Origin of the sequence: Thermosphaera sp., assembly GCA_038827615.1 — an archaeon.
In the GTDB taxonomy this organism is placed as follows: domain Archaea; phylum Thermoproteota; class Thermoprotei_A; order Sulfolobales; family Desulfurococcaceae; genus Thermosphaera.
The window spans coordinates 1-115,343 of the sequence record JAWBNK010000002.1; the positions used below are offsets into that span (position 1 = coordinate 1).

Consider the following 115,343-nt stretch of genomic DNA (forward strand, 5'->3'; position numbering starts at 1 on the left):
CAACCCCATGGACCCGGGCCCACAGAGGAGGCAGGGGAAAGACTTAAATAGAGGAAAACAAAATAAACAAATCAAAAACCAAAAACAGAAACAATAGAGAAAAATTGAAAGTTATCTTTGAAATATTGGCAGTCTTTGACGTATGTGACCGGAAACAATAGAGAAAAATTGAAAGTCGCCGAAACCCTCGAGAATAAATTAAAAAATAAAGGAATAGAAACAATAGAGAAAAATTGAAAGCTCACTTTTTCTCACCTCCTCAATGAATTCCAGTGGGCTTATGAAACAATAGAGAAAAATTGAAAGGGAGTGCTAAGCAAGAAGAGAACTACAGCAAGGTAGTTGGTGGAAACAATAGAGAAAAATTGAAAGATATCTGTATCATGCTCCATAACAGTGTGCCAACCCCGTATGAAACAATAGAGAAAAATTGAAAGGTTTTTTCGTGGCGTGAGTCAAGCCCCCATATCTTCAAGAAACAATAGAGAAAAATTGAAAGGTTCAACCCCCGCCGTCAGCATCAACAGCCCCAAGTCTGTGAAACAATAGAGAAAAATTGAAAGTGCTTCCTCAATCGCCCGAGGGCCTCAAGGGTTCGCCGTGAAACAATAGAGAAAAATTGAAAGTCTAGTAGCTCTTTTGCAAGCTCTAAGTCGAGCAATATTTCCTTGAAACAATAGAGAAAAATTGAAAGCTTTTCGAAAAGTACCCCCTATATGGGGTTAGAAACTGGGAAACAATAGAGAAAAATTGAAAGGCAATATCATATATATTAACATATATGATATCTTCATACATTCTGAAACAATAGAGAAAAATTGAAAGATGGGTTGATGTTGCCAGAAGTTTGTCAAATAAAACTGAAACAATAGAGAAAAATTGAAAGCTATTATACAAAAAAGGGTGTGCAACTGTTTTGATGCGTGAAACAATAGAGAAAAATTGAAAGGTCCTTAACCTTCGCAGTAGCTGTGTCTCCCTTGCAGATGAAGAAACAATAGAGAAAAATTGAAAGTCTCAACCAGTACGAGATAACACAGCTCAAGAAGTATTTTGAAACAATAGAGAAAAATTGAAAGCACAGGACTATGTATTTTCTACTAGAACGGTGCCTCAGGAAACAATAGAGAAAAATTGAAAGCACGGCTTACGCGGATGTATGCGAGGGCCTTCCTCAAGGCCTGGGAAACAATAGAGAAAAATTGAAAGCGCTATCATAGTATTCGCTTAACGGTTTTCCACGTATAATGAGAAACAATAGAGAAAAATTGAAAGGGAAAGACCAGGCTCGTAATCAGCGTCTATACAGTCGGAAACAATAGAGAAAAATTGAAAGATAACCCCCCATCGAGAATTGGAATACTCTTATTTTGAAGGAAACAATAGAGAAAAATTGAAAGAGGACGAAGTTGTCTTTATCGAACACCGTGGTCTTGTTTGGAAACAATAGAGAAAAATTGAAAGTCATTGCCTTCCTGATATTTTCTTCAGCTTTTTCGACACCACGCTGTATCTCAGAAACAATAGAGAAAAATTGAAAGTCGTTCAAGACTGAAGTTTACGAGAAGGATAATGTGAGTGAAACAATAGAGAAAAATTGAAAGTAGCCCTCGATCAGCATTATTGTTGATAAAGTGTCGATCATGGAAACAATAGAGAAAAATTGAAAGAATGATGAACATGATGCTAATGGTGATGGTCATGACCATGAAACAATAGAGAAAAATTGAAAGTTTTTTCAAGAAAAACACAAAAAAACAAAAAAAAACACAAAGAAACAATAGAGAAAAATTGAAAGTTTATTACATAATAAGGCGAGTCTTCACATTGTTCAAGGCTGAAACAATAGAGAAAAATTGAAAGTTCTCAGAGCCTCTGCCCTTAGAGGGTTTAGTGGCTAGTGGTGAAACAATAGAGAAAAATTGAAAGTTTATCCCCCTCTTGATAGTAACACTCAAGAGCGTGATCCTCAGAAACAATAGAGAAAAATTGAAAGCGCTAACGCTGTAGTATCTGTTGCCCTCGACTATGATCGAGATGAAACAATAGAGAAAAATTGAAAGGGGGCAGTTTCTCATCACGCCTCTCGCTCACTAGCCCTCACGAAACAATAGAGAAAAATTGAAAGGTTAATATAACCGCGTGGTTCACTGATGGAAGCAGTCAAACCGGAAACAATAGAGAAAAATTGAAAGAGGTGTATTCGTTTAAGAACTCAGTATAGTCGGCTATCCCCGAAACAATAGAGAAAAATTGAAAGAAGTATATTACCTGGACACGCCTGTTTACCCTAGGGTTTATTGGAAACAATAGAGAAAAATTGAAAGCGGGGACAAAGATCTGGCCGTTGTTTGCAACCCTAGATATTAAGAAACAATAGAGAAAAATTGAAAGCACTATCTTGTCCCTGAACGGGTGGCGATCGTTTATCCATATCCGAAACAATAGAGAAAAATTGAAAGACAGGCTGTCGCTTGAGGGGGTCGTTTACCATAGGCGACTTCTCGAAACAATAGAGAAAAATTGAAAGCCAGTATCTAGTTCTAAACAACAAGATATGTAGAAGCGTGAGGAAACAATAGAGAAAAATTGAAAGACACTAACAGCAACAACACCCTCATCCAAGCCATCAAGCCAGAAACAATAGAGAAAAATTGAAAGCCTGGTGATCCGCTGGAGGTCCCGCCTGTAGTTAACCTGACCGTGAAACAATAGAGAAAAATTGAAAGACGTATATCTGGTAATTTTGATCTACTCTGCGCTCAATCACTGAAACAATAGAGAAAAATTGAAAGTTAGAGACTGCGAATCGGTGGCTAGTGAGAGCTCTATGGAAACAATAGAGAAAAATTGAAAGTATTTCTTTTGTTTTGGTATATAGCTTTTGACGCGGCGAAACAATAGAGAAAAATTGAAAGTCTTCGACTGAAGCGGGAAATGCTTTAGCACTAACAAGTACGAAACAATAGAGAAAAATTGAAAGTTGACACGGGTGGGTATGACTCTTATTAGTCTCAAAAAAATGAAACAATAGAGAAAAATTGAAAGATGTTCTCTACCGGTTGGGGCTTCACTAGTTGCTTGAGGAAGCTCGTTTATATGGTCTTCGCGTATTTCTTGGAGGCTCTTGCTCGTGTTTAGTTTATTGGGGATGCTTGGCTTGCTTGTTATTTCTCCAGGGTTTTCTTCAGGTTTTCGTGGAATGGGGGGTGGATTACTCCTTTCTCGGTTATTATCGCTGTGACTAGGTCTGGGTCGGTTATGTCGAAGGCGTAGTTCAGGGCGGGAGCGTCTTCCAGGGTTATGAGCTTGCCCATTACGTATTTCACCTCGCCGGGGTTTCTCTCCTCTATGACTACGTCGTCTATGTTGCTCTCCAAGTCTATGGTGCTCGACGGGGCGGCCACGTAGAATGGTATGTTGTTCCTCTTGGCTGCGAGAGCTATCATGTACGTTCCAATCTTGTTGACGACGTAGCCTTCTCTCGTGATCCTGTCGGCGCCGACGATGACTAGGTCGACCATCCCCCTCCTCAGAAGGAACCCGGCAGCGTTGTCCGTCACCAGGGTGACGGGGATCCCCTCCTTCGACAGCTCCCACACCGTGAGCCTAGCCCCCTGGAGGACGGGGCGGGTCTCAGTAGCGATGACCCTGACCCTCTTCCCCTTATACCACGCGACCCTTATCACCGCGTGAGCCGTGCCGAGGGCCGAGGTGGCGAGGGCTCCAGCGTTGCAGTGAGTGAGTATCGTAGCACCGTCGGGGACCAGCTGTGAGCCGTGCTCGCCGATCAAGAGGTTCGAGTAAACATCTTCGCTCAACACCCTGAGGGCCTCGTCGGCAACGGCGCCAGCGGCTTCAACAGGCCCCAGCCCCCTGCTCATCGACTCGGATAAAACCCTTCTAACCCTGGCCAAGGCGTGGAAGAGGTTGTGAGCCGTGGGACGAGTACGCCAGAGGAGCGAAACAGCCTCGAGAACCCTGGAGTAGAAAACATCCCGGGGCTCGCTCACCAGGCTCCAAGCATAAGCCGCCACGGCGAGCGCCGCAGCCACACCTATCGCCGGCGCACCCCTTATCTCCAAGTCAATTATCGCCTTAGCAACCCTCACCGGGTCGCTGCTGCACTCAACCTCCTCGGAGTGAGGGAGCTTGAGAGTGTTAATCCAGCAAACCCTCCTCGAGGACTCATCCCACCAGACGGCTCTAACCCTCACCGGGTAAGGAATACCCATGAACACACCGAGCAAAATATGATCCCCTAGTAGCAATATAAACGTGAAACCCCATTCAAAAACCACGGGGGTCGAGATGCAACAGGGGACCGCGGCAACCTTCGACGAGGACACGTGCACCAGCATCGTCAAGGAGGAGGGAGCCGGCGAGCTCGAGGCCAAGTGGTTCGGGAGGAGAGGGGAGCAGGGCCTCGTCCTCAGCCTGGTGGAGACAGCCTACCTCCTCCTCAGCGAGAAGATCCAAGTATCGAGCACGAGGGGAGCAGCCTCCGACCTAAACCAGCTCGTAAGCCTGCACCAAGAATGCTTCGCCGAGTTCTTCTGGCCAATGCTCACAGTATACAAGGACCTTAGAGACAGGGGGAGAAGAGTCAAACCAGTTGGAAGAAACAGCTTCCTCGTAAGGGACAAGCAGGGGGGCATGAAGCTGGTCTACGTGCTGGAGGAGAAACACCTCGAGAAAACCAGCGAGCTGATGAGCTACGTTGAAGCAGCCAGGAGCAACTCGCTCGAAACAGTCTTCGCCGTAGTCAGCCTGCAGGGAGACCTAACATACTACGAAGTATCAAGGATAAACCCGGTGGTGGAGTAGATGAGCAACGACTACTTAAACCCTCCACGGGGAACAAGGGATTTAACCGGGGAGGAAGCACTGCTCCACGAACACCTAGCCGATACGTTCAGGGAGACGGCCCGCCTATCAGGCTTCACACCCATCATAACCCCTACCATAGAGTACTTCAAGCTCTTCGAGGCCAAGAGCGGCGAGGAGATCAAGAACTCAATGTACGTGTTCCAGGACAAGGCGGGCAGGCTCCTAGCCCTGAGGCCCGAGGTAACAGCGAGCGTCGTGAGAGCCTACTTGAAGCACCTCAGGAGCGAGCCGAAGCCCCTGAGGCTCTACTACGTGGCCCAGTGCTTCAGGTACGAGGAACCCCAGCAAGCCAGGTACAGGGAGTTCTGGCAGGCGGGGCTGGAGGTCATAGGAGACCCGGACGTCAACGCAGACCTCTCCGCCGCCTCCGCGGCCAGCGCGTTCCTCGAGAAGGCCGGACTCAGCCACTACTACGTGGTCGGGAACGTCGCGCTCCACAGAGCAGTGATGTCGAGCATGGGCTTGGATCAAGAAGCCCAGGACCACATACTACACTTAATCGACAAGGAGAGGGTTGGAGAAGCCCTCAGGGAGCTCTCGTCGAGAGCGGGCGGGGAGAACGCCGCGCTGTTCGCAGCGATCCTGGATTCACGGCTGAGCCAGGTTGAAGACGTAGTGAGGGATTTGAAAAAAGCCCTCGGCGAAGCATACGAGCGCGTGCTGAGCGAGCACTCGAGGACCGTGGAGTTCATAGAGTCGCTGGAGAGCCTCGGCTACAGGGCGGAGTACAACCCCAGGCTGGTAAGGGGTCTCGCATACTACACGGGGCTGATCTTCGAGTACAAGGCGGGAGGCATCGACGCGAGCGTGGGGGGAGGGGGACGCTACGACGGGTTGACAACCGTCTACGGGGGCGGGTTCGAATACTCCACAGGGCTCGCCCTAGGGCTCGACAGGATAGCCCTGGTCCTCTCCAAGAGCTTCAAGCCCGTGAGGAAGAGGTCCGTGATGATCGTGCTCGTCAAGAACATCCCGCTCGAACACGGCCACAGGGTTGCGAAAACCCTCGTGAACAGCAACGTCGCAGCATACGTCCTCAGGACGGATTCCCTCTCCAAAGCCTTGAAGCTGGCGAGCAAGAAAGGGTTCGACAAGGTAGTGATAATAGGGGAGAGGGAGCTGGCCGAGAAATCCGCTACAGTCAAGGACATGGCCACGGGGGTTCAGGAGTCGGTTAAGCTGGAGGAGCTGGCCGACAAGCTCGCGCGGCCCGGCTAGGCGTTCACAGTTTTATAATCCAGTATATTCTTAAATCAAGGTAAGAAGCCTCGAGAGGTTGTTTCTATGCCTAGGACACTGCTCGAGAAGATTAACAACTACGAGTGGAGGATACCCCGCTCGTACAAGCCCTGCATGAAGACCGACGCGATCGTTTTCGCGGACGAACACCTGCTCGAGAAGATGGAGGGAGACCTCACCCTCGAGCAGGCTGCGAACGTTGCATGCCTCCCCGGGATAAGGCTGTACTCGTACGTGATGCCCGACGGGCACCAGGGCTACGGCTTCCCAATAGGGGGAGTAGCAGGCTTCGACGTCGACGAGGGAGTCATAAGCCCCGGGGGCGTGGGCTACGATATAAACTGCGGGGTCAGGGTTTTAAGGACTAATTTGAGCGAGGAGGACGTTAGGAATAGGATAAGGGATCTCGTTGATGCTTTGTTCAGGAACGTGCCGAGCGGCGTGGGCTCCACGGGACACCTGCGCCTCAGCATCAGCGACCTAGACGAGGTGTTGAACCACGGCGTGAAGTGGGCCGTGGAGCACGGCTTCGGGTGGGAGAGGGATCTCGAGCACATCGAGGAGAAGGGGAGCATGAAGGGAGCCGACGCGGGCAAGGTGAGCAGGGTGGCTAAGCAGAGGGGGCACGAGCAGCTCGGGACCCTCGGAGCTGGAAACCACTTCCTCGAGATACAGGTTGTCGATGAGATCTACGACCCCGGCATCGCCAAGGCGATGGGGATAACCCACGTGGGGCAGGTAACCCTCATGATCCACACCGGGAGCAGGGGCCTCGGGCACCAGGTCGCCAGCGACTACCTGGTCGCGATGGAGAGGGCTATGCGCAGGTACGGGATAAGCGTGCCCGACAGGGAGCTCGCGGCAGTACCCTTCGCGTCGCCCGAGGGCCAGGACTACTTTAAAGCGATGGCCGCCGCGGCCAACTTCGCCTGGACCAACAGGCAGATAATAACCCACTGGGTCAGGGAGAGCTTCAGGCAGGTTTTCAAGCAGGCCCCGGAGAGCCTTGGGCTCGAGATCATATACGACGTCGCCCACAACATCGCCAAGGTCGAGGAGCACGTGGTCGACGGCGTAAAGTACAGGGTCGTGGTCCACAGGAAGGGCGCGACCAGGGCATTCCCGCCCGGACACCCCGACATCCCCTCAGACTACCAGTCGATAGGGCAACCAGTCCTCATCCCCGGGAGCATGGGCACTGCGAGCTACATATTAGTGGGCACTTCCGATGGTGCAAGGACATGGCACAGCGCCCCCCACGGCGCTGGAAGATGGCTGAGCAGGAACGAGGCGATCAGGTCTTACAGCCCCGATAGAGTAACTGACGAACTATCCAGGAAGGGCGTTGTCATAAGGGCGGCTACGAGGAGAGTGATCAGCGAGGAGGCCCCCGGAGCATACAAGGACGTCGACAAGGTCGTGTTGACGGCCCACAAGGTTGGAATAGCCAGGATGGTCGTTAAAATGCGCCCGATAGGAGTTGTCAAAGGATAGTCGGGGAAAAGTACACTAGTAGCCCAAGCCCCAGTAAAACAGCCACGTTTCTACCAGAGTAGAATAACCCCCCGCTCTCAACCACGGATGCAACAGTGATCGACGCCGAGACGCTGGCGTAGAGTATTGAAGCCACCGTCTCCCTGGGAAGCCTGAAGGACAGGGCCGAGCTCTCGATCAACAGTGCCGTTAGAAACATCACGGCGACTGTGAAGACGGCGTAGAAGAAGTAGACTCTGGACCTCTCGAGACACCACTTCCTAGCTTCCGCGACATGCCTGAGGAGCCTGCCGACGCTGGAGGCCAGCGGCGCTGCTAGGCCAGTATACTCGACGGGGGCGAGAAGCAGGCTCAGAGCCTTCCTTGAGAGCCTCGGCAGGCTCGTAGAAGCCAGCATTCTCGAAGCGTTAAACCCGTTTAGAAGAGCTAGCCCCAGAGCCCTGTACGCGAGAATGCTCGAGCTCCTCAGCCTCTGAACGCTTGAAGCATCAACAGGAGTGCCGAGGGCTAGGCTCGCCGCCACCTCCCCGGCCGTGAAGACTGCTTCAGCCTCCTCCAACACTACCCTCCTAACTCTCTCCCTCAGGAGCAGGTAGAGGATAAGAGCGGTGGAGAAGTGGATGAATACTCCTGGGATACCGGTGAACACTACCGGTGAGAGAGCTATCACCGCGAGATCTCCTGCAACCCCCGGGGCAGTCCTAGGGGCGAGGAGGGCGTCGGATATTCTCGAGGCGATCCAGTAGCCCACGAGCCCGGCCCCCGCGATCGAGACTGCCGATGCAAGAGGGTTCACGAACCCTCCCGGTATAACGGCGAGGACTGTGACGCTGAGAATCATTATTAAAAACCCCTCGTAGAAGGCATCTAGCTGTGAAACAAGGCTCGATATCCTGGCGCGGTGCTTCTCAAGCTCCTCCTCCAGGTATCTCTCAACCAGGGCTTGAGTATTGCCGGAGGAGACGAGTACTTCACCATACTCTCTGAGAAACTTAGACACCTGGGTCGAGGAAACCGTGGAGGATAAGTTCTTGAGGGATGTGTAGGGGTCTCCCGAAGCCTTCTCCAGGAAGACGTAGAGCCTGGACAAGCGGGTGAAGGCCTCCGGCAAGACGACTCTTCCCTGTGCAGCCTGCTCGAACAAGTCCATCATCTTCAAGCCCGAGTATTCGAAGGATGAGAGGATGGTGAGGAAGTCCAGGAACTCTTCTCCGAGGCTTTTCCCTCCACCGTGAAGGATTGTCAAGCACTACCACCCGTTAAACCCCATGAGTACTTGCCGAAGTAGAAGTCCAACAGCTTCTCGGAGAGGATGGAGTGGTTGAAAACCCCCCTCCTAGTGTTTTCCTCGAGGAAGTCAGCCCTCTTCTCGAGCTCAGCGATCAGCTCCGACCCATCCACAACCCCGCGGAGCTTCCTCGAAGCTGAGGCGATGACCCGCGGGCTCAGCTTAAAGCAATCCTCCCAGGATGCGCAGAGCTCTGAGACCTGGGAGTTCCAGTCCACCTCGCTGACCGATGATACCCTCCTAACTCCTTGCTGGTTGACAACGTGAACAATCGCTGAAATGTTCTTTAAAAGAGCCCTGGGAATCGAGATCGGGGGAGCCGCCAGCCTCTCCAACACGGACCGGGGGTTATCCGCGTGAATAGTTGTCAAAACCCCGTGGCCGAGCCTCGAGGCCTGGACAAGCAACCTTGCCTCAACCCCTCTAACCTCGCCAACCACTATGTAGTCCGGCCTCCTCCTCAGCGCGAACCTCAGCAGGTCGTAGGAGGTTATGCTCCCTCCGTTCCTGTCGGCAGGTGTTCTCTCCACGAGGGGGTCCCAGAGCCCCGTGGAACCGTTCAGCTCAGGGGTGTCCTCGATCGACACGACCCTCCTTGACGGAGGTATGAGGGTTAAGAGGGCTTGGAGAAGCGTTGTCTTCCCCGCGCCAACTCCCCCCGCCACTATGATCCAGCCCTTGTTCTCAAGAATCAGCCACAGGTATGAGGCCACCGTGCTCGACAAGACTCTCTCGCTGAGCAGTCTGGTAATAGTCAGCGGGGAGCCGGGTCTCCTCCGAACCACGATGCTGCTTCCAGCCCTCGAGACCTCTCCCCCAAAGGTCAGGCTAACCCTCAACCCCTCCCGGGTCAGGCCCTCGGCAATAGGTGTTTGGAGGGAGATGTGTTTCCCAGACCTCCTTGCCAGGGAGAGCACCAGCTTGTCGATGAGATCATCCCTCACCGAGACGTTGGTGGGCAGCCAGCCATACCAGCTGTAGGCCCTGTGGATCACGTGGACCCTGCGAGTCCTCTTGTCCAGGCTGATCTCCTCAACCCTCTCGTCCAGCGTGAAAGGATACAGGGGGCCGTACCCGCTGGCTATTTTCGAGTAACTGTAGAGTACGCCTGCACTGAGGCCCTCTCCATACTCCGCTACTCTACGGGACTCGAGCTCTAGGATCAGCCTGCACACTTCTTCGAGACCGTCAGCCGGGATAGGAGGCTCCTCTACAGCGTATTGGAGCACGTTGCTGTTTCTAACTATTCTAGTCTTAACGCTGAACGGGAGCTCGTACTCCTCGATAATTAATCCTTCAACAGGGTTTTCGACAACATATCCCGACTGGTATTCTTCGACGATGTTCTTCACGACCATCAGGGAGTCCTTCCCGAAGCCTTGACTGCGCTGTCGAAGAAGAGGGGTGATCGGGAGGGTTTTGAGGAGTGTGAAAAAAGATCTAGTTTTAAACATCCCTAGACCTCTCTCAAACTACTTTAATACTTCGTAGAGCTTTGAGGGTTCCCCATCATAGTAGACTCTCACGTAGAGAGGCTTAGCGGGGTCTATGCTGGTTAAGGTTATATTGCCCACTGCTATCGACGTCTTCCCTCCCGGCGGTATCACGGCAGAGTCCACCTGCACGCTGTATATCACGCTCCCGTTCTGGACGAGGACTACTCTATCAATCTTCACGGGCTTCAGCCCCGTGTTCAATACTTCAGCGTATAGTTCGCGGGTCGAGCCGTAATCGTATAGTGCAGCGTAGACTATTTCAACCCCACCGCTCCTCGCGCCGCCTGACAAGTAGCTGTAGACGTAGTTGTACAGCATTATACCTCCCGCAATGGTTAAGGCCAGCAACAGGGCTGTCGCAACGAGGCTTGAGACGGCCTTCACGGTCCAGCACCAGTTAATACTGGCTGGTTGAAAGAATTCGCCGTGTAAAAGGATTTAAGCCCGGGGAGGAGTGGGAGGGGTGAAAGTGTTTCCCGCCGCGGCCGCGGATTCAAGCCTCAAAAATGCCCTGGTTTAAAAGACTATTACCTGGATAATAGATCAGGATTTAAGGGTTTTGGGAGGTTTGTCTAAAATGTCGAACAGCGTCGAGAACGTTGAAAAATACAGAGCGATAAGCCCCGCCGAGTTCTTCTACAAGTACAGGGAGATCGCAGGCTTCTCGAACCCCGTGAGAGCGCTGTATCAAACGGTTAGAGAGCTGTACGAGAACGCGTTGGACGCTACCGATGCTCACGGAATACTCCCCGATGTTAAAATAGTGATCAAAAGGGTCGACGAGATGCAGGAGTACTACAGGGTCACTGTCGAGGACAACGGGATAGGGTTGCCCCCGGACGTGGTCCCGAACGCTTTCGGGAAAGTACTGTTCAGCAGCAAGTACGTGTTGAAGCAGACCCGTGGAATGTACGGGCTGGGCGTTAAAATGGCGGTACTATACGGTCAAATGACCACTGGGAGGCCCGTGGAGGTGATAACGAGCAAGCAGGGGTTCAAGAGGATCTACTACTTCAAGCTCAGGATCGACGTGAACAAGAACGAGCCCGTAATACTCGAGAAGGGGAGCTGGAGGAAGTCGAGGGACTGGCATGGAACAATAGTCTCGATAACGCTTGAGGGCGACTGGGCCAGGTCTAAGCCCAAGATCATGGAGTACTTGACGCGCTCAGTCGTCCTCACCCCCTACGCTAACATATTGTTCATAACCCCGGAGGGCGAGATAGTCTACTACCCCAGGACCATAAGCATCCTGCCGAGGCCGCCCATGGAGGTCAAGCCCCACCCCTTCGGCGTCGACCTCGAGCTGATGAAGCAGCTGAGGGATTCCGACCCTTCCTCAGCGATCAAGGACTTGCTGATCAAGAGCTTTCAGAGCGTGGGGGAGACGACCGCCGGCGAAGTGTTGGCGAAAGCGGGGGTCGACCCCGCGAAGCCTGTGGGGGAGCTGAGCGAGGACGACCTGCTGAGGATCGTCAACACTATTAAGACCTACGAGGGGCTGAGGCCCCCGTCGGCCAAGTCCATCTCGCCCCTGGGGAGGGAGATAATCATAGCGGGCTTGTCGAGAATGTTCAAGCCCGAGTTCGTTGAAGCCGTGACTAGGAGGCCCCAGGTGTACCATGGACACCCCTTCGTGGTGGAGGCGGGAGTAGCATACGGCGGCGGGACTCCTCTAAGCGAGGTGGATAAGCCGGTCATCCTCAGGTACGCTAACAAGATACCGCTGCTCTACGATGAGGGGAGCGATGTAACCACGTTCGTGATAAAAGAGGACATCAACTGGAGCAACTACACCATATCCTTCCCCTCGCCAATCGTGGTCCTCGTCCACGTCTGCAGCACCAAGATACCGTTTAAAGGAGTAGGCAAGGAGAGCATCGCGGACGTCCCGGAGATAAGGAGGGAGATAAGGCTCGCGTTGATGGAGGTTTTGAGGAAGCTCAAGATCTACCTGGTCAGGAAGGCCAAGGAGGAGGAGGTTAAGAAGAGAGTAGTGGTTCTCGCGAAATACATCCCGGAGATAGCCAGGAGCCTCCACACGATAGTGCAGGGGGAGAACGGGATAAACCAGGAGCTGCTGAAGGATAAGCTCGTTGAAATAGTTGCTAAGAGGGCGGGCATCCCCCTCGAGGAGGTCTCGAAGAGTGTTCAAACAGTCGAGATAGGCGTTTAAGGTGGTGGTGTGAATGGTTACGAAGGCCGACGTAGAGGCGAGGAGGCGCGCTAGCGAGCTGATGAAGAAGAGGTTCGTCGAGATCTCGCAGCTAATACTCAAGGGGGAGCGCCCCGTCCTAGTGATGCCTAAGAGAACCCTGTCCAACACCATATACGACTACAGGCACAAGCTCCTCCTCCTCGGCCCGGAGACCCAGAAGAGGAGCTTCACCGATGTCAACGAGGCGAGGAAGTTCATGCAGACGATGCTGATGGCTTCGATCATATACGAGTCCCTGGTGAACAACGAGTACCCCACGATACGTGATCTATACTACAGGGGCAAGCACACCATCAGCTACCGGGATATAGACGGGAAGATCGTCCACGAGAACAGCTGGGAGGAGCAGAAGGAGTCGGACAGCGTGATAAGGGATCTCGAGGTTTTCCTAAACGTTCTTCGGGAGGAGCTCTTGATCCTGAGCAAGGAGAAGGGGAAAGTCGTCGGCAACCTCGTGATAAGGAGCGGCGACGACACGATAGACTTGAGCAGGATGGGCCACGGAGCATACTCTATCGAGCCCACCCCCGACCTGATAGAGTTCAAGGACGTAGACGCTGAATACGTGCTCGTGGTGGAGAAGGACGCTGTCTTCCAGCAGCTCCACAGGTACGGGTTCTGGAAGAAGAACAAAGCCATCCTCGTCACGAGCGCCGGGCAACCCGACAGGGCTACCAGGAGGTTCGTCAGGAGGCTTAACGAGGAGCTGAAGCTCCCAGTGTACATTCTCGCCGACTCAGACCCCTACGGGTTCTACATATACAGCGTGTTCAAGATAGGCAGCATAACTCTATCCTACGAGAGCGAGAGGCTCGCGACACCCGGCGCCAAGTTCATAGGCGTCATGATGTCCGACGTGTTCGGGGACGCGCCCTTCTCCGAGATACTGGGTAGGATGGACAAGGGCTTCCCGGGCGTACCCAGGTCAGCGCTGAGCAGGCTCGAAGCCAAGAAACCCTACCTCGACGAGAAGGAGAGGAAGAACTACATCATCAAGGCCAAGCAGAAGGACATCGAGAGAGCTGTTGAACTAGTGGGCTTCGACGTAGCCGACGTCTGCATGGATGAAGGCGAGTTGAAGAGCAAGGTGAAGAAGAGGAAGGAGGGGTTGACGGGTTATCCCTGGTTCCGCACGCCCGAGTGGGTGAGGGAGCTCTGCATATTCTTCAAGACCCTGAGCAAGCTCGAGATCGAGGCGATGGCGAGCAAGGGGTTGAAGTTCCTCGCGGACAACTACATCCCGGAGAAGATAGACTCCAAGGACTGGATCGACTAGGGGTCCTTAATAACCCGTTTAAACCCTATATCATAGTGATGATGATTAAAACGGGCTCGACGCAGCGGATGAGAAAACCTGTCTCAGCTGAGGATCACCCTGCTCGAAGCTACCTCGTCGCCGAGACATCCTTCAAATTCCTCCTGGGGCGGGGCCTGGGCTCCTCAGCGGGATACCCGAAGGCTATGATGGCCTGCAGCTCGCAGCCAGGCGGTGGCTGGAGGAGGTCGTCGAACTCTTTCCTCATTAAAAGGGGGACTCCGAGCCACACGGAGCCAATCCCCATGGACCATGCCGCGAGGATCATGTTCTCGAGCGCCGCTGAAAGGGATTGAACAGCCATTAGCCTCTCGTAGTCCGAGTACTCCTCGCTGTAGAGCCTCCTCCGCATGTCTATGTAAGCCGCCACGTACACCGGGGCCAGGTACATTCCCTGCTGGATCCTCCCAATCCATTTCGAGACAGACTGCTCCGACAGCGGCGTCTTGAGGACTCTTCTCGCGTAGAGCTCGTGCACCTTCCCCAGTAGCTCGTGCAGCCTGATCCTCTTCTCATCGTCTTCAACTAGAATGAAGAACCACTGCTCCCCGCCGGAGGCTGTGGGAGCTCTAACACCGGCTTCGAGAACCTTCTCCAGCGCCTCGCGTGGTATTGGGTCTTGTTTAAACCATCTGACACTACTCCTCGTTCCAACGACTTCGAGGAAGCACGCGCATTCGAAGGGGCTCGGCAATCAACCACCCCTTTCATTCTTTGACGGGAGGGGGTTTTAGCCTTGACGCGGGATGGAAAGGCGCCCGCGGAGGATCCGCGATCGCTGCTGGGAGGTAAAGGGTTGAGTAGAGAGTAGAAAAAAGTTTGAGCTATATGAGGAAGAAGGATAGGACTAGGACGGCTGCAATAGCTACCAATCCCTCTACAAGCGTCGCGAGAGTCTGAGTCTTGAATCCCTGAGTCGGCGTCATCCCGGAGAACAGTGTGACAACCCAGAAGTAGCTATCGTTAGCGTGGCTCACGACCATTGAGCCGGCGCCTATCGCGAGCGTCGTTAAGACTCTTCCCATCTGAGACGACAACCCGAACACGGGGAGCAGCGAAGCCATGATCGCTGAAGTCGTGATTAAAGAGACTGTCGATGATCCCTGAGCCGTCTTCAGCAAGGCAGCTATGCCGAATGCTAGGAGCAATCCGATGATTGCTCCCCCGCCGGTTTGACTAACGACTGACCCTATGTAGTCTCCAATTCCAGTAGCCCTTATCACTGCGCCAAATGATCCTCCAGCACCCGTTATCAGGATGATTATCGACGCATCCTTCAAAGCTTCGCCGATCCAGCCCTCCGGCCCGTAAACGGTTTCATCCAGCTTCTTGATCAAAGTGAACGATACCAGCATTCCGATGAACAAGGCTATTATAGGGTCTCCCAGGAACCTCACGACGTCCACGTGGAGTCCCTGACCGAAGGGCTTGCTGGGGAACTCAGCTATCGACTTCAACACTATCAAGACTATTGGAACTAGTAGCGATAAGAAAGCCCTGGAGGCTGGCGGCAGGGATCCATACTTCTTCTTCAGCTCCTCGTAGTCTGCTTCGACCTTGGGGGGTTCAACGTATATCTTGCTGCCAATGTACTTGGCGTACAAGAGGCCGGCGAAAGCGGCTGGGACGGCCGCTATTATTCCGAACAATATTACCAGCCCTAGGTCAGCGCCCAGGTTGCCCGCAGCCGCTATGGGGCCGGGCGTCGGGGGGACCAGGGTGTGCGTCGCGTACAATCCAGTCGACAATGCTATAGCCGTGGTAGCCATCGACAACCCAACAGCCTTGGTCAAAGCCTTGTTCAGCGGGTTTATGATGATGAAGCCTGAGTCGCAGAACACTGGAATCGATATCACGAAGCCGATGGAAGTCATGGCCTCCGGAACCCTCTTCCTGCCGACAAGCTTCAGCAGGGCTTCAGCCATCGACAGGGCTCCCCCGGTTCTCTCTAGAATGTAGCCGATGATTGTTCCAAGCGCTATCACTATGCCTATCGACCTCAGGGTGGCGCCGAACCCATCCGCGATCGTCTGAGCCGTCTTGACCGGGCCCAGCCCTGAGACCAGCCCGGTGAACATAGCGATTCCCAGGAGGACGAGGAACGCGTTGACCTTTACTTTTCCAGTGAGGTATATCATTATTAATATTGCAATGACTAGTGTCAATAGGACCATTAATCCATCCATATTGACTCAGCCACCTATTAACATGTCTAGTTAAAGCGGTTCAAGCATATAAGCATTGTCAATCTTTATAGAGGTTTAGCATGATTATGTCAACAGGAGCCCGGCCGAGCTTGGAGGTTGTTGAATGATAAAGAATAAAGACGTGCTCGCAAGGGATCATAGGCATGAACGCTTGATCCAGCTCGTCGAGTACGCCCTCCAGGTAGCAGACCCTTACAACGCAGTAGCATCCAGCATGGAGTTGAAGGGGAGAACGCTCATAGTCAAGGACAGCAGGATTGAGCTGGGGAGGCGGGTCCACGTAGTAGGCTTCGGCAAGGCATCCGTGAGGATGGCTGAGGCCGTTTACAGCGTGCTGGGGGAGTTGTTATCCGGGGGCGTGGTGATACATCCCGGCGAGCCGGGGCGGGTTGGCCCTGTTGAAGTGTTGAAGGGAGACCACCCGTCTCCCGGGCAAAACACCCTGAAATCATCGGTGAAGCTACTGGATTACTTGAAGACGGTCAGCGAAGAAGACACCCTGATCGTCCTGATATCTGGGGGAGGGTCAGCCCTCTTCGAGGTCCCGGAGGAGGGCGTCTCGCTCGAGGACTTATCAGCCGTGTCGAGGGAGCTGATGAAGAAGGGTGCTACTATTCACGAGCTCAACACTGTTAGGAAGAGGCTCTCAATGGTGAAGGGAGGTAAGCTGTTGAAGCATGTTAAAGCCTCTAGGATCGTGTCCCTGATCGTGAGCGATGTAGTGGGGGATGACCTCAGCATCATAGCTTCAGGCCCCACGGCGCCGGACCCCACGAGCTTCGAGGACGCCTACAGGGTTCTAGCTAGGAAGGCCTTGCTGGAAGCAGTCCCAGCGAGCGTCAGAGAGCTGTTCGAGAAGGGGTTGAAAGGGCTGGTCGAGGACACTTTGAAGCCCGACCACCCCGCTTTCAAGAGGGTTGAAAACCACCTCGTCCTGAGCAACCAGATAGTGTTGCAGAAGCTTCAGGAAGCCCTCGAGAACATGGGGTATAGGACCCTGCTCCTGACCTCGATGCTGGAGGGAGAGGCAAGGGAGGTTGGGAGAGTTTTAGCATCTATTATCAAGAACATAAGGGTTTACGATAAGCCTGTTGAGAAGCCCGCCGCCCTCCTCGCGGGAGGCGAGACGGTGGTAACCGTTAGGGGCAAGGGGATCGGCGGGAGGAACCAGGAGCTGTGCCTATCCCTCGCGATATCGTTGAGGGGCGTGCCGGGCGCGGCCGCCGCATGCTTCGCCACGGACGGGGTGGACGGGGTGAGCCCAGCCACGGGCGCAGTGGTTGACGGGGGGACTGTTGATGAAGCGCTGAGGGAGGGGCTGGATCCATGGGAGAGCCTTGACAATAACGACAGCTACGGATTCTTCGCCAGGATCAACAGGGCCATAGTGACCGGGTACACTGGAACCAACGTTAACGACGTATTCCTAGCGCTGATCGAGTAGCGGTCCAGGAGTCCCCCGCGCTGCGGGCTGAACAAGGCGTCAAGCCGGCTTCTGAGGGTTCACGAGCTTCATGAGGATCTCAGCCAGCTCCGCATCCCTCGCCGAGAGCTTCGACTTAACCAGGTCGTATACAAGCTGCCTGACGGCCGGGGTGATCGATGCCATCTGGTCCACGTAGTCGAGCGGTATTGGGAAGCCCGTGCTGCCCGTTGAGCCCATTAAGGCTTCAACCACCTCGGAAATCCTCCAGCCCCGGGGCTCGTAGACCTCCGCCTTCACCGCCAGGGATCTCGGGGATCGGGGCTTGTAGAAGACTATTTTAACCCTCTCAGCCACTCTCACCTTATACCTGTTGACTATGCTTTCAAGCCACTGGATCCTGCTTCTAAGCAGCGACGCCTCCTCACCCTCCTCGTCCTCAAGCTTTTCGAAAACGCTCTTCAAACCCCTCAGGATCGACACGTAGTCTCCTGCGACATGGTACTCGCCTTCCTCAAGGATCATCGTCATGAGGACCCTGTCGCTCAAGCCTACCCCCCGCAGCCCGTGAAGAGCCGCGAGATCCCTCGAGTAGCTGCGCTTCAACACGCCTACCAGCGGGGTGTTGGTATCCCAGGCCGTCTCAAAAGCCCTAACCGTCAGCGAGGCTACTTCGTCTACAACCCTGGACTCCTCGGGGCTGAGGTACGAGTACTCCTCGAGGCCGCCCCTGTAGAGGAGGCCGCCGTCTATCAAGGCTACGTCGAAGCCCGCCGCGCCCCTCCTCCTGGCTTCGAGAGCGTGGAGGAGGGCCATCCTCTCATACAGCCTTGCCTTGACGCTTGTTAAATCCCTGTTCGGATGATACTCCACGTAAGCCCTCAGCCTGTGAGACCCGGTGCAAGAACCCCCTGAGACCAGCTCCGCCACCTGTATGACTCCGAGGTAGCCCCCGGCGATCTCTATCGGCGGAGCCGTGAAGCTCGAGTCCACTGCGTAGAAGCAGCAGGGCCTCCCGAGCCCAGCCCTCCCCACCAGCCCGCTCGCCCTCAGGCCCTCGGAGAGCCCGCGTACAGCCTTCAGCTTAACCACGTGAGCATATATCTCCTCCACGACCCGGTCTATGTCCCTGCTCAACAGCTCTGGCGCGACTCCCGGCTCGCGCTCCCCGCTACCCTCCAACCTGCTTCACCTGGAGTAGCACGGGGTACTTCAGCGGGTTGCCGAGCCCGGCGAAGAAGAACTCCTTCTGACCCAGGATGGCGAGGTTCTCGTAGCCTATGCCGCCCAGGTCTAGGACGCCCTGCAGGTTCTGGAGGTCGCCGGGGGTTTGGAGCCTGCTGAAGAAGAACGTGTTGATGTTGTTCCTGGTATCGGGCGAGAAGTCGATTATCCTCTGGCTTACGAGGACCAGCCCGATGCCCCACTTCCTCCCCTCCCTAGCAGACCTTTCTATCAAATCGCTGCTGGGGCTGCACGCGTTGTAGCATGCGTAGTTGTGTGCTTCATCGATGACTACGAGGGTGTTCACGGGCTCTCTCCTCTCGTCCACCATGTCCCACAGCTTCTTCAGCACTGATGAGACGGTGAACCGCTTCTCCTCCTGCTCAATCCTGCTCAGGTCGACGACGATCAGCCTCTGCTCCCAAGCCTGCTTCATCAGTTCCTTGAAGCCGAGCCTCCTCTCGTTCAAGGCCTCGACATACTTCCTGCAGTAGAGCTTGAGCTTAGCCTCGTACTTCATCCTAGCTCTCTCAACATCCCTCTCCCGGAGCCTGGTTATGATGTCTGAAACAGCCCTGGCCACTCCCTCCACACTCCACTTCACGTTCTTCAAGACGTCCTCCAGGTCTCCAACCCGGTCAACCTCCCTCAACAACTCCTTCACTACGTCGAAGTGGTCGCCCAGCCCCCTGGGCTGTTGCTGCGGGGCTGCGTAGCGGCTGTTCAGCAGAACGTGCGCCAAGACGCCGAGGTATATGAACTCGTCGTCCTCTCCGAGCCCTGAGAGCCTGCCGATGTAGGAGCTTATTACCTCCGCGTCGAGCAGCAGGCTCGACCCATCCACAACCCTCTCCCTGGAGAATGGGGCGTAGTCGAGCCCCGAGTGGTCGAAGACTATGATCCTCCAGTCCGTCTTAGCCAGCACCTCGTTGATCAAGGCTAGGACGAGCCTGGACTTCCCCGTGCCGGTAGCCCCTACGACCCCGATGTGGTAGTTGAGAGCCCTCGGGTCCATTGGGATTTCAAGCCCGCTGTACTTGTGCCTCCCCACGACCAATCCATCGCCAAGCCTCAGGGACACGTCCCCCGGGTCTTCAACAAGCTCGACAATGCTCCTCGGGGTGGGCGGTCTCGAAGCAGGCTGGACAGCCCCGTTAACCACTTCCCCCAGGATCCTGACGTAGGAGTTCTCGAAGACCACTTCAACCCCCATCCTAGCGAGCTCCGGGTTGTCGATGATGCTCGACCTCTGAGAGTGTATGAGCAACGGGTCGTTCATCCTCAGGTTCCTCAAAACCCCCAAGTACTCGGCGCCCCTAGAGGAATCCTTGATGACTACCAGGGACTCCTCCCTAGCATCAGCCTCACTGGCCTTGAAGACTTGAATAGGAGCATACAGCACGGTGGAACCGCTTGAGACAACACCAATAGGCTTCAAGGGAATAACCCATTAACATACTCTGCAACACTCGGATTTAACTTTACAGGTTTAACGCGGATTCAGCGTGGTCACACCTGATCATTACGCCAGTCCACGAGGATTCGAGCGTGACCCTTCACAATTCAACACGCGACGCTCGGCCTCAACGTGAAAAAGTTATATTATCCATTTTTATACAAGCGCCTCGATACCCCTCCACGGTGGGGTAAACGGGTAAATCCTTCTCGCCTACCCAGGTACCAACGTTTCGAAGATTCCAAAACCCCTATTACGTGTACTATCCTGAGGGAGACTTCTGGGAGAAGATGAAGCCTGCTCCCGAATCCACAGCATTATTGATAATCGATATCCAGAAACACTACGTTAACATAGCGGTCGAGTTGAGGGACAAATTCAACAATCCATACTTGTACGAGAGGCTGACTAAGACCGTCATCCCCAATGCTAAGAGACTGTTGGACTTCTTCAGGGAGAAGTCGTTGGCAGTAACGTTTGCAACCATAGGGAACCAGAGAGCCGACGGCAGGGACAGGTCTCCGACCCAGGCTAGGCCGGGCTGAAACTACACTCTGCTGAAGATCGGCACAACCCCGCAGGAGCTTGTGGACGAGTTGAAGCCGAAGGAGGATGAAGTAGTAGTTTATAAGACAACTGATAGCGCGTTGAACGGTACATCCCTCGGGCACATCCTCCGGTGGATGAAGATCGAGCACGTCGTGGTCGCGGGAATATTCACCGACCAGTGCGTGGCGAGCAGCGTGAGAGACCTATCCGACTGGGGCTTCACAGTCTACATCGTCGAAGACGCTACGGGCGCGATATCCCAAGAGATTCATGAGATGGAGCTGAGGATATTGAACCAGATCTACGGCAAAGTCGTATCCACTGACGAGGTAATAAGGGACTTGTCCGAGAGGTAACGGCCATGGTTGAGTCCAAGGAGAGGCTTAGGAGAGAACTGGGAATCTTCGAGATGATATCTCTCACCGCTGGAGCCGTGATAGGGGGATGGCTTGCCGAAGCTCCATACTGGTTCAGCCTGACGGGTGCGGGTAATGGTCTGCTGTTCATCCCGATAGCGATTCTACTACTGCCGGTGGGCTTGGCGATAGCTGAGCTGACGGCGTTATACCCCTACGCCGCCGGCCCCTTGGCGTTCACTTACAAAGCATTAGGAGGGTCTGCAGCCTTCTGGACCCACTGGATGTTCTTCCTGGTTCAAGTAATAGAGCCTCCGCTGATGGTTTTCATATGGGCATCGATCATAAAATACTTCTACGGGATAGAGGATTTTAACACTGTGAAAATGCTCACGATCATACTGCTCGTCATCTGGTTGATACTTAGCATGTATAGGATAGGGTTTGTTGGAAAGCTGGCGAACATAGTCTTCGTGACGATGATCGCCACGGCCATCATAGTAGGGCTGGCATTCTACTTCAGCGGACACTGGTCAATGGACAACATAACAAGGGCGGGAGGCTGGTTCCCGAACGGCGTCTCCGGGGCAATGCTGGCCATGGCGGTCTTGGTTTTAAAGTTCATAGGGTTCGAGTTCGCGCCAGTGTTCGCGGAGGAGGTGAAGTTCCCGAGGAGGGAGTTCTGGAAGCCTGTTGCACTCTCGCTAATAATACCCGCGCTACTCTACACTTTCGCATCGATAGCAATGGCTGGAATGGCTCCTTGGGACAGCATCGCTGGGATGGACCTGCCTGAGCCAAGGATCGTTGAAATGTACAGCCTACCCGCGATTCTAATATACATTGCAATAGTGGCGGGGTTCCTGCACGCATTCTCGACAATGGCTGGGTTCTGGCTCTCCTCAGCGAGAGCCCTCTACGGCTTCGCCCAACTGGGCTTCCTGCCCAAGGACTTGTTGAAAACCAACAAGTACGGGCAACCATGGATAGCCAATTTAATAGTCTTCGGACTCTCACTACTGCTGGTCGCGTTCACACCAGTGGAGTGGGTAGCATACGTCTACGCGATCTCGTGCGTAGCGGCTGGAATACTCTACATGGTGGTAATGGTAGACTGGTGGATACTTAGGAGGAGGAATAAGGATAAGCCCAGGGATTACGTGGCGCCAGGCGGCGTCTTATCCCTGGCGATCGGATTCCTAATGTCCCTGTGGATAGCCGTAGGATCCTCCCTTACAATGCCAGTGAGCGGCTGGTACGCCTTCATAATATTCATGATCATTGGAGTAATCGTCTGGCTACTGGGCTTGAAACGACAGAAGGAGGGGAAATGGAAGCCTGAAATCCAAATATAGTTTTTTCCCATAATCCCACCATACCAAACATTCAATCCATTGCTTCAACACACTCCAATACTCGAAAAGTGAAACCCTACTCAATACTCCTCGCTTTCCCAGCCGAATACTGCCTAAAACACATTATTCCAGAGCTTGATGAATAGGAAAATCAATCCTACTGAAAAGATAAGGATCTCTAGTGGATCAGGCATAGCTTTTACAATATACATTTCTGCTAACAAGTAGCCCGCTAGATACCCTATGGGCCAGTATTTCATTCTTTCAACGATTTCGATAGAGGATATAACACTCAGTATTAGATATATGATAACGCCGATCTTACCAAGCAAGATCCTAAATAATGCTCCAAGAACTAGCGAGAATAGCAGAGACTCAATTAATTCCTTAACTGCTCGCACAACTCCGTTGACAATGGATTTCATTCTTTCCTCTTCCATAGATCTATCATACATGCTTTAAACCAAGCCGCTTCTGAAGCAATATGGTAAAGTTTGAATTCCCATTTGAGAATAGAATTTGTCAGTCACAATTTGACGTGATTTACATCTCACCAATCTAAGTTCGACTTAGATGCATCGTGCTCGATATTTTTAGTCGTTGAACATGATGTAGAGTCATACGAGACTGATTATAAGCGGAGATGCTCATTCTCTTAAATGTGTTGAAGCTTGGACTCGGAAAGTTTCTTCCCGGCAGGCGCTTCACTGGTTTTACTGGGTATCGGGGGAGTGGCTTTTCTCGCTGTTAACACGGGGTGGTACTACTCGTTTCTCCTCACCCCCTACTGCCTCGTGTCCCTCGACTGCTGGCTTGAGCTCTTTGCCTCCTTCTTCGCTTACAAGTCAATACTGCTCCTGATCGTCGACTCGTTTTTCCTGTACCTGGCTTCGAGGATTGCCTCAGGCTTCTTCAAGACCAGGGTCTTGCTCGCCACTCTGCTGGCCGGCTCAGCCTTGTTCCTCCTCTACGAATCCCTCTGGATGCTTCAAGCAGGCAGGGTTAAGACGGTTGTCACGGGGATGGGGGGAGGTGTTGCAGCCCTGTGGGGTCTCGCGGCATCCTCTGGGCGCCCCGGGTTCTCAGGGTTTGTTAAAATCCTCGGGAGTGTTAGACGCGTTAACGTTTCATGCTTATGGCTCGCGATAGTTTACGCGGGCTTGCATGCTCTACTGGGCATCCAGGAGCAGGGCTTAATGGTTTCCACAGTTATCCTGGCGGTGGCATTGTCGTTCGCAACAGGGTATGCAATAGGGGTTCGCAAGGGGAAGGCTTGGACGGGGATTCCTAAAACAGTATATACTGTAATCGTGGTCGTCCTGGTCTCAACCCTAGCCTACTTGTCAATCTCCGCTGCCGCGATAGGAGTGAGCCAATATGAGAATACACAACTAGTCTACACGAGCTACCAGTGCCAGCTCTGCTACACCGTGTTGATGGGCGGGTTCGAGGGATGCGATTCTTTCAAGACAAGGCAAACTTTGATCCTATACCCTGTGGAGAACGTAACGCTCAACCCTGAGAAAGAGCTTGCAACGGGGAGAATAGGGCTGGAGTGCACGCTGCTAGTGGAGAAAACCAGGGTTTTCAACGAGAGCTATCCCTTCGCGCTGACGGTCTTCACAGCCCTAGTGATACTATTTCACGCGGACACGCTATTGAAGAAGGGGCGAGAGATAAGAGAGTGAGTTATTCAGAGCTCATCGTATACGGGGAGTCGGCTCTGCTCTCGAAGCCCGGTGGTGAACTCCCTTTCTAATTCAAATAATCCGTGTCAGACATCTACGGCATGCCCGTGAAGCAGGGCAAATTAATACGCGTTTCCACGGGACTCGCAATCAAAAACGAGTCCGTTCATCAACACTTGGTACTAATTCGCAAAATGATTTTAACCTGCACGAATAATATAACTTGTCAGCTTACCGCAACGTATTGATGGATGTGAATCAGCGTATGAATTCTGCGGATTCCTTCTTAGAGAGCAACGGCTTCCCGGTTGAAGAAGTAAACATTGCGAGCGCCAAGGAGAAGGGGCCCGGCCGCCCCCCGTTCTGGGAGATGGTTTTCTGGTGGACCAGGAAGCCCCTCGCCTCAGCCAGGGCCGTCATACTGGCAAGCCTCCTCGGCGAGGGCTTCGACCCCAAGCGATTCCTCAGGATAGCATACCCCTCCTACGAGGGGAGGGGGAGGTTTTCGAAAACCCCGCACTACCTTAACCCCAGCATACACCTGCTCGACAAGAACGTGCAGGAAAGGATAAGAAGCGCCAGCCTCCTCGACCCCTTCTCGGGCTTCGGCTCGATCCCCCTAGAAGCCATCAGGATCGGGGTCGGGAGGGTTGTGGCATCCGAGCTCCTTCCGTCCGCCGTGGTTTTCCTAAGAGCAGTCCTCGAATACCCTAAATGGGCGTCCGATGAAGGACTGGGAGACCAGCTGGTCAAGGATGTGGAGGAGTGGGGCAAGCGGGTCGTAGAGGGGTTGAGGAACGACCCCGATTTAAAAGAACTCTACGATGGAGAAACAGCCGTCTACATCGGGTCCTGGGAGGTTAAATGCCCCTACTGCGGCAGGTACACCCCCTTGATAGGGAACTGGTGGCTGGCAAGGGTCAAGGGCGAGAAAGGCTTCAAAGCACTAGCCTGGATGACGAGCGAGAAGGGAAGCGATGGAGTCGAGATAAGAGTGGTCGACCTGACCGGGAGCGAGGACCTCTCCAAGGCAGAGCCGATAACTCGTGGAAACAAGACAGTAGGAGTCCGCGTGAACGGGAGAGAATACAGAGTAGGGGACCCAGCCCTCAACGGGGAGCCGAACATAAACGCTAGAAACCAGGACGCCGCATGCCTCCACTGCCACGCAAGGCTCAAGGGAAACAATAAGAAATGGATCATGAAAGAATCCCTGAAAACCTGGAATCAAAACCTCGAGAAATACCTGAAGGGGGAAGCAACCCTCGATGAATTAAAGAACTCGCCGGCGAGGCCGAGAATACTCGTAAAAGTCAAGGCAGAAGCCGCCGGTAAAAACCTAGCATTCGAGCCCGCAACACAGCAGGACAGCGAAAAGCTCTGGAGAGCGCTGGAAAAGCTCAAGCAGATGTGGGGAGACCCAGACATACCAACAGAGCCAATACCAGAGTATGAAGGAAGAAGCATATGGGTTATAGCCTACGGCTTCAACAAGTGGTTCAAGCTCTTCAACCCGCGCCAACTCCTAACCCTGGTGAAACTAGTCAAGCTGGTACGCGAAGCCGGTAGGAGGGTGGAGGAGGAGAAGCTGAAGCAGGGCTGGGACAAGCAGAAAGCACACAAATACGCAGAAGCAATAACAACATACCTAGCAATAGCGCTATGCAAACATGCTGATTACAACTCCATGGAGTCTGGATGGCAGTTATCCTATTTAATTGCGGCACATACTCTAGCCATGAGAGGTATAGCCATGGTCTGGAACTGGGGTGAATACTGCCCATTCTCCAACTACTCAGGAACTTTCGAAACCATGTTAACGAGAAGTATTGTTGAAGCCATTGACTACCTCATCAGCGCCGTCTCGGGTAGTCCTAGTCGTGTCGAGGTTGTGCTGGATGATGCCACGGTTCTCGGCAGGCTCGGGGATGAGAGGTTCGACTTGATCGTTACGGACCCGCCTTACAGGGACGATGTTGCCTATGCTGAGCTAAGCGACTTCTACTACGTTTGGCTCAAGAGGGCTTTGAGCGATAGCAACGGGGCTGTGCTCGCGCCGAGGTTCCACGGGGACTTGTTCTTCAGCAACGAGGTCGAGGTTCCCACGCAGTGGCAGTGGTTTGCGAGCAGGGAGGTCTCGCTCAGCCAGGGCAGGTGCCAGCACTTCGGACAGGCCTCCTCGCCCGAGGACTGCGAGAGGGTCTTCAGGCACTTGCTCACGGCGAGCTTCAGGTCGATGACCTCTAAGTTGAAAGATAACGGGTTGATCGTGACTTACTTCGCGCAGAGCTCCCCGGACGCGTGGGCATCCCTCATCGACGCCGGGCTCGACAACGGGGTCTACCCCAGCGACGCCTTCCCCGTTTTAACCGAGAGCGAGGAGAGCGTTGTAGCCCGGGGGAAGGCGGCGATATCCGCCAGCATCGTCGTCTCGTGGAGGAGGGCTGAGGGCGGGGAACCCCTTGACTTATCGGCCAAGTATGATGAGCTGGTCGAGGCGGCTTCCCAGGGATTGAGGAGGATTGAAGAAGCTTTAGCCAAGGCTGGAAACGGGGTCGCCACCGAGATCCACGGGGTCACAGTCTACGTCATGAGCTACGCGTACGTCCTCAGCCTCCTCACGAGGCGTGGGAGGCCGGTTAGAAACGGCAGGCCATTAGCCACCGAGGAGATAGTGAAGCTCGCGGCCGAAATACTCTCACAGGCCTACGCCAGGGCCACGGGCGCGAAGTTAACGAGCAGCGACTCGATATTCTACTTCTTGGTGAAGAAGGTTTTCCCAAAGAGCCCCCAGGGGAGGAGGCTGGCGTCGAGCAGCGACTTGATACTGCTGAGCTACGGGCTGAGAGGAGAATCCTCAACCCTGAAGGCGCTCGACGACTTCACTAGGAGGATGGTAATCAAGGCGTACGGCAGGGAGGATGAGACAGAGGTGGCAAGCAGGAAAACCTACATCCTGATAGAGCCCGTGAAAGCCAACGACGAGCTCGAGCTCTCCGAGGTGTTAAGGCAACACGGCGTCGACGCCGACAATCCCTCGAGCTTCAAAAGCCCAGTGCACGTTGTCCACGCCCTAATGCTCTACTCTCTCAAACCCAAGGACGTGTTCGCAAAATACTATGAGAAGCTCTACACCGCCAACCCCGGGCTCGTGGCCGAGGCAGTGGAGCTCGCCAAGGCGCTGGCAACCCTAGAGGGGGACCCCGAGGCCGAGCTAGCTAGAAGGATCTTAGAATATGTGGGTTCGAACATTCCTAGGCCTAGGAGAGAGGTGACCCTGCGTGACTACTTCTAACATCAAGCCTTTCACAAGCGTTTTAAAGCCTCACAGAGAGGTTTTAGAAGGCAACATTGTCGAGAACCTGAGGCTATCCGACATATACCTATACAATGAGCTACGGGACAGGGTCGAAGAGGCTAGGAGCCTCCAGGATAACCCATTGCTCAACCACGTGGAGTTCTTGAAGAGAACTTATGTAAGCAACTCAATGAAAAGAGTGATTTTGAAAGTAATGGGCGGGTTGGCCGGCGCGTCGAGCCTTTATGTAGGCGAGGAGGGTAAGCGGTTTAACATTGGATCGAGAGTGCTGATCATACCAAGCTACTTGGGCGGGGGTAAGACCCACCTTCTTGCAACCCTCTACTACATTGCTAAACTATACAATGAGAGGGGTGTTGGAGTTGCCAAATTCGTCGGGAACGATGAGGAGTTACAGCGCGGGCTGAAGCACGCTATCGATGGTTTAGGAGGGGCTAAAATACACGTTGTCGCAATCGTAGGGGATACCAAGGCGCTAGCGCCTAGCCCGAAGGAGCCTGTAATCATTGACGGCGTCAAGATCTACACTCCATGGGGCCTCCTGGGCTTCCTTCTAGGAGAATATGAGAGTGTTAGAGAAGCAGACGAGCTACACTATACGCCGCGCGTGGACGTATTAAGGAAGATCTTGAGGGGAAAGAGAGTCCTAATCCTAGTGGATGAAGCAGTAGAGTACGTGACTCACGCCGTGAGGATCGACTCGGAGCACAGCGGGTACAGCCGCAACTTCTTATCGTTCTTGAGAGACCTAGCTGAAGCCGTTAACGATACGCCGGGCACGGTACTAGTAGTGACGCTTCCAGCCGAGTATAGAGAAGGCTTTATCGCAAAGGGCTACCAGCACCCTGAATACGTGTACAACATCGACCAGATGTTGAGGAGAGTTGGTCCAGAGTATATTCCCCCGTTAGAGTTTAAGAAGGATATCGCCGAGGTTTTCAAGAAAAGGCTTTTCGAAAATGCGTACAGCAGGGAGTCTGCCGAGCAAGCCTTCCACATCTCCAACGCCTTTAAAGAAAAAGTGTCAAAGGACACCGGGTTCGAACAATCCGTTAAAGCCAAGTACGGGAGTCCGGATGAGCTTCAGAAGAAGGTTGAAGAAACGTATCCCTTCCACCCGTATTTCATAGAGATCATAGTGAACATAGCGGCGAGGAACCCCGAGCTTGGCTTGACGAGGAATCTGCTGGCCTATACTGCCAGGCTTCTGAGGCACTTGTACTCCCTGAGAAACCAGAGGGGCAGAGACCCTCTGGTCTCACTGATAACTCCATGGCTCATACCACTCGATGTTCAAGAGTTTAGAACAGAGCTTACACACGGATTGATGGCTCAGTTAGAGGCTGATTTAAACAGGATATATGAGCAGGACGTTAAGAGGTATTCCGAGCTAGTGGAGCAGTACATATGGACTACTGAAGCCCAGTTGAGCCGTGAAAAACTGTTGAACCTGGTTAAGGGGGCACTAGCGCGAACGATATGGATAGCCACCATACCAGGGGGAGGCGGAAAGGGCTCGGACGTCTTGAAATACTACCCGGTTAAAAACCACTACCCAGTCATAGTATACGATCCTCTCGCAATGCGTGATGCTCCCTCAGCCGACGTCGCAAACTCTATAGACGAGTTGATGAACTCTTCAACCTACTTGACAATTTATGACGGCAGAGTATTCTACGCTGCCATGCCCGATCTAGCAGCCATCGTTAGACAGAGGTATCTTGATGCAACGGATTTCGATGCTTTGAGGAGGCTAGAGAACTTCGTCAACCAGCAATCATTCAAGCCGGGGAGAAAGATCAGGAGGGTCTTCCCGATAAACACGGATAGAGTGCGGGACATCGAAGAGAGCGTTGAAACAGAGGTTTCGAGAACCAGTGACCCAGTGTTGTTCATATACCTGGGGCTCGCTGATCCCCCGGAGGAGCTTGTGGACATCGTGCTTAAGAGGAATAATGTGGTTCTCCTTCTCCCGGAGTATTCAGCCGATCCATCTAGTCTAGGATTATTCTACACTGAGAAGTATAGGAGGATAATCGGCCCTGAGCCTTCGAACACCAGAGATTACATTAAAAACCTGTTGAAGCTCCTCAAGGTAGTCTCCGAGATGAGGAGTGAGAAAGAATACTTGGAGAGAGTGGTTGGCAGGGAGTACTTGGATCACGTGTTGAATACTCTTCGAACAATGCAGGATGAGCTCGAGAAGCAGTTGGCCACGTCTCTATTCACTGTCCTCAAGAAAGTGGTCGCAGGGTCGCGGAAGAGCGTTTTCAACGTTGATCTCCGCCCCGTGGGAGAGGAGGGCGTTGACCTATCCAGCCTCGTCAGGCTTCTCGAAGGGGTTTTGGAGAGAAGGGGGGTTCCGCTCTCGTGGACTTGGAGCAGCATTTATGATCAGCTCAAGGATTGGGAGGCACTGTGGGATGTTGACTACTCTTTGAAGAAGCCGATCAGAATGGTGGATATGTGGAGCCAGCTTCTCTACTCCTCCAAGGTGAAGCCTCACTTAACCAGTTTCGCCGATTTCAAGGAAGCGTTGAAAGATGCTTACAGCAACAACCTCTTGGCCTTCAAGTATGGTTCAACCATACTGTGGCTTAAACACCCGTATACTAGTGAGCAAGCCAGCGAGTTGCTCAAGACTAAGCTTGCCGGAGGAGGATTGCTTCACGACTGGGAGAGAGACGTGGAGCTCGAGCTGGAGAGGATGAGGGTTGAACTAGTTGACCTCGAGGCGGTTTCGCCAAGGATGGTCGTGAGAGAATATGTTGAGCAGTTGAGGAGGAAGGCGGAGGTTAGGCCGGGCGAGAGGGTTGTGAGAAGACTCACCGTCTACACTCCCGAGGGCCCGAGGGACTTCAACGAGTTCATAGCCGGGTTTAGAAGCGAATCCGACCTCGTCGACGCGTTATCGAGGAACCCGGTGGTGCTTGAGGAGGAGACTCCTCCGCACGTGTTCACTCCAAGGATCCTGAGGGTTGGCGGGCAAGTCTTCCAGGATAAGCCCGTGGAGCTGGTCGCTGACGATGAGGTGAGAGTAAGGGTTGAAGGCGTTGTCGAATCCGATGAGAAGGCGCTGCCAGCTAGAGTGGTATTGGAGGCGAAAAGCCTTGACGGCAGAGTAGTCGGCGAGGATGTGAAGAACGTGAAGACCGGGGAGTCATTCGCTGCTGAAGTGGCCCTGAGAGGCGCCGGAGAATACATGGTCTTGGTCAGAGCAGAGGACCCGAAAGGTAGCTATAGGTCTCCCCCGGTCCACGTCGCTGCTGTGAGGGTTAGGGGCGTTGTGTGTGTGGAGAGGCTTGAGGACCCTGTCAAGATGAGGGAGCGTGTTGAAACAGCTTACCCCGCGGGCGAGATCAGCATTGTCGAGCTGAACATCAAGGGGTCTTTGAAGAAGGGCGTTGTACCCGTCCTCGCGGAGCTCTTGAGCGAGGCATCCAAGCACGGCGTCGTAGCGTCGGGCGAGGTGAAGGTTGGAGCCGGGAGCGAGGAGTTCCACGTGGTGTTCAAGAACGCCGGCGCTAGGAAGCTGTCCCAAGTGATCGCGTCCCTAGGGGTTGAGGGAGACGTTGTCGACGTCGACATTAAGCTGACGGGGCTGACGGTTTCAGCGCTTAAGTCCTCCGCCGCTATTAGGAGTAAGCTGGCAGACCCCTTCACCCCATTAGTATCGATAAGCCGGTTCAAGATTAGGGAGTGCAGGAGGGTTTAGCGTTGGCGAGCGGAAAGGATAAGCCTGTTCTGAAGCTCGTGATCGCCCCTGTGCCTGCGGCCCGCCCATACTACTTGGCGACGGTTTACGAGGAGGGACGCGTGATCGCTAGGTTGAAGAGGATCTCGAGCCCCGAGCACATCACCCGCTGGCTCATATACAACCAGAGCCTCGTGAGGCACGGGTACGTCAGGCTCGAGAAGAGCGGGAAGGGCGTCGTAAGGGTTTCTTTCAACAGGCTCGTTGACAGGCATTTCAAGCTCTTCCTCTTCCACGCTTACAGTGTTTCCAACATTAAGTCGCTTGCCAAGGCGGACTGCCTGGCGAAATGCTGGTCTAGCATAGACTCGGTGAGCCCCCTGATAGACGTTCTCTGGGAGCTCTCGAGAATCACTGATCAGAAACGATTCACACGCATGCTTAGAGGGTACTGCTCGTGCTAGATGAGCCATCGCTTTTTCTCAAACACCTCCTCGGGAGACTCCTAGAGCCAATGTACAAGTACAATCCTTTCTTCAACGTCTTCTATAATCCATTGGCGAGTCCGCCGGGTCCCGAGATCCCTAGGAAGCCCTACTACAACTACCTCCACCAGGTTCAGCTCGTCCTCGACGCTGTCCCGAGGAGAAGGGTGAGAGTGATAGTTGGCGATGAAGTGGGCCTCGGCAAAACCATTGAAGCACTGCGCGTGGCGAAATACCTTCTCGCCACGGGCGAGGCGAAGAAGATCCTAGTGCTGGCTCCGAGGACTCTTATAAAGCAGTGGATGCACCACGAGATCAAGGACCTCTTATACTCCCCCGGGAGGATTAAGCGTTTAACGAGGAAAAACGTCGACGAGGTCGAGAGAGAGCTCGAGAGGGTTGCCGAAGCAGGCGACCCGTTCATCCTTCTAGCTTCAATAGACTTGGTTAAGAAGAGCGGTCTAGACGAGCACGCGTGGGGCCGGTTCCAGCCATATTACGAGATAGTCTCCAGTATAAACTGGGATCTTGTGATAGTTGACGAAGCACACCAGTTGAACTTCGCGGGCGCGAGGGATACTGTGAGGACTAGCAGGCTCAGCCCGCTGTGCGAGAGGGCGCGTCACCTCCTACTACTCTCCGCTACTCCTTCAAGAGGTTCACACAAGGACATGTTGAAGAGGATTTCACTCCTAATCCCCGAGCACAAGGAGAAGTTGAAGAAGCTGGTAAGCGATGAGGAGGCTAGGAGGAGCTTCTACGAGAACGCGTCGAACTACCTCGTTTACCGTAGGATGAAGGAGCATGTAAATCATCTAGAGGGTAGGAAGGAGTTCACCGATCTCGAGTCCTTCATGGCTATCGTTAAGCTGGGCGAGCACCGGGGGGTTTACGAGGAGCTTGGGGAGGTATTGTCCAGCATCCTTCAACGCCTCGACACGAGAGCGTACGGGTTGGTCAAAGTCCTCGTTTTAAAGCGCGCTCTCTCAAGCCCATACTCCTTCCTTAAGACTTTTTCCAAAGTAGTGAGCAATCGCAGCGTTGGACGACCCTTGTCCAAGCTGCCGTCTGAGAGGGCCTTGGAGAAGAGGATAGATGAAGTCGTCGAGGAGGTTTTATCAGGGCTCGCCGACTCCCTCCCTGAGGACGTGGTTGAGAAGGCGCAGAGGCTTTCGCTAGTGTTTCAAGAACTCTATGAGAAGGGCGACCCAGGCTTCAACGCTCTCGCCCTTCTCCTATACCAGGTTTTAATGGACCACAAGGATCTCCCAGACGTCTTGAAGGGAGATTACATTGTTTTCAGCGAGTACTATGACACTGTATGCTACTTGTATAGTAAGCTCGTTGAATTCTTCAAGTCGAAAGGATTCACGGATGCGCATGCCGAGAAGGATAGAGCAATATATGAGGCCTTGAGAAGGGTCTCGGAGAAAGAAGCCCGCGGAGAGTTCAGAAGGAATTATGCTGAAATCCTCAGCTCCGCAACCATCCTATTGGAGCGGGAGGGCAGGCGCATACTTTTGATCAAGCTGTCCTCGGCGAACCAGGAGATAGTGCACTTGATCCCCGACCTAGTCGAGTCGATAGATGATGTCGTCGGCTCGAAGGGGCGCGTGCTCAAGGTGTTAGTAAGCACTGATGTTGCCTCCGAAGGCCTGAACCTAGAGCAGTTCAACATAGTTGTCAACTACGACGTCCCGTGGAGCCCTGTGAGAAGGGAGCAAAGGATCGGAAGGGTTTACAGGCTCAGGCAGAGGAGGAATTGCGCAGTACTAGACTTCGTAAGGGATGTTGGACCGGACTACGAGTTCTACACTAAGCTAGTCCTCAAGATCTTAAACATGTTCGAGCAGAAGATACCTCCTCGGAGCATTGGGGGAGTCCTCGAGCTACGTGTTACAGACGCTAAACCCGGTGAAAAGGTTCTAATGATATCGGAGAAGAGCATTGGACTCATATTATCACAGTACTATGAATCCTACTACAAGGAGCCCCGTCTAAGCCTAGACGATGCTTACAGGAAGCTCTTGGAAATGGTCTCAGAGGTTAAGGAGATGTGGGAGGGGTTGGCTCCGCGGTACGATGAAATAGAGTATGTTAAAAGCTATGTTGAAGACTTCACGGGTTGCCCAGACAGGAGTTGCTTCGAGAGAGCAGTTGAAAAGACCTATAGGAAGCTTCTCGGAGGAGCCGGGGGAGATCTGCCATGGATGATCCTGAGGCTTTTCGAAGAACTCGTTAGTAGCGGAGAGGCAGGCTTCTCCAGCGACTACGTTTTAATCATCAACGACCCGGGCATCGAGGAAGGTTACGTTGGAGTTGTCGAATTTGTCGGCGAGGGAGTAGTCAAGTACGCGACCCCTCTGCTAGCGTTGAAGAGGAATGGCGGGTGGAGTCTCATCCACGGATTGAAAGCTATTGAATGGATCGTCGACCATGCCGCCGAGGGGAGAGCCATGGTTTTCAAAGCCGAGAAGCCGTTGAGCGAAAGAGAAATCGACGAGTTCAGGAAGCAGGCTGAATTGCTCGCCAACAGGTTCAACCTGAGGATCGGGGAAAGGCTTGAGAGGAAGAGGAGAAACCTTGCCGACGCATCTGGTGTGGTTCTTCAAGACCTGGCCAGGCTTAAACCGAGAATACAGGACCCCGTCGTTAGGGTCTTCGGCGCCCAGTCCATACGTGATTACGAGAAGTACAGGGCTTCGCTCCCCCTTGAGAAGAGGCAGTGGATGGAGGAGGCGAGCACCCGTCTCGTGGAGAAAATGTTCGCTGAAAAAGGGTGCAGGGTGCTCGAGAGATACGTGTCTAAGCCAAACCCGTTCGACCTCTTGGTCGAGTGCCCCGGTAGCGGGGGGTTCGCCAGGTACAAGGTGGAGGTTAAGAGCCACTTGGACAAGGTGCTCGTGGCGGAGCTGACGCCGGAGGAGACCAGGGAGGCTGAGTCCAGCCCCGGGGAGTACATCGTCTGCAACGTAGCGGGCCTGGGCAGCGGGGACGAGTCGGAGTGGATTACTATATGCGAGTTTTACGAGAAGCTCCCGAGGGTTAAGAAGAAGAGGGAGGAGGAGTACGCGCTCCTTTTCTTCGGCCCAGGCCAGGGTGATAGGTGACGAGTACGCCTGGGCATTGCGGACCCGCCTGCAGGCATTTCCTCGAAGCATCGGGTCTAGGACACGCCTGCGCCAGCATGTTTCCCCGGCTCTCAGCTGAGACTTCTTCTCGCTCCGCTACGGGATCTTGAACTCGCCGAGCCTGCTGTCGGGGACGCTGCAGCAGGCGTCGTACCTCTCCACGCTCGAGGCCTTGCCGATTGCCCCGGGGTGTGGATTAGCTATCCGGTCGACGAGGCGTTTTTCAACGAGTATCTCGTCGAGCCTCTTCTTAATGCTCCAGGGCCTCATGCACCCCATGTATAGCTCCCCCGGGTAGGTGCTCCTCGCGTACTCTATGTTTTCAACCACCTCGTCCAAGGGCACGCTTCCCCCGGGCTCTGGAGGTATGTAGACCAGCAGCACCGCGCGGTTGATGTTGTTCTCCGCGAGGGTTTGGAGAGACTCCGCAACCTCATCCCTCGTGATCCAGGGGTGCCAGATGTACACGTGGGGGGCGACGTCGAGCCCTGCCTCCCTCATGGCGGTCAGTGCTTCAACGTATTTTTCACGGGGAACGCTCAGCCCCCTAACCCTCCTCGTGAACTCGTCGTTCAAGACGAGCTCGAAATCCACTAGGTCGACCACGGCGGCCAAGTCGCTGAGCAACCTCTTATCATTGATTAAGCCTAGGTGGGCGCTGATGAACGGGTTGAACCTCTCCTTAACGACTCTCAACCCCTTCAAGTACGGCTCTATCGGGAGGGTCCCGTCCTCCCGGAACCCGCCGCTCACGAGGAGCCCTCTCACCCCTTGACTCCATAATTCCTCTACAACCCCTACGATGGTCTCCGGGGTGACCGGCGTCATGCCCCGCAGATACCTTCCGCCGCAGTGCGAGCACTTCAGCGCGCACCACGCGCCGGTCAACGATACCGCGCGGTACTTTCTAACCGGCGTGAAAGCCTTCAATCCAACACACCTATCCCGGCGAGCTCGCGCCTCAGCTTCTCCGAGTAAGCCTCGAGCGCTCTATCGGAGGGGATGTTGTAGAGCGCGCCCCTTGGGCTCTCATTATAGAACGGCCTATTGCAGCCGGGGCAACCGGAGGTCTTGAACGCGTCCCGGAGGTCCCAGGGGATTTTCTTCTTCAACCTGAGCCCCTCGAGGTCTAAGTACTCCAGGGGGTCGTGGCCCAGCTCTAAGAGGTGTCTTGCTATCTGGATCAACCTGTACCTGCCCACCTCGACTCTCGACCCGCCGCGCTGGTCAACGAGGTTGAACAGTGCTATCCTCCCCCCGGCCCTGTACACATGCCTCATGATGCCCACGATATCGCTGAGCTCCTCGCCGAGCCCCGCGATGACGTGGACGTAAACGCTTCCTTTCCCGAAGACTTCGACCGCTTTCTCGATAAACCTCAGGTACGTGCCCCAGCTGTAGGGCTTACCCCACTTGTCGAAGAGCTCCCTGGTGGAGGCATCCAGCCCTATCCCGAGGGCGTCGACGCCGAGGGCCTTAGCCTCCTTTAAAACGCTGATCGGAACCGGCGTTATAGCCAGCGAGACGGGGGTGTCCGGGTCCCTGCTCCTGAACCGCCTGATTATCTCCAGCGCCTCCTCGTGGAACATCGGCTTTACAACCGTCTGCAGGCAGAGCCTCTTGAAGACCCTCCTCCAATGGTCGAGGAGGACTCCCAGCTCGACAGCAGGCCATGTGACCCTCCCGAGCCTGATCCCTCCGTGGGCGCTGTGGAGCCTGCGCGACTGCATGCAGAAGGCGCAGCCCGCCCTGCAACCCTCCGGAGAGTGCTGGAGGAGGTAGGCGGTGGCGGGGAGCTCTTCTATTCTGAACTCCCCGGTGAGGCCAAGCAGGGCCAGCGTGCCCGCTGATGCTCTAACCTGTATGCCGCTCATCCCATCACTCGCAAGCTTTCATACTTTAGGAATAAAACTCCGGGTCTTATTATATTCTTAGCGGTGTCTGCTTGAGCCTGAGGACCATCCTAGACCTCGAGGGGCGCGACGCTTACTGGCAGATGGCTATAGACGAGGCCTTGCTGAACCTGAGGCTGTCCGGCGCCATCCCCGACACGCTGAGGATATACAGGTTCAAGCCGAGCGCCGTAACCATTGGCTACTTCCAGGCGGTTCGCGACTCGGTGAACCTCGACTACTTGAACGCCCAGGGCATCCACTACACTAGGAGGATTACGGGCGGGGGCGCAGTGTACCACGACTCGGAGGGCGAGCTTACCTACAGCGTCGTGATGAAGATAACGGGCGACCTGAGGGACGTAATGGAGAGCTATAGGATCCTCTGCAGCGGGCTGGTGAGAGCCCTCAGGTACTTGGGCGTGGAGGCCGAGTTCGCGCCGATAAACGACATCGTCGTGAAAGGGCGGAAGATATCGGGGAGCGCTCAGACGCGGAGGAAGGACACCCTGCTACAGCATGGAACGCTGATGTACGCGACCAACGTGGACGTCCTCGAGAAGGCGCTGATCGTTCCCAGCAGCAAGCTGGAGGCTAAGGGGGTTCGAAGCATCAGGGATAGAGTTATAACCCTGAGGGAGGCGATCGGAGAGGTGGATGTGAGCGAGCTGGCCGCCGCCCTGGTCAAGGGTTTCTCGGAGGCCCTGGGGAGGCAGGCTTACGTGAGCGGCTACGGCGAGCAGGAGCTTGAAGCGGCCTCCAAGCTGCGGGAGAAGTACTTGGATCCAAAGTGGATATTCCGGAGGTAGGCTCGATGCCGGAGTACAAGGAGGTTGTGAGGTACGGTAAGACGGTCTCGATAGAGCTCCGCGTGGAAGACTGCCGAGTGGTATTCTTCAGGTTGACGGGCGACTTCTTCATCAACCCTGAAGAAGCCCTCGACGAGGTCGAAGGCGGGGTCATCGGCTGCGGCTCAGCCGAGTGCATAAGGAGCGTTCTCAGCAGGCTGAGGGAATATGTCGTGCTCGGGATCGATCTCGACGACCTGGAGCGGAGGATAGTGGAAACGTACAATAAGCTCTGCACGGATAGATAGGCAGTAATGGCTTCGCCCGCTCACAACCCCTGCAACCCGTTGAACGAGGGAGGCGTGATGACCCGTGCGAGCCCGCTGGTCGAGGCGTGCGTGGACGAGTATGAATCCCACCTCATCTACCAGGCCCTGAGCAGAGCCCCCCTGATAGGAGGGAAGACCAGGAGCGTTCTAGCCAGGGCATCCGCCGAGGAGCACAGCCACTACTTGTTCTGGAGAAGCATTGTCGGCGAGTGCAGAAGCCGTCTCAGCGGGGTGAAGACCCTGGTCTACCTGGTTCTGCTCCTCGCATTCGGCTTGACGGTCGTGATGAAGATCATCGAGTCGAAGGAGAAGGATGCCTCATCCCTCTACAGGAGGATCTCCGAGGAGCGGCCCGACCTCAGGGACATGGTTGCCGAAATGATCGAGCAGGAGGAGAGGCACGAGGAGGAGTTCATCCAGAGCATCGGGGAGAACAGGGTGAAGTACATTGGCTCCATAACCCTCGGCTTATCCGACGCGCTGATAGAGCTCACGGGCGTGTACACGGGAGCGCTAGGAGTGCTCAACGACACGCTGACGGCGGGTTTAATGGGCGGGTTAGCGGGGTTGACAGCGTCGATATCGATGGGCGTCGCATCCTTTAACCAGGCTAGGCAGGAGGGCAGGCTGAATCCTCTCGCATCAGCACTGTACACGCTCGTAGCCTACCTAGCCGTCACTATCGCCCTCGCCGCTCCATACTTCATCCTAAAGGACATATCAATGGCTTTCTCAACCATGCTACTGGTCTCGATAAGCATCACCGCATACCTCTCCGTTTACACCGCAGTCCTACACGGCAAGAGCTTCGCCAAGGAGTTCGCTTTAACGCTCACCCTAGTGCTCGGAATAGCGTTCCTCCTTTACTTCCTCGGAAGCCTTGCCAGATCGCTTTTCGGCATCGACCTATATTAGGCCGCGGGCTGGGTGGCTGGTCCCCACTGCTTTATTACCCTTGAAATCCCTCACATAAAGTAGCTGGCCCCCCGGGTCCGCGCGGATCCTCTCAGGGTGTGGTGTTTGACTAGGATCCTTAGACGGGTTCAACTGACCGGCGGGTCGACCTTCACAGTATCCCTCCCTAAGAAATGGGTTGAAAAGCACGGTTTGAAACCTCGAAGCCCACTCAGCTATCTGAGGATACTAGAACGCTACCCGGCCCCGGTTAGCTGAACGTTAAGCCTCAAGTACTCTCCCTCCGGCTTGAGCGAAAACGGGTTAAAGACGGCGACCACCGCAACGCCTACAGCTATCGCCGCAATTACCAACGCTACACCTGTTTTCAAGGCGAACCTCATCATTCCACTCCAGGAGAAGCGAATACGAGCTGTTAGCTATAAATAAAAAATTCGAAAACTATATAGATTCCAAATAAACTATGTAAATTTCAGTGTGACCTGACTCCGCCGTTCACATTTAACCCTGGTCTCAAATCCCACTTGTCGAGTAAGAAGCCACGCAAGGCGGTTCTCGTAGCCTAACTCCGGCTTTTTCTAGCTCGCTGATGAGTCTCTTCACAGCGTGCTCCTTCTTCTTTGCTTCAACGATCACGTCGACCGGGCCGCGCCCCCCTATCATGAAGAGCATGTCGAGGAAGTCCTCCGGCTTCACGTAGTCTCCGTGCTCGCCGAACCTGTGGGGCTTGTCGGGGCGGGAGGAGATGTGGAACTCGGGAGTGGTGTTCCTCCAGGTCTCGAATACCCTGTCCATGTCGAAGGCCGAGGGGTTTAGGGTGTGGTGGTAGTGGTCGAAGACCACGGGGATGCCTAGGTCTTCCGCAGTGCTCAGCGCGTCGGACGCGGTGTAGTATCTCTCGTCGTTTTCAACGGCCAGCCTCCTCCTGAGCCACGGGTTATCCTCGACTGTTCTCTTAAACCTCTTCAAGGCCTCAGCCTTGTCGCCGAAAACCCCTCCCAAGTGGACCACTACCACTCCCTCCGCCCCAGCGCCCAGGGCGTCGAGAACTCGAAAGTGGTATTCAAGCTCTCTAAGCGAGCTCTCGACAACACTGCTTCTAGGGCTGTTTAAAACCACGTACTGACCGGGGTGCATGGTTATCCTCACCCCCATTTCCTTGACGAGGGGCGCCGCCCTCCTCAACCTCTCCTCGATCTCTTGAAACCACTCCTCCCTGAACTCCGGCCTCGAGGCTAATGGGATTATGTTTGATCCAAGCCTGAAGATGGTTAAGCCCATTGAGCAGGACATCTTCAGGAGCGCCTTGAAGTCCTCGAGGTTTTTCTCGAAGATTCTCAAAACATTCTCCCCGCTGAGGTTTCTGAGCCTGAGCACTCTGTTGGTCGTGAGCTCGTTCCGCGAGGTGGAGCAGAAGAATCCCAGCCCAACCGACATCAAGCTACAACTCCGGCTTGGAGGAGAATTAAGGCCTTTGATGCTTAATAACTCCTGCGAAGCCCTCCAGGCTACTCTATTTCTTCGAGCACTGCTCTCCTAGCCTTGTGAACGAAGAAGGCGAGTAGAATCCCCGTTATCAACGCTAGAATGGAGACCCCTGCTACCATCTCCCCGGTTCCTTGCGTCGATGCTAGGAGTAGTATGGCTACTACTTCAAGGACGAGCGACCAGGTGAGGATGAATATTATACCCCTGTATGCTTCAGCCGACAAGCCTACCTCTTCCTCTTAAACTTCAATAATAGGGCGCCTGCGAGCAGTGCGACTAGGGCTGAGACGATGCCGACAATCTCGACGGGGAATCTCTGGGGTTGTTGGAGAGGCGGCAGAGTCGTCTCTGGTGGAGGCGTTGTCACCGTAGTAGTAGTGGTCGGGGGTTGCGTAGTGGTTTCACTATCCTCCCGGGTTGTCGTCTCCGTGGTCTCGGTGACCGGTGGAGCTGGGCATGCTTCCACTGGGCAGATCTCTACTTCGTCTAGATGGACTAGCTGGCTCTCAGTCAAACCTGGTTTTGCGTGAATCCATAGCGTTAACTGAACCACGTTGCCGCTTAAAGCTGAATGAGAGTACTTTGCTCTGAATAATTCGGGAGCTTCCTTCAGCTCAAGGACGCTCGAGTAGTACGTCTTACGCGGTATTGATGGAAGCGATATTTCCAGCGTGAGATTTAATATCTGATTACTCCAAGCCTTCACTCTCACCTCGTAGTCAACGTTCTGCCTCACCCACAGCAGCTGGGATAGACCTATGAGGGTCTCACTCTCCAGTCCCGGTTTAATAGTCACTGTTAGAACGCCGCCCGAAGTTTTAACGTCTTCTAGGACCGAGATATTGCCCTCTAGGAACCAGTCGTCTGGATTTAACAACGGACTATTGTCCTTGTTAACGGGCATGACGAAGTCTCCGTTCACAATCCTCTCCAGGGAGACGCTGGGCCAGCCCCTAGTTCTCACTAGGATCTCGTTGTCTGAGTCGTCGGTTTGACTGAGCAGTGGATCGGGTTCTAGCACCTTGTATACCTTAATGTAGTCTACGTACATTCTCGCTGGAAACGGCGTAGTGTTGTCGGGCTTACCGGGCCAGTAGCCTCCCACCGCGATGTTCAGGAGGAGGTGGAAGGGCTTGTCGAACACCCAGGTGCAACCCTTGCTTTGAAACTCCCTCTTAGTCACTACGTGGTACAATTGGCCGTCGACGAACCACGCTATGTAGTCTCCAGTCCACTCCAGAGCGAAGACGTGGTAGTCCTGGGAGAAGTCGAACCCCCTTGGCAACCTGTACCGTGAGGTTACTCCCCGCCCTCCGTAGCAGTACGGCGCGTGGACTGTTCCATGCACTACGTCCGGCTCGCTCCCTATGAGCTCCACTATATCTATCTCCCCGCAGGAGGGCCATGCTCGAACGTTTGAAAGGCTCCACTCCTCGCCCAGCATCCATATCGCGGGCCACACCCCCCTGCCTAATGGAAGCTTGGCTCTGACTTCGATCCTGGCCGGCGGGGTTATGGCCAGCTTCCCAATGGTGTCGAGCCTTGCCGACGTGTACTCGTACGTCCCCCCGGTCTCTGGATCCGTGAAGGGCTCTCTCCTTGCCTCGATCACGAGGTTGCCGTTCTCGATGAAAGCGTTCTCCCTGCGATAGTACTGCAGCTCGGCGTTCCCCCAGCCACATAGGTCTGGGCATCCGTCGCCGATGTTGAAGTTCCACACGTTTTCATCTATTTGATTATCGTTGAAGTCTTCGAGCCAGGTTAGCTCAAACCGGTCGGCCGGCAACGTAGCGTGAGCACTTATGTGGTTGCTCAACAAGGCCAGCGCTCCGGGGACAGCCATTGCCGCGAGTATGATCGCGTAGGCTTGGATGGCGTTCACCCCGCATCCACCCCGCTAAGACCACTTCTTGTAGAGTGTTGGAACACTCTTCAACAACTCCTTAGTGTACTCGTGCTCGGGGTTTAGGATCACCTTATCGGGCGAGCCCTCCTCCACAATCTTCCCCTTGTACATTACGAGGACTCTGTCGGACACCGCGTAGGCTAAGCCGAGGTCGTGTGTTATGAAAACTATGGTTGTGCCGAGGCTCCTGCGCAGGGTATCGTATAGCTCGAGGATCTTCCCCCTTGTCGACACGTCCAGCATGGAGACGGGCTCATCGGCCAGCAAGAGTTTCGGCTTTATGATCCAAGCCCTCGAGATCAAGATCCTTTGAAGCTGCCCTCCCGACAGCTGGTGGGGGTATTTGCCAAGCGTTTCATCAGGGCGCAACCCCACGACTTCAAGAGCTTCCCTAACAGCCTTGTCCCCCTCCGGAGAGTCGGGGTCAACCCCGATCAGCATGAGCGCTTGGCGGAGCACTCGATCTATCTTGTAGAAGGGGTTGAAGCTGGCGTAGGGGTTTTGAAACACTGCGTGAACGTTCCTCCAATACCACTTCAAGTCCTCGAGAGTCTTGAGATCCCTCCACACGTTTCTCCCCTGGAATAGTATGTCGCCCGACGTGGGCTCCAGGAGCCTTAGTATCATCTTAGCCAGAGTCGTCTTGCCCGACCCGCTTTGACCGACTAGCGAGACTACTTCGCCCTCGCTGAGCCTTACCGACACGTTGTCCACAGCCCTGACCACCACCCTTTTGAAAAACCCTGACTCGAAAACCTTGGTGAGACCCTTCGTCTCCAGCACGATTCTCACGCACGCCTCACCTCTCCACGTACAGCCAGCATGCTACTTCTCTCCCCTCGCCGACCTTAATCAACGGGGGCTCCTCCCTCCTGCACTTCTCCATCGCGAAGCTACACCTGTCCGCGAACCTGCACCCCTGAGGCGGGTTCACGAGCTGGGGCGGTTGCCCTGGGATGTATTTCACCCCCCGCTTCCTCACCTCCGGCTCCAGCGAGGGTATGGATTCTATCAACCCTTTCGTGTATGGATGGAGCGGGTTGAAAATGATGTCCTCCGTGGGGGCTGATTCAACGATTTTGCCAGCGTACATTACGGTTATCCTGGACGCGATCTGCCTGACGACGGCTATGTCGTGGGTTATGAACACCATTGAGTCGACTATGCTCTTCACCATTAGGTCGGCGAGGGTTTTGAGAACGATTCGCTGAGTCAGCACGTCCAGGGCTGAAGTAGGCTCGTCGACTATTATCACCTCGGGGTTCAAAAGGGTTGCCACGGCTATGACTGTTCTCTGAGCCATCCCGCCGCTCAGCTCGAAGGGGTAGCGGTCGACGATGTAGTCAGGGAGCCCGAGCTCTTCAAGCCTCTTCTCCAACCTCTCTACAACTTCCTCGAGCTTCGCGTCGGGATCATGGCTTCTCACGAGGTCGTAAGCGATCCTCTTTACCTTTAAAGTAGGCATTAAAGCAGACATGGCTTCCTGGGGCACGATGGAAATATTCTTCCCCCACACGAGGCTTTTGAGGAGGCCCCTGTCCATTTTATGGAGGTTGACGACCTCGCCGTCTCTCCGCGTAAGCTGGACTTCGCCCTTTATGAACTCGAGCGGCGGGTTTATGTTCATCATCATTACCTTTGACAGCGTGGTTTTCCCGCATCCTGATTCGCCCACGAGCCCTAGGACCTCGCCCTTCTTAACCGAGAGGGAGACGCCGTCGACGGCTCTCACGTATACTTCCTTATTGACGATCAACTGTCTATAGTACGCTGAAACGTTCTTGAGGGTCAGCCTATCCATTTCACATCCGCCTCAGCCTTGGGTTGAACACTTCATCTATCGCGGTGGCTATCAAGAGGAGTGATGCTGAGAGGAGGATTAGTATAACCCCGGGGATTAGGAACGTCCACCACTGACCGAAGAGGAAGGCTTGAGTTATAGCCGCGAAATAGAGGAGTTTGCCAAGGGTTACGATGCTGATCGAAGTCAATCCCAGAATGCTTAACCCAACCTCCCCGTTGATCCCCACGTTCATGTAGTTGACGAAGGAGATGAGTATGAAGGTCGCTAAGTGGGGGAGGAGGTCTTGGAGGGCGGTTTTGATCGTTGAAAGCCCAGCCATCCTCGACAGGTATATGAACTCCCTTTCCCGGAGCGAGAGGATCTGGGCTCTCACGGCTCTCGCGAAACCCGTCCACGCAGTGATTGAGAGGACTGCTGCGACGAGCTCGAGCCCGGATCTCTCGACTCCCACGTAGGTGAGGATGAGTATTGCCAGCAGGACGTTCGGTATGATCATCACGACGTTGGTGAGGGACATCAGGACTTCGTCGACTATCCCGCCCTTAATCCCGGCTATCAAGCCCACCGTCAACCCTATCAGGATCGTGAACAATCCCGTTAGGACGCCCACGTATAGCGAGTTCCTTATTCCGTACATGACCAGGGCGAACACGTCTTTACCGAACCTGTCGGTTCCGAAGGGATACTCCTCGGAGGGGGGTACCGACGGCGGGTTGCTGGTGTCGAATGGGTCCACGGGGTAGAGGAGCGGCCCCATGAACGCCAGCATTAGCTCGAAGAAGATTATTCCGAAGCCTATGATAAACCTCTTGTTAGTGAACAAGAGGTATAGGAGTTCGACGGGCTTCATGCTCCACCACTTCAAGCCGTTCTGTGGCCGAGCCTTATCCTAGGGTCTATCAGTATGTATATGAAGTCGACGATGAAGTTGGCTAGAAGTATTGTCGCGATCAAAATCATGAATACACCCTGTATCAGCGGGTAATCCCTCGTACCGAGGGCCCTGGCGAGGAGGATCCCCATCCCCGGGTAGTTGAAGAGTTGCTCCGTAATGATCTGCCCTGCGAGCACGAAGCCTAATTGTATCCCCAATCCCGTGACCTGGGGGAGCATCGAGTTCCTCAACACGTATTTGAACAATACTTTATCTCGGACGCCCATGGAGTCGCTGAACTGGATGTAAGGAGAGCCGAGCTCCATGCTGGTTAAAACCCTCATGCCGATGATCCACCCGCCTATTGCAGGTATGAGGAGGGAGAGGAATGGGAGTATGTAGTGTCTAAGCATGCTTGCCGCGAACTCTATCGTGAGCGATGGCTTCAGAGTGGGGTCGTACGCTGAGCCGGGAGGGAGGATTCTCAGGGAGATGGCGAACACGTATATGAGCGTCATCGCGAGCCAGTAGTACGGGATTTGAGAGAAAGTTATGCCAACCAGTATTGACGCCTTCTCAACGGCGCTCCCCCTCTTATACCCCGCTATCGCTCCAACATAGTTTCCAATGAACCATGAGACGATATTAGCGGGGACGAGAAGCACCAGGGTCCAGGGAAGGTGCCTCGCGATCAAAGCAGCAACGCTCTCCCCGTAGGAGGACGCTGAGATCCCGAGGTCGCCGCTGAAGCTTCTCGCGATGAAGTTCAAGAATTGAACGTGCCAGGGCTTGTCGAGCTCGAAAGCCCGCACGAGGGCTTGCTCATACTGGCTTAAGAGCTCCGGGGAGGTAGCCCCCGTGGTCAAGCCGGCTATCAATTGTTGAACGGGGTTGCCGGGGACTGCCCGGGGAAGTATAAACACGATTACGAGGGCTATGAAGTACGTGATTACGAGGAAGAAAACCTTCATTATCAAGTATTTGATGAAGGGGCGCATTCCTCCCTACCTACCCTCGTCTCTTAACCAGCACTCTCACTCCCACGATGACTCCGATTGTGACGACCGCTATGGCGATCATCATGAGCAGCAACTGAGTCGACACGCCGGGCTGTCTCTGATCCCCCTGACCCGGTGAAGTCCCGGTAGGCGTTTCAGTGGCAGTGGTCTCGGTAGTAGTGCCCGGGGTGGTTTCAGTCGGTACTTCAAACTCTGCGCCGGTGATGTTGGCGAGCATTTGGAGGAGGTGGGTGTTCGGGATCAGAATGCCGCCCTCGCTCACCGGCTTAGCCCATGCCGGAGTAGAGGGGGCCTGCCCCTTGGGGGCTAGGCTGAATAGAGCCCATAAGGGTAGCGAGTACTCCTTGTAGGGCGCGACCTCAGTCCACCAGGAGTTGGATTCGCTTGGCCATCCCACCCAGTAGAGCGTTGAATACTCGTACCATTGGACTGTGTAGACGAGGGGTATCGCCGGGATTTCCCTGTATATTATCTCCTGTATGAGGGAGAAATACCTCATTCTCTCCTCAAAGGAGAAGGCTTTGGATGATTCCTCGATCAATCTAATCATCTCGGTGTTGTTGTACCACCCCCAGTTTCCAGCGGGCGGGGTGATTCTCGGGTCCAGCAGGTACCTGTAAGTATCCCAGGGATGCGAGAAAGTGGGGGCAGACGTCCAGCCCAGGAGAGCTGTGAATGTACCCGAGTTTAGGTAGCCCCAGTACGCTCCGTAGTCTATTGGGGAGGCCTGGGCGTTTATCCCGATGTCCCTTAAATCCCCGGCTATCAGGTCGGCCGCTATCATCCAGTCAGTCCAGCCCGACGGAACCATGATGGTTATGTTGAACGACTGGCCGTTGGGGAGTTCCCTGAAGCCGTCTCCATTACGGTCGATGTACCCTGCTTGATCCAAGAGCATATTCGCATACGTCTTATTGGTTCTCACCTTAGCGTCCGGAGTACCCCAGTACTGTTGAGCCAGCTCTCTATCCATCCACACTCTGAACTGGGGATAGATTTCAAAGATAAAAGACATCGACGCCTGACTAGTGTATCCATACCAGGCTTTCTCGATGATCTCGTCGTAGTCGATAGTATATGCTATGGCCTTCCTAAGGACCGGGTCGCGGAGATGCTCCACTTGATTATTAATGTACAGTACTAGGATCTGGTTTGGACGGAAATACGGTGGTCTAGAATAATAAGTCCCCACTCCATAGCTGGCGAGCTGCCAGACATACGGTATGAATATGCCGCTCCAGTCGACATTACCCTGCATGAGATCCGCTATAACCTGCTCGTTGCTCAAGTAAATCCTGTGAACCAAGTACCTGGGGGATGGAAGCCCAAATAATGCTCTACCCCACCAGTTATCTACTCTAACGTAGGCTACTCTGAGCTCGTCGAAATAGTACAGCTTATAGGGCCCGGAGACCACTTGTGGAAGGTTTATCACGTCGCTACATGCATCCCCGCAGTTCCTCCAGCTAACGATGTCGCTACCTATTTGGGAGTAGACGTAATCGTAAATATGCTTCGGAACGGGGGCGAGCTGGAGGCTGTAGAATAGGAACATAATGTAGTTTTGGGTTTGATTGTTAATGTAGAATTCAACCTCCTTGTCGCCCACCGCCCTAACTCCCGCCAAGTATATTTGTGACCCTGCCGCTGGACCGGTGCCGAGAATCATCGACAAGTTGTAAGTGTACTCAACATCATACGCTGTTATGGGTTTGCCATCACTCCACCTTGCCTCGCTCCTGATGCGAACCCTCAGAGTATAAGGGTCTATCATTTCGAAGCTTTCGCCGATCACGGGGATCCACGTGTCGAGCCCGGGAACGTATTGGAACAAGGGCAGGTAGAGGAAGCCGCCGAAGCTGTATGTCCCCCATGTCTGAGAGGGGGACATTGGGTTCCAAGTAGAGGGAGGTGTCCACTGGGCGCCTGTAACGAACACTGTTTCCTCGCGCCTAAACTCTTGAGCGTTAACGACGCTCCCAGTTACTGAAGCGAGTAGTGAGGTAGCAGTGATTAAGAGTACTATAAATACTGTTAAATTCTTGGTGAAGTACACGTTAACCACCAAGAGAGGGTTTTCGTATTAATATTAAACCATGGGGGTTTAAAAATATATATTAAAACGGGAGCTACGGTTTCGACATGACTCACTGTAGATATTAAAAGTTTATTTAAATCTCCTAGTTTAATTAGTATTTACTTGGTAATAAGCCATGCCCACGGCTGGACAACCCTCTACAAGCAGGGTCATCATAGCCGTCATCGCTCTGATCGCGATAGCAACCGTGTTCAACGCCTGGTTGTACTATGCTGCCGGGGGAGCCCGTCCCCGTGAAACCGAGACTGTAACCGCGACTGAAACCACAACTATATTTGAGACCTCCACGGTTACTACTACTGTGACCTGGACGTCGGTGTTCTTCGTGGGCTACCCTGAATACTACTCCAGGTACGGAGGCTGGCTCGGGCTCAGGAGCGGGGCAACGGGTTTCTTCCGCGTCGAGGAAATAAACGGAACATACTGGTTCATTGATCCCGAGGGATATGTTTTCATATCGAAGGGAGTAAACCACGTTGACTACATGGGCGACTACTCCCCGGCGCTGGGGTATTCCCCGTACTACGTGAACGTGCTGAGGAGGTATGGGAGCGTTGATAAATGGGTTGAAGTCACTGTTTCAAGGCTTTTGAGATGGGGGTTTAACACTGTAGGAGCCTGGTCCTCCAGGGAGCTGTTCAAACACATCCCCTACACGGTCAACTTAAACGTTCTCGGAGACTACGGGTTCGACTGGCAAACCGGGAGGATGCCGGATGTTTTCTCAGACTCTTTCCTCGAATACGCTAACACTAAAGCGTTCTTCAACTGCGCCCCACTATCCAACGATTCCCTCCTGCTAGGGTACTTCCTCGACAACGAGCCGAGATGGGGTCCCGACTGGAGGTCTCCCAACCACCTGCTGGATGACTTCATCAAGATGCCCTCGACTTCCCCCGGGAAGAGAGTAGCTGTCGAAGTGATAAGAGAGGCCTACGAGGGAGACTTGTCGCGGCTGAACAGCGAGATGGGCACGTCCTTCACCAGCTTCGATGAACTCCTCAACTACACTGGCACGCTACCAACTACTCCGACGATGTACCAGGCTAGAGTTGAATTCGTCAAGAGGTATGCTGAGAGATACTTCAGCGTTGCAACGCAGGCGGTTAGGAGGCATGACCCCAACCACTTGATCCTCGGGGTGAGGGTGGCTGGGCTTCCCGACACGGAGTACAAGAGGGAGGTTTTCAAGATAATGTCGAAGTACGTCGACGTCATCACTGTCAACATATACAATTACGCGTCTCCCCCCACGCTCGCCTTAGCAGAGCTGTTCCAGCTAACCGGGAAACCCATTATAGTTACAGAGTTCTCGTACAGAGCCATGGACTCCGGGCTACCCAATACAAGGGGGGCTGGTCTAACGGTGAGCACTCAGTCCGAGAGGGCCAACCTAACATATAACTTCGTAACCGGGTTGATCAAACTGCCATACGTGATTGGATACCACTGGTTCCAGTACTTCGACCAGCCCAAGGAGGGCAGGTTCGACGGGGAGAACAGCAACTACGGGTTGGTGAAAATAGATGATGAACCGTACCAGGAGATGGTGGAAATGTTCGCGAGGCTTAATACGAGGGTTGAAAAAATACGTTTAGGGATTGAAACGCCCTAGCTAGGCTTTTTTCCTAGTCATAAACCATCCTACGATGAAGCCTACTACCAGCAACGCTATCCCGGCGACGCCCGTCATGGTATAATCCGTCTGGTACTCGGTGGTCGCTACCGTAGTCGTGGCCGTGGTGGTCGTTACCACCGACTGAGTCTTCGTTTCTGTCTCGGTAACCGTCTCGGTTTCATATATGAGGTTTGTAACAGTCCTCGTCGTGGTCACGGTTTCGGTTACTGTGACTGCGATGATCTTGGGGCTCAGCTCAGGCGGTATTAATCTCGCATCGTGGAGTATCCAGCCGAACTCGAAGCTCGTCCCATTGCTACCTGAGTATGATGCTGCAACAATGTTACTCCACACGAGATTGTCGGCCGGCACTTGGAAGTAAGTAGTCATCTGCTCGAATACTACTTCTACAAACGGCTTAACGTCAAGTACTACTGAATTGTTGACTAGATCAGCGTTCTTCAACAGGAAAACCATTGCCGCCCACCCGCCCCCGCTGAGGGCTCGCTGCACTTCGAACTGACCCATAAGAAGCTGGCCATCAACGATCAACGGGACCGTGATCGTTTTCACAACGGTTCTATCGCCGGCCCACCCTCCGAAGTCATCGTGGAATGCGATATATACTTCCGCCAGCGGGCCGCCCGCCGGGTTCTCAAACCATAGCAACAATCCATACCTCACCATTGTGTTCTCTGCTCTGACGAGCTCGTAGCTGACCTTAAGGTAGAGCTCCTCGTAGTCACGAATGAACTCGTTCACGCTCATGGGAAGCGAGAACCAGGAGTAACCTCCCACAGCTGGCAGAGCGGCGAATTGAGGCGGCGCCCTACCCACTATTACTGCGCCGGGGGTTGCCCAGCCAACTCCTCCCCATTGAGTAGTCACGTTCTCCAGCTTAACGTAGAACGCGAACTTATCGGTTGAGTTAATGAACCTGAAATAGTTCTCGCCCACACCGTCTGCAATATTCCAGAAGTTCGACTCGATCCAAAGCGTTGTTCCATCATCTCTCGTAACCATGAGGCCGGGCCACGTACACTCCTGACGCGTCACGCCATTCTCATCAACGTAGGGGGCTGACCAGAATCCCCCCGGGACCCATTTGAGGAGGACGTCGCCGCCTTCAGGGCTTGACGCGATATCCCTTATCTCGTCTAACGTGAGTGAGCTAGCCACCGACGCGTAGAGGATGAGGATGGTTAACATGGTTATTACAAATCTTAACTTACTCATAACTGCATCCCCTTTACATATTTTAAATGATCTAGTCAGGTTAATAAACATATATATAGATCTATTAACGTGACCATTAGGGTGGGATTATATTGAAGTTCCCGAACGGCTTCATGATCGGGAGCTCCCTGTCACCGTTTCAATTCGAACAGGGCCTCCCAGGCTCCGAGGACCCCAACAGTGACTGGTGGGTATGGGTTCACGATCCCGAGAACATAGCAGCCGGATTAGTAAGCGGTGATCTCCCGGAAAACGGCCCCGGGTACTGGGCTCTATTCAAGCAAGACCACGACCTTGCAGAATCGCTCGGCATGAACACTCTGCGATTAGGCGTGGAGTGGAGCAGGGTCTTCCCTAAGCCGACTTTCGAAGTAGAAGTCCCCGTGGACTGTGATGAGGAGGGCAACATTACTTCGATCGATGTTGATGAAAAAGCCCTCGAGAAGCTCGACAGGCTTGCGAATAGTCAAGCCGTGGATCACTACAGGAGAATATTCACGGACTGGGTTGAAAGAGGCGGGAGGCTAATAATCAACGCATACCACTGGCCCCTGCCCACTTGGCTACACGATCCAGTTAAAGTGAGGAAGCTGGGACCCGATAGGGCGCCGTCGGGATGGCTCGACGAGAAGACAGTCGTGGAGTTCGCGAAATACTCCGCGTACCTGGCGTGGAAGTTCGGCGACCTAGCAGACATGTGGAGCACGATGAACGAGCCCAACGTCGTGTACGAGCAGGGCTACATGTTCGTCAAGGGAGGCTTTCCCCCCGGCTACTTGAGCTTCGAAGCCGCTGAGAAGGCTAAGAGGAACATGATACACGCGCATGCCAGAGCCTACGATAACATGAAAAAGCATGCTAGAAAGCCTGTTGGACTAATCTACGCGTTTCCATGGTTCGAGGCGCTGGGTGAGGGAGGCGAGTTTCTCGAAGCCGTGAAATCCCGGGGAGTTTACGAGTTTACAGACATGGTCATCAAGGGGTATTCCGCTAGAAACCCGGTGTTGAGAAAGGACTTGGAGAAGCGTGTAGACTGGATAGGCGTAAACTATTATAGCCGGGTGGTCTTCCAGCTCGCCGGAGGGAATCCCGTGGCTCAACAGGGCTACGGCTTCCTGTGCACTCCACAGGGAGTGAGCAGGGCTGGAAGACCGTGCAGCGACTTCGGCTGGGAGGTCTACCCAGAGGGCTTGTACTTCCTGCTGAAGGAGATCCGTGAGCGCTATGGAGACTTGGACATCATCGTCACCGAGAACGGCGTCTCAGACAGAGCGGACAGGATTAGGCCATCGTTCCTCGTAAGCCATGTCCACGCTGTTGTAAAAGCCCTCGGCGAGGGAGTGCCGGTCAAGGGATACCTCCACTGGAGTTTAATCGATAACTACGAGTGGGCTCAGGGGTTCAGGCAGAGGTTCGGGCTCGTGGAGGTTGATTTGGAGAGTAAGAAAAGATACCTGAGGCCCAGCGCGCTCGTTTTCAGGGAGATCGCTAATTACAAGGGGGTTCCCGAGGAGCTTACGCGTCTAAGCATGCTTAGCTAGCGTTTTTTCCTAACCAACCATATCGAGATTAGAACTAGGGCTACTGCACCTCCCGCGAGAGCCGGGATGATCAGTGATTCCCGCCCAGCCTCTCCAGGGAGCGGGGGTGTTGTAGCCGCTGCCTCCTCCTCGCGCATCGTAGTGGTCGTTTCAACCGGGGTCTCGGTCTCCCCGGCGGGAACCATCTCCTTCTCGACGCTTATGAAGTCTGACGGTGGAGTGTAAACGTATACTTCGGATTGATCCACGCCAAGCGTCAGGGCGAAGGCCCTGGACCTCATGGTGACGTTGAGAATATTGATCAAGCTTCTCTGGAGGAACCCTATTGAAATCTCTCCCCTGTTGAGGGCTTCTTTAACCTGTGAAAGCACTGAGGAATACCCCTCCGGGTAGTAGGGCATGAGGGCATCATTTCCCGCGTAGTAAGCCCGGTAGTTGTAGCTTCCTGAACCCCAGTCAGTCATCACGAAGCCGTTGAACCCCCACTCGTATCTCAGAATCCCTTGTAACAGATTCGGGTCATTACCAGTGTACACGCCGTTGACCTTGTTGTAAGACGTCATCACCGACCAGGGATCGGCTGTCTTCACGATGATCTCAAAAGGCCTCAGGTAAATCTCCCTAAGAGCCCGCTCGGATATTATGGAGTCTAAGTTAAACCTGTTGAACTCCTGCTCGTTACCCACAAAGTGCTTGACCACTGCTCCAACCCCGTGGTTGCTTTGAACCCCTTTCACGACTGCAGCGCCGATTACCCCGGTGAGAACGGGGTCCTCGGAATAGTACTCAGCGTTCCTCCCTCCCAACGGGTTTCTGTGAATATTGACTCCGGGTCCCAGCCACAGGGTTATGCCGTTCTCCAGCATCTCCCTCCCTATCTGGAGACCGTATATGAACGCGAGCTCGACGTCCCAGGTGGATGCTAGGAGGGGCGCCGCTGGGTATGCAACTCCCCCCGGGTTCGGCGTAGGCCCGCTTCTCAACCCGTTTGGACCATCCGCGTGAGTGAGCTCAGGTATTTCGTAAAGCGGGTTCCCCCTCAGCCCTATTGTGAGGTTGACCATTTCCTCAACAGACAGCTGGGCTACTAGTTCGGTGAGCGTTCTCCTTCCAAGCCATACATCCCTGAGCGTTACGGGTTCTGAGGTGTTCGATGGAGTGATAGTGAAGGGTGAGTTTACGGCTTGAGTAAGGGATGTTTTATAAGCGGTTTCAATAACCCCCGGGTCGATGACCAGCCTAGGGATCCCCGTGAGATCGCCCCACACGGTAGTGGCCGCTCCGCCCAGCGTCTTGTTCAACCTGGTGAACGCCGGGGCATGCATCCTGTTAAGGGTTTTCTCAACCAGTACGAGCTGGTCGAGAGCGAGGATTGCCGCTGGGCGCGTCTTCCTGGAGGATGTTCCAACCATGACAACGTAGTCGCCTGGGTCCAAGATCCACGCTTTCTCCGACTCTTCATACGATTTCAACTCCCTAACGTCGAAGGATATGACGATCCTCTGCGACTCCCCGGGTTTCAACACATCCGTCTTAGCGAACGCTACCAGCTCCTGCAGGGGCTTCTCAACCCTTCCATCGGGCTTGCTGACGTAGACTTGTACAACCTCTCTACCAGGCTTCTCCCCCACGTTCTCGACCAGGATTTGGATCCTTAGGGTTGTTTTTTCAATGGCAATGTTTTCCACGGCCACGTTAAACCTAGTATACGATAATCCGTATCCAAATGGGTAGGCAACCGGCGCGTTGAAAGTGTAGAAAAACCTGTATCCAACGTAAACATCCTCCCAATATGTTGCAGTAAACCTTCCAAAGTAGCTAGTGGAAGGATAATCCTCCAAACTCCACGCCCACGTGTCAACTGTTCTCCCGCTGGGCGATGTCAGCCCGAGCATTAACGCTGCGACTGCATTTCCCCCCTGCTCACCCGGGTATCCAACCCACAGGATCGCGCCGATACGGGGGTTATCCCAGCTAACGTCGACGGGGCCTGCCGTGTTGAGAACTACTATCGTCTTTCTAAAATACCTCGACGCTAAGTCTATTAAATCGAGCTCGCTACGGCTCAAGTAGAAGCCGCCTTCGCTCATATCCCTGCCCTCGGTGGTGAATCTCCCAATCACTACTACTGCTACATCGTTTCTGCGGGCGAAGTAGTACATTTCATCCTCGGTGAAGGAGACGTCCCCTCCCCCCGCGGACGAGTACTTCTCCACTACCTCCTGGTCAACGCTGAAGCCTGCGTTGATCAATCCCTCAAGTAGCGTTACAACCCTCTCCTCGGGGAGCTCGACGAAAGATGAGCCTCCACAATGATAGTTCCACGACCAGTGCTGAGCAGAGCCGAAAACGGCTACTCTCTCTCCTCCGCTGAGAGGCAGCGTGTTGTTGTTCTTGAGCAGGACGATCCCGTCTAAGGCGATGAGGTATGCGAGCTTCACGCCGTCCCTGAAGACTTCGGGGAGGTTTGAAGGTATAGTGTTCTCCACGAAGGAGGGTATTTGGCGAGCATTCAAGTACTCTCTAACGATGCCTGAGGCCGGGCCCACCCAGCTGTAACCATGATAGGGGGATTCGACCGCTGAAGGCGTTGGGAGGGGCGTGTTCAACCCTACGATCACGTAGATGGTCAATGCTAAGAAGAAGGCGAAGAGTCTTCCCCGTGCAGGCCTGGAAAACATGGATAAATAACCCCCGGTCCAGCCATATTAGATCGTTCGTCGCCCAGGGTTTTAAACAAGAACTACCCCACAAGGATTCCCGGCGACTCATTGGATCAGCCTAGCCCTGCCGAGCACCAGTCCCCCTTACCCATTGATAAGGATTTCGCAATTGAGGAGATCCGCCCGCGGTAATGTCTTCATCCCTTAATGGTCTTTTGGGGGCAAGTTGTCGTCATCTATTGATCGGTATTGTTGAAAACCCTTATATGGTTGAGGAACTAGCCCTCGTTCTTCACTATTTTCCTGAGCTTGTCGAGCGCGCTGTCGGTCAGCTTTATCTTCTCAGCTATGAGCAGTGCCTTCTCCAGCGCTTCCTCCTCGCTACCGGCTTTAACGTTGATAACTATGTTCGTGCCGGTGATGTTGACGCGGTATCTCTCTGAGCCGAGGAATACGTATTTCTCAACGATTACTAAGTCTCTCTTAGACACCACTGGGGCATTCACCATGCTCTGCTAGGATCGCGTTCAGGGATTCCCTCAACACCCGGTACGACTCCTCGAGGCTCATGGGTATAGTCTTAACCTGAGCGACCGTAGCCATGAAGTTCGTGTCCCCCACCCACCTGGGAACTAGGTGGAAGTGGACGTGGTCTGGGACCCCGGCCCCGGCCGCCCTCCCGATGTTCACTCCAATGTTGAAGCCGTCCGGGTTGAAAGCCCTCCTTATCGCTAGGATCGAGAGGTTTAGGAGGCACATTATTTCCTCCAGGGTTTTAATCGGGAGCTTCTCAATACTAGGCGCGTGCTGAAACGGCGCGATCATGACGTGGCCAGAGTTGTAGGGGTATGCGTTCAAAACTATGAAGGAGTGCTTCCCCTTGTAGAGCACTAAGCCCTCCTCCTCGTTGATCCTCTGAAGCCTGCAGAACAAGCATTCCTCCTCGCCCCTGGAAGCTTTTCTAACGTACTCGTAGCGCCACGGGTTCCAAAGGATTTTCACGAAACACCGCCTGTAGCAATTCTTAATTATTCATAGGTGTTTTCGTTTTAATAACTTGCTCCTCCATTAGAATTGAAGGGTGCTCGTTAATGCTGGATTTAGAGGCGGCCCGCTTCATCGAGTACGCTAAGATCATCTACACTCTCGTCTTCCTCGCAAGGTTTTCAATCCACGATATCGTGAAGAGGGAGGTCGCCGACCCGGAGGTTTACGCCTACACCGGCGGCGCCGTCCTATTCTACATCGCCTCCACGGCTCTAGCCCTGCAATACCTTACTCCGCAGTACGTTCTCGTTCAAACCATCTTCTCGCTCGCGATAGCCCCGGGCTTGTTCTACGCACTATATGTTAAGGGGTTGATGGGGCTGGGAGACGTGTACGTGGCGTCGGGGTTGTCTCTAACGTTCACATACCCTGTTCTATTCAACCTGTCGAACGCTCCCGGGACGCCGGTCATCCTCCCCCCGGTGATCACCATCATCCTCTACGCTTGCGCGTCAATCATACTGTACTCGATAGTGAAGGCGCTCTACACGGTTTTAAAGTATAAGGAAATGGTTTCACAGCTCAGCACAAAGCACAAGATCCTACTCCCCATCCTGGCTAAACCCATGAGGATCAGAGAGTACTTGGAGACGAGGTTCTTCTATCCTCTAACCATCATTGAGGAGAGGGAGGGCGGGGTTGCATACGCGGTTAGGCTGACCTACGATGTCGAGAGGGAAGAGTACACGGCACACCAAGAGAGGCTTAAGAAGCTGTTGGAGAAGGGCCTGGTAAAACCCGACGACTACATATGGGTTTCATACGGAATACCCTTCCTGGCGTTAATACTCATGGGGCTGGTCCTCTTCCTCCTAATAGGGGATGGGCCGTTGACCCCCGGCCTCCCTAGGTGAGCAGGCAGTTTTAAGCAAGCCGCTGGGAATGCAGGCGGGGCTGTTTCCTTTTTAATGTTTTTAGGAAATGTTTGTAAGCTTTGTTCCTATTAATGTTTATTGGAGTAATTCATGTCTGAAAAGTTGTTGAGACCCAGAGAGGTTTGCGAGAAACTTGGTGTTAGCTACTCTACTCTCCGTAGGTGGATCGAGGCAGGCTACGTAAAGGCTGTTAGAACCGTTGGTGGTAAGTACAGAGTTCCCGAGAGTGAAGTCAGGAGGATTCTCGAATCACGCACTAAGGAGACCAGGGCAGTTGTGTACGCCAGAGTATCCTCACACGACCAGAGAGAAGACCTCGAGAGGCAGGTCAGATACCTACTAGAGTACTGCGCATCTAAAGGATACAGAGTAGTTGAGGTTTTAACAGACGTAGCATCAGGGTTGAAGACAGATAGGAAGGGTTTGAGAAAGCTCTTCGAGTTGGTTACCTCTAGACAGGTAGAAGTTGTTGTCGTAACCTACAGGGATAGGTTAACGAGATTCGGCTTCGAGTACCTAGAGTACTTCTTCAACCAGCACGGCGCTAGGATAGAGGTTGTCTTCGGAGAGGAACCCAAGGATGCGTACCAGGAGCTCGTAGAGGATCTAATAGAGATTATCACCTCCTTCGCTGGTAAACTGTACGGCATGAGGAGTCGTAGAAAGAAGAAGCTAGTGGAGGAGTTCAGAAAACTGATAGAGGTGGTAGAGAAGAGTGGAGAAGACAACGGTAACTAGAACCGTTATAGTTGAATCCGAGAAGCTACCGCGGAGAGTTTTCAGAGTGTTCGTGGAGCTCGAGGAAGTATACAGAAGCATGGTTGAGCAACTAGTGCTCTATGCTGTCGGAAGTAAAACCACCTCGTTCACCAAGCTCAGGGCGTTGAAGTACAGAGAGCTGAGAAACACCTATCCACACATACCGTCGCACTACGTGTACACAGCATGCCAGGACGCGTGCACCAGAGCTAAGAGCTTTCTAAAGCTAAAGAAGACGAGGTTAAAAAATAAAGAGTATCCAGAGGTTAAAGATGTATCCATATGGCTTGACGATCACCTGTGGAAGCTTGAGGGGTTAACTAGGATTGGAGTTGCTACTCACAGAGGTTGGATACACGTAGACATCAAACCGCATAAGCAGTTCTGGAGGTACGTCAACAGCGGATGGAGGTTCAGATCCGAGTGCAGGGTCAAGTTGAATAAAAGGGAGAGAAAGCTTATCCTATACTTCGTCTTCGCGAAAGATGTAGAGCTTTATCAACCGAAGGGGTACGTTACCGTAGACGTGAACGAGAACAGTATTGCTGTTCTGGTTGATGGTAGAGTTTACCTCTTCGAGACGAACATGGAGAAGATTGTGCTCGGATACTACTACAGGGGGAAACGTGTTCAGGAGAAGTACGATTCGCTCTACGGACCCGGGTGTAGAACTAGGAGGAGGGTTTTGAGAAAGCTCAACGAGAAGGGGAAGAAGACCGATGCTAAGTGGAAGATCGCGAACATAGTTGTCAGGGAAGCTGTTAAGCATGGATACGCAATCGCTATGGAGAAGCTTGGAAAGAGACCTGCTGAAAACATGATAAAGAGAGTAAAGGATAAGCAACTCAAACACAGGATCTACCAAGCATCCTTCAGAGGAGTTCAGAGAGCTGTAGAAGAGAAAGCGAAGGAGCACGGTGTTTCAGTAGTGTACATAGATCCGAGGAACACTTCCAAGCAATGTCCAGTACATGGAGCTATTATAAGATACGACAACAACTCAAGAATAGGTATTTGCAGTACTGGTGGCGAAAGATGGCATAGAGACGTTGTTGCATGCTTCAACCTTCTCCTCAAAGCCCTGGGTGGTGATGGGAGCAATGCTCCGAGCCATCCAGGGCTTGAGCTAGATGGGAGCCCCGTGCCGTTGGGCTCGACAGCCACCCATGAACCCATACAGATACCGGTGTCTGTATGGGGGAGGTGGAAGTCCCTGGATACGAAAGAACATAAACAAACAAACAAAAACGAATATCCAGGGACAAACGGAGTCGAAGAGCGTGTTCGGCCTGGCTCAAGTGTTCGATTCAACGAGGGAGAACTACGGCGGTAGGGAGTGCACAGTATTGTTCACTATAAGGTTCGCAGGGGTAAGCCGGCTCTACAACATATCTATGACGATCCGGTTCCCGGGGGATTGATCTCCCTAGAAGATTTTCACAACTGGTTTACTCTTCCTCCGAATCCCTTATACCCTCCTCGGTTATGATGAATACTGCTTCGCCCTCAGGTAAGTGGGGAGCGTCGACTACTCTAGCAATCCTCTTGTTCCCCTTAGACCTCCTCAACTGAACTCTAACGCCCGGTGTGTGGGCTAGCACGTGTCCCCCTACAGCCACCGTTGGATCACCGTAGAAAACGTCGGGCCTAGCCATCACTTGATTAGTGACTACGACGGCTATGTTGAACGCTTCCGCAAGCCTCATCAACTGGTGGAGGTGGGCGTTGAGCTTCTGCTGCCTCTCGGCAAGGTGTTCTCGACCCGGGAACTCGGCGCGGAAGTGGCTGGTAACGCTGTCGACCACTACCAGCTTGACGTCGTTCTTCGGCACGAAGTTGAATAGGTCATCTATTATTGAAACCTGGTGGTCGCTGTTGTAAGCCCTCATGTAGAATATGTTATCCATCACCTGGTCCGGCTCGAGCCCAAGGGCCCTGGCCATGGCTTCAATCCTCTCCCACCTAAAGGTTCCCTCGGTATCCACGTAGACTGCCTTCCCCTGTAGACCGCCCCTTTCCGCGGGAAGCTGTACGTTGACGCTGAGCTGGTGGCATATCTGGGTTTTACCGCTCCCGTACTCCCCGTAGAACTCTGTAATAGTCTTCGTCTCAATGCCTCCTCCCAGGAGGTCGTCCAGGCTCTTGCTCCCAGTCGTGATCTTCTTCACGTTCAACCTCTCGAGCTTCACCTCCCTCGCCGTCTTAAAGGTTATGCCGAGAGCCCTCCTCGCGCTCTCAATAATCTTCTGGAGCGCCGTGGGCGGGATGCCTGTTTTCTCCGCCAGCTCGTCGACCCTGGCGACCACGATGGTCCAGGCTGAGGAGTAGCCGGCGGCCTCGAGCTTGTCGGCTATCGCCGGGTTAACGCCCGGTAGATCCCTCACCGATAAAACCCTGCCTTCACTCTTCTCCCTGACTTCACGACTCACAATCCACACCCAACTATATTATTTGCTTAAAAACAGTTTAAACCTCACTCGGAACATCGCGCGACGTTATAAACCCCTTCCACTATAATACTGTTTCAAAACGGGTGGACCCTTTGAAACTACTGCTCATACACTCGAAGACTTTCCAGTACACTCCTATACAGCCGGCTGTCAAGGAGCCCGAGGAGCTCAGGGAAGGGCTGAGGGAGCAGAGCTTCGAGAACGCGCTCGTAGTCTTCACAAGCGTTGAAAACGGCGACGACTCCAGCGTCGTCGAGAAGGCTCGAGACGAGATACTGAGCGCGGCAGACCAGGTCAAGCCCTCCGTAATAGTCCTGTACCCCTACGCGCACTTATCCAGCGACCTGGCACCCCCCTTCACAGCCATGAGCCTAATGGAGGAGCTAGCGGCGGCTGTCTCCAGCTCGACCAGCATACCGGTTCACAAGGCGCCGTTCGGATGGTACAAGTCGTTCAGGATCGAGTGCTACGGTCACCCGTTGAGCGAGTTGTCGAAGACCGTTAAGAAGACGAGCGGCGTTGGGCAGAAGAGAGTGATCGAGAAGAAGTTCTACATCATGACGCCGGATGGGAGCCTCCACGATCCCCTGAGCTTCGACTACTCGAGCTACCCCGAGCTGAAGATCCTCGTGGATAAGGAGGTCCTGGGGAAGGAGCTTGAGGGCGGTGAGAACAAGGTTAACGAGTACTGCAGGAAGTTCGGGTTCGAATGGGAGCCCATGAGCGATCACGGGCACATGAGGTACGGGCCCCACGCGGTAGTGATGATGGAGTCGGTGTTCAAGTACTCGTGGAGGGTTGCGAGCGAGCTGGGCATCCCAGTGTTCAAGGTGATGGGTACGAACATGTTCAACTTGAAGGAGAAACCCGTTTACGAGCACGCAGCCTTGTTCGGCGACAGGCTCTACGAGGTCGACCTGGATGAGGACAAGTTCGTCCTGAGGTATGCTGCCTGCCACCAGCAGTTTGCAATGCTGAGGGACTGGGTGATAAGCTACCACCACCTTCCATTCGGGGCTTTCGAAGTAGCCGACAGCTACAGGCTCGAGCAGAGGGGCGAGGTCGCGCTGTGCTTCAGGCTGAGGAAGTTCTACATGCCCGACCTCCACATCTTCAACAAGGACTTGGGGGAGGCTGTTAGGGTCTCCAGGATCGTTCAGGACAGGATAATCGAGGAGGCCGGGAAGCTCGGCAGGAAGTACGTTGCGCTATACAATGTCACTTCCGACTTCCTCGAGAACCATAAGGAGGAGCTTCTCGAGTTCGTCAGGAGAGAGAGCTATCCAGTGCTCCTCGCAGTCATCCCAGGTGGAATATACTACTGGGTGTTGAACGTCGAGTACCATATTATCGATAATTTGAAGCGGCCGCGCGAGATAGCCACGTTCCAAATAGACGTAGGGAACGGTCGGAGGTTCAATATAACGTATGTTGACGAGAAGGGCGAGAAACACCATCCCGTTATCATTCACACGGCGATACTGGGCGGGGTCGAGAGGTACATCTACATGATACTCGACACCGCCGCTTTAACGGAGCTGAACGGTCAAACCCCTTACATACCTACTTGGATAAGCCCGGTGCAAGTCAGGATAATACCGGTCTCCAAGGAGTATAATGAACACGCGCTGAAAATAGCCTCGGAGATCCTCAGGGCGGGCTTCCGAGTCGACGTCGACGACCGCGACGAGACCCTTGGGAGGAAGATAAGGGATGCCGGGAGAGAGTGGATACCATACATAGTAGTCGTCGGGGAGAGGGAGGTTAAAACGGGAACCGTTAACGTCAGGGTGAGGAGGAGCAATGATCAAACGGTGATGAGGGTTGACGAGCTAATAGAATTATTGAGGAAGGAGACGGAGGGATATCCCGTCGTTGAATCCACGATGCCGGTGAGGCTGAGCCAGAGGCCTCTGCCCTCCTACAAGCAGTAGGCGCCCAGGCTTCTACCCGTTCAATCACATTATTAAACGCTTGCACGACATTATTTTTGAAAGGTGGAAGCATGGGGTACTGGTTGCTGAAGTGCAGGGAGTGCGGCGTTGAGTGGAGCCTCCTCGTGAGCTTCCCGCTTAGGAAGGAGTTCAAGCAACTATACCACTACTGCCCCAGGTGCGGCAGGAACACCTTCCACGACATACTGGACTACAGGGAGGAGGATGACTTCACTTCCCCCACTCAAGCCTCAAGTAGCTAGACCGCTCCACGCCGGATGCCTTGATCAGTTCTTCATGAACCATCTTGTGCCTCGAGTAGGACAAGTGGAGCTCGTACAAGTGCATCGCCGGGCAAGCAACGCATCCAATCCTGGTGAAGCCCTGATCGTACAGCGGATTCAGCCGCACACCCCTGGAGTACAGGTATATTTGGACTAGAAGCCTGGTCCAATCCTTAATGGGCAGGGCCCTCTTGACCCCCGGAATCAGCGGGTTATACCCGATCCTCGGCGTCCTCGCCCGGTTGAAGCTCTCGTAATCCCTCGCCCCGTCAAGGTAGACTGCGACCCCGCTTCCCCTGTAGAACTTCTTCAGCGGCTCCAGCTTCAGGATCCTCGTGCACCACCTGTCCTCCACGCTCATCAAGCCCTTCTCCCCCACCAGGCTGAGCACGTCGACGCTCGGCTTCAACACTACTAGCTCCACCCCGAGCTTAGATGCTACTTCCTCAGCATACTTCAAGCTCTCGGGGAACTCTAAGCCCGTGTCGCTGTACACTGCTAGGACCTTCTCAGCCCCCAGTGCTTCAACCGCAAGGCTCAGCACCGCAGTAGAGTCTGCCCCGCCGCTGAAGGAGACGGGGATCTTACGGGATTTCTGAACGCTTCCGTAGACCCTCTTGATGAAACCCTTCGCCTCGCCCGCCTTATCCTCGACGACCTCTCTGTTCAGCTCGACCAGGTCCTCAATCCTTCCGGGAGGAAGCATCCTGAAGCCCCGGGGGGCTACGTCCTTGATCTTTACGCGTCCCAGGCCTCCGTTGACTCTCCTCCCAACTCCAACATGCCTCCCCATTCTAACGAGGACCATGCGAGCCTTCAGCGGGCAGTCGGGCGGGAGGGCTACGTACTTACCTTTAACATGCCTGCTGGGCTCCAGCTCGCAGGCCGGAGCACCCAGGGACTCGAGCAGGCTGCCGAGAGCCCCAGTTGGCGATAGAACCCAGCCCTCCCTTAAATCATAGTACGCGACGCCCAGCCTCAGTGCGCTCGCGTGGAATTCGAAAGCATAGTCTACATGGCTGCTCCATGAGGGAGCCCTGTGGAAGATTAGGAGCTCCCTTTCGAGGTCGAGTTTGAAGTCGAAGTACTTTTCAACCAGCGCGGCTACGAGCCTCCTCTCCCAAGCGCCGGCGAGCCAGACATCCCTGGTGATCCTCCAGCCTCCTTTCCTGCTTAAAACTGGAACAGACGGCGTCTTAGACCACGATAAGTACTCCATCTGCGAACACTCTCGGGCCTGCCGCAGCTCTTATTAAACGCCCCCGTTAAAGTGAATGAGTGTTCCGGTTTTAATTATTGATCAACCATAATGTGGATCAGGTGTTGCCTTTGAACCACGTACTGGTCACCGGCGGCGCTGGCTTCATAGGGAGCCACTTAGTCGACTACTTGTTGAGCAAGGGTTACTCGGTCAGAGTAGTGGACAACTTGAGCAGCGGGCGCTTAGAACATGTTTCAAGACACCTGGGGAACAGGGACTTCCAGTTCGTGAAGGGGGATTTGAAAAACAGGGAGACGGCGCTAGAGGTCGTCAGAGGCGTTGACACCGTCTTCCACTTGGCCGCCAACCCCGAGGTGAGGCTGAGCACTACCGAGCCCGAGGTGCATTTCAACGAGAACCTTCAGGCCACCTTCAACCTGCTCGAGGCCTGCAGGAGGCAAGGAGGCGTTGAACTATTCGTGTTCGCGAGCTCGAGCACCGTATACGGCGACGCCAAGGTTCTACCGACTCCCGAGACCCATGAGGTAAAGCCTATAAGCGTCTACGGTGCTTCTAAGGCTGGTTGCGAAGCGCTGCTCTCCTCCTACGCTCACCTCTACGGTTTCAAAGGAGTATCACTGCGATACGCCAACATCGTGGGGGAGAGGCTGAGGCACGGAGTCATCTACGACTTCATCCTCAAGCTGATGAGGAATCCCTTGGAGCTCGAGATACTGGGCGACGGCTCTCAGAGGAAGAGCTACCTCTACGTGAGGGATGCTGTCGAGGCAACGGTCACGGCGGCCGAGAAGTCTGGGGAAAACTACGATTGCTTCAACATCGGAAACGATGACTGGATTACAGTGAAAGAGATAGCTGAGATCGTCTCGAAGGCAATGGGGGTTAACCCAGTATTCAAGTACGTGTCCACCGTCAGGGATGGGAGGGGGTGGCCGGGGGACGTCAAGTTCATGCTCCTCAGCATTGAAAAGATCAGGAGGCTGGGCTGGTCGCCGAGGCTCTCCAGCAGGCAGGCCGTGGAGGAGACGGCTAGGGCGCTTGTCCGGGAGATCGCCTCAGACCGCCGCCCGCCCCGCTGATCATTCGCGTTCTCAGGGGGATAGCGCTATCACACTAGTTGGAGAAGAACCAGGACCAGCCTCGTGGCGGTGCTGGCCGCGTAGGCTACGGTAAGCATCGTGGCGATCGACAACGCCGTTACCCTGAGGCTCCTGGTCTCCGAGTATATTGCCGACAGCGTCGCCAAGCAGGGCACGTAGAGGACTATGAAAACGCTTAGTGGGACCAGCTCCGCGTCGGTTAAACCCGCCGCCAGTGCAGCCTGCTTAATGGTAGCCGCGCCCGATATGACTAGGAGGGATGAAATGAACAGCTCTTTCGCGAAGAACCCTACGAGGAGTCCGAATAAGACTATCCATGCCGCCTCGCCCGTGATCCCTATCGGTCTCAGCGAGGGTGCGAGGAGCCTCGAAACAGCTGCAGCTATGCTGCTGGATGGGTCCAGGGTTGGCTGAAGCCCCGGGGTCGTGTGCGTCAGCAACCAGATGATCACGCTTGCCGAGAAGATGATCACGCCGGCCCTCTTTATGAAGTGCTTCAAGTCGCTCCAAGTCATCCACCAAACCACCTTCGGTATGGGCTTGTGCAGGGGAGGGATCTCCAGGAGTATCTCAGGGCTCCTACCCCTTGGCTTGTCCTGTAGCCTGTACAACGCGTAGTTCACGGCAACGAATACTATGAAGGACGCTAAGTACCCGGTGATGATTAAGAGGCTGCTGGAGAAGCTCGTCAGGGCGGTCGACATCGCGAGCAGGACTATTAAGCGGGCCTGGCACGGGATGAACGGTAGCGTTAACGTGAGCCTTAGTTTCTCTCTGAAGCTGATGCTGGCCCTCGTGGCCAGTATCGCTGGGACGTTGCATCCGAGAGATAGGGTCAGCGGGAAGATCGATGCACCGGATAATCCTATCTTGGAGGTCAAGTAGTGCGCTCCGATGGCCATTCGCGGGAGGAGGCCGCTGTCCTCGAGGGAAGCTAGGACTGCGCTAACCACGAGTATCAGGGGGATGAAGACTAGGAGCGCTCCGACTCCTCCCACTACTCCTTCAGCTATGAAGGAGGCTGCGAACGGGTTTTCAATGGATGACTCGATAATGCCCTGTAAGGTCGATAAAGCCTTATCCAGCAGTCCCGAGACGCTGTACTCCTCGACGATCACAGCCGCTTCCTCGTAGCCTAACGCCTCGAGCAGGGCGTTGAGGGGGAAGCCCGTGTTCAACGCGAAGACTGCGAGGAACATTGCCAATATGATGGAGATGGTGACAAAGGGCCCCGCGATGGGGTTGTAGAAGAACTTGTATCTCGAAGCCCGCTCTTCAACTCTGCGCTTTACTATTGCCGCGCTGGTTAGTTCGAGAATGAAGTGGAAGCGTTTCGAAGCGATCAGGGCTGCTAGATCCCTCCCCAGCATTCTCGAAGCCTCACTCCTCACCTCTCTGATCTCCCTTAGGACTTCCTCACCGGCTTCCCCGGCGATCCTTTGCTCGAGCTCTGGGTCTCCTTCGAGGAGCCTTAAGGCGAGCCATCTCAAAGGGTAGTTGGTCAGCCCTTTATGCCTTGCCAGGGTCTTCAGGATGGAGTCTATGAATGGTTCAAGCTCCCCGTAGTCCAGCTTGAGCGTTCCAGAGGGCGGGGTCTTCGAGGAGGCTGTTTCAATTATCTTGTCCAGTAGATCCTTCAAACCCTGCTCGCAGACCGCAGAGGTGGGTACCACCGGCGCCTTCAGCCTGCTCTGGATCAACCCGTAGTTTATGTGTACTCCGTGGGAGTGGGCTAGGTCGGTCTTTGTGAAAGCTATTATAACGTTGCCGGCGAGCTCGAGGGTTTCAACGGCAAGGTAGAGGGTTCTCTCCGGGATCAACGCGTCCACGAGGACCACGACCACGTTTGGCTCGCCGCTAAGTATGTAGTCTCGCGAAAGCTTCTCCTCGAAAGTCGTCGCGGAGAACCCGTATATGCCCGGAAGGTCTACGATGCGGATATCCCATCCCTTATGCTTGACGAGTCCTTCAATCCTTTCCACCGAGGTGCCTGGCCAGTTCGCGATCCTCGTCTCGCCGCCCGTTAAGGCTTTGAAGAGCGTTGACTTCCCGACATTCGGCTGGCCCACGAGGGCTACTCTTATCTCGGCCACTTCCCACCCTCCCCGAGGACGGCTACTCTTATCCTCCTCGCCAACCCCCTCCCCACCGCAACCTCCACGCCCATAACCCTCAGTATGACTGGACCCCTCCCATTGTTCACGAGAACCTCGAGGGTGGAGCCCGGCACAACCCCCATTTGATACATCCTGTAGACCCAGCCGCCCCTCCCCTCGAAACCCAGCACTCTGACAACCTTCCCCTCCTCAACAGCATCGAGAGTCAGCTCGCCGCCGAGCAACGTTAGGGACACCTAATAAAACTCTAACTAGAGAATAAAATGTAGCAGGCTTTTATACGCAGTGTTAGGGCATCTAACCCCCCAGCTTTTCCCAGCCGCACCATAGCAGTCGTGAAACGACCCTGAAATACAGGTCTAAAGCTACACGTCACCCTGATAAATAGTAGGGGTGGTTGTAACGGGGTTGAAGGAGGGTTGGCGAGTGCTCTTATTATTCCTGATAATTGGAGCAATGTATATCGGCTTCATGCTGGCTACGCTGCCCGAGATGACGAAGGAGCAGCTGCTCAATATAGTCTTTTACTCGTTTGTTAACTTGTTCATCGCTGTAATGCTTTACCTCGTTGTGAGGAGCCTGCAGGGGCCAGACATTCGTCGCGACGAATGATCTCGTGAAAGAATATGGTGTGAATTCGAGATGGGGGCAGTGACGGTCAACCAGTCTCGCGAGGGCTGGGAAGGCGTATTGCGCGTGTGATACGTGTTCACCGTAGCTGAGTTCATGGCTGGCGAGCCTTAGGCAACGGTTTTCAGGAGCCCTGAGAGTCTTAGAGCCGGCTCCAGGCTACTGCTTCAAAGTTTTAAACCCTGGAGAAAACATAATATAATGCAGTGAAACCCTTGGAGGAGCACCAAGCAACGAACCATCCTGGCGAGAGGACGCGAAACACGCTGAAGAATACCGAGGAAATCGTTGAAACGGTTGAGAAGCTGGTCAGGCAAGCCGTTCTAGAGGCGCAAAAGGAGCCTGCTGAGAAGCTTAGGCAGATGGAGGAGAGGCTCAAACACCTTGAAGAAAAGTGTGCACAGTTAGAGGACCAGCTCCAAGCCCTGACCAAACAAGTGAGGCAAGTCGAACACATCGCTAGGGTCGCTAAGACCTGGGCTAGTCAAGCCCTCTAAAATCTGAACTCCACTTGACCCGGTGGCGCAGAATACATGAATCCCCTGTTTGCTATAAGCGAGGTTTAAAACCACATCTTGAGGAAAAACAATGAATTGAGGCTCAGAAAAAACGCTAAAGGCATCACAAGCCTGCTCCGCTTTTCGCCTGGGAACAGTGAGCGTGAAGAAGAGTTCGAAAAGATATACTGAACGAACTTTCGACAAGAAAATGCGTGTGTGGTAAAAATTTCCCCACTACCGGTTCTGCTACAACAGTAGACGAATTGGAAGCCAACTTCAGCATAAATGTCGCAAACTCCTTTTGCACCGGTTAACAGGTGTTCACATCCTGGAAGCTGTTTAAGGTTAAATCCGCTCTCGAATTAGTGACACATAAACTCTTGGGTTTTCACAAGAAGACTGCGCGAAGCCCTTCCCGACAATCAATTCGGCTTGGAGGATTTGGATGAACTAACAAGCCCATTCTCATCCCCACACATGCCCTAGAGCCGGAGATAATTTAAAAATAATAAGGGAGAAGCTGGAGCTGTTCAGCTAAATATTTCTTCAATTTCTTTTAAAGAATCATACCAAGCTCGTATCTTATTAATTAATTTTTCAACAAATGCTGAGTCAAGCTCTTCTTTACCATATTTTTTAATATATCTACTTACCAACACGGCATCTCTTTTGATTAATTCATCAAGCCTTCTGGCTTCCTCATCATCAAGCTTGTCTTTCGCATCAAATTCTATGCGGAGTTTGACCCTATCAGGTTCTCTTAGATAATTAACTTGAACGTTTAGATTTCCTACTTTGAGATTTATGGGAAGCTCTATATCATCCGTCATCAATCTGTATAGAGTAGATCCTACCGTGGTCAAGAATACTCCCTTGTCATTTGATCGAGTGAACGCGTTGAGGGATATCGTCATCAAGTAGTCCGAGGCTTCGCTCAAGAATATGTTAGTGATATCTATAGAGCGTATCTCCTTATTCTCATAGTCTACCTGGTATAGAGTGGTTTTCGCTCCAAGAATGTTTTGAACAGCTAGGGCTAGATAGTATGCTAGGGCTATGCCATCGCCATCCACGGCATCCGTGATCACTCTAGCCTCCCTGCACAGCACACTCTCTCCAGTAATGCCCTTATACGTCCTCAAATTATCGAATACTTGTCTAAACACATCAGCATAGTGATCTACTCCTTTACCGAACTCTATTCCTCTAATTAAAACAAATGTTGGAGATACAACAATATTGTTTTCAACATCTCTGGCTATTAATACTCTGACATTGATGCTTTTAGGATCCTCCAGGTCCATGAAGTTCTGAAATATAACCCATTCGTTACCTATGAAGAAGAAGCAGAGGGAATCCCTGCTCATGCCTCGTTCACCGCACCAATTAACTTAGCTACTTTCTCCAATTTTTGCCTTGCATCCTTTAATACTTTCGCGGTATCCTCGCCTACAAGCTGTTTACTAACTATGTAATCAATTAGTGGAACTAATTCCGATACCCTATTATTCCTAGCAAGTATTGAGTATATTATCTCGTATGCATCTCTTACGATGCTTGGATCCCCTGTTTTCTTCACTATCGCATCGTATATTCTGAACGCGTTTATCAGCAACACCTTGCCACGCTTATCTCCAGCCTCAGTATTCACGGCTCTCAGCCCTAAGACTATTGCGAAAACCATTTGAGACGGGTAATCCTTAAGCGTTTTCAAAGCCTTATCCAGAAGCCCCTGGTTCTTCAATACGTCGCCACCGTATTCATACAACTCAATAGCCAACTTCTGAATAGATATCAATCCCTCAATCGAGCCGATAAAACTCTCATAAGCCTCCTCACCAATGATCGAGGACAGCGTGGAGTTTTCTCGAAGCAGTCAGGTGGGGTTGAGAGTGAGAGGTTGAAGCTCGAGGAATTTTTCTGGTGATTCTTCGTGGGGGAGGTGTCCAACGTTCTCCATGATTATTAGCGTGGAGTTGACTAGATTGCTGAGCTCGATGCTCGATTGCAACGGGACTATTTCATCCTTGTCCCCGTGGATTATGAAGACCGGTTTGCTCAGATTTCCCAGGGATTTCGCGATGTCGGGGAAGTCGCTGTACTTGAGGATCCAGTAGAGCCCTTTATCCCAGTTTCTTGCCTTCAATGGGTGTTTATAACCCTCGACCACGTCGCTGGTGAGCAGTGTTTTATTGTACCAGGCCTTGTAGAGGATTTGCTCGAGCTGGCCGACGAAGCCTCTGACGAGGAGGGGGCCGTACTTGTCCGCCAGCGGGATATTGTACAATAATTGCTCATACCACTGTCTTATCCTCGGCTTCCACGCCGGAGCGATCAAGATGATTGAGTCGACCATCTCCGGGTGCTTCAGTGCGAAGAGGAGCGCCAGCCCTCCCCCGGCCGAGTGACCTATGATGACGGCTCTCGAAACGTTGAGCTTCAACAGGAGCCTGTAGGTGAGCTCGACAACCCCTTCACTAGTGTAGGGGTTGTAGGGCGTCCTCCCCGGCTCCACCCTCTCGGTTAAGCCGAAGCCGGGCCTGTCGAAAGCTATGACCCTGCCCATTGAGGAGAGGTTACCGATTATGCATCTCCACGAGAAGACGCTCGCCCCGAAGCCGTGGAGGAGGACGAAGACCCTGTCACCGGAGCCCTCCTCGATGTAGTGTACTTTAAACCCATCTATCTCCGCGAACCGGCTGTTCGGGAAGGCTAATTCCTCGACGGGGCTTCCCACTTCGGGTATAGGAATCACTGCTAGAACGGTGACCACAATTAGCAGGGAGGTGATTATCTTGCCCTTCCTCGTCCCCAGGAAGCCTCGGATCCTCCCACTCAAGTTCATCGAGGGAAAACCTCCGCGAAACGGTTTCACGCGAGACCGGGGAATACCTTACAGTTTCTTAACCCTGGCCTTCTCCCTTCGCGAGAGAAAGTCCTCATACTCCTCCACTATCTTTCTAACGTAGGGCTTCAACTCCTCCGGGGGCACTCGCTCGATTAGAGCCTTGAAGAAGCGCGAAGCACACCTAGAGCTGTGGAAGCTGATGGTTAGATCACCGTATTTCAAGACGATTCCCTGTCCAGCTGGAAACGGCCTGCCGCACACCACGCACTTATGCTTTACACTCACTCAAACCAGCCTCTTTCAACCTGTCGACAAGCCTCCCCGTTTCAAGAGTGTAGAGTCGGAGCTTCATGCTCTTGTTCCTGAGGCTCCTCAGCTCGACGAACTTCCTATCGGGCTCGGGAACGAAGCACAAGTCCTCGGTGAACCCGACGTACTGCCTCCCGTCCACCATTACTCCCTTCTTGTATACTTCGAACCCTATTCTAGCGAAGAGGAATGTCTGCATATCGCTCCCCCTGAACAACAAATACCTCAACCCCTGCATGACGCCGAAGAAGAAGGTGTACATTCCTATGAAGTATATGAACCTCAAGACGACCTCGTTCTCAGTGTACTGGCTGGCGAACTCCACTATGAAAGGACCTATCGACGCCTGGTAGAGGCTCCAGAGTATGAATACGAAGAAGAGGAGCATGAAGTTCAACATCATCATCGACATCTGCTTCTTCAGCTCTGCGTTCAAGTACTTGTCGTACATCATAGCGTTCATGGGATTGGACTCCTTGAACAACGGCGACCCGAGCTCGCTCTTCGGAGGCGGCTTCATGCTGCGGCTGGTGAGCTTGAACATTACGGCCATGAACACTATGAAGTAGACTAGGAAGAAGGCGAAAGCCCACTGAGGCACTACCGCTGAAACCAGCGCGAATAGAACCATGGATAATGCTTGAATGATCCACATAGTCTTGCGGGGTGGTTGACTCATCATCTCGGAGCACCGTTAGCCATGCCTGATTTTGGCTCCTTATGAATTATATTAACCAGCCTAATAAATAGTGAGTAATGTGATGATGAATCGCCACATAACGGATCCGTGAAGAAGGTCCGTGTTTCTGAAGACCACTACACTTACGCCCTGCTTCAGCGATGAAGAAGAAAAGAGCGCGGATCAGTGACGAAGTTATCCCCGGCTGAGCTCCCTTAATGCCTGCTGGACACCGATCATTAGCCAGAATATAAGCCGGCCGCCTAGTAATGAATTAGTGGTGAGCGGGCTTGAGAAGCAGCAAGCTGTTCCTCAGCATGATCATAGACGTCCAGCCAGGATGGGTTTCGAGAACCGAGAGAATGCTCAGGGAGAAGGGCTTCAAGACAAGGCTGACTCCCCCGTCGACGATAAACGCTTTCAAAACATACGAGTCCGTGAGCCCGGATGATATCGCCGCCGACGTTAGAGGCGCGCTGGAATCCGCTCGTTCATGGAGGGCCGCGTGCCTCGAGTACTGGCTGGTGATCGAAGCACAATGCCCCTGCCCCAACAGGAAGGCCTGCTTCGAAAAAGTAGGTGAAACCGTACTCCACGTTTACTGCGGCGGGAAGAATCGAGTGAGCCTTCGAGTAGTCAACGCCAGGAGCCCTCCTTCAGACCCTTCAAGCATCCCGAGAAGCGTTTTAAAGCTGTGCGTCGAGCCCGAGGGGTTGCAGGACTCGATGGGCAAGGTATTAAATATCGTTAAGACATTGAGTAGTTTGAAGTGATGAACGCCCTATCCATTTCGAGCATCCGTGATGAAGAACGTCGAACCCTGGCTGACTCATACTGCCGGGGAGAATCGTTCCCGGCTTGATCGTTAAGCCTCGAGCTCGCTACTCCACTGCTCCCCCGAGCACGCGCGCCGATAACTGCTTAAACCTGGATGCATCATCCAGCATCCTCACATTGTTGAACATCACGTAAGCCTTGCTGAACTCCGCGTTCCGCAGAAGGAGAGACAGCTCCTCGAGGTCCTTGTCCGTGTAGACGTAGGAGTAGTTCACCTCGCCCCTCCCCAGCCCGTGGAGCCTAGTGTACAGGATGTCGCTACTGTACGCTGGGCGAGCTCTCAGCAGGTCGACCACGTGAATAACTCCGTGCTCGCTGAGCAGCTCCCCTAGGATAGGCGCCCTAGCCCACTCGCCCCGGGGCTCCCACCCATACCTCACCCGAGTGGTCATCGAGACAGCGGTCTCGAAGAACTCGTCAACCCACTTGACAGCCTCCTCGTTGAAAGGCATGCTCCCGGGGGTTTGAAAAACTATGATGACTGCTCCAAGCGCCTCCGCTACCTCGATAGTCTTCTCCAACGCTTCAATATTCTCCCTGCTGGGCTTCAGGAAGCCGTAGTTGCTTGGGTCTCCGCCCAGCTTCTTCTTCATCCTCCTCCACGTGGGCGATGAGGAAGGATGCGTTATAACCTGCCAAGCCTTTACCGTGAACTCAAACCCCTCCGGCGCTTCCCTCCTGAGGCCGGAGGCCCATTCAACGCTTGGCAGGTCGTAGAACGTGTTTTGAAGCTCGACTGTTTTAAAAACCTTATAGTATTTCGACCGGGCTGTTGGGAATCCGCAACAACCCACTTTAACAGTCTTCATAGTACGTTAAACCTTATTCAACCGACATGTAGTTTGCTTCAACGCTTCTAACAGGCTCCAGCTTCTTCATCTCATCGGCGACAATGCTTGGCTCCCCCCACTCGGACTTAGCCAAGTCAACTATCATCTCGCACTCTCCGAGCTCCTCCCTCTTCAGCACTGTGCACCTAGTCGAAATGATGTCTATGTTGTGCTGAGCCAGGAACTTGGTGAGCTCGGCCAGCACGCCCGGGCGGTCCTCAACCACCAGTTTAACCCTTATCAGCTTGGCTGCGACTGGTATTGGAAGAAGCTTCAGCTCCTTCTTATCCTTATCCGCTACTATTAGAAGGTACATCCCCTCTCTAATATCCAGGATCTCCCTGACAGCCATCGGAATTGTAACCCTACCCTTTGAATCAACCTTAACTAATTCTTCGATCTTCATCGTCCACCCCTTTCATTGTTAATTTGTTTAAGCACGTTTATAATAATATCTCTAATCCCACACTAATCCCAATCAAATAGCAAACGGTATCGTGGTCAAAACCTTCACGCCTTGATCCTCGAGGCGCATCTTCCACGCCTCGCCCAACCCCAGGATGGCTATCACGTCGACTATCTCTGCTCTCGACTTGTTGAGCAGGTCTAGCACGCTGCTCAAAGTCCTTCCCGAGTAAACCACGTCGGCGATGACCAGCACTTTATCCTTCCTCCCCACGAGATCCCTGTCTAGGTAGAGCATTTCAATCTCCTTGGGACTCCTCATAACCATTGTACTGTAGTACTGGACGCCGGGGTAGCTCTTACGCTTGATAAGTATCACCGGCGCGTTGAACTCCGTCGACAGGAATGAAGCCACCGGCAGGACCGCCTCGGCCGTAGCTATGATCTTTGTTACCTCCTTACCGGTCAGCTCGAGTAGGAGCATCACCGACAAGAGCCTGCTTATGTACGGGTCCTTCAAAACCCTGAGCAAGTCTATTATCGGGCTCTTCTCCCTTTCAACAAGCTCCTTGATGAAAAAGCCGATGTCTATCGACAAGGCTATCTTCGCTAGAATGCTTGCCGCCTGCTCGAAACTGGGTATTATGGAGCCCCTGGCGTATCTGCACAGTACCGACTCGGGGATCCCGGTTAGCTCGTAGAGGTCCTTGTAGGAGAGATTCGGCTTCAAAAGCCTCAGCAACTCGTTAGCCATCAGCCTCATCTTCATCCTGTCGGCTTTGCTCCGCGAGTACGTTTTCATAAGCTTTCCAGCTATGTCTTCGATCTCCTTCTCGCTGGGCTTCCTAACGATAAGCACCCTGCCTGTTTTAACCCTGAACATTGTTTCACCATGGTTAAGCAAGTATTTTTAAAATGCTTATATAAAAATTTAAACATGCAGGGATGAACGGGGTTTTAAGTACTGAGCGGTGAGGAGAAACCCACGCGTTGACCAATCCCCGCTCGCTCCTCCTTTTATCAACAAATATAATCGTGGACCGGGATGGAAAGTAGTGTTGGAGCGGTGAAGCATCATAGAGTACTCGATCGATGAGAAGCTGTTGAGGATGGGCGTTCCCAAGGATTTGTTGAGAGATGCCGCGTCGCAGGCCCGCGAACTCGGAGCGGACTACGCTAGGGTTTGCGGCGAGTGCGAGGGCGTAAGGCTGTGCCTCCTATTGAAGCTGGTCCTCGTGGACGAGTCCTACAGGGTTGAGCCGGTTGGGCTCTCAATATTGATGCCCCCTGAAACCGTTCTGGACGAGAAGATCGCTCAGTTTTTAAAATACACGGAGATCATACGGAGCCGTGGAGGCAGAGTGGAGTTTTTCATTGGGAAGACGTACTGGCCCGGGGCGTACGGGGTGGCCTGTAGAAGCGGGGGCTTGGCCAATGCTTCAATAGAGATCCCCGAGCCCGAGGAAGTAGTGTTGTACGAGGAGGATGAGGCATGATAGTATTGAAGACCCGGAGGTGGATCAGCGATGATGCTTTCAAAGAGATCCTGAGAATCGCAGAGTACTCCGGCGTCGAAAACGGGGAGAAAAGGTTTGCTCTGAACGTCGAGAAAGCGGTTCGAAACGGCTACGACTACCAGGACGTTATAGAGTTGATCAAGGAGCATCAACTAGAGGTTGAGGGGAGCATTGAAGATTTGAAGAAGGCTTTTGAAGCATATGCTCCGCTAGTCGAGTGGGACAGCGTAACGGGCTATGTGAAGCTGCACGTTCCATGGCCCGTCTTCAACAAGGTTAGGCCAGTCCTGGGCGAAGCCGGGGCGAGGAGAGCCTCTTCAAGCGACGCGGGCATCGTATACAGGATCCCGCCGTACAAGCTGGCGATCGTCCACTCCAAGCTGAGCAGTCTAGGCGTCGAGCTCAGGGACCCGGGGAGGCTCCTAGAGGACAAGCTCCTCCCCCTGAAGCCTGAGCTGTCGAAAATCTCCCTTAGAGAATACCAGCTCGAAGCCCTCGACAAGTGGAGAAGCAACAATCACCAGGGAATAGTGGCTCTGCCGACCGGCTCAGGGAAAACCCTGATTGGAGTCGCGGCTATAGCCTCGACGGGTAGGAGGAGCCTCGTGATAACGTTCACCAGGGAGCAGATGTTCCAGTGGAGGGACGCCATTCTCAAGGCGACTAATATTCCATCATCGATGATCGGCGTGATCTATAGTGAGGAGAAGAGGCTTGCCCCGATAACCATTACTACTTATCAAAGCGGGTTCAGGATTATCAACGAGCTCTCCCCGCTCTTCGACCTTCTAATAGTCGACGAAGTCCACCACCTGCCCGCGGACAAGTTCAAGCACATAGCGGTCCACAGTATAGCGAAGTACAGGCTCGGCTTATCCGCTACGCCGTACAGGGAGGACGGGAGGCATGAGGAGCTCTTCCCCCTTCTAGGCGGAATAATCTACCATAAGACCCCGGCCGAGCTCTCGGTGATGGGGTATTTAGCAAGGTACCGTGTCTACACGGTGAAGGTGAGGCTCAAGGGGGAGGAGCTGGAGCAGTACAACTCGCTGAGGAGGCTCTACTTCAAGCTCGCTAACGGGAGGGATTTCAAGAAGGTATTGGAGGACGCGATGAGGGGGGACCCTAGGGCGAAGGAGGCTTTGAAAATACACAGCCAGATGAGGATGATGCTGGCTAAATCCGAGGCCAAGATAGACAAGGCCGTCGAAATAGCGTTGGATGAGTTGAAGAAAGGGGGGAAGATAATAGTCTTCACGCAGTACGTGGAGCAGGCTGAGGAGCTCAGCAAGAGGCTTGGAGCCTACTTGCTAACGGGCGAAGTACCCCCCTTGGAGCGCAAGAGGATACTGGAGGAGTTCAAGGCCTCTCCGAAGGGAATACTGGTGGTGACAACGGTGGGCGATGAGGGATTAGACATCCCGGACGCCAACGTTGGAGTAATGGTGTCGGGAACCGGGTCCCGCAGGCAGTTCATACAGAGGCTTGGAAGGCTGCTGAGACCTAAGCCTGGGGGAGAGGAGGCCCGCCTCTACGAGATCGTCCTCGAGAAAACCCCTGAGGAGTATCAGTCCAGGAAGAGGAAGACGTCAGCTCTCGACCTGGGCGAGGACGACTTCGCATCTTAGAATGCTTTTCACTCACGGGATCCAGCGGCTAAATCAGTTATCAACCAGTGAATCACTCTCCAGAAGCCGGGGCATGCCTCCTTGCCCGGCACCTTTGCCAGAAGCATCTTCTCGTCGAAGCGTGCTTCCACCAGCGGGACGTAGTCTCCGCTCTTCACGCCCAGGAGGATGACCCCTCCCCGGGCTAAGCCCTTACCCCGCACCTCCCCAACCATCCTCGACTCCGAGAAGTCGATGTGCCCTGCCAGCCCGGCCAAGCTAGTGTAGATGTAGTCGGCGGCGGCAACCCTCTCACACTCGATGCTTGCCTCTGACGCCTTCACACTCCAGTCGGAAACCCTCAGCTCCCCGAGCGACTCGAACTGCTTCAGCAGGCCTGACAAGTGAGCAGGGCTGACCGTGGAGTAGTCGAGCCATGAATCCTTCCGGTTCACGTAGTACTGCAGAACGTGTTTCTCAGCAACTAGGACGCCTGCATCCCCTTGCTCCGGGGGAATTATCACGGTGAAAGGTGCTACGGCAATTTGAACGCCCTCTCCTCGGAGATCGACCAGCGTGTAGCCGGGGCGCCGGACAACGTGGACGATTCCAATACCGCTTCCCGCTAGATCATCCAGAAAGGATGTGAAACCCCCGTAGTCGAGGCTGAAAGGCTCTATGAGTACGGAGTTCTTGAAAACCCTGGGCATCACTCTTTACCATTAGGAGGTGGTTTGTAATGAATGATTTGATGAAATATTTCTAGAAAAACACTGTTTAGCGTTTAAACCCGTTTACTCCTTAACCTTCAATTTGACCTCGATGATGCTGACTCTGGTCTCCTTGCCCTGCGGGTTGGTGACGGTTTGGCTGCCGATCTTGATGTCCTCGACCTCGACCTTGCCCGGTAGGAACCTGTTCCTGATTATTTCAACGGTGTCAACGGCTTTGCTGATGGCTCTTCCCCGGGCCTTGATGTATACTTCTTTTACTCCCTGGTGTACCAGGGTTAATACAGCTATCACGTAGTTCATAACGGGTTTCTTTCCAACTAAGACTGTGTTTGCACTCTGTGGTTGCGCCATACTTCACACCCTATGGGTTTGTTTATACTGGATTAAGTAATGATTACTCTGCTACTATAAAAACCTTTCCATCCCGGTAATACATGACCCCTCCTTTTAAAACATTCCCGCATTGAGCATTCGTTTACTGAGGATGAAGATTGACGCCTGCTTTAAACCCATTGTACAAGAACTCATGCCCTATTTGCGGCGGAGACGCTACCTCGAGGGATTTAGAAGAGAATGGGAGATGTGGAAAATGCAGTAGTGGTTTAAACGATTCCCTCAACATCTTCTCCCTTAGCAAGATAATGGAGGATGAAGCAAGGGATTTCGAAGCCTTCTTCAAGACGGTGACTAGGGGGCTTACTCCATGGGGGGCCCAGAAGACCTGGGTTAAAAGAATACTATCAGGGGAGAACACTGTCCTGATAGCTCCTACAGGAATGGGTAAGACAACCCTCCTCGTAGCCTACGCCGTGTTCGCTAGTACGAGGGGGAAGAGAGTACTCTACGTTACTCCTACGCGGGCTCTCGGAAAGCAGATATACTTGAGGATCGTGGAGAACGCGGGGGGAACCCGGGGAATAGTGTTCTATGACTCAGGGCTTTCGAAGAAGAAGAAGGCGGAGTCGATGGAGCTGATATCTAGAGGGGAGTTCAAGATACTAGTGATAACGAACAGCTTCCTAGGCAGGTATTTCGAATTATTGAGGAGGCATGAATACGACGTCGTAATCGTGGATGATGTCGACAGCTTGCTGAGGAGCGAGAAGAACATTCTAAGGCTCTTATTCCTGCTGGGCTTCACCGAGGGGGTCGTTGAGCTGGCGAAGAAGAGGCATCAGCTTCTCTGGAAGATCCTGGTCAACAAGAGCTTAAACAACGAGGAGTCCTATTCAAACTACATCAAGGAGTACTTGAATCTTGACTTGCAGATCGAGACAGCCGTTAAGAAGATGAAGCGGAGGCAACTAGTAGTCGCTTCAGCCACCGGTAGGATCAAGGGCTTGATGGGGAGAGTGCTCAAGGACCTGCTCCACGTGGATGTATCGGGGATTACCATCTACGGAAGGGACGTCTCAGACTCCTACGTTGCGGAGAGATTTGAAAACATCGCTCAAGAGCTTGCGGGAGTTATCGAGAAGCTGGGGCCTGGGGGGATTATTTACACCTCCCCAAGGCATCCCTTCAAGCAGATGCTCGTGAAGGCTTCCGAAGACTTGAGGAAAATCCTCGAGGGGAAAGGCTTTAAGACAGCCGAGGCTACTCCCCAGGGGGTTTTGAAGCTAGTCAGCAAGCAGGTCGATATTCTATTAGGGAGCGCGAGCTACTACGGATCCAGCGTCAGGGGGATCGACGCTCCCCAGAGCATAAGGTACGTTGTATTCCTTGGAACACCCGTCTTCACCGTTGACCTGGAATCATTCCTTTCAAACCCCAACATGCTTGCCAGAGTCCTTATTGAGCTGGCTGAGAAAACCGGTGTGAAAGCTCACAGAGAGAAGGCGTTCAGCGTTAGGCGGCTGGTCTACTTCTTAAGTCCCGGTGAGACGAGGCTTTTGAAGAACGTGTTGAACGGGAGGATACCTGAAGATGCTATTAGAGGTTTTGAGAAGCTCTACAACAAGTACATCGAGCTTAAAGCGATCTACGCTGAAGCTCTGGAGGAGCTTAGGAGGCATCTCGACAGAGTCGGGGTCTTGGAGGTTGGATCCATTACTTTACTGAGGAGCCAGAAGAACTATGTCGCGATAATCCCGGACGCCATGACCTACATTCAGGCGAGCGGTAGAGTAAGCAGGCTTTTCAACGGACGCATGACGCACGGCTTATCAGTGATCGTTGAAGACCCCTCGCTCATCAACCTGGTGAAGGGTCTAGAGCTGAAGCTGAAAATGATCAACAGGGACATCGGCTTCAAAGAGCTCAGCGGGATCGACCCCTCCAGGGAGAAGGAGTTGATCGATTCAACGAGAAGCGGGAGGGGTGAGTGGTCCATAAAGTACAGGAGCGTGCTCGTAGTAGTTGAATCCCCAACTAAGGCTAAAACGATCGCCAGGTTCTTCGGGAAAGCGGTTTCAAGGAGGATCGGGGATCTAAACATTTATGAGATACCGGTCAAGCTCGGCGACGAGATCGTTGATTTAAACATATCTGCGACTAGGGGCCACTTGTACGATCTAACCACCGACCCCACGGTTGATAATTATGGAATAATCGTCGACGCCGGCTCGATCACGCCCGTGTACGATACTATCAAGAGGTGCAGAGTGTGTGGAACACAGTTCACACACGAGTCGATGTGCCCCAGGTGCGGGAGCCTGGTCTTCTCCGACCAGAGGAGCGTTGTGAACGCCCTGAGGAAACTGGCCAACGAAGTAGACGAGGTATTGATCGCCTCGGACCCTGATATCGAGGGTGAGAAAATTGCTTACGACGTGTACCTGGCGGTATCGCCGGTTAACAAGAACGTGTGGAGGATCGAGCTCCACGAGATAACTCCCCAGGAGTTCGCCCGGGCCCTCGAAAAGAAGAGAAGCATCGATAAGAACAGAGTCCTCGCGGAGATCTACCGTAGGAGCTTGGACAGGCTCGTGGGCTTCAGCCTCAGCCAAGACCTGTGGGCCAGGTTCGGTAAGAGGCATCTCGGCGCGGGGAGGGTTCAAACCCCCGTGCTCGGCATGATCATCGACAGATACGTTGAATACGGGAGGAGCAAGTGCAGGAGGATAGAGCTTCTGCTGGATGAGCCCTTGTCAATTAAGTATTCAACATGCATCGATCCAGGCTCAGGCCTGGCAGAGAAGGCCAAGGCGGCGGATAGGATAATCTTGAGGAAGGAGGCCGAGGAGGTCGTCGAGGTCTCGCCGAAGCCACCCTACACGACGGATGAATTCCTCGCGGACGCTGCGAGAAGGGGGTTACCCGTAAACTTGGCCATGAAGATTGCTCAAGACTTGTTCGAAGCAGGCTTGATAACTTATCACAGGACTGATTCAAGATACATAAGCGCGGCAGGCATCTCGATAGCTCTGAAATATCTCTCGTCCAAGGGGTTGAGAGACCTCTCCAGCCCGAGCCACTGGGGGGAGCCTGGCGCTCACGAAGCAATTCGCCCGGTATACCCCTTTGACTCCGACGACTTGATGAAGGCGTTCACCGAGGGCTTGATACCTCTAACCATACCCTTAACCGGCTTACACTACAGCGTTTACGACATGATTTTCAAGCGATTCATAACCAGCCAAATGAAGCCCTTCAAGGCCGTTAAAGCGAGCTTCAGCTTGTGGGTAGGAGACTCTAAGCTAGGCGTTTTCGAAGCCTATACCAGGATCATCGAGGATGGTTTCAACAAGGTAGCAGGCGTGAGGATCCATGAAAGTCTAGCCGGCATCGAAGAAGCAGCGGTGGGAGTGAGGGAATTCAAGTCGTCAATGTCGAGTAGGACGCCCTTATTCTCAGAGGGAGATCTGGTCACTCTAATGAAGAAGGTTGGAATAGGTAGGCCCAGTACTTATTCGAAAATCATCTCCAGCATCGTAAGGCACGGGTACGTCTTAAAGTCGAAGAAGAAGTTTAAGCTGATACCAACTAAGACCGGGGTTGAAGTCTACAAGTATGTTTCCACGAACTACCCGGGGCTAACCTCGGTGGAGTTGACTCGGAGAATGGAAGAGATGATAGATGAGATTTCAGCTGGCAGGCTTGACGCCGCCGAAGTCATATTGGATTTAATGCGAGCGTTAAGCGAGAAGAAGCTTGTGAAGCCGGAGACGATCAGTATTTCTTTCTGACGGTTATGGCGATGTACGATTTGAACCTTCCCTTGAACCTATCGCTCCCTATCTCGACTTTAACCAGTTCAACACTATCCCCGAGCCTCGAAGTCAGCGCGTTGTAGACGTCGACGGCCTTACTTATGAAGACGCCGCTCCCCTTCAACACTACTTGATTACTCCCCTCCTGGAACACGAGGATCGCCTCGAACACGTAGTCTTCAACGGGTTTACCGCCTACGTTGATCAACCTGGCTTCTTCCACTTCACCCACCATAAACATTGAAATGAGCTACCGCTATTAAATATTACTCTCGCAGGGAGAGTCTAGGCGATTCATTTGAAACCGAAGGGTGGAACCGGGGGGTTATCGCTGAGATAAACATCATTCAAACCCCCACCCCTCCAATTCACCTCCAGGACAGCGCTTCCAACAATTCAACATTTTTTTCAATAGTAAGAAATTAGAAAATAATAGTTCGGAAAATTAATCTTCATTATACAAACTATATTTTTCAATTGATATTAACCAGTTATTCTCAAATTAGCTTTTTAGAGTTGAAGCAAAGGGGTGTGGGGGTTTAACCCGGCTTCTCCAGGGGATAGAGTTGAAATATTTGGGTGGAACTGGGGGGTTATCTCTGGGGGTTCGGTCCAGGCCCTCCACCTGTTCGAGGTGAAACCGAGCCGTTAAACCCCCCAGTTCAGCATGGGGGTTAAGAGGGCGTCTATACTAATATTACATGGGGGCCGGGACCCCGTTCACGCCTCCCTCCGGGGGGTGAGGAAACTCCGCGCACCCCGTGGCAGTGCGGCCCCGTAAGGGGCACGGGCAGTCCCCGTGGCAACGGCACAGAAACGATACGGCCGCGGCTGGATGGCTCTGATGCGGCTAGGCCCCCGGCGACGGGGGTTTTAAACCGCTGAGGACGGCTGCGGACGCGTTGAAACGGCCGCCCCGCACGGTGCAAGGCCTGGATCCGGTGTGAGGGCCACGCGACCGGTGGAGGCCGCTTAGACGAATACGGGTTTACAGAACGCGGGTTATGTCCCGGCCCCTCTAGCAGGGAGGGTTTTCACCCCAGTATTCTCTCACGATGCTTTCTAGCTCGCTGGCGCTCGATGCTCTCGAGTAAGAGCCGAGGAGTTCAGCGTTGAGGTCGTGGAACGTCCCCATCCACTTGAACAATCCCAGAAGCCCCCTGTATGTTTCCGCGAAGCCGGTTATGTAGGCGGCTGCGGCAACGGCTTCCACGCTGGACAGGATGCACGGCTTTCCGTAGTTCACGGGGTTTCCCGGGAGCAGCGGCGGCAGCTTCAAGTGCAGGCCCTTCACTCTCTTAAACTTCTCGGGGCCGAGGATCTTCCAGCTAGCGTCGACGACTAGTACCCCCCTTTCCTCGACGATGCTCCTGTGCCAGGGTCCGAGGTAGTCCTTGCTGAAGGGGTTGAGGACGATTAACCCTGGCTTAACGGTCCTCGGGTCCACCGGCTTGGCCAGCCCTGCTTTAACCATTTTCAAAGCTGTGTTTTTAACCGGGTCGTCTTCATAATATATTATAGTGTAAATCCTAATGTCTCCCGTCCTCCTCGCTCTTAATCCCATATTAATGGTTTTAATCTCATTAGAAATATTTATTACTTGGAGTCGTCAAATACTAACATGGTGGAGTGAATGGCGAAGTCAGCCGCAATAGTATTGATACAGACCGAGATCGGCGCCGAGTCCAAGGTTTTAGACGAACTATACAAGATCCCGGAGGTCAAGGAGGCCTACGTAGTATATGGTACTTACGACGTAGTCGTCAAGATTGAGGCCGATGCATTGGAGAAGATAAGGGAGATAGTTACGAATCACGTCAGGAGGCTCCCTGATATAAGGACAACGGTTACCATGATCATTGTGGAGGAGAGGATAAAGTCCCCGTCCAGTTGAGGATGCTTAACCATAAGCTTTTTTTCCTCAAACCCGGTTTAAACGGTTCTTCCCAAGGATTCATCGTTGAGGGAGAGTGGACCGGCCGGGATTTGAACCCGGGTCCTCCGCCTCTCTCCGACCTCGGTTCCGCCCCTTAAGGCCATGCAAGGGCGGCGCTCTTCCAGGCTGAGCTACCGGCCCTCTAAGACTGATTTATAACTACACAGGGGTTTTAAATGTGGATAGGAGGAGCTACCGGGTAATCCTAGCCGTCTTCAACTCCTCGAGGAGGCTCCTGGCGTCGGGGTCGCTGTAAATCCTCGCCCTAATATTGTCGAGGAGCTTGTTGAGAGCTGAGGCAGTAGCCTTCTTCAAATCCAGTGGATGGAGTTTTCCCTCGCTGTAGAGTTTCTCGAGAACGCTGTACTCCTCGATTATCAATGTTCCACCGTACTTCTCGGGCCGCTCGACCACTAGTTTGAAACCGGGCTGCTGGAATAAGAGGTACTTGTTTATCTCTAAGACAGGGTTGAGCTCGGCCGCCCTAGGCGGGCAGTACGCCTTCATGATCTTGGATTCAACCGACTCCGGCTCCTCGTGGACGAACACGGCCGTCTCAGGCTTGCTCTTGCTCATCTTTGCTTGAGCAGCTATTTCATCGGCTTCAATGCCTGCTTCCATCCTCCCGGGCCCCTGGAGTCCCGTAATTATTGGAGTGTGGATCGCCACGGGCTTCCTCAGCCCCAGCTTCTCGGCGACATCCCTCGCGAGCATGTGGGCCTTCCTCTGATCCGTTCCCCCCATCGCGATGTCTAGGTCGAGGTAGAATATGTCGGTAACCTGCATCAACGGGTATACGAGCTTGGAGAAATCGGTCTCGCCTTCTTCAACCCTCCTCCCCATTATGGTCAGCGCTCTTTTCACCCGGGCGAGGCTGACCTGCTTGGCTGACTTAAGCAGGAGGGCCCAGTAATCCTTATCGCTTGCCAAGTCCTCGGCGTCCACGAACTTAACCCTGCCGGGCGGCACCCCGATGGCCTCCAGGACGACTCTGGTGTAGCGCGCAGCCTTTCTGATCAGCTCGAGGCTCCCGCCGAGCTTATCGTTGATGTAAGCGTGCCAAGTGGCTTCCAGCAGGTAGAAGTCCACTCCCGCTTCAACCAGGTCCCTGACTTTGAACATCCAGACAAGCCATCCAACGTGCACCAGCCCGCTGGGCTCGAACCCGAGGTAAGCCCTGGGCTTCTCCTTCTCCGCGAGGACTTTCTTCAACTCATCCTCAGTGACTACCTCGGCAAGGTTCCGGGTCACAAGCCTGTACCTATCCTCGAGGCTCAAGGACAACCCTCTCCTCCTTCTTCAAATCCTCTATTATCCGGGAGATTAATTAATAAGTTCTGGAACAGTGTCCCCCACCCCTAACACCCGTGGTCATCGAGGCCGCGCGGCTCGGCTTCCACGGGCTCTTAAAGGTGGGAGCGGGGCTGTCGTAGTCATATTTGTTTAAAAACCAAATTAATCCTTACGGGTACGGGAACACCTCGCCCGGCTTCAAGACGACTACCTTGGACTGAGTCCTCGACTCCACGAGTTGCTTGAAGGCGAGCGGGTCAGCTTTTATCAGCGGGAACGTGTTATAGTGCATTGGGATAACGTACTTGGGCTTCAACAGCTCCACGGCTTTAGCTGCCTCCCTAACCCCCATTGTGAAGTGCCCGCCTATTGGTAGGAGCGCGATGTCGGGGGCGTAGAGTTCTCCTATGAGCTCCATCTCGCTGAACAAGCCGGTGTCCCCTGCGTGGTAGACGGCCAGATCGCGGCCCCTGACCACGACCCCGACTGGAACCCCCCGGTTGCTGCTGTGAAGCGCTGGAGTTAAGACCACTTCAACATCCGGGATGGCGAGGGGGCCGCCGATGTTGCCTCCCACCGCTCTAACTCCTTGCTCCTGCGCGAACAAGCTTATCTCGTATACTCCGACAACTGGGGCTCCGGTGTGCTTGGCTATTTCTATAGCGTTTCCCAAGTGGTCTCCGTGGTCGTGGGTCACTACTATGTAGTCTACTCTTCTCTCAGCGTAGTGGGATGTTTTAACCGGGCTCAGCGGGTTTTCAACCCAAGGATCTATGAGGATGGTCTTCTCTTTGTCGTCGAGGCCTGTTAGGATTACTTCGAAGAAGCTGTGGCCGAGGTATTTGATGAACCCCATTCAACACACCATGTTATCTTATTGTTTAATACTTGGAAAAATCTTTATCTCATAGCGGGAGGGGTTTCCAGTGGTCTCGGATGAAGAGTTGAGGAAGCTTTTGAAGGCGGGCGAGATAGCTAGGAGGGTTAGGGAGGAGGCGGCGCGGGTTGTTAAGCCGGGCGCTAGGTTGATAGATGTTGCAGAGCACTTGGAGAACAGGATAAGGGAACTAGGGGGTTCCCCCGCCTTCCCGATCAACATCGGGATAAACGAGGTAGCTGCGCACTACACCCCGCTGCCCGGTGATGCTTCGATAATACCGGATAACTCCGTGGTTAAGATAGACATTGGGGTCCACGTGGACGGACACATAGCTGACACTGCTACCACGCTGTGCTTCAACCCCGTCGCCGAGGGCCTGGTTGAATCGGCCCGCAGGGCTCTTGAAAGAGTAGTGGAAGTATTCAAGCCCGGTGTTAGGGCATCGGAGATCGGCAGGGTCGTCGAGGAGACTATTAAGGGCTACGGCTTCAAGCCTATCAGGAACCTGAGCGGTCACAGCATATCAGCCTACACTATTCACGCGGGACTCAGCATTCCAAACTACCACGACTTTCTCGCAAGGTTCAAGCTGGAGCAGGGAGTCTACGCCGTCGAGCCCTTTGCGACCAACGGGGCGGGATTAGTGAGGGATTTAAGCTTGAAGACTATTTACGCCTTGAAGCAGGGGCGCAGGGCTAGGCTACCGCCCGTCTTCTCGAGAATCTACGACGACATCTACGGGGAGAGGAGGACCCTGCCGTTCACCGAGAGATGGTATTCTCGGCTGGCCTCCTCCCTCGAGGGCTTGAGGAACGCTCTAGCCGTGATGGAGAGGAACAACCTCCTCATCTCCTACCCTGTTCTCGTTGAGAGGGAGAAGGGGCTTGTAGCACAGTTCGAGCACACTTTCATCGTCCTCGAGAAGGAGGTAGTAGTGACTACTCTCTAGGTTTTTGCATATGTTTTTAAATGACTATTTAACTTCTAGAGATTGAGAAGCAGGTAGAGTGGGAAAGTATGGATGGAGATTCGGCATCCCTAATCATGCAGTTGATTTGGCTCGTCTTCTTCTTCCTCATAATTACTGGTTTAAACCAGAAGATTCAAACCAGGATCTGGATCCTGGACATCAAGACGAAGCTCAACGTGATAATGTCCCTGGTCGAGGAGGATAGGCGTCGCATAGCCAACATGCTGAGGAACCTGGGGGTTTCAGCCCCCGACGTGTTGATCAACAGGGTTGTAGAGTTCTTCACCATAGAGCCCGTGTCGCTCGAGCCCACGGACATAATCAAGAGGCTCGACCACTTGGTGAGGACGACCGACGAGTCCGTTAAGAAGATGGTTGAGTCAACTATTCCGCACGTCGGCAGGTATGAGAAGACGCTGATCGAGTCTAGCTTGTCGATAGTGGGCGCCTTGAACACCATCTACAAGATCGTGAGGCACTACCTGCTTACCGGCGAGAGGGAGAACAACTGGATCCTCATAATGCAGCTACAGTTTCAGATGCCGATGATCATGAAGATCGTCAACACTTACCACGAAGCCCTGGACGCCTTCACCACGGGTAAGCCGATCGGCGATGCAGCCGGCCCCTTAACCGTTCACAGGTTGATCGAGAACGGGCAGGTGGTTTCGAGAAAGGTTATCGATGAGACCAGCATCATAGAGCTCTACTACAAGGATAGGAGGGTCTTCGTGGTCAAGGCTGAGGGGCCTGGTAGCAATGTCGGACACCCCGGTGCAGTCTTGAACAAGCTTGTGGAGGATTTGAAGGGGAGCGTTGACTTGATAGTAACCATTGACGCCGCCTTGAAGCTCGAGGGCGAGGAGACGGGCTCGATCGCCGAGGGCGTTGGAGCAGCCATAGGTGACCCGGGCCCCGAGAAGATAGCCATTGAGAGGGCGGCCTCCAAGTACAATATCCCGCTGAGGGCCCTCGTTATAAAGATGGATTTAAGGGAAGCTATAACCGTGATGCGCAAGGAGATTTTCGAAGCATGCTATAAGGCTCACAAGTATGTCGACAAGATCATAGAGGAGGAGACGAAGCCGAAGGCCACGGTAATAGTGGCCGGAATAGGCAACACGATGGGGGTGCCCGGTTAATGCCTGATGGAGTCGACGCGTACAGCTTGTTCCTCATAGCGATAACGATTCTACTAATAGCATACCTCATCCTCGACACCTTCATGAGGAAGCCCAAGAAGAAGGAGTACGTTACGAGAGAGCTCCTGAAGTGCGCTAAGTGCGGGCTCCAGGTGGAAAGGGAGTTCGAGCCCGGGGACTTCATAGGGTTAGCCAAGGACAAGTGCCCCAAGTGCGGCGGAGAGCTGAGAGTAGAGGGAATATACTCGGTTGAGAAGGAGAAAGTTTTAAAAGCCCAGTAAACCTATTGATTGACTAGGACCCCCGACCCGGCCATAGTGGCCGGGCAACACCCGGTCTCGTATCGAACCCGGAAGTTAAGCCGGCCACGTCAGGGTGGCCGTGAGGTCCGCGAGGCCTCGCAGCCGCCCTGAGCTGGGATCGGGGGTCTTGTCCTCACATGTTACGATTCAAGCTGGTTAAGGGGCCCCTGGGGTTTAGCTTCTAGCAACCGGGCGGCCGGCATATCTACTTATGCGGACGCGGGGATCACGTGCTCGGGGGCCGGCCAGTATTAAGCGATCCTGGAGGGTTAAACATATTAAGGATTTCTGCGAAAAGTATTTAATGGCTTGATGCTCTTGAGTCACGCTTCAGGCCGGAATACATTGTTGAAAAGCCCCGTCACCCTAGTCCTCATCACCGCGGCGGCCACGTTGATCATCACAGGATTCTGCCTCTACGTCTACGACCTCTACGCAAGTCGTGGAAGCATTGTGAACACGACAACCACGCCCCCGTTGCCGGGGGCCGGGCCGAACACTCTCTACCTGTACGAGAAGACAGGCGACGCGGACTTCGCGTTGAAGTATGGGAAGCCGCTGGACGGGGATGGGGTAATGGATGAGAACGAGCATGTATACAATAATATCCTGATCAAGGTTAAAACGCTCATCGACCAGGGGGCGGAATGCCTGGGGCAACACCTACTAGAGTATGCTGGAGACGGGGTCGTGGAGGTAGACGAGCTTGTTGAAGCGCTCAAATCCATAGATTTCTTTGAAAAACTAGCCTCCCACGCCCAGGTAATCGCTCATGTAGACTATGCCTTCAACCTCTCTCTGAGGCTGGAACTAGTGGATAAGCGGCCATCCCAGGAGACCCTGTTCACCATAGTCAACTATGCATTAGCAGTTAAAACCCTCGACGCGCCGGAGGAGCTCGACAACCTCAAACTGCTCATCAACGCGATTGAAACCATGAACGCTAGCAAGCTATTAGACTTCAACCCGATAATAGTGAGAGATAATCTCAACAGGAGCGTAGAGATCTTTAAAGATCCAAATATTCCTGGAGAAGTTTGGATAATGGCTAGGCACTTAGGTTTAACTCCTTATGTTTTAGATCATCCGGAAACTTGGTTTTCTTTCAATGCGAAAATTAGGCAAAACTATATGGACATATTTTATAGATTAGCAATATTAGGTGAAATTGAATGGTCGCCACCAATTCTAACTTTTTCTGAAAAACATAGCTTAGATAGTAAAGAAGCTTGGGATGTTATTATTCAACAATGGAATTACTATTGGTATTCTACTCCTCAAGCAGGAAATATAACTCAAAGAATTACAGTATTTCCTTGGTATGATTCTAAAATCCAAGAAGAATGGATTCCAAATGAAATAGATAGAAAAATTGCAAATCTTGTGTTTTGGCAATTGCCATTGTATTATTATAAAAGAGATGGTGAACTTATAACTGGAGTAGAGGCTATGAAACAGTTTATTAGTGATATGGAAGAGTTATACCCAAAAATTATTAACGATTATTTGGAAAAAGGGTGGGAAATGAGGACTTTCCATGACATGGACTTTAAAACTTTTTACGGTCATTGGCTTTTAGATAGGGGAGTTTATGGTTTAAGATATACAGTAAGTGAATGGATTGGAGTTAATGATATGCTTAATTGGTGGGTACCTGGAGCTGGATCTTGGGAAAAAAGCGTATGGATTGCTTCTATGGATACAACAAAAAATGGAGCAGACAACATTATACAAAGGTGGAAATATGGAGATCTAATTAAATGGCTTTTTACTTACAGTCTAGGTTGTGCTGATGGCTCAAAGGATGTAGGTGAATTCATAAACATATCTAACCAAGGAAATAGAAATTTCAGAGCTTTTGGAATACCGTTTATTGCTGAAGCTCATTTTTCTGGCCATTATATTGGAAGTGGAAATAATTTACAAACAGCTCATGGCTATGAACCAGCAGTTTTCGGCTTGCCTCAATATTTAATAGAAGAGTTGAAGGGAAAGGCGATTATACTGCCAGGAAATGGTTACGCGTTTCTTTCATCACCAAATGGATTAAGAAGAGATATAGAAATAGGAATGTATGATAAAAGAGAGCCTAATTTAAGATATGTTGATATAGTGTTTATATTAAATCCTCTTCATTGGAATAGAAATTATTTTTATTACTGGTATAAGAGTAATAACTTCTGGTATGGTATATCTTTAAGGGCAGATAATTATTATCCTTCTCCTACTTCCTCCGGTAGTTAAATCGTTAAACAATTGGAGCGTGTTTGAACTATAATCGCATCATACCTTAATGGTGGAGGGTGTTTTTCGCTGCGCCCGCTGTTTCGGGGCGGGCTCAGGTATTGCGGCGGTAGAACACTGGGGTTTGCTACTTGTAAATATGTGGGAGACGTGGATGCAGTTGCACGTGATGGCTTGCTCCACGAGTGTTCGAGGTGAGGGGTAGGGCGGCTTTGCAGCCTTGACGGCCTTGGTTGAACGAGCGTCGACGGAGGTTCTCCCGCTTTTTAGGATGGGTTATCCGGCTTGAAGTGTTTCCTGGCCCTATATGCTAATGCAAGATTGACGGCCGCTATCACCGCTAGGATTGCCGCGAGCACTGCTAGGATTGGGAGGACTTGCTCGCCCCCGATCCCCCAGCATATAGGTATTACCAGTATGATTATGCATCCCGCGAAGCCCGCGCTCCAGCCGGGCGCTGAAGCGGCTGTCAACACCGCTGTAAGCGTGATGAGGAGTCCGGCAACTATGAGTAGGAGGCCTAGGCTGGAGGTCTTCAACGCTGGATCCCTATGGCGAGTATTAGCAGGGCTATGAGGAACACGGCCGTCGCCAGGAGTAGGATTAACCCGATCTTTTTCGAAGTGGCTACGAGGATGGGTATGGGCCCTATCATCACTAAACCCCCTGCTTCAACCCTGCCCTCCCCGCGCTCCTCGCGGGCGGCTGAAAACATTAAGACTGCGAAACCAGCTATGATCAAGGCTAACCCTATTAAAATCATCTGGAAAGCGTCCAAACCCGGCACCCGTATGGGTTTATACCCTGCCGAGCTAATATGGTTTTCCAGAGGGGTTTAAACCATGTCCCGTGAAATCATCCGCGTGAAGGAAGTCGAGGCAGGCGGGAGAAAGTATCTCGGAATCGAAGTAAGCCTCCCCCAGTCTCCCCCGCTCATCGTGATAGCGGGCAGAACAGGGTTCGCAATGTGCGGCCTCCTCGACGTATCGGCTGCGGAGAAGAAGGGCCTCGTAGCGGTCAAGGTCCCCGGAGTCAGCTCAGTGGAGGAGATGCTCGAGAAGGAGGTAGCGGAGGCCACCTCCAAGGCTGAAGCCCTAGGGGCGAGGAAGGGGGCCAAGCTGAGGGAAGTGCTGGAGTACTTGTAAGGTGCTTGGAGCTTTGAAGCCGAGGGTCAAGCTCATCGCCACGATCGGGCCGAGCAGCGGGGATTACGATACGATCAGGAGAATGATCCGCGAGGGCGTATCCGGTTTCAGGATCAACTATGCCCACGGAAGCGAGGAGGTCTGGAGCAACTACGTCAAGATGGTGAGAGACGCGTCGAGCGAGCTCGGCGAGCCAGTCTCCATAATAGGCGACCTCCCCGGCCCCCAGGTGAGGTCGGGTGAGTTCGAGGAGTTCGCTGTTAAAAAAGGCGAAACCCTGAGGCTGGTGCACGAGCCCCCGAGCCTTGAGAAGGGGTTGATACCCGTAGCAGTGCGCGAATTATTCTCAACTCTCGAGCCCGGGGACATCGTGCTCTATGGTGATGGCGAAGTCTCCTTCAGGGTTCTCTCCGTCGAGGAGGATTCTTCAACCGTGATCGTCTTGAACGATGGAGTAGTCAAGCCCCGCAAGAAAATAGTCGTCCAGGGCAAGGAGGTCGGGCTCCCCATGCTGGGCGACAAGGATGTGAGGATTCTAGACCACGCGGTCTCCAACCGCTTGACATACCTTGCGCTCAGCTACGTGAGAACCCCCCGGGATGTCGAGCTCGTCAGAAGCCTGCTCAAGCCCAGGGAGCACTCGCTCAGGATCATAGCCAAGATAGAGACGAGGTCCGCGTACTTGAACCTGAACGGGATTATCGAGTCCTCGGACGCTGTCCTCGTGGCGAGGGGCGACCTAGGGCTTCACTTCCCGCTGGAGGAGGTCCCGCTCATACAGAAGAACATCGTGTCAGCATCCAACTCGCTCGGGAAGCCGAGCATCGTCGCCACGCAGGTCATGGAGTCCATGCTGAGCAATCCGAGGCCGAGCAGGAGCGACGTGGTGGACGTCTACAACTCGGTGTACGACATGGTGGACGCGATCATGCTGACCAATGAAACAGCGGTCGGCAAATACCCTGTTGAAACGGTGAAATGGGCTAAGAGGATCATTGAGACAGCGATATCTCGGCAGGAGAAGCCGTCCGTGGAGAAGTATAGGAGGGTTGGTAACACCCTCGTTGAGAAGTATGCGAACGGGCTGCTACTTCTCGCGGAGAGCTTGAACGCTAAGATCCTCGTCTACACTAGGGGCAACACGGTTCCACCCTTGATCTCGAAGCTCAGGCCCCTCGTGCCCGTCTACATCGGGTCTTCTTCGAAGACGATCGCCGAGGCCTTAGCCATCTACTACGGGTTGAACCCCGTGAGCCTCGAGGAGATGGGGGGCGACGCGAGCTATGAGAAGGGAGTCGAAGCCCTCTATGTTTCTCTGAGGAGAAAAGGGTTGATCAGTATTGGCGACATCGTTGTAAAAGCCTATGTTAAATCGGGCACCGGGGTTCACGAGATAATCGTGGAGGAGGTCAGGTAGTTAGAGCCGCCGGCGGGATTTGAACCCGCGTCCACCGGCTGTCCAGCGACCTCGGTTGAAGAGGGCCGATACGAGGCCGGCGCTCCACCGGGCTGAGCTACGGCGGCTCTATAATGGTTTAGGGTGAAGGCGTTTATAAAAATGTTAAAAAAGCCTGAGGCTATTGTTGAACAGCTTTCAACGCGTTCAACGCCATATCCTTCATGACGCTGTAGGGGTCCTTCGCCTTCACGATTCCCGACGCGACCAGGACTCCGATGGTTCCGAGCTTAATAGCCTGGTAGACGTCGTCCCCGGTCGATATCCCCGCGCCCGTTAATACTAGTACTTCCTTGTTAACGCTCCTTATCAGGGAGACGCTGTTGGTTATGACCTCGGGCTTCGCCTTGCTGACGCTGACGCCGGTCCCTATCAGCTCAGGGGGCTCCACGGCGATCATATCGGGCTTCAGCAACGCTATCGCGGCGCCGGTCTCGGGGACGTCCGCGCATGCCAGCGTCTTCAACCCGAGCCTCCTAGCCTTGTTCACTAGCATGTTTATGTCGGCTATCTTCAACCTGTGCTCGCTGTGGTTCAATATCACTCCGTGAACCCCCGCCTCCTTCAACCCCTCCAGGGGGATGTAGCCGGTTGTAGCACCGGGTTCAACCGGGTCCGCGTGCTGAGCAAACACCTTCACGCCGGAGCCCTCGACCTCCTCCAACACCCTGTAGATCTCGGTGAACGGGGGCGCGAGGACTACTTCAACGCCCGTCTCCTCCCACACTCTCCTAGCGTCCCTGGCTATCCTCAGGGCGTTCTCGCCGAAGCTGTGCGGGTGATACGCCTTGTAGTTCACCGCTATTATAGGCTTCAATCAAGACACCCTCGACGAGGTATTGGATACGGGTTTACGGTTTTGAAAAACTAGCCTGAGAGCAGGTCGCTGTGCTTCTTAACTACTTTAGCCTCCTCAGTCTTCACGAACCTATCCTTCAGCTTCTCGAGGACTGAGGGCAGGGTTGTGTACTCCATTTCCTCTGGTCCAAGCCTGTGAGGCATGAAGGGACCGTGCCTCCTCATGTACTCGGCTATCGTCTCCGCGAGCCTCCTGGTCTCGTCGAAGGCTACGTCGTCGAACAAGTCTACCGGACCTATCAGCCTGCCGCGGGAGATGTTCCATCCGAGGGCGATCAATCTCGGGGGTCCGTCAAACCTCGTCACCTTGGCATACCTCATTGGAACAGGCATTAACGGACCGTGATGCGAACCCCTCATCCACCCTGCTACGAGGTGCGGGAAGCTGAAGGGCTCGAGGACTTCTCCGACGGCGGGGAGGCCGTGTTGCGCTCGGACAATGGCTACGGGGTCGTCCTTGCCGACGTATCTTCCAGCGGTGAGGTTGAGCCTTTCAACGCTCACCACGGCGGCTAGCAGGTTGTCCGACTTCCTGTAAACTCTCCTCACAATGTATCTGCCCGGGGTGCCGATTAGCGCGAGGACATCGTATGACTCCTCGGGGGTCTTCATCAAGACGCTCCTCCCCTCGAACACATCGTATACTTCGAACACGAATCCATCGTGCATCTTAGGGTCAATGACTAGTCCAGCGGTGTTGAAGGGGTCTGCGAAGATCTTGTAGATGGGCATGTTGAAGGCTCCGGGCTCGGTCTTGTCGGCGTGGAAAGTTATAACGGGCTCAGCCTCCCTCTCCTCCATTTCGAGCTCGGCGACGCCGGGACCCATGCCCCTGACGTTGCCTGAGAAAGCCTCGCTCAGCAGGTCCTGCCCGGCGGCGTAGAGCTTTAAATCCCTTGCAACCTTCGTGGCGGACTTGAAAGCCTCCCATGCTAAGCCGTGTATGTCCGGGTGGTCTACGCCCTTCTTATGCGTCATGATCAACTGGATGTCGTCCCCAACGTGCGTCACGTAGAAGTCGATTATCACGTCCTTCTGCTTGGCTTCAGCGAGGACCTTGGTGGCGGCGGCCAATTGATCGGGGTGAGGCATGTGGTGTCCAGCAACGCTTCCAACGTCTGCTTTTATAATGGATAAGGTGATTTTATCTCCCATGATTACACCGTTTTAAAGTATTGGTTAAAGGATTAATAAACGTGAATTTACAATCTTTTTAAATTATTTTAAATAAATATTTAAATCGTCAATCGGGAACGTAGTACTCGCCCCTGGATTTCTGCTCGCGGTCCAACACGGATCCCGGCTTGTTTATTCTAGGGCGGCCCGTCTCGCTGTCTTTTCTAACGGTTATTGAAAGATTCATCAACAAAGTGTTGAATCCCTCCCTAATCCCTAGCGTCTTGCTAGCGAACCCCTCAACAGAGGGTCTTCCAGTGAAAACTATCATTTTATCGCTGATGTAGTTTTGAAGCATGAGGTCGTGCTCCACGACTATTGCAGTCTTCCTTTTCTCTTCGATGATCTTCCTTATGACTTTCGCAATGATTATCCTCTCCTCGACGTCCAGGTATGCCGAGGGCTCGTCGAGGAGGTAGAGGTCTGCCTCCCTTGCCAGGGAGGTTGCCACGGCGAGCTTCTGGAGTTCCCCGCCGCTGAGCTCTTCGATCCTCCTGTCGAGCATTCTATTTAGCCTCAGCTTCCTGATCAGCTCGTTGTACAGCCATGAAGCCGGGTTCACGGCTTCGCTGGAGGCATTCCTGAGGGCTTGGGACACTGTTTCCTCGGCGAAAATCCTCGGCGAGAGCTCTTGGGGTTTAACGCTTACCTTGCCGGCTGATATCAGGACTTCTCCTTCAACAGGTTTCAGCTCGCCGCTTAAAAGCTTGATGAAAGTCGACTTTCCAACGCCGTTGGGCCCGAGAATCCCGAGAACCTCGCCCGGGTAGGCTTCCCCCTCCTCCACAACGAGCTTGAACCCCGAGGAAGGGTATTGAAAGATCATCCTCTCCCATTTGAGGACAGGGTATTCGGACTCCTCGAAGCGCTTCTCAGCCACCTGTATTCTGAACCTCACGGCTTCCGGCCGTATCCGCATGTTCTCGGCTGGGAGGTACCCGTTTAAATAGTGGTTTATGCCGGCTCTAACCCCGTAGGGCTTCGACGCTATCCCGTAGACCCCCGGCTCACCGTACACGACTACGACGTTGTCGCTTATGTAGTCAAGTATCATGAGGTCGTGCTCGACCACGACCACGTAGTTCCTTGATGCATCGGTGAACTCTCTTATAGCGTCTGCAACCCTAATCCTCTCTCTCACGTCGAGGTAGCTGCAGGGCTCGTCGAAGAAGTATGCGTCGGCGTTCTTCAACAGGACTGCGGCCACGAGGAACTTCTGTAGCTCTCCCCCGCTCAGCTCCGAGACCTGGCGGTCGAGAAGGCTCTTCAAGTTCAATTTTTCAACAACTTCGTTTAACAATCCTCTTTCATCAGCCCTCGTTAAAAGGTCTTTAACGCTCCCCTTCACAACCCTTCTCACCGCTTCGATATACTGGGGTTTTACAACGCTCTTCAACGAGTTGCTCGCTAGGCGTGAGAAGTAGGTTTGTAGCTCCGTGCCCTTGAAGGCTTTTATCACGCTGTCCCAGTCGGGCTCGCTCGCGTAGTTTCCGAGATTGGGCTTCAGTTGCCCTGATAATATCTTGATGCTCGTTGTCTTCCCGGCTCCGTTCTTCCCGATTATCCCGAGTATTCCCCCCGTCTTGGGGACGGGGAGACCGTATAGCTTGAACATGTTTTCCCCGTAGCGGTGAACCAGTTGCTTCTCGAGCTCGTCGGGCACGTTGACGACTGATATGGCGTTGTACGGGCATTTCTTAACACATATGCCGCATCCAATGCACTTGTCCTCGAAGATGATCGAGTGGGTTTTATCCTCGCTTAGGTCTACGGCCTTAGTCTTCCTCGTCCTGTTAACAGGGCAGAATCTAATGCACTCCAAGCTACACTTATCGGGTTTACAGTAGTCCCTTTCCACCACCGCAAGCCTGGTCATAATCCACCGCCTTCCACGTCTCCGCCGGCCTCCTTTAGTCTAGAGGAGCACTCAGCCCCGGATCCAAGGCTATTTGTTCAAGCCACCTATAATAGGATTTGAAAACCTATTTTATAATTGATGAAGAATGGTGACGGCTCTGAACTCAATCGTGATGAGGAAGCATAATAGCTGATTTAATCTCCCTCACCGGCTTCTCCTTCCTCGGCTGCGAACTCCTCGAGGAATATTTCATAGTACTCTTGGAGCATCTCCCTCTCCTCGGGAGTGAGGCCCGAGGCCTTGCTCTCAGTGGCCTTCGCAGTCACGACCCTCTTGCTCGACTCAACCTGGTATTTCAAACCATATTTCTCCAAGTCCTTCTTGGTCGCCTTAACCTCGTAGCCGCACCTGCTACACTTGAAGAACACTTCATTATCCTTCTTAACAGGCATCATGGGTCCGCCGCATCTCGGGCAGAACTTTACCACGTAATTCACCACGTGATTCTTGACTTCTATTATTGTTATTTTCACCGCATTATAAAGATTTCTAATCCCCGCCGACCCTTACTCGGTGAAACATTTTAAAACCCGCTTACAATATGGTATGTGATAGTTATCAAGCGGTGATGCTTATGGGTAAGATAAGGATTAGAGTCGTGAAGAGAACAGCTAGGGAACTACTGGAGAAGTACCCGGATTTATTTACACGAGACTTCGAGCAAAACAAGACCCTGGTCTCCAGGCTCGTTGAAACACAGTCCAAGAAAATGAGAAACCTCGTAGCCGGCTACGTCACCCACCTCGTGGCTGTTAAGGAGAAGAAGGCTAAAGCCTGAGAGGCCTGGTTTTGCAGGCTTCAAGCTCCTCAAGCGTAGATTTCTCCGCCTCCACTGGGGAGGGAGGCTTCCTCCTGAGGATCAGCGGAGTCGAGTTGAAGCTTTTCATATACAAGTGTGTTAAGAAGCGTGGAGACCTCGACGAGGAGCTGGCCGCGAGGAAACTCTCCCCCGACAAGCCCGTGACAATCCTCCCCGCGTCCATGCTTAAGACTCCTCTCCAACTGTTTCAAGCAGCGGCGCACTACGTGATTTACAGGGAGGAGCTCTCCAGGTTTAAGAACAAAGGGCTCCTCCTGTTGCTCCTTGCAACGGGTCACACGCAGATTAACGAGCTGGTAACCGACCTGAGAAGGCACTACGCGGTAAGCAACGACTACTTCGTCATATCGCTCGGGGACGAGGGCTTCGATAAAACAGGGTGCGTGGGCTTCAAGGATTATGATTTGAGCCTTGACGAGGAATCTTACAATATTCTGGCAAAAAACGTTAGTAGTTTGTTATCCCTGCTGTAGCTCTACCACTCCTCTTCCTCCCACTCTTCCTCCCATTCTTCCTCTTCTTCCCACCACTCCTCTTCCCATTCCTCCTCGAACCAGACCAAGCCCTGCACCTCGCTTATTATCTCCTGTTAAAAATTGGTTGGAACCAGGTATTTAAAACTATGTTTCGAAAACAAGCCGGGAGGAACGATTCAGGAGAGCTCGTTGAACGTTAAAACCACTAGGTCGCGGGGCTTGTCATCAACGTTGCCGAGCCTCGCTCCAACGACAACCTTAACGTTTTTCTCTGCAGCCGCGCTCACCAACCTTTGAGTTATAACGCCGTCTACAAGTACTCCGTGGATGCTTCCCGGTTGCGCGCTGTCTATTTCATTGAATATTTCTCTAGCGGGGATCCTCTTCAACGGGTTCCAGTTTTGATCATAGATTACTGCCTCGAGAGTCCCATATAAAGCCTTGACCTCCTCGGCTATCCTACCCGGGAGGACGATGACCTCCTCCTTCTCGACCGGCGGAGGCGGTTGCGGCGGAGCCTCCTCTCTAGCCTCCACCGGCTTCGCCTCGGCCGGGAGCTTGTGGAGCTTCTGTTGCACCTGGAGCAGGTGTTGAGCCTCCTTGCTACCCTGCTTGGCGAGGTTGTTCAAGTAGTCGAATACGCTTACGCTTTTAGACAAGGCCTCTTCCACTTCCCTCCCGGTCAGCTCTTCTACCTCCCTGCCAGCCGGCGCTCTAGCTATGGAGTCTACCTTAAGGTTTCTCAGGACTTCCTTCAGTATCAAGTCTCCGCCGTGGTCTCCGTCGACGAAGAGGACGATCTTCTTGGTTTCTGCAAGCTTCTTCAAGGTCTCGGGGACTTTTCTCGCTCCCCCGATCGCTATGACGTTGTTAATCCCGTACCTAAGCAGGTTTATTACGTCGGCCCTTCCCTCAACCAGTATTAAAGTGTCCGACTTGTCGACGTCGGGCCCGGCCGGCAACTCCTCTGGACCATAGCTAACCGGCTCCGGAGCTCTAAGCATTTCCTGAATACTCTTTATGATCTCCCTGACGTCCGGGGCCTTCTCCTTGCTCCACTTCCTCAGTATTTCCTCGGCCCTCTCCATGATCTTCTTTATCTTCTCAAGCCTCAAGTCAACGATGTCGACAATCCTCAGCGAAGCATCATAGGGTCCAACCTTGTCAACGCTCTCTATTAATGCTGCGAGGAGAGCGGTTTCAACCCTGTCCAGGTTGCTTGGTATGAGGATTTCTCCAAGGGTTTTGCTCCCCTGGATCTTTGTGTTGACTTGAATCCTCCCTATCCTACCCTTGTCCTGGAGCTGGCGGAGGTCGAACTGATCGCCGAGGAGTCCCTCGGTTTGACCGAATATTGCGCCGACGATGTCGTGCTTCTCGACAACGCCGTCTATCTCTATCCTCGCCTTTATCAAATACTTGCTCATTTAATCACCTATTGCCCCTGGTTAAAGGATTTATCAATACCGTATAATAAGACTATGTACTCGCGCATTGACTGCATTAAAAACCTAGACAATCCTAACCCTGTTTACCTTCTTATTAGCCCACGAATATCTTCTCATTCTCTTGCTACGCCCATAGCCGCATGCAGCACAGTATCCTTTCGAGACATTGAAGCTGTGTCTCCCGCACCTCCTGCACCTAATGTGCGTCTTACCCCTGCTCTTCTTGCCCATGCTTGATGTTCCCTTGGTCAATTAGACCACCTTCATCACTCAGTTATAGGTGATATGAACACTACGGTGTCTCCTCTTATCACAACCGTGCCCAGCTTCCTAGTATCTCCTCCCTCTTTAATCTCCTCCACGTCATCCAGCACGATGTTTAAGTGCTGGTCGTAGCTCCTGAGCTTTCCGCGAAGGGTTATATCGTCTTTAATCTTGATCAAGACTATGTTTCCAATGTTTTCCTCGAGCATCTTGTGCGCCGTCTCGCTCAATACCCGCACCTCAATCGCTAATGCTTAACGAATCTACATGTTTAAAATACTTGGTATCCTTAAATACTTAGCGATCAACTTGTTAAACGTGGTTTTAAATGGTGAAGAGATACCCTTTGTCGAAAAAAGAGCGCAGGAAGCTGTGGGAAGAGCTATCGTATATGGGGGATTTTAGTATCAGTGATGAAGCGCTAGTGGAATACTACCAGGATGAGAACGGTGAGAGAATACTCGTGAACGGTGAAGCAGCCTTCTTCAAGCTCGGGGACAAGTGGATACCTCATTTAAGGTTCGTCTTGAAGAATCTCGATGCATTAAGCCTCCCGAGGATCCTCGTGGACAAGGGGGCGATGCAAGCACTGCTTAGGGGGGCGGACTTAATGGCGCCGGGGATTAAAGCCATTGAAGGAGCCTTCAGAGAGGGCGACATCGTCGTGATCTGCGAGTTCGAGTCCAGGAAGCCTTTCGCCATCGGGAGAGCCCTGGCCCCGTCCGACCCGATCACTAAGGGCGAGTTGAGGAGGGGAAAGGTTGTCGAGAACATACACTACTTCAACGACGAGTTCTGGAGGCACGGCCCCTGAGGCCGCGGCCACCATTAACATTTAAAACGTGTCTAAATATAGGTTAGAAACCTGGATTAAACGAGAAAAAGGTGAGCAATATGCCTTTCAACCCTGGAGACTTCATACTAGTAGAGTATGTCGTAAGGATTAAGGAGACCGGGACACTGCTCGACACCACCGACCAGGAGTTAGCCAAGAAGGAAAACATCTACGAAGCAGACAAGCTCTACGGTCCATCCCTAGTAGTCCTTGGCAGAGGATGGATGAACGAGCTCGTTGAGCAGGAACTCATGAAGATGGATGTGAACGAGGAGAAGGAGATCGAAGTGCCGCCTGAGAGGGGCTTCGGCGAGAGGGATTCGAGCAAGGTGAAGACTTTCAGCTTGAAGGAGTTTCAGAGGAGGGGGTACAGCTTAAACGTTGGAGACGTCGTGGAGGTCGGCGGAGTCAAGGGCGTGGTTAAAAGCATAAGCGGGGGTAGGGTGGTGATCGACTTCAACCACCCGCTGGCTGGGAAGACCCTGGTCTACAAGGTGAAAGTTGTGGGCAAGATCGAGGACTTCAAGGACAAGGTTAAAGCGCTCGCGTCGAGGCACTTGTCGATAGTGAGCAACGATATCGACGTCTCCTATGATGAGGGAGAGAAGAAGTTGCTCGTGGGTATACCGGGGAAGTACTTGTCTAGGAGGGAGCTCAACTACTCTAAGATATCCCTAGCCACAGACTTGTTCGACCTATTCAAGGATGCTGTCGAAAAACTAGTGTTCCAGGAGACGCTGTCGAGGACGATGCCCGAGTCAAGCTAAATGACTCCTGTCTCCCTAGCCAGCTTGTAAGCGGCTTCACGCGTTAAACCCTTTTCCCCCAGTATCGTGTATCTATCCGGCCTTATTGAGTGCGCCAGCGTTAGTGCTTCAACTATCTTCTCCGGCTCAACGCCTAGTTCGTAAGCATTAGTTGGCAACCCCACTTTCTTCAGGACTCTCCTAACTCTCCTCCACGAGGAGTCGCCGTGTAGGTAAAGCATCATCACTGTCCCGAGGGCGACCTGCTCCCCGTGGAGGGCCTTCCCCGGCGCCACTATGTCGAGGGCGTGGCTGAACAAGTGCTCGCTACCGCTTGCGGGCCTGCTCGAACCAGCTATGCACATCGCAACTCCAGCGCTAACTAACGCTTCAACCAGGATCCTTATGCCCTCGAGGCTTCCGCTCGCTATTATTTCATGGAATTTCAACACGTGTTTAGCGCTCATCAACGCCAACTGCGCGGCATACTCTCCATAGTATTCTCCCCTGAGCCTGTGGGCGAGGGCCCAGTCTTTAACTGCGACCAGCTTGCCGACCAAGTCGCCGAATCCAGCGAGCACAAGCCTCCTGGGGGCTTTGGCGATTACCTCGATATCAGCGATCACGGCGTAGGGGGTTTTAGTGTATATGCTCGTCGGCTTCCCAGTCCCCTTGAGGCTTGCGAAGGGGCTCGCGATCCCGTCGTGGCTTGGAGTTGTTGGAATGCTAACCATGATCGAACCTGTCTCCTTGGCCACGTATTTTGCAACGTCGATAACCTTGCCCCCTCCAACCCCTATGACCGCGTCAACTCGTCTCTCCCTCGCTTTCTCAGCGATAACCTCCGCAGTGGACACCATGGCGTTAGGAGCCCTCCACACGTACACGTCCCTGCTCGCCCTCAAAGCCTCGTCAACTCTTTTTCCAGCCAGCTCGTAGGTTAGCTCGCCGGTTATCAGCCCCACTTTTCCAACCGAGGAAGGGAGTAGTTCAACCACCTTATCTATTACTCCATGCCCCACGATCACCTTCAAGGGGAGGGTTATCTCGTGAATGTTGTGCAAGACATCATCCTCCAGCACTGCGAATGATATATTTAAACCCGCTTAATAATCCTCAATAATAAGCGGGAGACGGTGGCGTTATGGAGAAGGCTGTTTCAAAGACTACGACGGTTGGACTTATAGCCGGGGGTTACGTGGTCCTTGCAGCGGATAAGAGGGCTACTGCTGGTCCAATGGTGTATCATAAGCGCGTGAAGAAGATAATGGAGATCACGCCTTACTCGGCGATGACTATTTCTGGACTAGTGGCGGATGCTCAGTTCATTGTCGAGAACGCTAAGTTCATTGCGAAGGAATACGAGGTTAAGATGGGCAAGAAAATCACCATAGACGCGCTGGCGAATAGGATATCCCTGATCCTATCAGCCTATCTCAGGTATTCACCATTCATAGTTCAGCTTCTGCTTGGAGGAGTCGATGATGAGGGAGCTAAGCTTTACTACATGGACTTGTACGGTAGTGTTTCGAGAGAGAAGTACATGTCCACCGGTAGCGGCTCCCCAGTAGCATTCGGCGTCTTAGAGCAGGGGTATCGGGATGGTATGAGCCTCGAGGAGGCCAAGGAGCTCGCCTTCAAAGCTGTTTCCTCAGCAATCATGAGGGACAGCTTCACTGGTGAAGGAGTCGACATCTTGGTCATAGGTCCTGAAGGGGTTTTCGAGGAGACCAGGTTGTTCAAGAAAACCATTACAACGGTTTAAACGTGGAAACACTTATAAGCTTGTTTTAATATGTTTTCCATCGCTGACGCCTAATAGTAGTTTTCTAAGCTCTTTAAACCGTGAAGAAAGGGATGAATTGTGAAAATTGATAAATCAGTGTTAAATAGGAATAAGATTGCCCTACTCGAGAACATCGTGAGGGAGATTCCACCGGAGCTCCAACTATCCAACATAGAGTTTGAAGGACCCTCAATAGTAGTTTACGTTGGAAACAGGAAAGCCATAAGCGAGCACTTGGACCTGGCCCAGAACATCGCGAAGAAGGTTAGGAAGCGAGTCGTGATAAGGGTTTCAACGAACTCCCGCCTCTCGGTCGAAGAGGCTAAGAAAAAGATAATCGAGATAGCCCCTAAGGAGGCGGGCCTCGATCCCAACGGCATATACTTCGATGAGACGAGCGGCGAGGTATGGGTGAAGGTTGAGAAGCCGGGTCTCATAGTCGGCAGGGGCAACTACGTTAGACACAGGATTCTAGCCGAGACCGGGTGGAGGGCGATACCGATGAGAGCTAGCCCGCTGGAGTCTAAGGTGCTCAGGGAGGTAGTAGCCGGGACTTTGAAGCAGAGCGAGTACAGGCTTGAATTCCTCCGCAGGCTCGGCGACAGGATTCACAGGGATGTGATATTCAGGAACAACTATGTCAGGATCACTGCTCTAGGAGGCTTCAGGGAGGTTGGAAGGTCTTCGATACTCGTGGAGACCCGGGAGAGCAGGCTATTGCTGGACATGGGGATTAACACCGGCGCCATGGAAGACCCCTTTAGAGCGTACCCGTTCATCGACGTTGACTCCTTAAAGCTCGAGGAGTTGGACGGCGTTATCGTGACTCACTCGCATCTGGACCACGTAGGGCTTGTGCCGATACTGTACAAGTATGGTTACAAGGGACCATTATACGTGACTAAGCCTACTAGGGAGCTCATGATAGTGATGCTTAAGGACTTGATAGAAGTATCGAGGAGGTCCGGGAGATACCTCCCGTTCTCCGAGAAGGATTTGTCGACGATGATACTTCACACGATAACGGTTGAGTATGATGAGGTTACCGATGTCGCCCCCGACGTAAAGCTCACGATGTATAATGCGGGCCACATACTCGGCTCAGCCATAGTCCACCTGCACGTTGGCATGGGCTTGCACAACATCGTCTACACTGGCGACTTCAAGTATGCTTCGACCAGGCTCCTCGACAGAGCCAACACCGAGTTCCCCAGAGTTGAAACCCTCATCATGGAGTCAACCTATGGCGCAACCAGGCAGCAGAACAGGCTTGAGGCTGAATCCGAGCTCGTCAATATTGTGAAGAAAACCGTGGAGCGCCAGGGGATCGTCCTGATACCGGTTTTCGCGGTTGGAAGGGGGCAGGAGATCATCTTGATACTGAATGAAGCAATGAAGAACGGCTCGATACCGAAGCTCAACGTATACGTCGAGGGGTTGGTCAACGAGGTGACAGCTATCCATACCCAGTATCCCGAGTACTTGAGCAGGGGTATTCGAGAAGCAATCTACCGTGGTGAGAACCCGTTTGTGGAGGATTGGTTGAATATTATTGAGTCTGGAGTGGCGAGGCCGGACATAGTCGAGGATCGTCCCTCGGTGATCATAGCTACGAGCGGCATGCTCACGGGCGGGCCCGCAGTAGATTACCTCAAGCTGTTGGCCAGCGACCCTAGGAACAGCCTCGTCTTCGTAGGTTACCAGGCCGAGGGCACTCTGGGCAGGAAGATAAGGGACGGCATGAGAGAGCTTTCAATGGTTGTTGACAACAAGGTTGAAGTAGTCAAGATCGGTCTCGAAGTCTACAGCATAGACGGGTTCAGCGGTCACAGCGACCAGGGCGAACTGGTGAGGTATGTTCAGAACATTAAGCCTAAGCCGAGGAAGATCATCCTAAACCACGGGGAGGCCGCAGCGATCGATACTTTAGCCAAGCTTCTCAGGAGAGTGGTTCAATCCCCCGGCTCGGGCTACAACTCGCCCCCCGACATCTATGCGCCGTCGAACCTGGAGACGGTCCACTTGACGGGTTAAACGGGTGGTTTCAATGCCTAGGAGGGTTTTAATGCCCGGGAGGTTTCAACCGTTTCACAATGGACACTATTACGCGATGAAGAGCCTTCTCGAGGATTTCGACGAAGTGGTTCTAGCGATTGGTAGCGCTCAGGAGGGCTTCACGTGTCAAAACCCCTTCACGGCTGGGGAAAGGCTGGAGATGATCGACCTCCTCCTGAGGTCTGAGGGATTGAGGAGCAGGGTTTGGCTGATACCTGTGCCGGATTTGAGGATGCCGCTAGCCTGGACCGCTCACGTTCTCTCGATGGTTCCCAGGGTCGAGGCAGTTGCATCGGGCAACCCTCACGTGCTCTACATCTACGAGTGGGCGGGTTTTAAGACGATTAAGCTAGCGCTTCACGAGCCGTTTAAATACAACGGCTCCAGGATAAGAAGGTTGATGCTCGAGAACGGCGACTGGGAGAGCCTGGTTCCAAGCATTATAGCCGAGCACGTTAAGAGCCTGGGGGGCGTGGAGAGGGTTAGAGCGGTGTGCGCTGATGGAGTACATTGAGGTTGACGGGAGCTTCGGGGAGGGAGGGGGACAGATACTAAGATACTCGCTAGCGCTCTCATCGCTCACAATGAAGCCTGTCAGAGTCTACAACATAAGGGCGAGGAGGAGCAACCCCGGGCTGAGGCCCCAGCACTTAGCCGCTGTCAAAGCGCTCGCCGAGGTCTCGGGCGCGGAGGTCAAGGGCGCCGGCGTTGGGAGCACGGAGGTGTTCTTCAAGCCGAGGAGGAGAGCTCACGGAAGGATTAACATAGATGTTGGGACGGCGGGAAGCGCATCCCTAGTCATTCAGGCAGTGCTTCCGGTCCTGTTGTACGCCCCGGGCTGGTCGATCCTCACGGTTAAAGGGGGGACGGATGTCCAGTGGAGCCCTCCGATCGACTACATGTCAAGGGTTTTCGCCCATAACATTAAGCACCTTGGAGTCGAAGCAGACGTCAAGCTGGTGAAGAGAGGGCACTATCCAAGGGGAGGCGGGGTCGTGGAAGTCTTCGTGAAACCTGTCAGGGAAGCGTTGAAGCCCGTAGACCTCGTGAAAAGGGGGAGACCTCTGAAAGCCGTCGTGGTGAGCCACTCGGTTAAACTCCCCAGGCACGTGGCGGAGAGGCAGGCCTCCACCGCTTCAATCCTGGTGGAGAGGGTAATCGGGGTTAAGCCTGAAGTGGTGCTTGATGTTCCGCCCCCCGAGAGGGACGACCACCTTGGACCTGGGAGCGGCGTGCTCGTCTACGTTGAGGCTGAACCGTGGGTGAGGTTGGGCGGGGATTCCCTCGGCGAGAAGGGAAAGCCTGCTGAGAGAGTCGGCGAGGAAGCTGTTAGGAGGCTGGTTGAGGACTACGAGACGGGTTTGGCTTTCGACAGGCACATGGGGGACATGATTATTCCTTACTTGTTTCTCGCTGAAGGGACCAGTAGGATCGGTGTGTCGAGAATTACATCGCATTTGACCACGGCTCTCGAGATATCCAAGCTGTTCTTCCCTGATGCTGAGGCAAGGATTGAAGGGTCTGAGGATGGACCGGGGATTGTAGAGGTCAAGAGCCCCGGCTTCCAGCCTTAAGCCATTCCACCAGCATGTTTCTCAGGGCCTGGAGGTTTAAACCGGTCAGGGCGGATATCGCTAAGGGTTTAACCCCTGTCTCCTTTTCAACTCTATCCGATACTGCCTGGAGGACTTCGGGGGGTGTGGCGTCAGCCTTGTTTAAAGCCACGGCTAGGGGCTTGCCCTCGAGGAGCTCCACGACTTCCCTGTAAACGTTCAACTGCTCCTCGATACTGTAGTAGGCTGTCGGCGTGGGGTCGAAGAGGAAGAGGAGGCGGTCCGCTAAGTATTTCACGGCAAGCACAGCCCTGTTCTCCACGATATTTCTCACGTTCATAGGCCTGTCGAGTATGCCCGGAGTGTCTATGAGGACTATCCTACCGTATGGTTCAACGATCAAGTGTCCAGCGATGATGTTCTTGGTTGTGAAGGGGTACAGCCCTATCTCCGGCTTCGCGTTGGTGAGCCTCGATATCAGCGTGGACTTGCCGACCTGGGGCATCCCCGCGATTATCACCCTCAAATCCCCTGATACATCCGGCATTTTCGAGAGAGCTATGGAGATGCTCCTCACCGTTGAGAAGACGCCCCGGTTCCTCTTGTATACTGAAATAATTCTCCCAACCCCTCTCCTGAAAGACTCCCTCTGCTCCCTGCTGCTAGCAGAGGATCTCAACTCACTCCTGGTCTCCAGGTAGATGTTTCTGGCAATCCTCCTCAGGGCTTCGATTCTTCTAGCGGTGTTAAGAGGGTCTTGTCCTGTCTCGAGCTTGAACAATTCCCTGTGGAAACCCCCCAGTTTCAACACAGTCTTAACGACTCCCTCAGCTGTAGCTAGCTCGTTGTCGACTAGCTGATAACATGTTGAAAGCTTCTCTAGAAGCCTCTCTCTTTGTGTTCTTCCCCGCCCGCCGGCTTTTCCAGCAGATTTCACCCTCCTCTCAAGCATCCCCAAGAACTCGGCCGGGTCGTGGACCACGCTCCTTCTGAAATCCTCGGGCTTCAACTCAACCCTTAATGATGAAATGTTTAAAACAACTTATAGATTAATGCACCAGCTCCTGGGAAGGAAGGGCTTGACTAATCCTTGACGAGAGGTTTTTAACGATCCCGTGGAGCCTCCTATAGTTCGTATCGCTGATGTTGAATACTTTCGTGATCTCCTCGGGCCCAGGGGTCTTCCCAGTCTTAACTCTTACTGAGAGCATGTATGCTAGAGCGTACTTGCTCCTCTCACTCCTCGAGAGGAGGGCTGGGTTGAGCTTCTCTATGAGCGTTAACCCATTCCTCACGTCATCCCAGTACCCGTTGGCCTCGATGTTCTCGACGGCTTCGATCGACGCCTTAGACTTTATGGTTTTAACAAACCTTTTAGACGATAAGACCGCGTCGTAGTCGACTATGAGCCAAGGCCTATTCCGGATCTTTTTCTCAGCCATTTTGAAAAGCCTCATGTTCAACGAGTAGTTCTCCGACACTATCTTCCTCGCGTGACGCCTTCTCCTGGATGGAGGCTCGGGCTCCTTCTCGAAGCTTGCAACGGTATCCTCGAGAATGCCTTCTACTACGAGCCCGCACTTACTGCAGACGACGATTCCTTCGCGATAATCCCAGACGAGGGGACTCCCGCAAGAGGGGCATGAAGGGCTCTCCATTACCTATGCATCTCCACTTATTTCTCTAGTCTAAAACCTCCCAATAGATGGAGAGAGTAGGGTGAAACTAATCCTAAGCCAGTAAAACATCGAGCCGCTGCAAGGATGACGCGCATCCAGGCGTTAACCAGCCTCTCGCAACCCCTCCAGACAACAAGTCCCGAAGCAGGTGTTGACCGCCGCGTCAACGGTTCGAGCGTTAAAACAAAAGCTTCACACAATCCCGTGGAATGGTAGAGTAATGGAGATCGAATAGGATTTAAAACTTAAAAGTATAAGATTTAAACTATAAAATATTTAAAATTTATATAGGAAAATTCTGAAAACAATAAAATATGTGAGGAATATGATACGACGGGGCTTATGGTGGGATTACATGTTGTTGTCGCGTGGGAGATTAGTCCCCGCCGCGATAATCCTCCTCATCATTATGGCGGGCCTGCTGTTGACGATCAACTCCATGGGCGAGACCCCCGGAATATACCTCGGCCTCAAATTATATGAAGTAAACGCTGAGAAGAACGAAGTCGTCGACGTATCATACCTGCTCGACGACCCGAGCACTAGAATGTATATAGAAGTCGAGGCAATCGCTCCCCCGGGTTCCGGAAGGGATTTCGTACTGCTCTACAAGTCTTACGTCAAGGCTGCGAGAAACGGCTTCATTCCTCTAGAGGGCTTGTTGGAGGTAGCGAGGAAGTGGGTTTCAACGATTCAGGAGCGAGGCGGGCGCGTTGACAAGACATTCTCCGGGCTCGTCATTAGAATCATGATCGTTAATCAGAGTACTGGAGAATTTCTATTCCAAGCCTACGACTCCATCTCATACATGCCCGCGGAAATAGTCGGCGGGAAATCTCTCAGCATAACACTCCACTTGTCTAGCGGGTCGATGAAGCCAGTCCTAGTCGAGTCCCAGTACGCTTCAAGCCCTTCGAAAGCCCCGGGCTTCATTCAAGTAGCTGGTGCTGAGCCGATCGGAGGATCTCCATATAGAGAGCTGGTGCTGGAGATTACGCCGGAGAAAATAATCTCTCAACTCCCGAGTAGCTACTTCCAGAACGTTAGTGGTAGGGTTTTCGTGAGGACTCCCGTACTGATCGTGTCAAATAAATACACTATTAGCGGCACGATAAGCGCTAGCATCAACATCGACACGGGGTCAGGCAGAGTGGGCATATACCCGTCCTTCACAAGCGGTGAGATACTGAATAAAATACTGAACGGAGTAGCGCCCTCTGTGACGCTTTGGAAGGGCTCAGGGTTCACGTGGGGAGGCGGATACTACTCCTTCGGCTACAGCAATATTATTCCACCTAGCACCGACTGGTGGGTTTGGATCTGGGCTAGGCCTGTTTTAAGAGTGTTTAAGGTTTACAATAGCCTCGGAGTTTACGTGGGCGATGATGTTGAAGCGGTTGTGGTGGACGTCTACACTACGGGGTTGTCGATCAATGGCGGTGCAGAGTATGGTCTGCCTCACCAATCACTAATGGATATGTTTCTCAGCGGAACCGAGCTGAGACAGCTATATATTCCGGAAACCCATGCAAGCGATGGAGCACTCTCTCCTGGAGAGTTCATAACTCTGAAGCACGTGTTTGGACACTATGATTCATGCGGAACTAATTTCGAAATCGGAATACCCGCTGGCTCAATCGCGGCTCGCGGAGTCTGCGCTCTTCTCGGGCTTCCAACTGGCGGCGCGGCGTGTGTTGCCGCGACTGCTTTCGCGTCAGCGCTTCAGCTATCAATATCTATTGAGGGAGAATCGACTACAGTGCAAGGAAATCTCGTTAACCACGGCGATCATTCATGGGTTGCGAACGACTATAACGTAGCCGAGCACGTCTACATTCGAACCGGTAAATACCAGTATAAAGTGGACCCGCCATGGTGGTGCTTCTGGTGCTCTCCATGTTACTACAGAGTTCCAGCAGGAATATACTTTGAATTCAGTTAACAGCTGAACCACTTTTTTACGATCCTCAGGGTACAGCGGCCCCTCCAAGCCATGAGCACTGCGAGTTCGCGGCCTCTATGAAGCTATACGTCTCTTCGATCTCGTGGACATGGTGAACTTATTCGATAACTGGGTGAAGCGTCCGTGTGACACTGAGTTTGCTGAACTCACAGTTCGAAGTGGGATAAGCACAGGGAGACCAGCATGATCAGTGCTGAATACGCTAGCATAGCCTTGAATACATCGCTCCGTGTCTCGGGGAATTCCCTACCCGTAATTTTTCTCGAAGAATGCGCTAGGATTTTCAAGATCGGTCTGGGTAGCGGGATCATAAAGGGGGTTTGACCAGCGTATTCTAAGTATTTTGTGCTCAACTCTCTCCTCAGCTTAACCTCCTCCAGCAGTGCTATAGTTATGATCAACATGGTGGTTATGAGCCAGGGTAATCCGGGCATCGGCGGGGCCCATCCTCTCCCGCTCTCGGCCGTGCTTGCAAGCGAGAAGAATCCGTAGCTCCATACAATGAATCCCAGGTATTGGGGATGCCTACTATACTTGTAAACTCCGTGAAGGCTAAGCTTCTTGCATACTAGCCTGTCGTAGATCCAGGTTGCCGAGCTCACTGTGAATATTGAGAGACCCGTTATCATGAAAGCGAAGCAAATCGGCACAGTGAATTCCCAACTCGTGTTCGAGACGAGCAGGCTCGCCGTGCTGGATGCTAGGAAGTTGAGGATCTTCAACGGCAGGTGAGTGATGAACCCTAGTCTTATGAGGATCTCGGAGTCTATAAAAGGTATCCACAAGAATCTCAACACTCCTACTCCTGCTAGGAAGAACATTGTAAAGGCGAAGTAGCCTATGACTGGTAGGTACAGGATTATCGAGCCTAGAAGGGCTATTTTCAACCTGTCAGCGATGAAACCAACTATTATTACAGTGAAGACCAGGGCTAAAGAAAAGTATCCTAAAACCCTTAGGCTGGCCTCAGCCTCCTGGCATCGGGGAAAATCGGACAGTAGTATGCAGTCGGGCGAGATCCCGAGCATCCATTTGTTCAGCAACCTAATGATTTCTGTAAGCGCGAAAGTAATAGCATAAGCGAAGAACACGGAGAAGACGAGAGAGATGATTAGCACGAGTTTTCTCAACCGAACACCTCGAGAGACCGATTTAGCTAATACGTATTCCCCATATAAATAGTCTCGAGATCAATTATGAGGTAGAACGGTACTTCATTCATGAGGCAATTGAGTAATGGATAGGGACTGGTGAGGTGTTGTGTTAAGCTTGTCCCGAATTAAGTACTACTTACTACTCCCTTGACAGCTTGAGTTAGTAGCGTCATCTTCTATCTAAATTACTGTGTTCATCTTCCATAGTTACTGTAGATTCGTAAGCGACTAACTCGTAAGAAAGTGCTTGAAGGTGAAAAGCGGGGTAAAAAGTTAAGGTTTTTAACGTTCACACTGGGTGAATTATGAGTACACAGTTGTTGTTGATAAAGTCGAGCAGTGTCTTATAGTACTCCTGTGTAGCCCTGTCCTGCAAGCTCAGGGCATTTATAGAGTTGTTCACGATTTCGTTGATCGTTGTGAATGTATCATTGTAGTAGACAACGTTGCTTCCATTTACGTATCCATACTTCAAGTTTAACAACGTAGCTATTAGCTGTTGCGTGAGAGCTGTTTTCATATCGCCATAGACCGAGGTTGTTAAGTAATTCGCGATTTCCAATGGACTCGTAAAGCTCGTGTTCAAGGCCTGGTTTACATAGTTCACGTCTTCTCCTCCTATCCTCGTGGCCCAGGTTCGAGCCTTCTTGTCGTAGAGAGACCAGCTCCAGTATCCTTTGCTCTTCGCGCCTGTCAACTGAACTAGGCACACGAATCCGAAGTCGTTACCGGGATATGTGTAGCCTTCCTCGACAATTATCTCATAGTACTCGGGAGTTGTTGATTCAACTAGTAAGCATTCATAGCAGATTGGCTTGTGAACTACGGTTTTGTATGTTTTAGAAGCGTCTACGCTGAAGTAGTAGTGTCCTGCTTCGTTAGTGTACGTGGATGCTAGATAGACCCAGCCCTGATCATCGTCCCACAAGTATAGATCTACTTGCACGTTCCATATGGGAGTATCTCCTTCATTGTATACTCCGTCGAAGTTGTTGTCCCAGAAAACTATGCCACTTATCGTTGAAGCCCTAGGTAATTCTTGATAAATCTCAACAGTCCATGTAGAAGACTGTCCTGTTTCAACAATTATCGCAGTGTTCTCGTGGACGTAGTAGTCTCCTCTCGAAGCATCGTAGTTAAATTCAACTATGTATGATACCTGGCTTGTCGCGGTGAACGTCCACTCATATCCATTGGAATCCTGAACGTGTACTTCGTCGTTGACGTAGATGATGGTCATGCTTGAGGTCGTTGTAGACGGGCTTGGACCGAAGGGCTGTCCCAGCCAGCCGCTGTGGTTTAGAATAGTCACGTTGCCAGTGAGTTTGAAATAAGCCGTGTTCCAGTAGTCTTCGGGAACAGGTATCGAGAAGTAATATATTACTGTTTCACCGGGATATATTACCGGGTATGATGAAACATCCACAGGGTAGTCGTTAATGATCTGGTTTTTCCACGGTGGATTGGCATACACGTCAATACTTATCGACAAGCCCTCTGTTGCTATATCGCCTCCGTTTGTCACGCTCACATATCCTTCAAGACTGTATTGACACTCTGGTTCAAGTTTCTCAACGCTCACAGCGTATTCGACGTAGACTACTGGACTACTCGGCGAGAGATAGATATTTGTCGCGTTAGCAGTCTTCTCGATACTCCACGGATATGTGCATCGATATACGGGAGTCGCCTCAATATACGCTGAAAGAGTTGTTCCAGCCTCTCCTCCAGCCACCGAAAACGCGGTCATTGGTGCTAGCGTACTGAGTAGAATGAATGAGAATAGAATAATAGATTTCAATATCTTTAACACTATTGTAATTATAATACACCTCATTATTATATATTCTAACTTCCCTTTTTAAAAATAACTAAATGTTGTTTGCTAAATAAACGCTATTCCTCAAATTTTTACTGTCGTATAGTGCATCCTGTATGGTTTAGTGCTTTTCTCCAGCTCATGGAATTGTTTGAAACAAAATGTTTTTAAAGGGTTCGCGCTCCTTCCAAATAAGAATGGAATCCCTCTTGTATAGCTTCTCATCTTCTAATAAAGAATTTATTCCCAAGCAATTACTACTTACGTATGAGCAAACGATCGACTATATAATCAAGTATTTTTTCAACACATTGTTTGTTAAGACAGGCCTAGCGGGTAGCGAGATCCTTGACTTTAAGGTTCATCTTCACCCTGTAGATATGGATGAGTGTAGTATCCTGCCGGAAAGTGTTGCATCTGTGCTGAATCACTGTAGCGACGTGTGTGGGCAGTACGACTTTGAGAAGGGAGAGATGAATATTTTTCTCGGGTGCTTAGGCCGGGGTTCAGTGAGGAGATTGCGTTTCTTGGAAATCCCATTGGACGAATACACTGTATTCCACTTGATTATCCACCACTTGCAGGCAAAGGCTCCTGGGCTTACAATGTTTCAAGCCGGTAATCCGTACACGAGCGGCGACGAGGTGATGTTGCAATTCCTGGAGTACTCTCGCGAGGTTGAAGCTGATTACTTGGCGAGAATTCTTCTATGCTTGTCCGAGGAGGGGAAACTCGGCATCGATCACCATAACAGGCATCTCAAACACTTATGGAAGCCGCTGAGGAACGTTGTCACCCAGATCCCGGATCCATACGAGGAAAAGATATTCTCGAAGGCTGAGACGCCCGCTGGACCGATATACCTGGACGGCATCTGCCACAACCCGTTTGGGTGGCTGTCTTCTAGAATAGTAGGGGCCGGATTCAAGCTCGTGTTTACGGAACCAGTTGACATTGATTTGAAGAGACTCAACAAAGTGACTGTAAAGTATAACGCCCCGGGAGCACGTGTTGTGTTTAATGTGGATGGTTACTCGGTGGCGGCCGAGGCTAGCCTGGTCTATATCGGGGAAGAATACATGCCTGAGAAAAAATACAGCAGTATAGATGAACTGCAGCAATTATTAAGCCGTGTCAAGGGGCAAGCACAACTCCCGCCTGGTCTATGCGATCAAAGTAGGAGATATTACGTGATCCCGTTGCCAAAAATTGAGTGGTCATCATCAGATCGGAGAACCCTTACACTCCAGTTGAGCGAGTTCAAAATCCCAGTCAGCGGAAGACTCTGTAATGAAATCGATGATATTCGTTAAAACCCCCGTAATTCTCTCAAATAGTTTTTAATATGATCTCGCAGCATCGAGGTCTTTTATGAATGACGATAGTTTTCCGATTCACGCGGTTGCCAAGGGTCTTGGGCAGCTTGCTCCATGAACCGGTAAAGGCGAAGTTATAGGGAAAAATTGTTGAAACATGCTTGATCCCCGTAGGTTATTCTCGTTTTTACTATAGCTTGCGATGCTCAATATCACTAACATGATCTCGTCCGGCCTTCTAATTGGGGAGGAACTTCTAGAAGGTAAAAAGCTACC

General features: G+C 53.0%; 105 protein-coding genes, 2 tRNA genes, 1 rRNA gene, 1 other RNA gene and 1 CRISPR repeat array. Of the genes, 50 read left to right on the plus strand and 59 right to left on the minus strand.

The features are described from left to right. Positions 1–87 precede the first annotated feature (87 nt). A CRISPR array of direct repeats spans positions 88–3,048; the repeat unit is 24 nt; unit sequence GAAACAATAGAGAAAAATTGAAAG. A gap of 119 nt (positions 3,049–3,167) precedes the next feature. Next, on the minus strand, positions 3,168–4,235 hold the full coding sequence (mtnA, locus tag QXH45_06330) for an S-methyl-5-thioribose-1-phosphate isomerase (protein MEM2078860.1): 1,068 nt from the start codon (positions 4,233–4,235) through the stop codon (positions 3,168–3,170). A 76-nt stretch (positions 4,236–4,311) separates the two neighbouring features. Here mtnA and QXH45_06335 point away from each other — a divergent pair, with 76 nt between their 5' ends. The 3 genes from QXH45_06335 to QXH45_06345 all read left to right on the plus strand — a co-directional run bounded on the left by QXH45_06335 (position 4,312) and on the right by QXH45_06345 (position 7,623). Beyond that, positions 4,312–4,827, plus strand: coding sequence for an endonuclease (locus QXH45_06335; GenBank protein MEM2078861.1), 516 nt, complete (start codon positions 4,312–4,314; stop codon positions 4,825–4,827). Beyond that, a complete protein-coding gene (gene hisS / locus QXH45_06340) occupies positions 4,828–6,108 on the plus strand; it encodes a histidine--tRNA ligase (protein ID MEM2078862.1) in 1,281 nt (426 codons plus the stop codon). 66 nt (positions 6,109–6,174) lie between these two features. Next, positions 6,175–7,623, plus strand: a complete 1,449-nt coding sequence (locus tag QXH45_06345) for an RtcB family protein (protein MEM2078863.1) — start codon at positions 6,175–6,177, stop codon at positions 7,621–7,623. On the opposite strand, the gene QXH45_06350 is transcribed toward QXH45_06345, so the two are convergent. From QXH45_06350 to QXH45_06360, 3 genes are read right to left on the minus strand one after another with little or no spacing between them, the layout of a single operon-like run. Continuing rightward, positions 7,613–8,869 (minus strand): hypothetical protein, encoded by a 1,257-nt coding sequence (locus tag QXH45_06350; GenBank protein MEM2078864.1) that lies wholly within the window; start codon positions 8,867–8,869, stop codon positions 7,613–7,615. The genes QXH45_06345 and QXH45_06350 overlap by 11 nt on opposite strands. Next, on the minus strand, positions 8,866–10,365 hold the full coding sequence (locus tag QXH45_06355; protein ID MEM2078865.1) for a type II/IV secretion system ATPase subunit: 1,500 nt from the start codon (positions 10,363–10,365) through the stop codon (positions 8,866–8,868). Before QXH45_06355 ends, QXH45_06350 begins: the two co-directional genes overlap by 4 nt. A gap of 18 nt (positions 10,366–10,383) precedes the next feature. After that, positions 10,384–10,791, minus strand: coding sequence for a hypothetical protein (locus QXH45_06360; GenBank protein MEM2078866.1), 408 nt, complete (start codon positions 10,789–10,791; stop codon positions 10,384–10,386). A 193-nt stretch (positions 10,792–10,984) separates the two neighbouring features. Here QXH45_06360 and QXH45_06365 point away from each other — a divergent pair, with 193 nt between their 5' ends. After that, positions 10,985–12,583 carry a DNA topoisomerase VI subunit B gene (locus QXH45_06365; protein ID MEM2078867.1) on the plus strand — a complete coding sequence of 533 codons (1,599 nt, stop codon included), beginning with the start codon at positions 10,985–10,987 and terminating at the stop codon, positions 12,581–12,583. A 13-nt stretch (positions 12,584–12,596) separates the two neighbouring features. Beyond that, a complete protein-coding gene (locus tag QXH45_06370) occupies positions 12,597–13,901 on the plus strand; it encodes a DNA topoisomerase IV subunit A (protein ID MEM2078868.1) in 1,305 nt (434 codons plus the stop codon). Between the two features lie 109 nt (positions 13,902–14,010). Here QXH45_06370 and QXH45_06375 read toward each other — a convergent pair whose 3' ends face one another. Together QXH45_06375 and QXH45_06380 are read right to left on the minus strand one after the other, a co-directional pair. Further along, a complete protein-coding gene (locus tag QXH45_06375; protein ID MEM2078869.1) occupies positions 14,011–14,634 on the minus strand; it encodes a nitroreductase family protein in 624 nt (207 codons plus the stop codon). 130 nt (positions 14,635–14,764) lie between these two features. Then, on the minus strand, positions 14,765–16,126 hold the full coding sequence (locus tag QXH45_06380) for a GntP family permease (protein ID MEM2078870.1): 1,362 nt from the start codon (positions 16,124–16,126) through the stop codon (positions 14,765–14,767). Between the two features lie 124 nt (positions 16,127–16,250). Between QXH45_06380 and QXH45_06385 the strand changes: the two genes are divergently transcribed. Then, positions 16,251–17,591 carry a glycerate kinase gene (locus QXH45_06385; protein ID MEM2078871.1) on the plus strand — a complete coding sequence of 447 codons (1,341 nt, stop codon included), beginning with the start codon at positions 16,251–16,253 and terminating at the stop codon, positions 17,589–17,591. Positions 17,592–17,630: 39 nt separating this feature from the next. Here the strand turns inward: QXH45_06385 and QXH45_06390 are convergent, their stop codons facing one another. Together QXH45_06390 and QXH45_06395 are read right to left on the minus strand one after the other, a co-directional pair. After that, a complete protein-coding gene (locus tag QXH45_06390) occupies positions 17,631–18,563 on the minus strand; it encodes a DNA double-strand break repair nuclease NurA (protein MEM2078872.1) in 933 nt (310 codons plus the stop codon). 178 nt (positions 18,564–18,741) lie between these two features. Beyond that, complete coding sequence (locus QXH45_06395) at positions 18,742–20,232, minus strand: ATP-binding protein (protein MEM2078873.1); 1,491 nt, start codon at positions 20,230–20,232, stop codon at positions 18,742–18,744. Between the two features lie 275 nt (positions 20,233–20,507). On the opposite strand from QXH45_06395, the gene QXH45_06400 reads away from it, so the two are divergent. The 3 genes from QXH45_06400 to QXH45_06410 are packed head-to-tail and all read left to right on the plus strand — an operon-like array spanning position 20,508 to position 22,510. Continuing rightward, positions 20,508–20,795 (plus strand): hypothetical protein, encoded by a 288-nt coding sequence (locus tag QXH45_06400; GenBank protein ID MEM2078874.1) that lies wholly within the window; start codon positions 20,508–20,510, stop codon positions 20,793–20,795. A gap of 18 nt (positions 20,796–20,813) precedes the next feature. Continuing rightward, positions 20,814–21,155 carry an isochorismatase family cysteine hydrolase gene (locus tag QXH45_06405; protein MEM2078875.1) on the plus strand — a complete coding sequence of 114 codons (342 nt, stop codon included), beginning with the start codon at positions 20,814–20,816 and terminating at the stop codon, positions 21,153–21,155. A gap of 5 nt (positions 21,156–21,160) precedes the next feature. Further along, positions 21,161–22,510, plus strand: coding sequence for an APC family permease (locus QXH45_06410; protein MEM2078876.1), 1,350 nt, complete (start codon positions 21,161–21,163; stop codon positions 22,508–22,510). A gap of 113 nt (positions 22,511–22,623) precedes the next feature. Here the strand turns inward: QXH45_06410 and QXH45_06415 are convergent, their stop codons facing one another. After that, positions 22,624–22,965, minus strand: coding sequence for a hypothetical protein (locus QXH45_06415; protein ID MEM2078877.1), 342 nt, complete (start codon positions 22,963–22,965; stop codon positions 22,624–22,626). Positions 22,966–23,181: 216 nt separating this feature from the next. Here QXH45_06415 and QXH45_06420 point away from each other — a divergent pair, with 216 nt between their 5' ends. From QXH45_06420 to QXH45_06440, 5 genes are all read left to right on the plus strand, one after another. Then, on the plus strand, positions 23,182–24,198 hold the full coding sequence (locus QXH45_06420; protein ID MEM2078878.1) for a hypothetical protein: 1,017 nt from the start codon (positions 23,182–23,184) through the stop codon (positions 24,196–24,198). A 265-nt stretch (positions 24,199–24,463) separates the two neighbouring features. Beyond that, on the plus strand, positions 24,464–27,493 hold the full coding sequence (locus QXH45_06425; protein ID MEM2078879.1) for a DUF1156 domain-containing protein: 3,030 nt from the start codon (positions 24,464–24,466) through the stop codon (positions 27,491–27,493). Further along, the gene (locus QXH45_06430; protein MEM2078880.1) at positions 27,480–31,232 is read left to right on the plus strand and encodes a DUF499 domain-containing protein; all 3,753 of its coding nucleotides are present in this window, start codon (positions 27,480–27,482) and stop codon (positions 31,230–31,232) included. The genes QXH45_06425 and QXH45_06430 overlap by 14 nt, the downstream gene beginning before the upstream one ends. A gap of 2 nt (positions 31,233–31,234) precedes the next feature. After that, a complete protein-coding gene (locus tag QXH45_06435; protein MEM2078881.1) occupies positions 31,235–31,675 on the plus strand; it encodes a hypothetical protein in 441 nt (146 codons plus the stop codon). Continuing rightward, a complete protein-coding gene (locus QXH45_06440; protein ID MEM2078882.1) occupies positions 31,669–34,806 on the plus strand; it encodes an SNF2-related protein in 3,138 nt (1,045 codons plus the stop codon). The genes QXH45_06435 and QXH45_06440 overlap by 7 nt, the downstream gene beginning before the upstream one ends. A 117-nt stretch (positions 34,807–34,923) precedes the next feature. On the opposite strand, the gene QXH45_06445 is transcribed toward QXH45_06440, so the two are convergent. After that, on the minus strand, positions 34,924–35,757 hold the full coding sequence (locus tag QXH45_06445) for a radical SAM protein (protein MEM2078883.1): 834 nt from the start codon (positions 35,755–35,757) through the stop codon (positions 34,924–34,926). Beyond that, positions 35,754–36,701, minus strand: a complete 948-nt coding sequence (locus QXH45_06450; protein MEM2078884.1) for a radical SAM protein — start codon at positions 36,699–36,701, stop codon at positions 35,754–35,756. Before QXH45_06450 ends, QXH45_06445 begins: the two co-directional genes overlap by 4 nt. A 71-nt stretch (positions 36,702–36,772) precedes the next feature. On the opposite strand from QXH45_06450, the gene QXH45_06455 reads away from it, so the two are divergent. From QXH45_06455 to QXH45_06465, 3 genes are read left to right on the plus strand one after another with little or no spacing between them, the layout of a single operon-like run. Continuing rightward, complete coding sequence (locus QXH45_06455; protein MEM2078885.1) at positions 36,773–37,528, plus strand: biotin/lipoate A/B protein ligase family protein; 756 nt, start codon at positions 36,773–36,775, stop codon at positions 37,526–37,528. Between the two features lie 5 nt (positions 37,529–37,533). After that, positions 37,534–37,815 (plus strand): hypothetical protein, encoded by a 282-nt coding sequence (locus tag QXH45_06460; protein ID MEM2078886.1) that lies wholly within the window; start codon positions 37,534–37,536, stop codon positions 37,813–37,815. A 6-nt stretch (positions 37,816–37,821) separates the two neighbouring features. Then, positions 37,822–38,751: a ferritin family protein gene (locus QXH45_06465; GenBank protein MEM2078887.1), complete on the plus strand. Its 930-nt coding sequence runs from the start codon at positions 37,822–37,824 to the stop codon at positions 38,749–38,751. Positions 38,752–38,987: 236 nt separating this feature from the next. Here QXH45_06465 and QXH45_06470 read toward each other — a convergent pair whose 3' ends face one another. From QXH45_06470 to QXH45_06510, 9 genes are all read right to left on the minus strand, one after another. Further along, the gene (locus QXH45_06470) at positions 38,988–39,134 is read right to left on the minus strand and encodes a hypothetical protein (protein MEM2078888.1); all 147 of its coding nucleotides are present in this window, start codon (positions 39,132–39,134) and stop codon (positions 38,988–38,990) included. Between the two features lie 130 nt (positions 39,135–39,264). Beyond that, on the minus strand, positions 39,265–40,188 hold the full coding sequence (uvsE, locus tag QXH45_06475) for a UV DNA damage repair endonuclease UvsE (GenBank protein MEM2078889.1): 924 nt from the start codon (positions 40,186–40,188) through the stop codon (positions 39,265–39,267). A 71-nt stretch (positions 40,189–40,259) separates the two neighbouring features. Continuing rightward, positions 40,260–40,463: a hypothetical protein gene (locus QXH45_06480; GenBank protein ID MEM2078890.1), complete on the minus strand. Its 204-nt coding sequence runs from the start codon at positions 40,461–40,463 to the stop codon at positions 40,260–40,262. Positions 40,464–40,465: 2 nt separating this feature from the next. After that, positions 40,466–42,121 carry a glycoside hydrolase family 16 protein gene (locus QXH45_06485; protein ID MEM2078891.1) on the minus strand — a complete coding sequence of 552 codons (1,656 nt, stop codon included), beginning with the start codon at positions 42,119–42,121 and terminating at the stop codon, positions 40,466–40,468. A gap of 15 nt (positions 42,122–42,136) precedes the next feature. After that, positions 42,137–42,937 carry an ABC transporter ATP-binding protein gene (locus QXH45_06490; protein ID MEM2078892.1) on the minus strand — a complete coding sequence of 267 codons (801 nt, stop codon included), beginning with the start codon at positions 42,935–42,937 and terminating at the stop codon, positions 42,137–42,139. Positions 42,938–42,944: 7 nt separating this feature from the next. Beyond that, positions 42,945–43,946 carry an ABC transporter ATP-binding protein gene (locus QXH45_06495; protein MEM2078893.1) on the minus strand — a complete coding sequence of 334 codons (1,002 nt, stop codon included), beginning with the start codon at positions 43,944–43,946 and terminating at the stop codon, positions 42,945–42,947. Between the two features lies 1 nt (position 43,947). Next, a complete protein-coding gene (locus tag QXH45_06500) occupies positions 43,948–44,799 on the minus strand; it encodes an ABC transporter permease (protein ID MEM2078894.1) in 852 nt (283 codons plus the stop codon). Positions 44,800–44,810: 11 nt separating this feature from the next. Next, positions 44,811–45,821 (minus strand): ABC transporter permease, encoded by a 1,011-nt coding sequence (locus QXH45_06505; protein MEM2078895.1) that lies wholly within the window; start codon positions 45,819–45,821, stop codon positions 44,811–44,813. Between the two features lie 10 nt (positions 45,822–45,831). Beyond that, positions 45,832–47,898, minus strand: a complete 2,067-nt coding sequence (locus QXH45_06510; GenBank protein MEM2078896.1) for an ABC transporter substrate-binding protein — start codon at positions 47,896–47,898, stop codon at positions 45,832–45,834. 157 nt (positions 47,899–48,055) lie between these two features. Here QXH45_06510 and QXH45_06515 point away from each other — a divergent pair, with 157 nt between their 5' ends. Next, positions 48,056–49,555: a beta-agarase gene (locus tag QXH45_06515; GenBank protein ID MEM2078897.1), complete on the plus strand. Its 1,500-nt coding sequence runs from the start codon at positions 48,056–48,058 to the stop codon at positions 49,553–49,555. Here the strand turns inward: QXH45_06515 and QXH45_06520 are convergent, their stop codons facing one another. Then, entirely contained in the window at positions 49,556–50,794 is a 1,239-nt protein-coding gene (locus QXH45_06520) for a hypothetical protein (protein MEM2078898.1), read from the minus strand. A 92-nt stretch (positions 50,795–50,886) separates the two neighbouring features. On the opposite strand from QXH45_06520, the gene bgaS reads away from it, so the two are divergent. After that, complete coding sequence (gene bgaS / locus QXH45_06525) at positions 50,887–52,335, plus strand: beta-galactosidase BgaS (GenBank protein MEM2078899.1); 1,449 nt, start codon at positions 50,887–50,889, stop codon at positions 52,333–52,335. Here bgaS and QXH45_06530 read toward each other — a convergent pair. The 3 genes from QXH45_06530 to QXH45_06540 all read right to left on the minus strand — a co-directional run bounded on the left by QXH45_06530 (position 52,332) and on the right by QXH45_06540 (position 56,000). Continuing rightward, the gene (locus tag QXH45_06530; GenBank protein ID MEM2078900.1) at positions 52,332–55,016 is read right to left on the minus strand and encodes a glycoside hydrolase family 3 C-terminal domain-containing protein; all 2,685 of its coding nucleotides are present in this window, start codon (positions 55,014–55,016) and stop codon (positions 52,332–52,334) included. The genes bgaS and QXH45_06530 overlap by 4 nt on opposite strands. Positions 55,017–55,276: 260 nt before the next feature. Beyond that, positions 55,277–55,492: a hypothetical protein gene (locus QXH45_06535; protein MEM2078901.1), complete on the minus strand. Its 216-nt coding sequence runs from the start codon at positions 55,490–55,492 to the stop codon at positions 55,277–55,279. After that, the gene (locus QXH45_06540) at positions 55,482–56,000 is read right to left on the minus strand and encodes an HIT domain-containing protein (protein MEM2078902.1); all 519 of its coding nucleotides are present in this window, start codon (positions 55,998–56,000) and stop codon (positions 55,482–55,484) included. Before QXH45_06540 ends, QXH45_06535 begins: the two co-directional genes overlap by 11 nt. Positions 56,001–56,089: 89 nt before the next feature. On the opposite strand from QXH45_06540, the gene QXH45_06545 reads away from it, so the two are divergent. The 3 genes from QXH45_06545 (at position 56,090) to QXH45_06555 (ending at position 59,012) form a co-directional block, all read left to right on the plus strand. After that, on the plus strand, positions 56,090–56,899 hold the full coding sequence (locus QXH45_06545; protein ID MEM2078903.1) for an A24 family peptidase C-terminal domain-containing protein: 810 nt from the start codon (positions 56,090–56,092) through the stop codon (positions 56,897–56,899). A 111-nt stretch (positions 56,900–57,010) separates the two neighbouring features. Continuing rightward, positions 57,011–57,658, plus strand: coding sequence for an IS607 family transposase (locus QXH45_06550; GenBank protein ID MEM2078904.1), 648 nt, complete (start codon positions 57,011–57,013; stop codon positions 57,656–57,658). Further along, positions 57,636–59,012, plus strand: a complete 1,377-nt coding sequence (locus QXH45_06555; protein ID MEM2078905.1) for a transposase — start codon at positions 57,636–57,638, stop codon at positions 59,010–59,012. The genes QXH45_06550 and QXH45_06555 overlap by 23 nt, the downstream gene beginning before the upstream one ends. A 115-nt stretch (positions 59,013–59,127) precedes the next feature. Here the strand turns inward: QXH45_06555 and radA are convergent, their stop codons facing one another. Then, entirely contained in the window at positions 59,128–60,108 is a 981-nt protein-coding gene (gene radA / locus QXH45_06560) for a DNA repair and recombination protein RadA (GenBank protein ID MEM2078906.1), read from the minus strand. Positions 60,109–60,212: 104 nt separating this feature from the next. On the opposite strand from radA, the gene QXH45_06565 reads away from it, so the two are divergent. Continuing rightward, complete coding sequence (locus QXH45_06565) at positions 60,213–62,063, plus strand: threonine--tRNA ligase (GenBank protein MEM2078907.1); 1,851 nt, start codon at positions 60,213–60,215, stop codon at positions 62,061–62,063. 71 nt (positions 62,064–62,134) lie between these two features. After that, positions 62,135–62,326, plus strand: a complete 192-nt coding sequence (locus QXH45_06570; GenBank protein MEM2078908.1) for a hypothetical protein — start codon at positions 62,135–62,137, stop codon at positions 62,324–62,326. Here QXH45_06570 and QXH45_06575 read toward each other — a convergent pair. After that, a complete protein-coding gene (locus QXH45_06575; GenBank protein MEM2078909.1) occupies positions 62,295–63,566 on the minus strand; it encodes a phosphoadenosine phosphosulfate reductase family protein in 1,272 nt (423 codons plus the stop codon). The genes QXH45_06570 and QXH45_06575 overlap by 32 nt on opposite strands. A gap of 110 nt (positions 63,567–63,676) precedes the next feature. Here QXH45_06575 and QXH45_06580 point away from each other — a divergent pair, with 110 nt between their 5' ends. Continuing rightward, complete coding sequence (locus QXH45_06580; GenBank protein ID MEM2078910.1) at positions 63,677–64,648, plus strand: NAD-dependent epimerase/dehydratase family protein; 972 nt, start codon at positions 63,677–63,679, stop codon at positions 64,646–64,648. A 29-nt stretch (positions 64,649–64,677) separates the two neighbouring features. Here QXH45_06580 and feoB read toward each other — a convergent pair whose 3' ends face one another. Next, entirely contained in the window at positions 64,678–66,762 is a 2,085-nt protein-coding gene (gene feoB, locus QXH45_06585; GenBank protein MEM2078911.1) for a ferrous iron transport protein B, read from the minus strand. Further along, positions 66,750–67,022: a FeoA family protein gene (locus QXH45_06590; protein MEM2078912.1), complete on the minus strand. Its 273-nt coding sequence runs from the start codon at positions 67,020–67,022 to the stop codon at positions 66,750–66,752. The genes feoB and QXH45_06590 overlap by 13 nt, the downstream gene beginning before the upstream one ends. 172 nt (positions 67,023–67,194) lie before the next feature. On the opposite strand from QXH45_06590, the gene QXH45_06595 reads away from it, so the two are divergent. After that, the gene (locus tag QXH45_06595; GenBank protein ID MEM2078913.1) at positions 67,195–67,398 is read left to right on the plus strand and encodes a hypothetical protein; all 204 of its coding nucleotides are present in this window, start codon (positions 67,195–67,197) and stop codon (positions 67,396–67,398) included. Positions 67,399–67,631: 233 nt separating this feature from the next. Continuing rightward, on the plus strand, positions 67,632–67,913 hold the full coding sequence (locus QXH45_06600) for a hypothetical protein (protein MEM2078914.1): 282 nt from the start codon (positions 67,632–67,634) through the stop codon (positions 67,911–67,913). Positions 67,914–68,446: 533 nt separating this feature from the next. Here QXH45_06600 and QXH45_06605 read toward each other — a convergent pair. From QXH45_06605 to QXH45_06625, 5 genes are all read right to left on the minus strand, one after another. Continuing rightward, on the minus strand, positions 68,447–69,283 hold the full coding sequence (locus QXH45_06605; GenBank protein MEM2078915.1) for a hypothetical protein: 837 nt from the start codon (positions 69,281–69,283) through the stop codon (positions 68,447–68,449). Further along, positions 69,280–69,696: a hypothetical protein gene (locus QXH45_06610; protein ID MEM2078916.1), complete on the minus strand. Its 417-nt coding sequence runs from the start codon at positions 69,694–69,696 to the stop codon at positions 69,280–69,282. The genes QXH45_06605 and QXH45_06610 overlap by 4 nt, the downstream gene beginning before the upstream one ends. A gap of 96 nt (positions 69,697–69,792) precedes the next feature. Next, on the minus strand, positions 69,793–70,761 hold the full coding sequence (locus tag QXH45_06615) for an alpha/beta hydrolase (GenBank protein MEM2078917.1): 969 nt from the start codon (positions 70,759–70,761) through the stop codon (positions 69,793–69,795). 48 nt (positions 70,762–70,809) lie between these two features. Beyond that, a complete protein-coding gene (locus QXH45_06620) occupies positions 70,810–71,049 on the minus strand; it encodes a hypothetical protein (GenBank protein MEM2078918.1) in 240 nt (79 codons plus the stop codon). Next, entirely contained in the window at positions 71,033–71,755 is a 723-nt protein-coding gene (locus QXH45_06625) for a DUF2208 domain-containing protein (GenBank protein ID MEM2078919.1), read from the minus strand. Before QXH45_06625 ends, QXH45_06620 begins: the two co-directional genes overlap by 17 nt. Before the next feature lie 287 nt (positions 71,756–72,042). Between QXH45_06625 and QXH45_06630 the strand changes: the two genes are divergently transcribed. Then, complete coding sequence (locus QXH45_06630; protein MEM2078920.1) at positions 72,043–72,525, plus strand: hypothetical protein; 483 nt, start codon at positions 72,043–72,045, stop codon at positions 72,523–72,525. Positions 72,526–72,633: 108 nt separating this feature from the next. Here the strand turns inward: QXH45_06630 and QXH45_06635 are convergent, their stop codons facing one another. From QXH45_06635 to QXH45_06645, 3 genes are all read right to left on the minus strand, one after another. Beyond that, positions 72,634–73,398 (minus strand): DUF72 domain-containing protein, encoded by a 765-nt coding sequence (locus tag QXH45_06635; GenBank protein ID MEM2078921.1) that lies wholly within the window; start codon positions 73,396–73,398, stop codon positions 72,634–72,636. A gap of 13 nt (positions 73,399–73,411) precedes the next feature. Further along, positions 73,412–73,825, minus strand: coding sequence for an ACT domain-containing protein (locus QXH45_06640; protein ID MEM2078922.1), 414 nt, complete (start codon positions 73,823–73,825; stop codon positions 73,412–73,414). A 72-nt stretch (positions 73,826–73,897) separates the two neighbouring features. Continuing rightward, positions 73,898–74,707, minus strand: coding sequence for a phosphoribosyltransferase family protein (locus QXH45_06645; protein MEM2078923.1), 810 nt, complete (start codon positions 74,705–74,707; stop codon positions 73,898–73,900). A gap of 226 nt (positions 74,708–74,933) precedes the next feature. Here QXH45_06645 and QXH45_06650 point away from each other — a divergent pair, with 226 nt between their 5' ends. Both QXH45_06650 and QXH45_06655 read left to right on the plus strand, forming a co-directional pair. After that, positions 74,934–75,320: a hypothetical protein gene (locus QXH45_06650; protein MEM2078924.1), complete on the plus strand. Its 387-nt coding sequence runs from the start codon at positions 74,934–74,936 to the stop codon at positions 75,318–75,320. After that, positions 75,317–76,969: a DEAD/DEAH box helicase gene (locus QXH45_06655; GenBank protein ID MEM2078925.1), complete on the plus strand. Its 1,653-nt coding sequence runs from the start codon at positions 75,317–75,319 to the stop codon at positions 76,967–76,969. Before QXH45_06650 ends, QXH45_06655 begins: the two co-directional genes overlap by 4 nt. A gap of 8 nt (positions 76,970–76,977) precedes the next feature. On the opposite strand, the gene QXH45_06660 is transcribed toward QXH45_06655, so the two are convergent. Beyond that, positions 76,978–77,658: a hypothetical protein gene (locus QXH45_06660; protein ID MEM2078926.1), complete on the minus strand. Its 681-nt coding sequence runs from the start codon at positions 77,656–77,658 to the stop codon at positions 76,978–76,980. 84 nt (positions 77,659–77,742) lie between these two features. Beyond that, entirely contained in the window at positions 77,743–78,033 is a 291-nt protein-coding gene (gene albA / locus QXH45_06665; protein ID MEM2078927.1) for a DNA-binding protein Alba, read from the minus strand. 140 nt (positions 78,034–78,173) lie between these two features. Between albA and rgy the strand changes: the two genes are divergently transcribed. After that, positions 78,174–81,809 (plus strand): reverse gyrase, encoded by a 3,636-nt coding sequence (gene rgy, locus QXH45_06670; GenBank protein MEM2078928.1) that lies wholly within the window; start codon positions 78,174–78,176, stop codon positions 81,807–81,809. On the opposite strand, the gene QXH45_06675 is transcribed toward rgy, so the two are convergent. Then, positions 81,793–82,056: a DNA-binding protein gene (locus tag QXH45_06675; protein ID MEM2078929.1), complete on the minus strand. Its 264-nt coding sequence runs from the start codon at positions 82,054–82,056 to the stop codon at positions 81,793–81,795. The genes rgy and QXH45_06675 overlap by 17 nt on opposite strands. 481 nt (positions 82,057–82,537) lie before the next feature. On the opposite strand from QXH45_06675, the gene rnpB reads away from it, so the two are divergent. Continuing rightward, an RNA gene (rnpB, locus tag QXH45_06680) (RNase P RNA component) lies at positions 82,538–82,850 on the plus strand. A 1-nt stretch (position 82,851) separates the two neighbouring features. Here the strand turns inward: rnpB and QXH45_06685 are convergent. Further along, positions 82,852–83,397: a DUF367 family protein gene (locus QXH45_06685; GenBank protein MEM2078930.1), complete on the minus strand. Its 546-nt coding sequence runs from the start codon at positions 83,395–83,397 to the stop codon at positions 82,852–82,854. Between the two features lie 69 nt (positions 83,398–83,466). On the opposite strand from QXH45_06685, the gene QXH45_06690 reads away from it, so the two are divergent. Further along, positions 83,467–83,727: an Lrp/AsnC ligand binding domain-containing protein gene (locus QXH45_06690; GenBank protein ID MEM2078931.1), complete on the plus strand. Its 261-nt coding sequence runs from the start codon at positions 83,467–83,469 to the stop codon at positions 83,725–83,727. A gap of 77 nt (positions 83,728–83,804) precedes the next feature. Here the strand turns inward: QXH45_06690 and QXH45_06695 are convergent. From QXH45_06695 to QXH45_06705, 3 genes are all read right to left on the minus strand, one after another. Then, positions 83,805–83,910, minus strand: a tRNA-Ala gene (locus tag QXH45_06695). Positions 83,911–83,961: 51 nt separating this feature from the next. Next, positions 83,962–85,047, minus strand: a complete 1,086-nt coding sequence (locus QXH45_06700) for a tyrosine--tRNA ligase (GenBank protein MEM2078932.1) — start codon at positions 85,045–85,047, stop codon at positions 83,962–83,964. A gap of 184 nt (positions 85,048–85,231) precedes the next feature. After that, the gene (locus QXH45_06705) at positions 85,232–85,918 is read right to left on the minus strand and encodes a metal-dependent hydrolase (protein MEM2078933.1); all 687 of its coding nucleotides are present in this window, start codon (positions 85,916–85,918) and stop codon (positions 85,232–85,234) included. A 70-nt stretch (positions 85,919–85,988) separates the two neighbouring features. On the opposite strand from QXH45_06705, the gene map reads away from it, so the two are divergent. The 5 genes from map (at position 85,989) to QXH45_06730 (ending at position 90,600) form a co-directional block, all read left to right on the plus strand. After that, a complete protein-coding gene (gene map / locus QXH45_06710; protein MEM2078934.1) occupies positions 85,989–86,891 on the plus strand; it encodes a type II methionyl aminopeptidase in 903 nt (300 codons plus the stop codon). A 68-nt stretch (positions 86,892–86,959) separates the two neighbouring features. Further along, a complete protein-coding gene (locus QXH45_06715; GenBank protein ID MEM2078935.1) occupies positions 86,960–88,054 on the plus strand; it encodes a DUF1512 domain-containing protein in 1,095 nt (364 codons plus the stop codon). Further along, positions 88,054–88,335, plus strand: coding sequence for a hypothetical protein (locus tag QXH45_06720; GenBank protein MEM2078936.1), 282 nt, complete (start codon positions 88,054–88,056; stop codon positions 88,333–88,335). Before QXH45_06715 ends, QXH45_06720 begins: the two co-directional genes overlap by 1 nt. A 23-nt stretch (positions 88,336–88,358) precedes the next feature. Then, positions 88,359–88,477, plus strand: a 5S ribosomal RNA gene (rrf, locus tag QXH45_06725). A 197-nt stretch (positions 88,478–88,674) separates the two neighbouring features. Beyond that, positions 88,675–90,600 (plus strand): hypothetical protein, encoded by a 1,926-nt coding sequence (locus tag QXH45_06730; protein MEM2078937.1) that lies wholly within the window; start codon positions 88,675–88,677, stop codon positions 90,598–90,600. Positions 90,601–90,866: 266 nt separating this feature from the next. Here QXH45_06730 and QXH45_06735 read toward each other — a convergent pair whose 3' ends face one another. Together QXH45_06735 and QXH45_06740 are read right to left on the minus strand one after the other, a co-directional pair. Continuing rightward, positions 90,867–91,139 carry a hypothetical protein gene (locus QXH45_06735; protein MEM2078938.1) on the minus strand — a complete coding sequence of 91 codons (273 nt, stop codon included), beginning with the start codon at positions 91,137–91,139 and terminating at the stop codon, positions 90,867–90,869. Continuing rightward, positions 91,136–91,378, minus strand: coding sequence for a DUF131 domain-containing protein (locus QXH45_06740; protein ID MEM2078939.1), 243 nt, complete (start codon positions 91,376–91,378; stop codon positions 91,136–91,138). Before QXH45_06740 ends, QXH45_06735 begins: the two co-directional genes overlap by 4 nt. A 64-nt stretch (positions 91,379–91,442) precedes the next feature. Here QXH45_06740 and QXH45_06745 point away from each other — a divergent pair, with 64 nt between their 5' ends. Next, complete coding sequence (locus QXH45_06745) at positions 91,443–91,745, plus strand: DUF1805 domain-containing protein (protein MEM2078940.1); 303 nt, start codon at positions 91,443–91,445, stop codon at positions 91,743–91,745. A gap of 1 nt (position 91,746) precedes the next feature. Then, positions 91,747–93,162 carry a pyruvate kinase gene (gene pyk, locus QXH45_06750; GenBank protein MEM2078941.1) on the plus strand — a complete coding sequence of 472 codons (1,416 nt, stop codon included), beginning with the start codon at positions 91,747–91,749 and terminating at the stop codon, positions 93,160–93,162. Between the two features lie 4 nt (positions 93,163–93,166). On the opposite strand, the gene QXH45_06755 is transcribed toward pyk, so the two are convergent. From QXH45_06755 to QXH45_06775, 5 genes are all read right to left on the minus strand, one after another. Then, positions 93,167–93,269 (minus strand) — tRNA-Thr (locus QXH45_06755). 53 nt (positions 93,270–93,322) lie between these two features. Next, entirely contained in the window at positions 93,323–94,018 is a 696-nt protein-coding gene (gene tpiA / locus QXH45_06760) for a triose-phosphate isomerase (protein ID MEM2078942.1), read from the minus strand. 50 nt (positions 94,019–94,068) lie between these two features. Further along, positions 94,069–95,214, minus strand: coding sequence for a fructose-1,6-bisphosphate aldolase/phosphatase (fbp, locus tag QXH45_06765; protein ID MEM2078943.1), 1,146 nt, complete (start codon positions 95,212–95,214; stop codon positions 94,069–94,071). 88 nt (positions 95,215–95,302) lie between these two features. Next, positions 95,303–97,111, minus strand: a complete 1,809-nt coding sequence (locus tag QXH45_06770; GenBank protein ID MEM2078944.1) for a ribosome biogenesis/translation initiation ATPase RLI — start codon at positions 97,109–97,111, stop codon at positions 95,303–95,305. Positions 97,112–97,287: 176 nt separating this feature from the next. Next, positions 97,288–97,581, minus strand: a complete 294-nt coding sequence (locus tag QXH45_06775; GenBank protein MEM2078945.1) for a DNA-directed RNA polymerase subunit M — start codon at positions 97,579–97,581, stop codon at positions 97,288–97,290. A gap of 146 nt (positions 97,582–97,727) precedes the next feature. On the opposite strand from QXH45_06775, the gene QXH45_06780 reads away from it, so the two are divergent. Then, positions 97,728–97,931, plus strand: a complete 204-nt coding sequence (locus tag QXH45_06780; protein MEM2078946.1) for a 30S ribosomal protein S17e — start codon at positions 97,728–97,730, stop codon at positions 97,929–97,931. 11 nt (positions 97,932–97,942) lie between these two features. Next, on the plus strand, positions 97,943–98,446 hold the full coding sequence (locus QXH45_06785; GenBank protein ID MEM2078947.1) for a hypothetical protein: 504 nt from the start codon (positions 97,943–97,945) through the stop codon (positions 98,444–98,446). Between the two features lie 179 nt (positions 98,447–98,625). On the opposite strand, the gene dnaG is transcribed toward QXH45_06785, so the two are convergent. The 3 genes from dnaG to QXH45_06800 form a co-directional block, all read right to left on the minus strand. Then, a complete protein-coding gene (gene dnaG / locus QXH45_06790; protein MEM2078948.1) occupies positions 98,626–99,876 on the minus strand; it encodes a DNA primase DnaG in 1,251 nt (416 codons plus the stop codon). A gap of 84 nt (positions 99,877–99,960) precedes the next feature. Then, positions 99,961–100,149, minus strand: a complete 189-nt coding sequence (locus QXH45_06795; GenBank protein MEM2078949.1) for a 50S ribosomal protein L37e — start codon at positions 100,147–100,149, stop codon at positions 99,961–99,963. Positions 100,150–100,163: 14 nt separating this feature from the next. Next, a complete protein-coding gene (locus QXH45_06800) occupies positions 100,164–100,391 on the minus strand; it encodes an LSm family protein (protein MEM2078950.1) in 228 nt (75 codons plus the stop codon). Between the two features lie 98 nt (positions 100,392–100,489). Between QXH45_06800 and QXH45_06805 the strand changes: the two genes are divergently transcribed. Beyond that, on the plus strand, positions 100,490–100,975 hold the full coding sequence (locus QXH45_06805) for a DUF1947 domain-containing protein (GenBank protein ID MEM2078951.1): 486 nt from the start codon (positions 100,490–100,492) through the stop codon (positions 100,973–100,975). Positions 100,976–101,055: 80 nt separating this feature from the next. Then, positions 101,056–101,763, plus strand: a complete 708-nt coding sequence (locus QXH45_06810; GenBank protein MEM2078952.1) for a peptidylprolyl isomerase — start codon at positions 101,056–101,058, stop codon at positions 101,761–101,763. Here QXH45_06810 and QXH45_06815 read toward each other — a convergent pair. Further along, positions 101,760–102,806 carry an NAD(P)-dependent glycerol-1-phosphate dehydrogenase gene (locus QXH45_06815; GenBank protein MEM2078953.1) on the minus strand — a complete coding sequence of 349 codons (1,047 nt, stop codon included), beginning with the start codon at positions 102,804–102,806 and terminating at the stop codon, positions 101,760–101,762. The two genes, QXH45_06810 and QXH45_06815, sit on opposite strands and share 4 nt — an antisense overlap. An 80-nt stretch (positions 102,807–102,886) precedes the next feature. On the opposite strand from QXH45_06815, the gene QXH45_06820 reads away from it, so the two are divergent. The 4 genes from QXH45_06820 to rtcA all read left to right on the plus strand — a co-directional run bounded on the left by QXH45_06820 (position 102,887) and on the right by rtcA (position 107,157). Next, on the plus strand, positions 102,887–103,507 hold the full coding sequence (locus tag QXH45_06820; GenBank protein ID MEM2078954.1) for a proteasome subunit beta: 621 nt from the start codon (positions 102,887–102,889) through the stop codon (positions 103,505–103,507). Positions 103,508–103,606: 99 nt separating this feature from the next. Further along, on the plus strand, positions 103,607–105,562 hold the full coding sequence (locus tag QXH45_06825) for a beta-CASP ribonuclease aCPSF1 (protein ID MEM2078955.1): 1,956 nt from the start codon (positions 103,607–103,609) through the stop codon (positions 105,560–105,562). 13 nt (positions 105,563–105,575) lie between these two features. Continuing rightward, a complete protein-coding gene (locus QXH45_06830; protein ID MEM2078956.1) occupies positions 105,576–106,097 on the plus strand; it encodes a nicotinamide-nucleotide adenylyltransferase in 522 nt (173 codons plus the stop codon). Next, the gene (gene rtcA / locus QXH45_06835) at positions 106,084–107,157 is read left to right on the plus strand and encodes an RNA 3'-terminal phosphate cyclase (protein MEM2078957.1); all 1,074 of its coding nucleotides are present in this window, start codon (positions 106,084–106,086) and stop codon (positions 107,155–107,157) included. Before QXH45_06830 ends, rtcA begins: the two co-directional genes overlap by 14 nt. On the opposite strand, the gene QXH45_06840 is transcribed toward rtcA, so the two are convergent. From QXH45_06840 to QXH45_06850, 3 genes are read right to left on the minus strand one after another with little or no spacing between them, the layout of a single operon-like run. Next, positions 107,132–108,145: a GTPase gene (locus QXH45_06840; protein MEM2078958.1), complete on the minus strand. Its 1,014-nt coding sequence runs from the start codon at positions 108,143–108,145 to the stop codon at positions 107,132–107,134. The genes rtcA and QXH45_06840 overlap by 26 nt on opposite strands. A gap of 40 nt (positions 108,146–108,185) precedes the next feature. Continuing rightward, the gene (locus QXH45_06845; protein ID MEM2078959.1) at positions 108,186–108,794 is read right to left on the minus strand and encodes a TFIIB-type zinc ribbon-containing protein; all 609 of its coding nucleotides are present in this window, start codon (positions 108,792–108,794) and stop codon (positions 108,186–108,188) included. A 17-nt stretch (positions 108,795–108,811) separates the two neighbouring features. Further along, on the minus strand, positions 108,812–108,982 hold the full coding sequence (locus QXH45_06850; protein ID MEM2078960.1) for a hypothetical protein: 171 nt from the start codon (positions 108,980–108,982) through the stop codon (positions 108,812–108,814). A 188-nt stretch (positions 108,983–109,170) separates the two neighbouring features. Between QXH45_06850 and QXH45_06855 the strand changes: the two genes are divergently transcribed. After that, complete coding sequence (locus QXH45_06855) at positions 109,171–110,757, plus strand: hypothetical protein (protein ID MEM2078961.1); 1,587 nt, start codon at positions 109,171–109,173, stop codon at positions 110,755–110,757. Positions 110,758–110,924: 167 nt separating this feature from the next. Here the strand turns inward: QXH45_06855 and QXH45_06860 are convergent, their stop codons facing one another. Together QXH45_06860 and QXH45_06865 are read right to left on the minus strand one after the other, a co-directional pair. After that, positions 110,925–111,908: a DUF1295 domain-containing protein gene (locus QXH45_06860; protein MEM2078962.1), complete on the minus strand. Its 984-nt coding sequence runs from the start codon at positions 111,906–111,908 to the stop codon at positions 110,925–110,927. A gap of 313 nt (positions 111,909–112,221) precedes the next feature. Then, positions 112,222–113,769 (minus strand): SdrD B-like domain-containing protein, encoded by a 1,548-nt coding sequence (locus QXH45_06865; GenBank protein MEM2078963.1) that lies wholly within the window; start codon positions 113,767–113,769, stop codon positions 112,222–112,224. A gap of 191 nt (positions 113,770–113,960) precedes the next feature. Here QXH45_06865 and QXH45_06870 point away from each other — a divergent pair, with 191 nt between their 5' ends. Continuing rightward, positions 113,961–115,064, plus strand: a complete 1,104-nt coding sequence (locus tag QXH45_06870) for a hypothetical protein (protein MEM2078964.1) — start codon at positions 113,961–113,963, stop codon at positions 115,062–115,064. Positions 115,065–115,343: the final 279 nt, after the last annotated feature.

Bases quoted from the DNA above. Each gene is read 5' to 3' on its own strand.
- QXH45_06660 (MEM2078926.1), bottom strand. From the start codon at position 77,658: ATGCCCAGGGTTTTCAAGAACTCCGTACTCATAGAGCCTTTCAGCCTC.
- QXH45_06355 (MEM2078865.1), bottom strand. From the start codon at position 10,365: ATGTTTAAAACTAGATCTTTTTTCACACTCCTCAAAACCCTCCCGATC.
- QXH45_06365 (MEM2078867.1), top strand. From the start codon at position 10,985: ATGTCGAACAGCGTCGAGAACGTTGAAAAATACAGAGCGATAAGCCCC.
- QXH45_06625 (MEM2078919.1), bottom strand. From the start codon at position 71,755: ATGATGAGTCAACCACCCCGCAAGACTATGTGGATCATTCAAGCATTA.
- QXH45_06720 (MEM2078936.1), top strand. From the start codon at position 88,054: ATGCCTGATGGAGTCGACGCGTACAGCTTGTTCCTCATAGCGATAACG.
- uvsE (MEM2078889.1), bottom strand. From the start codon at position 40,188: ATGTCGGTTGGGCTGGGATTCTTCTGCTCCACCTCGCGGAACGAGCTC.
- QXH45_06685 (MEM2078930.1), bottom strand. From the start codon at position 83,397: ATGGGATTAAGAGCGAGGAGGACGGGAGACATTAGGATTTACACTATA.
- albA (MEM2078927.1), bottom strand. From the start codon at position 78,033: ATGGCGCAACCACAGAGTGCAAACACAGTCTTAGTTGGAAAGAAACCC.
- QXH45_06805 (MEM2078951.1), top strand. From the start codon at position 100,490: ATGGTGAAGAGATACCCTTTGTCGAAAAAAGAGCGCAGGAAGCTGTGG.
- QXH45_06410 (MEM2078876.1), top strand. From the start codon at position 21,161: ATGGTTGAGTCCAAGGAGAGGCTTAGGAGAGAACTGGGAATCTTCGAG.
- QXH45_06745 (MEM2078940.1), top strand. From the start codon at position 91,443: ATGTCCCGTGAAATCATCCGCGTGAAGGAAGTCGAGGCAGGCGGGAGA.
- QXH45_06515 (MEM2078897.1), top strand. From the start codon at position 48,056: ATGCCCACGGCTGGACAACCCTCTACAAGCAGGGTCATCATAGCCGTC.
- QXH45_06415 (MEM2078877.1), bottom strand. From the start codon at position 22,965: ATGTATGATAGATCTATGGAAGAGGAAAGAATGAAATCCATTGTCAAC.
- QXH45_06530 (MEM2078900.1), bottom strand. From the start codon at position 55,016: ATGTTTTCCAGGCCTGCACGGGGAAGACTCTTCGCCTTCTTCTTAGCA.
- QXH45_06830 (MEM2078956.1), top strand. From the start codon at position 105,576: ATGCCTAGGAGGGTTTTAATGCCCGGGAGGTTTCAACCGTTTCACAAT.
- QXH45_06605 (MEM2078915.1), bottom strand. From the start codon at position 69,283: ATGAGCAGGGATTCCCTCTGCTTCTTCTTCATAGGTAACGAATGGGTT.
- QXH45_06575 (MEM2078909.1), bottom strand. From the start codon at position 63,566: ATGGAGTACTTATCGTGGTCTAAGACGCCGTCTGTTCCAGTTTTAAGC.
- QXH45_06370 (MEM2078868.1), top strand. From the start codon at position 12,597: ATGGTTACGAAGGCCGACGTAGAGGCGAGGAGGCGCGCTAGCGAGCTG.
- QXH45_06465 (MEM2078887.1), top strand. From the start codon at position 37,822: ATGGCTTCGCCCGCTCACAACCCCTGCAACCCGTTGAACGAGGGAGGC.
- QXH45_06865 (MEM2078963.1), bottom strand. From the start codon at position 113,769: ATGAGGTGTATTATAATTACAATAGTGTTAAAGATATTGAAATCTATT.
- QXH45_06650 (MEM2078924.1), top strand. From the start codon at position 74,934: ATGGGCGTTCCCAAGGATTTGTTGAGAGATGCCGCGTCGCAGGCCCGC.
- QXH45_06645 (MEM2078923.1), bottom strand. From the start codon at position 74,707: ATGTTCAGGGTTAAAACAGGCAGGGTGCTTATCGTTAGGAAGCCCAGC.
- mtnA (MEM2078860.1), bottom strand. From the start codon at position 4,235: ATGGGTATTCCTTACCCGGTGAGGGTTAGAGCCGTCTGGTGGGATGAG.
- hisS (MEM2078862.1), top strand. From the start codon at position 4,828: ATGAGCAACGACTACTTAAACCCTCCACGGGGAACAAGGGATTTAACC.
- QXH45_06655 (MEM2078925.1), top strand. From the start codon at position 75,317: ATGATAGTATTGAAGACCCGGAGGTGGATCAGCGATGATGCTTTCAAA.
- QXH45_06550 (MEM2078904.1), top strand. From the start codon at position 57,011: ATGTCTGAAAAGTTGTTGAGACCCAGAGAGGTTTGCGAGAAACTTGGT.
- QXH45_06780 (MEM2078946.1), top strand. From the start codon at position 97,728: ATGGGTAAGATAAGGATTAGAGTCGTGAAGAGAACAGCTAGGGAACTA.
- QXH45_06470 (MEM2078888.1), bottom strand. From the start codon at position 39,134: ATGAGGTTCGCCTTGAAAACAGGTGTAGCGTTGGTAATTGCGGCGATA.
- QXH45_06500 (MEM2078894.1), bottom strand. From the start codon at position 44,799: ATGAAGCCCGTCGAACTCCTATACCTCTTGTTCACTAACAAGAGGTTT.
- QXH45_06450 (MEM2078884.1), bottom strand. From the start codon at position 36,701: ATGAGCGGCATACAGGTTAGAGCATCAGCGGGCACGCTGGCCCTGCTT.
- QXH45_06385 (MEM2078871.1), top strand. From the start codon at position 16,251: ATGATAAAGAATAAAGACGTGCTCGCAAGGGATCATAGGCATGAACGC.
- QXH45_06545 (MEM2078903.1), top strand. From the start codon at position 56,090: ATGCTGGATTTAGAGGCGGCCCGCTTCATCGAGTACGCTAAGATCATC.
- QXH45_06345 (MEM2078863.1), top strand. From the start codon at position 6,175: ATGCCTAGGACACTGCTCGAGAAGATTAACAACTACGAGTGGAGGATA.
- dnaG (MEM2078948.1), bottom strand. From the start codon at position 99,876: ATGAGCAAGTATTTGATAAAGGCGAGGATAGAGATAGACGGCGTTGTC.
- QXH45_06505 (MEM2078895.1), bottom strand. From the start codon at position 45,821: ATGCGCCCCTTCATCAAATACTTGATAATGAAGGTTTTCTTCCTCGTA.
- QXH45_06495 (MEM2078893.1), bottom strand. From the start codon at position 43,946: ATGGATAGGCTGACCCTCAAGAACGTTTCAGCGTACTATAGACAGTTG.
- rtcA (MEM2078957.1), top strand. From the start codon at position 106,084: ATGGAGTACATTGAGGTTGACGGGAGCTTCGGGGAGGGAGGGGGACAG.
- QXH45_06820 (MEM2078954.1), top strand. From the start codon at position 102,887: ATGGAGAAGGCTGTTTCAAAGACTACGACGGTTGGACTTATAGCCGGG.
- QXH45_06460 (MEM2078886.1), top strand. From the start codon at position 37,534: ATGCCGGAGTACAAGGAGGTTGTGAGGTACGGTAAGACGGTCTCGATA.
- QXH45_06640 (MEM2078922.1), bottom strand. From the start codon at position 73,825: ATGAAGATCGAAGAATTAGTTAAGGTTGATTCAAAGGGTAGGGTTACA.
- QXH45_06335 (MEM2078861.1), top strand. From the start codon at position 4,312: ATGCAACAGGGGACCGCGGCAACCTTCGACGAGGACACGTGCACCAGC.
- QXH45_06690 (MEM2078931.1), top strand. From the start codon at position 83,467: ATGGCGAAGTCAGCCGCAATAGTATTGATACAGACCGAGATCGGCGCC.
- QXH45_06845 (MEM2078959.1), bottom strand. From the start codon at position 108,794: ATGGAGAGCCCTTCATGCCCCTCTTGCGGGAGTCCCCTCGTCTGGGAT.
- QXH45_06855 (MEM2078961.1), top strand. From the start codon at position 109,171: ATGTTGTTGTCGCGTGGGAGATTAGTCCCCGCCGCGATAATCCTCCTC.
- QXH45_06635 (MEM2078921.1), bottom strand. From the start codon at position 73,398: ATGAAGACTGTTAAAGTGGGTTGTTGCGGATTCCCAACAGCCCGGTCG.
- QXH45_06570 (MEM2078908.1), top strand. From the start codon at position 62,135: ATGGGGTACTGGTTGCTGAAGTGCAGGGAGTGCGGCGTTGAGTGGAGC.
- QXH45_06715 (MEM2078935.1), top strand. From the start codon at position 86,960: ATGGATGGAGATTCGGCATCCCTAATCATGCAGTTGATTTGGCTCGTC.
- QXH45_06770 (MEM2078944.1), bottom strand. From the start codon at position 97,111: ATGACCAGGCTTGCGGTGGTGGAAAGGGACTACTGTAAACCCGATAAG.
- QXH45_06810 (MEM2078952.1), top strand. From the start codon at position 101,056: ATGCCTTTCAACCCTGGAGACTTCATACTAGTAGAGTATGTCGTAAGG.
- QXH45_06380 (MEM2078870.1), bottom strand. From the start codon at position 16,126: ATGGATGGATTAATGGTCCTATTGACACTAGTCATTGCAATATTAATA.
- QXH45_06615 (MEM2078917.1), bottom strand. From the start codon at position 70,761: ATGAACTTGAGTGGGAGGATCCGAGGCTTCCTGGGGACGAGGAAGGGC.
- QXH45_06520 (MEM2078898.1), bottom strand. From the start codon at position 50,794: ATGAGTAAGTTAAGATTTGTAATAACCATGTTAACCATCCTCATCCTC.
- fbp (MEM2078943.1), bottom strand. From the start codon at position 95,214: ATGGGAGATAAAATCACCTTATCCATTATAAAAGCAGACGTTGGAAGC.
- QXH45_06425 (MEM2078879.1), top strand. From the start codon at position 24,464: ATGAATTCTGCGGATTCCTTCTTAGAGAGCAACGGCTTCCCGGTTGAA.
- QXH45_06705 (MEM2078933.1), bottom strand. From the start codon at position 85,918: ATGGGGTTCATCAAATACCTCGGCCACAGCTTCTTCGAAGTAATCCTA.